106 protein-coding genes and 1 pseudogene (2 of these 107 running past the window's edge) are annotated in these 112,920 nt (G+C 64.6%); 53 read left to right on the top strand and 54 right to left on the bottom strand.

The window, feature by feature from the left end; genetic code table 11:
• The 4 genes in view from IVB18_RS03135 to IVB18_RS03120 are tightly spaced (at most 5 nt apart) and all read right to left on the bottom strand, a layout consistent with a single transcriptional unit that may run on beyond the window.
• A protein-coding gene (locus IVB18_RS03135; protein ID WP_247987882.1) for an ABC transporter ATP-binding protein crosses the window boundary here: on the bottom strand, positions 1 to 649 show its 5' portion. It extends 140 nt beyond the left edge of the window; only the first 649 of its 789 coding nucleotides appear in the window; the start codon lies at positions 647 to 649; its stop codon lies off the left edge, out of view.
• 4 nt (positions 650 to 653) lie between these two features.
• Entirely contained in the window at positions 654 to 1,412 is a 759-nt protein-coding gene (locus IVB18_RS03130; RefSeq protein ID WP_247987881.1) for an ABC transporter ATP-binding protein, read from the bottom strand.
• Positions 1,409 to 2,560 (bottom strand): branched-chain amino acid ABC transporter permease, encoded by a 1,152-nt coding sequence (locus tag IVB18_RS03125; RefSeq protein WP_247987880.1) that lies wholly within the window; start codon positions 2,558 to 2,560, stop codon positions 1,409 to 1,411. Before IVB18_RS03125 ends, IVB18_RS03130 begins: the two co-directional genes overlap by 4 nt.
• 5 nt (positions 2,561 to 2,565) lie before the next feature.
• On the bottom strand, positions 2,566 to 3,441 hold the full coding sequence (locus tag IVB18_RS03120; RefSeq protein WP_247987879.1) for a branched-chain amino acid ABC transporter permease: 876 nt from the start codon (positions 3,439 to 3,441) through the stop codon (positions 2,566 to 2,568).
• A gap of 263 nt (positions 3,442 to 3,704) precedes the next feature.
• Here IVB18_RS03120 and IVB18_RS03115 point away from each other — a divergent pair, with 263 nt between their 5' ends.
• The 5 genes from IVB18_RS03115 to IVB18_RS03095 all read left to right on the top strand — a co-directional run bounded on the left by IVB18_RS03115 (position 3,705) and on the right by IVB18_RS03095 (position 8,630).
• Positions 3,705 to 4,454: an ABC transporter ATP-binding protein gene (locus tag IVB18_RS03115; protein ID WP_247991947.1), complete on the top strand. Its 750-nt coding sequence runs from the start codon at positions 3,705 to 3,707 to the stop codon at positions 4,452 to 4,454.
• Positions 4,451 to 5,977, top strand: a complete 1,527-nt coding sequence (locus IVB18_RS03110) for a permease (protein ID WP_247987878.1) — start codon at positions 4,451 to 4,453, stop codon at positions 5,975 to 5,977. The genes IVB18_RS03115 and IVB18_RS03110 overlap by 4 nt, the downstream gene beginning before the upstream one ends.
• Positions 5,978 to 6,071: 94 nt before the next feature.
• Positions 6,072 to 6,884 carry an MBL fold metallo-hydrolase gene (locus tag IVB18_RS03105; protein ID WP_247987877.1) on the top strand — a complete coding sequence of 271 codons (813 nt, stop codon included), beginning with the start codon at positions 6,072 to 6,074 and terminating at the stop codon, positions 6,882 to 6,884.
• Between the two features lie 65 nt (positions 6,885 to 6,949).
• Positions 6,950 to 7,471: a hypothetical protein gene (locus IVB18_RS03100; protein ID WP_247987876.1), complete on the top strand. Its 522-nt coding sequence runs from the start codon at positions 6,950 to 6,952 to the stop codon at positions 7,469 to 7,471.
• A 106-nt stretch (positions 7,472 to 7,577) separates the two neighbouring features.
• Complete coding sequence (locus tag IVB18_RS03095) at positions 7,578 to 8,630, top strand: amidohydrolase family protein (protein WP_247987875.1); 1,053 nt, start codon at positions 7,578 to 7,580, stop codon at positions 8,628 to 8,630.
• A 182-nt stretch (positions 8,631 to 8,812) separates the two neighbouring features.
• Here IVB18_RS03095 and IVB18_RS03090 read toward each other — a convergent pair whose 3' ends face one another.
• Positions 8,813 to 9,268 carry a cupin domain-containing protein gene (locus tag IVB18_RS03090; RefSeq protein WP_247987874.1) on the bottom strand — a complete coding sequence of 152 codons (456 nt, stop codon included), beginning with the start codon at positions 9,266 to 9,268 and terminating at the stop codon, positions 8,813 to 8,815.
• 239 nt (positions 9,269 to 9,507) lie between these two features.
• Here IVB18_RS03090 and IVB18_RS03085 point away from each other — a divergent pair, with 239 nt between their 5' ends.
• On the top strand, positions 9,508 to 10,062 hold the full coding sequence (locus IVB18_RS03085) for a hypothetical protein (protein WP_247987873.1): 555 nt from the start codon (positions 9,508 to 9,510) through the stop codon (positions 10,060 to 10,062).
• A gap of 13 nt (positions 10,063 to 10,075) precedes the next feature.
• On the opposite strand, the gene IVB18_RS03080 is transcribed toward IVB18_RS03085, so the two are convergent.
• On the bottom strand, positions 10,076 to 11,332 hold the full coding sequence (locus tag IVB18_RS03080; protein ID WP_247987872.1) for an aminopeptidase: 1,257 nt from the start codon (positions 11,330 to 11,332) through the stop codon (positions 10,076 to 10,078).
• Between the two features lie 112 nt (positions 11,333 to 11,444).
• Positions 11,445 to 12,806 (bottom strand): 3-carboxy-cis,cis-muconate cycloisomerase, encoded by a 1,362-nt coding sequence (gene pcaB, locus IVB18_RS03075; protein WP_247987871.1) that lies wholly within the window; start codon positions 12,804 to 12,806, stop codon positions 11,445 to 11,447.
• Positions 12,807 to 13,008: 202 nt separating this feature from the next.
• Here pcaB and IVB18_RS03070 point away from each other — a divergent pair, with 202 nt between their 5' ends.
• Complete coding sequence (locus IVB18_RS03070; RefSeq protein WP_247983422.1) at positions 13,009 to 14,190, top strand: IS110 family transposase; 1,182 nt, start codon at positions 13,009 to 13,011, stop codon at positions 14,188 to 14,190.
• 769 nt (positions 14,191 to 14,959) lie between these two features.
• On the top strand, positions 14,960 to 16,519 hold the full coding sequence (locus IVB18_RS03065) for a winged helix-turn-helix domain-containing protein (protein WP_247987870.1): 1,560 nt from the start codon (positions 14,960 to 14,962) through the stop codon (positions 16,517 to 16,519).
• A 238-nt stretch (positions 16,520 to 16,757) separates the two neighbouring features.
• Here IVB18_RS03065 and IVB18_RS03060 read toward each other — a convergent pair whose 3' ends face one another.
• Positions 16,758 to 17,180, bottom strand: coding sequence for a GFA family protein (locus tag IVB18_RS03060; protein WP_247987869.1), 423 nt, complete (start codon positions 17,178 to 17,180; stop codon positions 16,758 to 16,760).
• Positions 17,181 to 17,389: 209 nt separating this feature from the next.
• Positions 17,390 to 18,178, bottom strand: coding sequence for a methanethiol S-methyltransferase (gene mddA / locus IVB18_RS03055; RefSeq protein WP_247987868.1), 789 nt, complete (start codon positions 18,176 to 18,178; stop codon positions 17,390 to 17,392).
• 133 nt (positions 18,179 to 18,311) lie between these two features.
• Here mddA and IVB18_RS03050 point away from each other — a divergent pair, with 133 nt between their 5' ends.
• Complete coding sequence (locus tag IVB18_RS03050) at positions 18,312 to 19,862, top strand: winged helix-turn-helix domain-containing tetratricopeptide repeat protein (protein WP_247987867.1); 1,551 nt, start codon at positions 18,312 to 18,314, stop codon at positions 19,860 to 19,862.
• Between the two features lie 37 nt (positions 19,863 to 19,899).
• Here the strand turns inward: IVB18_RS03050 and IVB18_RS03045 are convergent, their stop codons facing one another.
• From IVB18_RS03045 to IVB18_RS03035, 3 genes are all read right to left on the bottom strand, one after another.
• Complete coding sequence (locus tag IVB18_RS03045; RefSeq protein WP_247987866.1) at positions 19,900 to 20,469, bottom strand: DUF2147 domain-containing protein; 570 nt, start codon at positions 20,467 to 20,469, stop codon at positions 19,900 to 19,902.
• A gap of 32 nt (positions 20,470 to 20,501) precedes the next feature.
• Positions 20,502 to 21,164 carry a DUF3313 domain-containing protein gene (locus IVB18_RS03040; protein ID WP_247987865.1) on the bottom strand — a complete coding sequence of 221 codons (663 nt, stop codon included), beginning with the start codon at positions 21,162 to 21,164 and terminating at the stop codon, positions 20,502 to 20,504.
• 251 nt (positions 21,165 to 21,415) lie between these two features.
• Positions 21,416 to 22,069, bottom strand: a complete 654-nt coding sequence (locus IVB18_RS03035) for a TetR/AcrR family transcriptional regulator (protein WP_247987864.1) — start codon at positions 22,067 to 22,069, stop codon at positions 21,416 to 21,418.
• A 215-nt stretch (positions 22,070 to 22,284) separates the two neighbouring features.
• Here IVB18_RS03035 and IVB18_RS03030 point away from each other — a divergent pair, with 215 nt between their 5' ends.
• From IVB18_RS03030 to IVB18_RS03005, 6 genes are all read left to right on the top strand, one after another.
• Positions 22,285 to 23,835, top strand: coding sequence for an ABC transporter substrate-binding protein (locus IVB18_RS03030; protein WP_247987863.1), 1,551 nt, complete (start codon positions 22,285 to 22,287; stop codon positions 23,833 to 23,835).
• A gap of 267 nt (positions 23,836 to 24,102) precedes the next feature.
• Entirely contained in the window at positions 24,103 to 25,074 is a 972-nt protein-coding gene (locus IVB18_RS03025) for an ABC transporter permease (protein ID WP_247987862.1), read from the top strand.
• Complete coding sequence (locus IVB18_RS03020; protein WP_247987861.1) at positions 25,071 to 25,910, top strand: ABC transporter permease; 840 nt, start codon at positions 25,071 to 25,073, stop codon at positions 25,908 to 25,910. Before IVB18_RS03025 ends, IVB18_RS03020 begins: the two co-directional genes overlap by 4 nt.
• A 2-nt stretch (positions 25,911 to 25,912) precedes the next feature.
• A complete protein-coding gene (locus IVB18_RS03015) occupies positions 25,913 to 27,532 on the top strand; it encodes an ABC transporter ATP-binding protein (protein WP_247987860.1) in 1,620 nt (539 codons plus the stop codon).
• 234 nt (positions 27,533 to 27,766) lie between these two features.
• Positions 27,767 to 27,946, top strand: coding sequence for a hypothetical protein (locus IVB18_RS03010; protein WP_247987859.1), 180 nt, complete (start codon positions 27,767 to 27,769; stop codon positions 27,944 to 27,946).
• Positions 27,943 to 28,152, top strand: a complete 210-nt coding sequence (locus tag IVB18_RS03005) for a hypothetical protein (protein ID WP_247987858.1) — start codon at positions 27,943 to 27,945, stop codon at positions 28,150 to 28,152. Before IVB18_RS03010 ends, IVB18_RS03005 begins: the two co-directional genes overlap by 4 nt.
• Before the next feature lie 25 nt (positions 28,153 to 28,177).
• Here the strand turns inward: IVB18_RS03005 and IVB18_RS03000 are convergent, their stop codons facing one another.
• Positions 28,178 to 28,471: a hypothetical protein gene (locus tag IVB18_RS03000; protein WP_247987857.1), complete on the bottom strand. Its 294-nt coding sequence runs from the start codon at positions 28,469 to 28,471 to the stop codon at positions 28,178 to 28,180.
• Between the two features lie 124 nt (positions 28,472 to 28,595).
• A complete protein-coding gene (locus IVB18_RS02995) occupies positions 28,596 to 28,943 on the bottom strand; it encodes a hypothetical protein (RefSeq protein ID WP_247987856.1) in 348 nt (115 codons plus the stop codon).
• Positions 28,944 to 29,083: 140 nt separating this feature from the next.
• Between IVB18_RS02995 and IVB18_RS02990 the strand changes: the two genes are divergently transcribed.
• From IVB18_RS02990 to IVB18_RS02975, 4 genes are all read left to right on the top strand, one after another.
• Complete coding sequence (locus IVB18_RS02990; RefSeq protein ID WP_247987855.1) at positions 29,084 to 29,404, top strand: hypothetical protein; 321 nt, start codon at positions 29,084 to 29,086, stop codon at positions 29,402 to 29,404.
• Between the two features lie 223 nt (positions 29,405 to 29,627).
• Positions 29,628 to 30,356, top strand: a complete 729-nt coding sequence (locus IVB18_RS02985; protein ID WP_247987854.1) for an outer membrane beta-barrel protein — start codon at positions 29,628 to 29,630, stop codon at positions 30,354 to 30,356.
• A 166-nt stretch (positions 30,357 to 30,522) separates the two neighbouring features.
• Complete coding sequence (locus IVB18_RS02980) at positions 30,523 to 32,667, top strand: HAMP domain-containing methyl-accepting chemotaxis protein (protein WP_247987853.1); 2,145 nt, start codon at positions 30,523 to 30,525, stop codon at positions 32,665 to 32,667.
• Positions 32,668 to 32,955: 288 nt separating this feature from the next.
• The gene (locus IVB18_RS02975; protein WP_247987852.1) at positions 32,956 to 34,017 is read left to right on the top strand and encodes an MBL fold metallo-hydrolase; all 1,062 of its coding nucleotides are present in this window, start codon (positions 32,956 to 32,958) and stop codon (positions 34,015 to 34,017) included.
• 123 nt (positions 34,018 to 34,140) lie between these two features.
• Here IVB18_RS02975 and aroQ read toward each other — a convergent pair whose 3' ends face one another.
• The 4 genes from aroQ to IVB18_RS02955 all read right to left on the bottom strand — a co-directional run bounded on the left by aroQ (position 34,141) and on the right by IVB18_RS02955 (position 37,555).
• Positions 34,141 to 34,572, bottom strand: coding sequence for a type II 3-dehydroquinate dehydratase (gene aroQ / locus IVB18_RS02970; RefSeq protein WP_247987851.1), 432 nt, complete (start codon positions 34,570 to 34,572; stop codon positions 34,141 to 34,143).
• A 100-nt stretch (positions 34,573 to 34,672) separates the two neighbouring features.
• On the bottom strand, positions 34,673 to 35,953 hold the full coding sequence (locus IVB18_RS02965) for a TRAP transporter large permease subunit (RefSeq protein ID WP_247987850.1): 1,281 nt from the start codon (positions 35,951 to 35,953) through the stop codon (positions 34,673 to 34,675).
• Positions 35,950 to 36,498 (bottom strand): TRAP transporter small permease, encoded by a 549-nt coding sequence (locus IVB18_RS02960; RefSeq protein WP_247987849.1) that lies wholly within the window; start codon positions 36,496 to 36,498, stop codon positions 35,950 to 35,952. The genes IVB18_RS02965 and IVB18_RS02960 overlap by 4 nt, the downstream gene beginning before the upstream one ends.
• Before the next feature lie 28 nt (positions 36,499 to 36,526).
• Positions 36,527 to 37,555, bottom strand: a complete 1,029-nt coding sequence (locus IVB18_RS02955; RefSeq protein ID WP_247987848.1) for a TRAP transporter substrate-binding protein — start codon at positions 37,553 to 37,555, stop codon at positions 36,527 to 36,529.
• A gap of 158 nt (positions 37,556 to 37,713) precedes the next feature.
• On the opposite strand from IVB18_RS02955, the gene IVB18_RS02950 reads away from it, so the two are divergent.
• The 3 genes from IVB18_RS02950 (at position 37,714) to IVB18_RS02940 (ending at position 43,794) form a co-directional block, all read left to right on the top strand.
• The gene (locus IVB18_RS02950) at positions 37,714 to 38,448 is read left to right on the top strand and encodes a GntR family transcriptional regulator (RefSeq protein ID WP_247987847.1); all 735 of its coding nucleotides are present in this window, start codon (positions 37,714 to 37,716) and stop codon (positions 38,446 to 38,448) included.
• A 203-nt stretch (positions 38,449 to 38,651) separates the two neighbouring features.
• A complete protein-coding gene (gene hemA / locus IVB18_RS02945) occupies positions 38,652 to 39,881 on the top strand; it encodes a 5-aminolevulinate synthase (RefSeq protein WP_247987846.1) in 1,230 nt (409 codons plus the stop codon).
• A gap of 403 nt (positions 39,882 to 40,284) precedes the next feature.
• Entirely contained in the window at positions 40,285 to 43,794 is a 3,510-nt protein-coding gene (locus IVB18_RS02940; RefSeq protein WP_247987845.1) for a PAS domain-containing hybrid sensor histidine kinase/response regulator, read from the top strand.
• Positions 43,795 to 43,834: 40 nt separating this feature from the next.
• On the opposite strand, the gene IVB18_RS02935 is transcribed toward IVB18_RS02940, so the two are convergent.
• The 3 genes from IVB18_RS02935 to IVB18_RS02925 all read right to left on the bottom strand — a co-directional run bounded on the left by IVB18_RS02935 (position 43,835) and on the right by IVB18_RS02925 (position 45,949).
• Positions 43,835 to 44,389, bottom strand: a complete 555-nt coding sequence (locus IVB18_RS02935) for a cytochrome P460 family protein (RefSeq protein ID WP_247987844.1) — start codon at positions 44,387 to 44,389, stop codon at positions 43,835 to 43,837.
• Positions 44,390 to 44,461: 72 nt separating this feature from the next.
• Positions 44,462 to 45,493, bottom strand: coding sequence for an alpha/beta hydrolase (locus tag IVB18_RS02930; protein WP_247987843.1), 1,032 nt, complete (start codon positions 45,491 to 45,493; stop codon positions 44,462 to 44,464).
• A gap of 36 nt (positions 45,494 to 45,529) precedes the next feature.
• Positions 45,530 to 45,949 carry an organic hydroperoxide resistance protein gene (locus IVB18_RS02925; protein ID WP_247987842.1) on the bottom strand — a complete coding sequence of 140 codons (420 nt, stop codon included), beginning with the start codon at positions 45,947 to 45,949 and terminating at the stop codon, positions 45,530 to 45,532.
• A gap of 197 nt (positions 45,950 to 46,146) precedes the next feature.
• On the opposite strand from IVB18_RS02925, the gene IVB18_RS02920 reads away from it, so the two are divergent.
• A complete protein-coding gene (locus IVB18_RS02920) occupies positions 46,147 to 48,987 on the top strand; it encodes a winged helix-turn-helix domain-containing protein (RefSeq protein ID WP_247987841.1) in 2,841 nt (946 codons plus the stop codon).
• A gap of 29 nt (positions 48,988 to 49,016) precedes the next feature.
• Here the strand turns inward: IVB18_RS02920 and IVB18_RS02915 are convergent, their stop codons facing one another.
• Entirely contained in the window at positions 49,017 to 49,688 is a 672-nt protein-coding gene (locus IVB18_RS02915) for a response regulator transcription factor (RefSeq protein WP_247987840.1), read from the bottom strand.
• Between the two features lie 332 nt (positions 49,689 to 50,020).
• Here IVB18_RS02915 and IVB18_RS02910 point away from each other — a divergent pair, with 332 nt between their 5' ends.
• Positions 50,021 to 51,646: an MFS transporter gene (locus tag IVB18_RS02910; protein ID WP_247991946.1), complete on the top strand. Its 1,626-nt coding sequence runs from the start codon at positions 50,021 to 50,023 to the stop codon at positions 51,644 to 51,646.
• Between the two features lie 85 nt (positions 51,647 to 51,731).
• On the opposite strand, the gene IVB18_RS02905 is transcribed toward IVB18_RS02910, so the two are convergent.
• Both IVB18_RS02905 and IVB18_RS02900 read right to left on the bottom strand, forming a co-directional pair.
• Positions 51,732 to 52,205, bottom strand: coding sequence for a secondary thiamine-phosphate synthase enzyme YjbQ (locus tag IVB18_RS02905; RefSeq protein ID WP_247987839.1), 474 nt, complete (start codon positions 52,203 to 52,205; stop codon positions 51,732 to 51,734).
• Positions 52,206 to 52,213: 8 nt separating this feature from the next.
• A complete protein-coding gene (locus tag IVB18_RS02900; protein WP_247987838.1) occupies positions 52,214 to 52,735 on the bottom strand; it encodes a hypothetical protein in 522 nt (173 codons plus the stop codon).
• Between the two features lie 358 nt (positions 52,736 to 53,093).
• On the opposite strand from IVB18_RS02900, the gene IVB18_RS02895 reads away from it, so the two are divergent.
• The 5 genes from IVB18_RS02895 to IVB18_RS02875 all read left to right on the top strand — a co-directional run bounded on the left by IVB18_RS02895 (position 53,094) and on the right by IVB18_RS02875 (position 55,728).
• Positions 53,094 to 53,468, top strand: coding sequence for an AtpZ/AtpI family protein (locus IVB18_RS02895; RefSeq protein WP_247987837.1), 375 nt, complete (start codon positions 53,094 to 53,096; stop codon positions 53,466 to 53,468).
• A 110-nt stretch (positions 53,469 to 53,578) separates the two neighbouring features.
• Complete coding sequence (locus IVB18_RS02890; protein WP_247987836.1) at positions 53,579 to 54,328, top strand: F0F1 ATP synthase subunit A; 750 nt, start codon at positions 53,579 to 53,581, stop codon at positions 54,326 to 54,328.
• A 53-nt stretch (positions 54,329 to 54,381) separates the two neighbouring features.
• Positions 54,382 to 54,612, top strand: coding sequence for a F0F1 ATP synthase subunit C (locus IVB18_RS02885; RefSeq protein WP_007599451.1), 231 nt, complete (start codon positions 54,382 to 54,384; stop codon positions 54,610 to 54,612).
• A 37-nt stretch (positions 54,613 to 54,649) separates the two neighbouring features.
• Positions 54,650 to 55,237, top strand: a complete 588-nt coding sequence (locus tag IVB18_RS02880) for a F0F1 ATP synthase subunit B (RefSeq protein WP_256476688.1) — start codon at positions 54,650 to 54,652, stop codon at positions 55,235 to 55,237.
• Between the two features lie 5 nt (positions 55,238 to 55,242).
• Positions 55,243 to 55,728: an ATP F0F1 synthase subunit B gene (locus IVB18_RS02875; protein ID WP_247987834.1), complete on the top strand. Its 486-nt coding sequence runs from the start codon at positions 55,243 to 55,245 to the stop codon at positions 55,726 to 55,728.
• Positions 55,729 to 55,878: 150 nt separating this feature from the next.
• On the opposite strand, the gene IVB18_RS02870 is transcribed toward IVB18_RS02875, so the two are convergent.
• The 4 genes from IVB18_RS02870 to thrC form a co-directional block, all read right to left on the bottom strand.
• Positions 55,879 to 56,532 (bottom strand): hypothetical protein, encoded by a 654-nt coding sequence (locus IVB18_RS02870; protein ID WP_247987833.1) that lies wholly within the window; start codon positions 56,530 to 56,532, stop codon positions 55,879 to 55,881.
• A gap of 166 nt (positions 56,533 to 56,698) precedes the next feature.
• Complete coding sequence (locus tag IVB18_RS02865; RefSeq protein ID WP_247987832.1) at positions 56,699 to 57,286, bottom strand: GNAT family protein; 588 nt, start codon at positions 57,284 to 57,286, stop codon at positions 56,699 to 56,701.
• 36 nt (positions 57,287 to 57,322) lie between these two features.
• A complete protein-coding gene (locus tag IVB18_RS02860) occupies positions 57,323 to 58,612 on the bottom strand; it encodes a pitrilysin family protein (RefSeq protein WP_247987831.1) in 1,290 nt (429 codons plus the stop codon).
• Positions 58,609 to 60,027: a threonine synthase gene (gene thrC, locus IVB18_RS02855; RefSeq protein ID WP_247987830.1), complete on the bottom strand. Its 1,419-nt coding sequence runs from the start codon at positions 60,025 to 60,027 to the stop codon at positions 58,609 to 58,611. Before thrC ends, IVB18_RS02860 begins: the two co-directional genes overlap by 4 nt.
• A gap of 57 nt (positions 60,028 to 60,084) precedes the next feature.
• Here thrC and IVB18_RS02850 point away from each other — a divergent pair, with 57 nt between their 5' ends.
• Positions 60,085 to 60,399, top strand: coding sequence for a hypothetical protein (locus IVB18_RS02850; RefSeq protein ID WP_247987829.1), 315 nt, complete (start codon positions 60,085 to 60,087; stop codon positions 60,397 to 60,399).
• A gap of 178 nt (positions 60,400 to 60,577) precedes the next feature.
• Here the strand turns inward: IVB18_RS02850 and IVB18_RS02845 are convergent, their stop codons facing one another.
• Positions 60,578 to 61,222 (bottom strand): response regulator transcription factor, encoded by a 645-nt coding sequence (locus tag IVB18_RS02845; RefSeq protein ID WP_247987828.1) that lies wholly within the window; start codon positions 61,220 to 61,222, stop codon positions 60,578 to 60,580.
• Between the two features lie 86 nt (positions 61,223 to 61,308).
• Here IVB18_RS02845 and IVB18_RS02840 point away from each other — a divergent pair, with 86 nt between their 5' ends.
• On the top strand, positions 61,309 to 62,649 hold the full coding sequence (locus tag IVB18_RS02840) for a histidine kinase (RefSeq protein ID WP_247987827.1): 1,341 nt from the start codon (positions 61,309 to 61,311) through the stop codon (positions 62,647 to 62,649).
• Here IVB18_RS02840 and IVB18_RS02835 read toward each other — a convergent pair.
• The 9 genes from IVB18_RS02835 to coxB form a co-directional block, all read right to left on the bottom strand.
• Positions 62,646 to 63,011: a nuclear transport factor 2 family protein gene (locus tag IVB18_RS02835; RefSeq protein ID WP_247987826.1), complete on the bottom strand. Its 366-nt coding sequence runs from the start codon at positions 63,009 to 63,011 to the stop codon at positions 62,646 to 62,648. The genes IVB18_RS02840 and IVB18_RS02835 overlap by 4 nt on opposite strands.
• A gap of 105 nt (positions 63,012 to 63,116) precedes the next feature.
• Positions 63,117 to 63,881: an SURF1 family protein gene (locus IVB18_RS02830; protein ID WP_247987825.1), complete on the bottom strand. Its 765-nt coding sequence runs from the start codon at positions 63,879 to 63,881 to the stop codon at positions 63,117 to 63,119.
• The gene (locus tag IVB18_RS02825) at positions 63,878 to 64,279 is read right to left on the bottom strand and encodes a DUF983 domain-containing protein (protein ID WP_247987824.1); all 402 of its coding nucleotides are present in this window, start codon (positions 64,277 to 64,279) and stop codon (positions 63,878 to 63,880) included. The genes IVB18_RS02830 and IVB18_RS02825 overlap by 4 nt, the downstream gene beginning before the upstream one ends.
• Before the next feature lie 97 nt (positions 64,280 to 64,376).
• Positions 64,377 to 65,273 (bottom strand): cytochrome c oxidase subunit 3, encoded by an 897-nt coding sequence (locus tag IVB18_RS02820; protein WP_247987823.1) that lies wholly within the window; start codon positions 65,271 to 65,273, stop codon positions 64,377 to 64,379.
• Positions 65,274 to 65,349: 76 nt separating this feature from the next.
• The gene (locus tag IVB18_RS02815) at positions 65,350 to 65,994 is read right to left on the bottom strand and encodes a cytochrome c oxidase assembly protein (RefSeq protein ID WP_247987822.1); all 645 of its coding nucleotides are present in this window, start codon (positions 65,992 to 65,994) and stop codon (positions 65,350 to 65,352) included.
• Between the two features lie 5 nt (positions 65,995 to 65,999).
• Positions 66,000 to 66,176 carry a CoxF protein gene (locus tag IVB18_RS02810; protein ID WP_247987821.1) on the bottom strand — a complete coding sequence of 59 codons (177 nt, stop codon included), beginning with the start codon at positions 66,174 to 66,176 and terminating at the stop codon, positions 66,000 to 66,002.
• On the bottom strand, positions 66,173 to 67,117 hold the full coding sequence (locus IVB18_RS02805) for a heme o synthase (RefSeq protein WP_247987820.1): 945 nt from the start codon (positions 67,115 to 67,117) through the stop codon (positions 66,173 to 66,175). The genes IVB18_RS02810 and IVB18_RS02805 overlap by 4 nt, the downstream gene beginning before the upstream one ends.
• Positions 67,118 to 67,177: 60 nt before the next feature.
• Positions 67,178 to 68,791 carry a cytochrome c oxidase subunit I gene (ctaD, locus tag IVB18_RS02800; RefSeq protein WP_247987819.1) on the bottom strand — a complete coding sequence of 538 codons (1,614 nt, stop codon included), beginning with the start codon at positions 68,789 to 68,791 and terminating at the stop codon, positions 67,178 to 67,180.
• Between the two features lie 80 nt (positions 68,792 to 68,871).
• A complete protein-coding gene (coxB, locus tag IVB18_RS02795) occupies positions 68,872 to 69,726 on the bottom strand; it encodes a cytochrome c oxidase subunit II (RefSeq protein WP_247987818.1) in 855 nt (284 codons plus the stop codon).
• A 447-nt stretch (positions 69,727 to 70,173) separates the two neighbouring features.
• Between coxB and IVB18_RS02790 the strand changes: the two genes are divergently transcribed.
• The 3 genes from IVB18_RS02790 to lepB all read left to right on the top strand — a co-directional run bounded on the left by IVB18_RS02790 (position 70,174) and on the right by lepB (position 73,079).
• Positions 70,174 to 70,707 carry an invasion associated locus B family protein gene (locus IVB18_RS02790; protein WP_247987817.1) on the top strand — a complete coding sequence of 178 codons (534 nt, stop codon included), beginning with the start codon at positions 70,174 to 70,176 and terminating at the stop codon, positions 70,705 to 70,707.
• 171 nt (positions 70,708 to 70,878) lie between these two features.
• Positions 70,879 to 72,306, top strand: coding sequence for a metalloprotease TldD (gene tldD, locus IVB18_RS02785; RefSeq protein ID WP_247987816.1), 1,428 nt, complete (start codon positions 70,879 to 70,881; stop codon positions 72,304 to 72,306).
• Positions 72,303 to 73,079 (top strand): signal peptidase I, encoded by a 777-nt coding sequence (gene lepB, locus IVB18_RS02780; protein WP_247987815.1) that lies wholly within the window; start codon positions 72,303 to 72,305, stop codon positions 73,077 to 73,079. Before tldD ends, lepB begins: the two co-directional genes overlap by 4 nt.
• A 25-nt stretch (positions 73,080 to 73,104) precedes the next feature.
• Here lepB and IVB18_RS02775 read toward each other — a convergent pair whose 3' ends face one another.
• Positions 73,105 to 74,436, bottom strand: a complete 1,332-nt coding sequence (locus IVB18_RS02775) for an IS110 family transposase (protein ID WP_247987517.1) — start codon at positions 74,434 to 74,436, stop codon at positions 73,105 to 73,107.
• A gap of 282 nt (positions 74,437 to 74,718) precedes the next feature.
• Here IVB18_RS02775 and IVB18_RS02770 point away from each other — a divergent pair, with 282 nt between their 5' ends.
• Positions 74,719 to 75,066 (top strand): MmcQ/YjbR family DNA-binding protein, encoded by a 348-nt coding sequence (locus IVB18_RS02770; protein WP_247987814.1) that lies wholly within the window; start codon positions 74,719 to 74,721, stop codon positions 75,064 to 75,066.
• Between the two features lie 8 nt (positions 75,067 to 75,074).
• Positions 75,075 to 75,641: a nucleotidyltransferase family protein gene (locus IVB18_RS02765; protein ID WP_247987813.1), complete on the top strand. Its 567-nt coding sequence runs from the start codon at positions 75,075 to 75,077 to the stop codon at positions 75,639 to 75,641.
• 106 nt (positions 75,642 to 75,747) lie between these two features.
• On the opposite strand, the gene IVB18_RS02760 is transcribed toward IVB18_RS02765, so the two are convergent.
• From IVB18_RS02760 to IVB18_RS02750, 3 genes are all read right to left on the bottom strand, one after another.
• Entirely contained in the window at positions 75,748 to 76,326 is a 579-nt protein-coding gene (locus IVB18_RS02760) for a PAN domain-containing protein (protein ID WP_247987812.1), read from the bottom strand.
• A 115-nt stretch (positions 76,327 to 76,441) separates the two neighbouring features.
• Positions 76,442 to 77,812 (bottom strand): glutamate--cysteine ligase, encoded by a 1,371-nt coding sequence (locus IVB18_RS02755; protein ID WP_247987811.1) that lies wholly within the window; start codon positions 77,810 to 77,812, stop codon positions 76,442 to 76,444.
• A gap of 99 nt (positions 77,813 to 77,911) precedes the next feature.
• Positions 77,912 to 78,409 carry a MarR family winged helix-turn-helix transcriptional regulator gene (locus tag IVB18_RS02750; protein ID WP_247987810.1) on the bottom strand — a complete coding sequence of 166 codons (498 nt, stop codon included), beginning with the start codon at positions 78,407 to 78,409 and terminating at the stop codon, positions 77,912 to 77,914.
• A gap of 127 nt (positions 78,410 to 78,536) precedes the next feature.
• Here IVB18_RS02750 and gstA point away from each other — a divergent pair, with 127 nt between their 5' ends.
• Positions 78,537 to 79,151: a glutathione transferase GstA gene (gstA, locus tag IVB18_RS02745; RefSeq protein ID WP_247987809.1), complete on the top strand. Its 615-nt coding sequence runs from the start codon at positions 78,537 to 78,539 to the stop codon at positions 79,149 to 79,151.
• Between the two features lie 256 nt (positions 79,152 to 79,407).
• Entirely contained in the window at positions 79,408 to 79,716 is a 309-nt protein-coding gene (locus tag IVB18_RS02740; RefSeq protein ID WP_247987808.1) for a hypothetical protein, read from the top strand.
• A gap of 548 nt (positions 79,717 to 80,264) precedes the next feature.
• Here the strand turns inward: IVB18_RS02740 and IVB18_RS02735 are convergent.
• The 4 genes from IVB18_RS02735 to IVB18_RS02720 form a co-directional block, all read right to left on the bottom strand.
• Positions 80,265 to 82,475 carry an FAD-dependent oxidoreductase gene (locus IVB18_RS02735; protein ID WP_247987807.1) on the bottom strand — a complete coding sequence of 737 codons (2,211 nt, stop codon included), beginning with the start codon at positions 82,473 to 82,475 and terminating at the stop codon, positions 80,265 to 80,267.
• Between the two features lie 157 nt (positions 82,476 to 82,632).
• A complete protein-coding gene (locus IVB18_RS02730) occupies positions 82,633 to 83,841 on the bottom strand; it encodes an acetyl-CoA C-acetyltransferase (RefSeq protein WP_247987806.1) in 1,209 nt (402 codons plus the stop codon).
• Between the two features lie 64 nt (positions 83,842 to 83,905).
• Positions 83,906 to 85,696: an acyl-CoA dehydrogenase C-terminal domain-containing protein gene (locus IVB18_RS02725; protein ID WP_247987805.1), complete on the bottom strand. Its 1,791-nt coding sequence runs from the start codon at positions 85,694 to 85,696 to the stop codon at positions 83,906 to 83,908.
• A 104-nt stretch (positions 85,697 to 85,800) separates the two neighbouring features.
• Entirely contained in the window at positions 85,801 to 86,196 is a 396-nt protein-coding gene (locus IVB18_RS02720; protein WP_247987804.1) for a nuclear transport factor 2 family protein, read from the bottom strand.
• Between the two features lie 180 nt (positions 86,197 to 86,376).
• On the opposite strand from IVB18_RS02720, the gene IVB18_RS02715 reads away from it, so the two are divergent.
• The 6 genes from IVB18_RS02715 to IVB18_RS02690 all read left to right on the top strand — a co-directional run bounded on the left by IVB18_RS02715 (position 86,377) and on the right by IVB18_RS02690 (position 93,623).
• Positions 86,377 to 86,967: a PadR family transcriptional regulator gene (locus tag IVB18_RS02715; protein WP_247987803.1), complete on the top strand. Its 591-nt coding sequence runs from the start codon at positions 86,377 to 86,379 to the stop codon at positions 86,965 to 86,967.
• 92 nt (positions 86,968 to 87,059) lie between these two features.
• Positions 87,060 to 87,533, top strand: coding sequence for an antitoxin Xre/MbcA/ParS toxin-binding domain-containing protein (locus IVB18_RS02710; protein WP_247987802.1), 474 nt, complete (start codon positions 87,060 to 87,062; stop codon positions 87,531 to 87,533).
• Entirely contained in the window at positions 87,530 to 88,033 is a 504-nt protein-coding gene (locus tag IVB18_RS02705; protein ID WP_247987801.1) for an RES domain-containing protein, read from the top strand. Before IVB18_RS02710 ends, IVB18_RS02705 begins: the two co-directional genes overlap by 4 nt.
• A 372-nt stretch (positions 88,034 to 88,405) precedes the next feature.
• Positions 88,406 to 91,762, top strand: coding sequence for a tetratricopeptide repeat protein (locus IVB18_RS02700; RefSeq protein ID WP_247987800.1), 3,357 nt, complete (start codon positions 88,406 to 88,408; stop codon positions 91,760 to 91,762).
• A gap of 176 nt (positions 91,763 to 91,938) precedes the next feature.
• The gene (locus IVB18_RS02695; RefSeq protein ID WP_247987799.1) at positions 91,939 to 92,856 is read left to right on the top strand and encodes a sulfite exporter TauE/SafE family protein; all 918 of its coding nucleotides are present in this window, start codon (positions 91,939 to 91,941) and stop codon (positions 92,854 to 92,856) included.
• Positions 92,853 to 93,623: a TIGR02186 family protein gene (locus IVB18_RS02690; RefSeq protein WP_247987798.1), complete on the top strand. Its 771-nt coding sequence runs from the start codon at positions 92,853 to 92,855 to the stop codon at positions 93,621 to 93,623. Before IVB18_RS02695 ends, IVB18_RS02690 begins: the two co-directional genes overlap by 4 nt.
• A gap of 142 nt (positions 93,624 to 93,765) precedes the next feature.
• Here the strand turns inward: IVB18_RS02690 and IVB18_RS02685 are convergent, their stop codons facing one another.
• The gene (locus tag IVB18_RS02685; RefSeq protein WP_247987797.1) at positions 93,766 to 94,539 is read right to left on the bottom strand and encodes an MBL fold metallo-hydrolase; all 774 of its coding nucleotides are present in this window, start codon (positions 94,537 to 94,539) and stop codon (positions 93,766 to 93,768) included.
• 12 nt (positions 94,540 to 94,551) lie between these two features.
• Positions 94,552 to 95,463 (bottom strand): DMT family transporter, encoded by a 912-nt coding sequence (locus tag IVB18_RS02680; RefSeq protein ID WP_247987796.1) that lies wholly within the window; start codon positions 95,461 to 95,463, stop codon positions 94,552 to 94,554.
• Between the two features lie 156 nt (positions 95,464 to 95,619).
• Between IVB18_RS02680 and IVB18_RS02675 the strand changes: the two are divergent.
• Positions 95,620 to 97,373: pseudogene (locus IVB18_RS02675) on the top strand (IS1634 family transposase).
• A gap of 144 nt (positions 97,374 to 97,517) precedes the next feature.
• Positions 97,518 to 98,381 carry a LysR family transcriptional regulator gene (locus IVB18_RS02670; protein WP_247987795.1) on the top strand — a complete coding sequence of 288 codons (864 nt, stop codon included), beginning with the start codon at positions 97,518 to 97,520 and terminating at the stop codon, positions 98,379 to 98,381.
• On the opposite strand, the gene pdeM is transcribed toward IVB18_RS02670, so the two are convergent.
• The 4 genes from pdeM to IVB18_RS02650 form a co-directional block, all read right to left on the bottom strand.
• Positions 98,378 to 99,076, bottom strand: coding sequence for a ligase-associated DNA damage response endonuclease PdeM (gene pdeM, locus IVB18_RS02665; protein ID WP_247987794.1), 699 nt, complete (start codon positions 99,074 to 99,076; stop codon positions 98,378 to 98,380). The genes IVB18_RS02670 and pdeM overlap by 4 nt on opposite strands.
• Before the next feature lie 116 nt (positions 99,077 to 99,192).
• Positions 99,193 to 101,757, bottom strand: a complete 2,565-nt coding sequence (locus IVB18_RS02660) for a ligase-associated DNA damage response DEXH box helicase (protein ID WP_247987793.1) — start codon at positions 101,755 to 101,757, stop codon at positions 99,193 to 99,195.
• Positions 101,758 to 101,989: 232 nt separating this feature from the next.
• On the bottom strand, positions 101,990 to 103,219 hold the full coding sequence (locus tag IVB18_RS02655; RefSeq protein WP_247987792.1) for an ABC transporter substrate-binding protein: 1,230 nt from the start codon (positions 103,217 to 103,219) through the stop codon (positions 101,990 to 101,992).
• A 118-nt stretch (positions 103,220 to 103,337) separates the two neighbouring features.
• Positions 103,338 to 104,264, bottom strand: a complete 927-nt coding sequence (locus tag IVB18_RS02650; RefSeq protein WP_247987791.1) for a methyltransferase domain-containing protein — start codon at positions 104,262 to 104,264, stop codon at positions 103,338 to 103,340.
• A 129-nt stretch (positions 104,265 to 104,393) separates the two neighbouring features.
• Here IVB18_RS02650 and IVB18_RS02645 point away from each other — a divergent pair, with 129 nt between their 5' ends.
• The 5 genes from IVB18_RS02645 (at position 104,394) to IVB18_RS02625 (ending at position 109,780) form a co-directional block, all read left to right on the top strand.
• Entirely contained in the window at positions 104,394 to 105,431 is a 1,038-nt protein-coding gene (locus IVB18_RS02645) for a ligase-associated DNA damage response exonuclease (RefSeq protein WP_247987790.1), read from the top strand.
• Complete coding sequence (locus tag IVB18_RS02640) at positions 105,428 to 107,317, top strand: ATP-dependent DNA ligase (RefSeq protein ID WP_247987789.1); 1,890 nt, start codon at positions 105,428 to 105,430, stop codon at positions 107,315 to 107,317. The genes IVB18_RS02645 and IVB18_RS02640 overlap by 4 nt, the downstream gene beginning before the upstream one ends.
• 74 nt (positions 107,318 to 107,391) lie before the next feature.
• Positions 107,392 to 107,697: a DUF6460 domain-containing protein gene (locus tag IVB18_RS02635; RefSeq protein ID WP_247987788.1), complete on the top strand. Its 306-nt coding sequence runs from the start codon at positions 107,392 to 107,394 to the stop codon at positions 107,695 to 107,697.
• Between the two features lie 21 nt (positions 107,698 to 107,718).
• Positions 107,719 to 108,453, top strand: a complete 735-nt coding sequence (locus IVB18_RS02630; RefSeq protein WP_247987787.1) for an MBL fold metallo-hydrolase — start codon at positions 107,719 to 107,721, stop codon at positions 108,451 to 108,453.
• Position 108,454: 1 nt separating this feature from the next.
• Entirely contained in the window at positions 108,455 to 109,780 is a 1,326-nt protein-coding gene (locus IVB18_RS02625) for an MATE family efflux transporter (RefSeq protein ID WP_247987786.1), read from the top strand.
• Positions 109,781 to 109,871: 91 nt separating this feature from the next.
• On the opposite strand, the gene IVB18_RS02620 is transcribed toward IVB18_RS02625, so the two are convergent.
• Entirely contained in the window at positions 109,872 to 110,969 is a 1,098-nt protein-coding gene (locus IVB18_RS02620) for a quinone-dependent dihydroorotate dehydrogenase (RefSeq protein ID WP_247987785.1), read from the bottom strand.
• Positions 110,966 to 111,310 carry a DUF952 domain-containing protein gene (locus IVB18_RS02615; RefSeq protein WP_247987784.1) on the bottom strand — a complete coding sequence of 115 codons (345 nt, stop codon included), beginning with the start codon at positions 111,308 to 111,310 and terminating at the stop codon, positions 110,966 to 110,968. The genes IVB18_RS02620 and IVB18_RS02615 overlap by 4 nt, the downstream gene beginning before the upstream one ends.
• A 203-nt stretch (positions 111,311 to 111,513) precedes the next feature.
• Here IVB18_RS02615 and IVB18_RS02610 point away from each other — a divergent pair, with 203 nt between their 5' ends.
• A complete protein-coding gene (locus IVB18_RS02610; RefSeq protein WP_247987783.1) occupies positions 111,514 to 112,167 on the top strand; it encodes a helix-turn-helix transcriptional regulator in 654 nt (217 codons plus the stop codon).
• 93 nt (positions 112,168 to 112,260) lie between these two features.
• A protein-coding gene (locus IVB18_RS02605; protein ID WP_247987782.1) for a carbonic anhydrase family protein crosses the window boundary here: on the top strand, positions 112,261 to 112,920 show its 5' portion. The gene runs 93 nt beyond the window's last position; only the first 660 of its 753 coding nucleotides appear in the window; it begins with the start codon at positions 112,261 to 112,263; its stop codon lies off the right edge, out of view.

Genomic DNA, 112,920 nt, shown 5'->3' with positions numbered 1-112,920 from the left:
GCACGTAGCCGTAATGCGCCGTCTCCAGCGCCACCTTGGCATTCTGCTCGACCAGCAGGATCGACATACCCTGCTCCTCGTTGACGCGGCGGATGATCGTGAAAATCTCCTTCACCAGGATCGGCGACAGCCCGAGCGAGGGCTCGTCGAGCAACAGCAGCGTCGGCCGGTTCATCAGCGCGCGCCCGATCGCCAGCATCTGCTGCTCGCCGCCGGAGAGCTGGCCGGCCGGCTGGTTGATGCGCTCCTTCAGCCGCGGGAAGTAGCCGTAGACCCGCTCCATATCCTCCGCGACGCCGTCGCGATCCCGGCGCGGATAGGCGCCCATCATCAGGTTCTCGCGCACAGAGAGGAAGGGGAACACTTCGCGTCCCTCCGGCACATGGCTTAAGCCCAGCCGCACGATCTTGTCGGCTTCCATGCGCTGGATCGGCTTGCCCATGAACTCGATGGCACCCTTCTGCGGATCGAGAATGCCCGAAATCGTCTTCAGCACCGTGGTCTTGCCGGCGCCGTTGGCGCCGAGCAGCGTGACGATGCGGCCGCGCGGCACTTCCAGCGAAATGCCGCGGATCGCCATGATCGGCCCGTAATAGCTCTCGATGTTGGAGAGCTTCAGGATGATCTCGGGGGGCACGGCGGCGTCCATCGCGTCAGGCTCCCAGATATGCTGCGACGACGTCGGGATGCTGCTGCACCTCGGCGGGCGAGCCCATCGCCAGCACCCGGCCGTAGTTCAGTGCGATCACGCGATCGGAAACGCGGTTGACCAGCGACATGTCGTGCTCGACCATCAGCACGGTGACGCCAAGCTCGTTCTTCAAGTCGCGGATCCAGAACGACATGTCGGCGGTCTCCTCGACGTTCAGCCCCGACGACGGCTCGTCGAGCAGGATCAACTTCGGCTCCGAGCACAGTGCGCGCGCCAGCTCGATCACCTTGCGCACGCCGTAAGGAAGGCCCGAGATCAGCTTGTCGCGATAGGCCTCGAGATCGAGGAACTCGATGACTTGCTCGACACGTCGGCGATGCAGCTTCTCGTTGGCGCGCACGCTCGGCAGAAACAGCAGTTCCTGCCACAGCTGCGTGGTCGAATGCCGATGGCGCCCGACCAGGAGATTGGACAGCACAGTCGCATTCTCGAACAGCTCGATATTCTGGAAGGTACGGGCGATGCCGAGCCGGGCGATGTCGTAGGGCGGCTGTTCCGTGATGTCCTGGTCCTCGAAGAAGATGCGGCCCGAGGTCGGCCGGTAGATGCGCGAGATCAGGTTGAAGATCGAGCTCTTGCCCGCGCCGTTCGGCCCTATGATCGAAAGGATTTCGCCCTTCTCGACCGCAAAGGACACCGCATCGACCGCTTTCAGCCCGCCGAAATGCAGCGACAAGTTCTCGGCGCGGAAATAGCTCATCGGTTGCGCTCCGACTTCACGTAGATCTTCTGCCGCTTGAAGGTGGCGCGCTTGTAGAGTGGGAAGAGCTGGAAGAAGAGCTTTATCTTGAGCCAGCGGCCGTAGAGCCCGAGCGGTTCGAACAGCACGAACAGCACGATGATGATGCCGTAGATCGCGCCCTTCAGCCCGTTCAGCGAGGCGAACGCTGCGACCTTGGACTGGACATTCGCGGCGCCCTGCGTGCCGGCACCGAACGTGGCGGCGATGCCGGCGATGATGCCGGGCATGTCGTCCTTCAGGTAGGTCAGGAACGGATCGATCATCACGATGAAGATCGCCCCCAGCACCGCCCCGTTCAGGCTGAAGGTGCCGCCGATCAGAATCACGATGATGAACTCGATCGAGAGCTGGAGCGTGAACATCTCCGGCGAGATGAAGGAGAGCTTGTGGGCGAACAGCACGCCGGCAAAGCCGGTGATCGCCGCCGAGATCGCAAAGGACTTCACCTTGTAGAGCGCGACGTTGACGCCCATGCTGCGCGCCGCCGTCTCGGAGTCGCGGATCGCGACGAAGGCGCGGCCCGTCGGCGAACGCAAGAGATTGAGCGTGCCGACGATGGTCAGCACCAGCACCGCGAGGCACAGGAAATAGAAGGTTGGGCTGTCGCGCGAGACTGTGACGCCGAGCAGCGACAGCGCCTTGATCCGCATGCCCTCGTTGCCGTTGGTGACGCTCTCCCAGCGCGCCAGAATCTCCTCGACGATGAAGGCGAAGGAGATGGTGGCGATGACGAGATAGATGCCCTGGAGCCGCAGCGCCGGAAAGCCGACCAGCGCGCCGATCAGGCCGGTCAGGGCGCCGGCGGCAAGGAAATAGACCGGGAACGGCACGTTATACTTCTGGAGGTACGCCGCCGTGTAGGCGCCAATCGCGAGGAACGCGGCGTGCCCGAGCGAGGCCTGCCCGGTAAAGCCGGTCAGGATCAGCAGCGCAACGCCGACGGTCGCATAGATGCAGACGAAGACGAGCTGGCTCATCAGGTAGCTGGAGAGCACATAGGGCGCGATCAGCAGCACGGCCAGCAACAGGCCATATGACACGACGTAGCCCGAATGCGGAAACAGCCTGATGTCGTCCTCATAGTCGGTCTTGAACAGGAAGCGCATGGCGTTCAGACCTTCTTGCGGACGTGAAGGCCGAACAGGCCTTCGGGCTTGAGCAGGAGCACGGCGAGCAGCACGATGTAGGGCGCCACGTCCTTCCAGCCCTCCGCCAGATAGAAGCCGGCCATGCTCTCGATCACGCCGATCAGCACGCCGCCGACGACGGCGCCGGGGATCGAGCCGAAGCCGCCGAGCACGGCGGCCGGAAACGCCTTCAGGCCAAGCACGAGGCCGACATTGGAATGGATGAAGGTGATCGGCGCCAGCAGCACGCCGGCGCAGGTCGCGACCGCCGCGCTGATCGCCCAGACGATCGACACCACGCGCTTGACCGGGATGCCCATGTAATAGGCCGCCAGCATGTTCTCGGAACTGGCGCGCATCGCGGTTCCGAGCGTGGTCTTGTTGAAGAAGAGATAGAGCAGCGTGCACAGGATGACCGTGGCGGCGATCACCGAGAGCTTGTCATGGGCGAGCACCAGCGAGCCGATCCGCAGCACGCCCTGACTGAACGGGGTATCGATCTTGAAATCGTCGGTACCCCAGATCATCCCGGAGACCGAGCGCAGGAAATAGCCGAGCCCGATGGTCGCCATGATGATGGAGAATTGCGGATAGCCGAGGATCGGCCGCACCACGACGCGTTCGGCCAGCATACCGAACAGCGCCATCGCGGCCACCGCACCGGCGAAACCGATCCAGTAGTTCAGGCCCATCATGCCGATGAAGGTGAAGGCGAAGAAGCCGCCCAGCATCATCAGATCGCCCTGGGCGAAATTGACGACCTCGGTGGCCTTGTAGACGAGCACGAAGCCGAGCGCGATCAGGCCATAGACGCAGCCGAGCGCAACACCGCTGACCAGCTGCTGAACGAAATCCAGCATCGCCGCACATCCTCCCGATACGACCAGCGGCTCTTCGTGACCGCCTTGTCGCATCTTGTGTCCAGCCGCTACGCAGTCGTTTCGCCGCGTTAGCGCCATTTGTCCCGGCGCCAATTGAGCCTGAACCGCCAAGCGCTGTCAACAAACGGTGACTTGTCTTTGGTCGGTCCCGAATGACGGAATTTGCGGCAGCGCGATTCACCGTGCCGAAACATCTTCAAGTCATGGTCGCGGGCAATGCAAAACCGGATGGTGTGGACGTGATAAAGCCGGACAACTCGGCGCTCGAAGTTCGAGGGTTAACGAAGCGTTTTGACCGTTTGGCGGTCGATGGCCTCGATCTCAGCATTCACGCCGGTGAGTTCTATGCGCTGGTCGGCCCCAACGGAGCCGGCAAGACCACCACCTTGCGCATGGTTGCAGGCCTGTTGCGGCCCGATGCCGGCGCGGTCTCGATCTTCGGCATCGATGCGCTCGAAAATCCCGTCGCCGCCAAGCAGGTGATGGCGTGGGTGTCCGACGAGCCCATGATCTATGACAAGCTCACGCCACTCGAATATCTCGAATTCGTTGCCGGGCTCTGGGGCAGCGCGCCGTCCGTCTCGGAACCGGTCGCGCAGGAGCTCCTGAGCTCGCTCGGCCTCGAACCGCACCGGCACGAGCGTTGCGAGGGGTTTTCCAAGGGCATGCGCCAGAAGGTCGCTCTTGCCGGCGCACTGGTGCACGATCCCCGCCTCATCATTCTCGACGAGCCGCTGACGGGGCTTGATGCCGTTTCCGCCCGCCATGTGAAGGGTCTGTTGAGCGAGCGCGTCCGCGCCGGCTGCACCGTCATGATGACCACGCATATCTTGGAGGTCGCCGAGCGTATGGCCGACCGCATCGGCGTAATCGCGTCGGGCCGGCTGGTTGCCGAGGGCACGCTCACCGAGCTGCGCCAGCAGAACGGCCATTCCGACACCAGCCTTGAAGATCTCTTTATCGCACTGGTGACGCTTCAGGCCGCCGCATGAGCTCGGCAACGGCGCTTTCCTGGTTTGCCCGCCACGAGCTCCGGCTCGCCTGGCGCGAATGGTTCGCCATGATGACCGGCGGGCGGCGCATGCGGGCGCGCGCCGCCATCATCGGCCTGCTTTCCTTCGCGGCACTCCTGCACATGCCGGCCTGGGCGGTGATCGGCCGCTTCGCCGATTTGCAACTGCCGCTCGACAGATCCTCGCTGATCGTGATCTCGGCGACGATCTTGCTGGGCTGGACCCTGATGCTGTCGCAGGCGATCGAATCGGTGACGCGGGCGTTTTACGCCCGCGCCGATCTCGACCTCATCATGTCGTCGCCCGCGACACTGGCCAATTTGTTCTCCGTGCGCATCGCCGCGATCGCGCTGGCGATCACGGTGATGGCACTGCTGTTCGCGACCCCCTTCATCGACGTGCTGGTGATCGGCGGCGGCGCGCGATGGCTCGCCGCCTTCGGCGTCGTCGTCGCCATGGGCCTGTCGGCCGCGGCGATCGCGATTGCCGTCACCATCCTCCTGTTCCGCCTGATCGGCCCGGCGCGCACGCGCTTCATCGCCCAGATCCTGGCCGCGATCATCGGCGCGGGCTTCGTGATCGCGCTCCAGGTCGCCGCGATCATATCTTATGGCACGCTGTCGCGCTTCACCATCCTGACCTCCGGTACGGTTGCCGCCTACGCCCCTGATGCCGACAGCATCTGGTGGTTGCCCGCGCGGGCGACCATGGGCGACAGCGAGGCGCTGCTGTTGCTTATGGCGCTCGGGCTGGTGCTGCTCGGAAGCGTGATGGCGATGTTCTCGGGCCGCTTTGCCGATACCGCGATCGACGCCGCGGCCTACGGCAGGTCCGGCCGTCGCATCGCCAAGGAACGCTCGTTCCGCGGCGGATCGCGGCAGCAGGCACTGCGGCGCAAGGAATTCATCCTGCTCTGGCGCGATCCCTGGCTGATCTCGCAGACCCTGATGCAGCTGCTCTATCTGGTGCCGCCGGCACTCCTGCTCTGGCGCAGTTTTGGCGACAGCTCCGCGGCGCTGACGCTGATCACGCCCGTTATCGTCATGGCAGCAGGACAGCTCGCCGGTGGGCTCGCCTGGCTGACGATTTCGGGCGAGGATGCCCCCGATCTGGTCGCGACCGGTCCGCTGACACCGTCCAGCGTCATCCGCGCCAAGATCGAGGTGGTGTTGATCGCAATCGCCGTCGTCTTCTGCCCGCTGGTCGCGGCGCTCGCCTTCGCTTCGCCGTACCAAGCCGCAATCAGCGCCGGTGCAGTCATCATCAGCGCGGCCTCCGCCACCGCGATCCAGCTCTGGTTCCAGGTCCAGGCCCGGCGCAGCCAATTCCGCCGCCGCCAGACCTCGTCACGGCTTGCGACCTTCGCCGAGGCCTTCTCTTCGATCGGCTGGGCCGCCACCGCCGCGCTCCTACTCACCCTGCCCGTCGCCGGCCTCATCAGCGGCCTGATCACCGCAAGCCTGATCGCCATCACCTGGAAGTTCAGCCCACGGCGGGAATAGGAGGTGCGACACTGACGCGCTATTGATCGCGCCCTGTTGGCCACGCGCTGCATTGCACGCTAGACTTTCCCTGCGCGTCATCGGGGACGGATTCATGCGGCGACTTGTTTCGGCGGCTCTGGCACTGTTCGGCGCATTCCTCACCCCTGCCCTCGCCCAGCAGTCCCAGCGCAGCGAATGCCTGGCGATGGCCAACGCCCCGCCCCGCGGGATGCCGGTGGCCTTCCGGCAGGCGGCGAGTGCGGCCGAGGTCGAGATCACCTATGCCGGCCATTCCACCTATTTCATCGACACGCCCGGCGGCTTGCGCATCGCGACCGACTATAGCGGCGCCTATCAGGTCGGCCGGCTGCCCGATGTCGTAACCATGAACCGGGCCCACAGCACCCACTACAATTTATTCCCGGACAAGCGCATTTCCCATGTGCTGCATGGCTGGGGCGTGGACGGCAAGCCCGCCATCGTCTCGGAACGAGTCGGCGACACCTTCATCCGCAACGTCACCACCGACATCCGCCGCTATTTCGGCGACGATTCCGGCGCCGACATGATCCGCGACGGCAACTCGATCTTCATCTTCGAGGTCGCCGGCCTCTGCATCGGCCATCTCGGCCATCTCCACCACAAGCTCGACGACAGCCATTTCGCCCAGATCGGGCGGCTCGATATCGTGATGGTGCCGATCGACGGCGCCTACACCATGTCGCTGGACGGCATCTCGGAGATCACCAAGCGGCTGCGTGCCTCGGTGGTGCTGCCGATGCATCGCTTCGCCACCCCGCTCGACGACTTCATGCGCAGGATCGGCCAGCAGTTCGAGATCGACCGGCGCACGGAGCGTAGTATCCGGATGTCGCGGGACGCGCTGCCGTCGACGCCGACGGTGATCATCCTCGATGGCGTATGACGCGCAATTTTCTCCAAGCCGGCCGCGGTGCGTTCGTGCTGACCTCCTTGAAACAGGAGATCGACATGAGCGACTTTGCGAGACTTTTGCACGCGGCCGGACCGAATCCCGAGCACCAAGCGGCGCTCCAGCTTTACGGCCGCTTCGTCGGCGACTGGGACGCCGAGATCACCGCCTGTGCGACCGACGGGACCAGACACACTGCGCCCGGAAAAATCCATTTCGGCTGGGTGCTGGAGGGACGCGCCGTCCAGGACGTCTGGATCATCCCCCGTCCCACGGGCACGCCGGCCTTTCCGATCGCCGGCAACTGGTACGGCACCACGCTGCGGGTCTACGATCAGACCATCGATGCGTGGCGGATCTCCTGGTTCGATCCCGGCCGCAGCGTGTTCCGGCAGCAGATCGGCCGGCCTCGCGGCGAGGACATCGTGCAGGAGGGCACGACCGAATCCGGCGAGCTGACGCGCTGGAGCTTTACCGAAATCTCCGAGGACTCCTTCCATTGGCTCGGCGAGGTCAAGCCCGCCACCGCAACCGATTGGCGGTTGGTGGTCGATGTGCGGGCGAGGCGGCGCAGGGCCTGACGGCGATGTGCTCGCGATGACGGGCGCGGTTGCGCGGCGCGCGCTGCTATGCGCGGAAACAAGATGCTAGGCTCCCTCCACAAAAACATAAGGGGAGCGAACGCCCATGGCTGCAAACGGGCTACCCGCCAACACGAGCGGGCTATTTGTCGAGCCGCGCGAGGACTGGCTCGCGCAGCATCAGGAGGAGATCATCGATCCCTTGCGGCCGATCGTCGATCCCCATCATCATCTCTGGAATCGCGGCCACCGCTATCTGATCGAGGAGATGGCGGCCGACATCGCCTCCGGCCACAACATCGTCGCCACCGTCTATGTCGACTGCCGCTCGATGTATCGCGCGCATGGGCCCGAGGCGTTCCGGCCCGTAGGCGAAGTCGAATTCGCCAACGGCGTCGCCGCGATGAGCGCGAGCGGCGGCTACGGCAAGGCCGCGATCTGCGCCGGCATCGTCAGCCACGTTAATCTGCTGCTGGGCGATGCGGCGAAGCCGGTGCTGGAGGCGGAGATCGCCGCCGGCAACGGCCGCTTCCGCGGCATCCGGCATTCGTCGGCGTGGGACGAGGACCCTGCGGTCGCCGGCATGTATGCGAATAGGCCACGGGGACTGTTGCAGGATCCGGCCTTCCGCAAGGGCTTTGCCTGCCTGGCGCCGTTGAACCTGAGCTTCGATGCCTGGCTGTTTCATCCGCAGATCGGCGAGCTGACCGAACTCGCGCGCGCCTTCCCCGACACCAAGATCGTGCTCGACCATTGCGGCGGCCCGGCCGGCGTCGGCCGCTTCGCAGGAAAGCGCGAGGAGGTGTTTCCGCAATGGCGCGCCTCGATTCGCGAGATCGCGAAGTGCGAGAATGTCGTGGTGAAGCTTGGCGGGCTTGCGATGTGCCTGCTCGGCCATGACTTCCATCTGCGCGCCAAGCCGCCTTCGTCGGAGGAGCTTGCCGCTGCCTGGCGGCCTTATATCGAGACCTGCATCGAGGCGTTCGGAGTGAAGCGCGCGATGTTCGAGAGCAATTTTCCGCCGGACAAGGGCCAGTGCAGCTACCAGGTGATCTTCAACACCTTCAAGCGCATCGCGGCGCCCTTGAGCGAAGCTGAAAAGACGGCACTGTTCTCGCAAACCGCGACCGATTTCTACCGGCTCGAGCTGCCGTCATGACGGAAAGAGGGGCCGGGATGTTGGTCCCGGCCCCTCTTCCGTCGTGGCCGCTGGGAAGCGTCCTTGAAACGTTATTGTTTGAGCATGATCTCCGCGCAAACGCGTTCCGCGTTTGTCGCGAGGGAAAACCGCTGCGCACTTTGCGCTAACGCGGCCCTTCGGGTCCGGATCATGCTCTAGCTCTAGCCGGCCCCCATCAGGGTCGCGGGACGGCGCTCGCCGGGCGAGAGGAACATCCGCTTCAGCTTGTTGACGACGCGGACCATGAAGCCGATCATCGCCGGGTTGGTCTTGCGGCAGAAGGCGATCTTCTTGACGTGGCCCTCGACATGCCATTTGGCATGCGCGCCGTCGCGGAAGAAGACCACGTCGCCGACGCCGTAGCGCTTCGGCGGCATGCCCTCGCTTTCGAGCACGATCGATCCTTCCAGGATCATGATCGTCTCGTCGAAATCATAGTACCAGTTGAAGCGGCCCTCGGTGCAGGACCAGATGATGGTCGAGGCGGTACCGTCGGCGCTGGTCGACAGGATGTGCGAGCGCGACACCGGATTGCCCTCGATGATCCAGGCCGGCTCGATCGGACGCAGCTCAAGATCTACATTGCAACTACTGATTTCAATCAATGCGCGCGACATCTGCATCCCCAGGGAATATAAATATGACTGGCCGGGCGTGAGCCCGGATTGTTTCGAAAGATGTTGGGAACGCTAGTAGCCGGTTTTTAATTCTTTCTTACGCAGGCCCCGACAATCAGCCGCAAGTTGCATCCGCGAAGCGGTTAACGTCGAGATTTCCCTGCAAATTCGCGCACATGAACCCATCTTTTCCTGGGTGCGACAAAATGCGCGAAAGCTATGGAAAAGGAGCCACACCGATGCCCCTCAGCCCCGAGGATCTGACAGCCAACGGCGAGGTCGCTGCGTGGCTCGGCAGCTTCGACGTCTCCTTCGCGCCGGACGAGGAGCCCTGGTTCGCCATCGACGGCATCGAAAAACCCCGGCAGATCGCCAGCGACGGCTCGGGCGGCGCCTTCGTGCTGCTGCCGTCGCAGGATGTGCTCTACGTCTCATCGGAAGGGCGCGCCGGAATCATCGCAGGCAGTTTCGAGGCATTCGTCCAACTGGTCGTCGCCTGCCCCTATTGGCTGGACGTCCTCAAATTCTCGGCCGGCGGCGACCTTGCGGAAATGCGGCGGGCGGCCGATGCGCTGGAGACGACACTCGACGACGAGGACGACATCAACGAGGCCCGCGAGGCGATCCGCGACGCACTCGATTTGCCGGAAGCCGACGACCTGGTCGGCGCGCTGTACGACGCCGTCGCGGCCTCCGATGCCATCGTGCGAGCCACCGACGGCAGCCCGTTCACGACGCTGTTCAACCGCTTCAGCATCGACAACAATCCGATGCTGCGCAACGCGGCGGCGTAGGCGAACGAACGGGTTACTTCGCCCACTCACCCTTGCGGAACACCGGGACCTTGCTGCCGTCGGCCAGGATGCCGTCGATGTCGGTCTCGGCCGAGCCGATCATCCAGTCGATATGGATCAGGCTCTGGTTGCCGCCTTGCGCTGCGATCTGCTGCGGCGTGAGCTGCGCGCCGTTGACGAAGCACTTCGAATAGCACTGGCCGAGCGCGATGTGCGAGGCCGCGTTCTCGTCGAACAGCGTGTTGTAGAACAACAGCCCGCTCTGCGAGATCGGCGAGGAATCCGGCACCAGCGCCACTTCGCCGAGCCGGCGTGAACCCTCGTCGGTGTCGAGCACCTTGTTGAGCACTTCCGCGCCACGCGAGGCCTTGGCGTCGACGATGCGGCCGTCCTCGAAACGCACGGCGATGTTGTCGATCAGCGTGCCCTGATAGGATAGCGGCTTCGAGCTCACGACGTGGCCATAGACCCGCCGGCAATGCGGCGTGGTGAAGACTTCCTCGGTCGGAATGTTGGCGTTGCAGCTGATGCCGTTCTTGGAGAGCGACGCGCCGCCCTCCCACTCATGGCCGTCGGCAAGTCCGATGGTGAGATCGATGCCCGGACCAGCGTATTGCAGCGCGCGGAAGCGCTGGCCGTTGAGCCAGTTGGTGCGCTCGCGCAGCACCGCATTGTGGCTGGCCCAGTTGGCCATGGCGTCGTCGCGGTCAACGCGGGACGCCGCGAAGATCGCGTCCGCGAGCTTGCCGATCGCAACGTCCTCGGGATCGTTGGGGAATACCTGCTTCGCCCAGGTCGGGCTCGGATACGCGATGATGTTCCAGTTGGTGTCGAAATTGACGATTTTTTCCAGCGCCGGTTGATAGGCCATGGAATTGGCCTTGCTGGCGCGCGCCACCTTCGACGGGTCCTCGCCCGACAGCAGCAACGGGTTGTCGCCGACGATGGCAAGCCGCGCGGTGTTGTCGGAAAATGCCTTGGCCATGCCTTCATAAAGCCAGCCGGCGGCGCGATCAAAACTGTTGTCGTGGCCGTGGCGGTAGCGCGCCAGCGTCATCTCCTCGTCTGACAGGATCGGCGTCACGATGCCGGCGCCGGCCTTGTAGGCATGTACCGCGATCCGCCGCACCAGCGGCAGCGCGATAGCAGGCGCCGTCAAGAGAAGATCCTGTCCCGGCCGCAAGCCCAGGCCCACCTTCACCGCCACTTCGGCCAGCCGGTCGAGTTTCACGGGATCGATAGGAGTTGAGATATTGCGTTGATCGGTCATGCCGGGTCCTCTGCCGAAAGTCTCTATTTCATCTAAGTCTAGCATCCCACAGCGCAATAGCGCGAGCACCTTGAGATGCGCAGAAGATACGCAGTTTCACGCATCTTGGTTTTCAACGCGTTGCCGATTTCAGCACCCGGTCGACCATGGCGGGAGCAAGGCCGAGGTAATTTTTCGGTGAGGTGAGCGCCTCGATGGTACTGCGATCGATGCGGCTCGAGACGCGCGAATCCGCGGACAGCGCGTCCGCAAGGCTCAAACCAGTTTCATTGGCCTGCCGGCAGGCGTCATAGACCACATCATGCGCCTCTTGCCGCCCGAGCTGCGCCGCAAGCCCCATCATCACGGCCTCGGCGACGATCAGGCCGCGGCTGATGGAGAGATTTTCATTCATCTTCGCTTCGTCCACGACGAGGCCCGCGAGTGCGAACTTCGCCTGGTGCAGGGCGCCGGCGGTCAGCACGAAGCTTTCGGGGATCGCCATCCATTCGGCGTGCCAGGGACCGGTGGCGCGCTCGAAATCCTGCACCATCGCGTCGAGCATCAGACCGGCGTGCTGGCGCACAGCTTTGGACGCCGCAAGCATCAGTTCCGAGGAAATCGGGTTGCGCTTTTGCGGCATGGTCGAGGAGGCGCCGCGGCCCTTGACGAAGGGTTCGTAGACCTCGGCGAATTCGGTCGAGGCCATGATCATGATGTCGAACGCGATCTTGCCGAGCGAGCCGGTGACGAGCGCGAGGAAGTTCACGGCTTCCGCAAAGCCGTCGCGCGCGACGTGCCAGGTCGAGGCGGGAACGCCGAGCTTCAGCTCGGCGCAGAGCGCCTCCTGCACCTCAAAGCCCTTGTCGCCGAGCGAGGCCAGCGTGCCGGCGGCGCCGGCGAACTGGCCGACCAGGACGCGCGGCTTCAATTGCGCCAGACGTTCGGCGTGGCGGTCGAACATCGCAAGCCAGATCGCGGTCTTGTAACCGAAGGTCACCGGCAGCGCCTGCTGGAGATGGGTGCGGCCGGCCATCGGTGTGTCGCGATAGCGTTTCGACAGATCTGCGAGGATGCGACGGAGCTCGGCGATATCCTGTTCGATGATTTCGAATCCTGCGCGCAATTGCAGGACGACGGCGGTGTCCATGATGTCCTGTGTGGTGGCACCCCAATGCACATAGCGGCCGGCCTCGCCGCACTGCTTCACCATCTGATGCACCAGAGGCAGGATCGGATAGCCGACGATGTCGGTCTCCTGCCGCAGCAGCTCGAAATCGAGCGCGGCGACGTCGGTCTGCGCCGCGATCTGGTCGGCGGCTTCCTGCGGGATCACGCCGCATTTCGCTTCGGCCCTCGCCAGCGCCACCTCCATCTCGGCATAGCGCGACACCAGCGCGACATCGGAAAACACCTCCCGCATCTGCGGCGTGCCGAAGGCGTCGCGGAACAGCATGGAGTCGAGCACGGTGGTGGAGGCGGGAAAAGCGGGCATGGGCGTTTCTTCGTGGTTGGTGTTTTGTGTGGGGATGTAGATTACGCGGGATGTCTGGCGGAGCAATCGACATTCAGTGTTCGCCACATATTCGATGTCGTCATTGCGAGGAGCTCTTGCGACGAAGATTCCATGGGGAGTGGATAGCGACCAGGTCTGAGGCCAGACTGAGGTTGCTGACCCCCTCAACCTGGAGACGACGATGTTGCTCGATCATCCTTCCGACGGACCGACCGCTATCCGCACGCAGTTTGGCGCAATTTTTGTGTCTTTGGAACTGAGCCGTTCGACGTGGGTGATTACGTCACTTTCGCCTGGTACGGGCGAGAAGATGTCCAGGCACAGCGTCACGGCCGGCGATACGGCTGAGCTGATGAAGCTGTTTGCGGAACTCAGGCGCAAGGCGGAGGCCAGGACCCGCGAGAGCTATCCGATCATCACGATCCAGGAAGCTGGGCTGGACGGGTTCTGGCTGCACCGTGTTCTGCAACAGAACGGCATTGAGAGCCACGTGGTCGATCCCGCCTCGATTGCGACGTCGCGACGGCGGCGGCGGGCCAAGACTGACAGGCTCGATGGCGAGGCGCTGTTGCGGGCGCTTCTGGCCTACAAGCGCGGCGAGCCGCGGGTCTGTGCGATGGTGGTTGCGCCCTCGCCTGAAGAGGAGGACCGGCGCAGGCTGTGTCGCGAACGAGCGACGCTGATCGCCGAGCGCATCACGCATGTGAACCGGATCAAGGGTCTTCTGTTCGCGCAGGGGATATCCGACTACGTGCCGCTGCGGCGCAATCGGCGGGCGCGGCTTGAGGCCTTGCGCACGGGCGACGGGCGGGAGCTGCCTTCGCATTTGAAGGCGCAGATCGGCCGCGAGCTCGATCGGGTCGAACTGCTTCTGGAACAGATCAAGGCGGTCGAGGCCGCGCGAGATGCTCTGCTGGCCGCAGCCCGGAAGCCTGCAGACAAGAACGCTGCAGACAAGGTCGCGCCGGATCCGGTGGCGATGCTGCTGGCCTTGAAAGGGCTCGGCGCCAACTTTGCGGCCGTGCTCTGGTCGGAGGCGTTCTACCGGCAGTTCTCCAACCGCCGCCAGGTCGCCGCCTATGCGGGGCTTGCGGCGACGCCGTGGCAAAGCGGAGGCATCCGGCACGAGCAGGGCGTGTCGAAGGCCGGCAATCCCAGGCTGCGGACCACAATGATCCAGCTCGCCTGGCTGTGGATACGTCACCAGCCGCAGTCGGCCCTGACGCGCTGGTTCAAGGAGCGAAGCCCGCAAGGCCGCAAGCGCGCGATCGTGGCGCTGGCGCGCAAGCTTCTCGTGACCTTGTGGAAGTATGTCACCGCGGGCGAGACCATCGAGGGGGCCGTGATGAAGCCCGCCGCCTGATCCGGACCGCACCAAGCGGCGTGCTTCGCCGCCCGCGCGCAACGAAAGAACCATAACCCATCTGCCGAGGCCCGATCAGTCTCGGAAGATCCGGGTGGACGAACCGATGGATTGCATGGCTTCAAACGCCGCAACGAAGAATGGCCTCGTCCTCTCGAGCCTGCCCGCCGCAAGCGGAATCGTGGTGCAGTCGCCTTGTGCGACGACCGAATGTGAGTTTGATCTGGCAAGCAACCCAGATCGTCGAACCGGCTCGACCCTTGGATCGCAAATGCGAGGATGGCAGATGCCCTGACAGAACCGCCAACGCGAGGAGCTCCTATCGGCCCAACGCACCAAGCATGATGGCGTGCTCGCTCAACTCAAGGCCAAGCCGCTTCGCGGCGGCCCTAACAGGCCGGCCTTGACTTGATCTGCGCGCGCCATCCTGCAGAACCCGCGGTCGGGACGAAGAGGTGGCTGCAGTCGAACAAAAAGGTGACTGCTCATCCTTGACATACACATTCCCCATGTGAGCAATCCAGACTGTCTCCGCGGAAGGATTCTGGATTGCTCCGCTGCGCTCGCAATGACGGAGAGGGGGCAGCTCGTGGCAATCCGACCAAACGGGCCACATTCTAGTCGAGGTTGCATTCCTGCCCGCAAATGGCATGGCAGCCATCTTGCGATTACGGTGAACCAAGCAGCGTCCCGGTGGACTCACAGACTTAGGTCGAAATCCATTTCTTTTGTATTTGCCTGATTTCGTATTGAGGTCTGAGTTTTCGACGTGCAGTTTCTGTTCCGGGATCACCTTCTCGATACCGACCGGCGCGAGCTGAGCCGCGAGCAGGTTCCCGTTGCCGTGGAGCCGCAGGTTTTCGACCTGGTCGTCCATCTGATGGAACATCGCGACCGGGTGGTCAGCAAGGACGAGCTGATCGACAAGATCTGGCACGGGCGCAGCGTGTCCGAATCCACCCTGACCAGCCGGATCAATGCCGCACGCAAGGCGGTCGGCGACAATGGTGCGAGCCAGGCGGTGATCCGCACCATCGCCCGCAAGGGCTTTCGTTTCGTCGGCGACGTCGAGACGAAGCGCGGCGCGGCTGCGCCGGAACCCAGCCGCTGGGCAACGGAACCGCACACCACAGTTGCGCTGTCCGAACGGCCTGCGGTCGCCGTGCTGCCCTTCACCAACATGAGCGGCGACCGCGAGCAGGACTATTTCTCCGATGGGATCAGCGAGGACATCATCACCGCGCTGTCGAAGCTGCGCTGGTTCTTCGTGGTCGCCCGCAACTCCTCCTTCGTCTACAAGGGCCGTGCCGTGCACATCCACGAGATCGCACGCGAGCTCGGCGTGCGCTACGTGGTCGAGGGCAGCGTGCGGCGGAGCGGCGATCGCGTCCGCATCTCGGCCCAGCTCAACGACGTCTCGACCGGCAGCCATCTCTGGGCGGAACGCTACGACCGCGAGCTTGCCGACATCTTCGCCGTGCAGGACGAAATCACTGAAGCGATCGTCGCCGCGATCGAGCCGCAACTCTATGCCGCCGAGAGTTTTCGCGCCCAGCAGAAGCCACCGGGCAGCCTGGACGCCTGGGACCTCGTGATGCGCGCGCTGTCGCATTACTGGCGCATCACGCGCGAGGACAATGCAGCGGCGCAGGCGCTGCTCGAAAAGGCGATCGCGATCGACCCGGCCTATGGTAAGGCGCTGGGGCTGCTCGCGACCAGCCACATCTTCGGCGCGCATATGGGCTGGGCCGAGTTCAGCGCGACCATCCCGGTTGCCGAACGTGCGGCGCTCGCGGCGGTGGAAGCCGATCGCGAGGACACGTGGACCCATCACGGCCTCGGCTATACTTACCTGTTCCGCCGCCGCTTCGACGACGCGCTGGCGGAGTTCGGGCTGGCGCTGAACCTCAATCCGAATTTTGCCATGGCACACGCCTTCCTCGGCGTGACGCTGTGTTACGTCGGGCGATGGCAAGAGGGCGATGCCGCTGCGCGCCGCGCGCTGCGGCTGAGCCCGCGCGATCCGCTTGCGGCGATCTATTGCGGCGTCGCGGCCTACGCCCAGTTCATCGGCCGCAACTATGAGGAGGCCGTGCAAATGGCGCGCGAGTCGATGCGGCAACGCGCCGATTTCGTCGGCGCGCATCGCGTGCTGACGGCCGCCGCCGGCATGCTCGGCGATCCGGCGCTTGCAGCTTCCGCGCTGGAAGGACTGCGCCGTGCCCAGCCAGGCGTCTCACTCGCCTGGATCACCCGCGAGCTGCCGATGATGCGGGAAGAGGATCGCGAGCATTATCTGGAAGGATTTCGGCGCGCGGGGATGAAGTAGACATCACGCGCCACATCGAAGGTGCACCCTCGCCCCTTGCGGGAGAGGGTGGCTTCGATGCAAAGCATCGAAGCCGGGGTGAGGGGTTTGTCTCCGCGTGCGAATCTCTTACAATTTGAGTTCGCGGAGAGAACCCCTCATCCGGCGCCATAGCCGATGCAAAGCATCGGCGTTCCTAAGAACGGCGGCACGGCCGCCTATGCCACCTTCTCCCACAAGGGGAGAAGGGAAACGCATCCTACTCCTGCATCATCTCGCCGCTGCCGCCGAACTCTGCCGGAAAATCTTTCAGCTTGGGCAGGCCATCGCGCATCGGCAGCACCGTCTCGGAATAGTTGACGTGGACGCCGGGCGCGAAGGCGAGCGTGGGGATGGTGGCGGTGAAGACGTCGACCAGGCCGAGCGGCGGATGGTTGGTCATGAGATGGCCGCCGCACTTCTCGCAGAACTTGCGCTGGCTGAGCGGGGTCTTGGCAAAGGTCTCGACGTGCTGGGCGCCTTCGGTGATGCGCACGGCTTCCGGTTTCCACAGGCTGAAGGCATTGACCGGTCCGCCCGACCACGAGCGGCAGGAGCGGCAATGGCAGTAGCCCATTGCTTCCGGCGCGCCCGTGACTTCGACCGTGACCGCGCCACAGAAGCAGTTTCCGACATGTTTCATTTGGTCGTCTCCGTTGATGAGGGCTGGAAATCCTCTCCCCGCTCTTGTCCGCCGAAGTCGCGGCGGAGTGGATGCGGGGAGAGGCGTCGGGGTGAGGGGGAGTCACCCCGGGGGACGGTGAAGGCTGGACTCGTGCAAAGCCCGCGTTACGCGTGTCGGCGCCGCCGCGCATCCTCCTTTCGGCGGACGCGCGCGGAGAGACGCGAAGATTATACTGACCGGCGCCAGGGAATAAGCATCGACACCCGTTGTTTGTACTGCCGGTACTCGTCGCCGAAGAGATCGACGAGGTCGCGCTCCTCCAGCGCGATGCCGACGAAGATGTAGAGCGTGGTCACGGCCGCAAACAGCAGATGGCCCGCGGTCATGGTCGGCGCCGACCAGAACGCGATGATGAAGCCGAGATAGATCGGATGGCGGACGAACTTGTAGAGCAGCGGCGTCTTGAAGCGCGGCGGCGCCACCTCCTTGCCGACGAGATGATTGGTCACCTGATGCAATCCGAACAGCTCGAAGTGGTTGATGATGAAGGTCGAGGTGAACACCAGCACCCAGCCCACGAGCGAGAGCGTGACCAGCGTCACGGCGAGATCCGGACTGTTCACGTCCCATATGATCGTGGGCAGCGGACGCCATTGCCAGAACAGGACGAGCAGTGACAGGCTCGCGAACAGCACATAGGTGCTGCGCTCGACCGGCTTGGGGACGAACTGCGTCCACCACGCCTTGAAGCGCTGGCGCGCCATCACACTGTGCTGGACGGCGAACAGCGCCATCAGGAGAAGATTGATGATGACGGCCTCGGCCGTCGGCGTGTCGGTTCCGGTGTCGATGGTCTTCGGCACCACCAGTCCCATGACGAAGCCGATCGCATAGAGAATGGTCACGAAAAACACGAGATACGCCGCAATTCCGTACAGAAAGGCGATGAACTTGAAGATGCGAAAGCCCGCAACCTCCGGGCCGATGGAATGAACCTGTTGATCAATTTGGGACATAGAAAGCTCCGTGTGCCAAAACGCCGGCACTTCACTGGTCGCTGCACCATGCCGCATCGGACGTCCCGTGACTTTCGCGGACGGTTGATTTTCGCCTGAGACGACTTTGATTTTTGCTTGAGACGACAGAAACGTGCGATTTCGCTTTGAAAACAACGTACTCGACGGCGACCTGCGGGAGCTCACCTGCGCCGGGGCAGCCGTGCCGTTGCAGCCGCAGGTGTTCGATCTGCTGCTCTATCTGGTCGCGCAGCGCGCCCGAGTGGTCAGCAAGGATGACCTGATCAGCCAGATCTGGAGCGACCGCATCGTCTCGGACTCCGCGCTGAATAGCCGGATCAACGCCGCACGAAAGGCGCTCGGCGACGACGGCGCGACCCAACGGCTGATCAAGACGATACCGCGCAAAGGCTTTCGATTTGTCGGCGAAGTCCGGGAAGAAATGGCAGCCTCGCCTGTGCCGGCCGTGGCCGGCCCTACCCCCGCGCGGGTCGTGTCGGACCGCCCGGGGATCGCGGTGCTTGCCTTCGAAAACATGAGCGGCGATCCCGCCCAGGAGTATTTCGGCGACGGCATCAGCGAGGACATCCTCACCGCGCTGTCAAAGCAGCGCTGGTTCATGGTGATCGCCCGCAACTCGTCCTTCACCTACAAGGGACGCGCGGTCCACATCCGGCAGATCGCGGAAGAGCTCGGCGTCCGCTACATCGTCGAGGGCAGCGTGCGCAAGGTGGACAACCGCGTGCGCATCACCGCGCAGCTCAACGATGCCAGCTCCGGCGGCCACCTCTGGGCCGAGCGCTACGACCGCGAGCTCGTCGACGTCTTCACGGTGCAGGACGAGATCACCAGCGCGATCGCCGCGGCAATCGAGCCGCAGATCCATGCCGCGGAGAATTTTCGCGCCGACCGCAAGCCGCCTTCGAGCCTCGATGCCTGGGATCTGGTGATGCGCGCGCTGTCACATTATTGGCGCGTGACGCGACAGGACCACCTCGCCGCGCAGGCGCTGCTCGAGCGCGCCATCGCGATCGATCCCACTTACGGCCAGGCGCTGTCGGTGCTGGCGGCGAGCCACATGTTCGGCGTGCATCTCGGCTGGGCCGACCTCGCCACCGCGGCGCCGGTCGCGGAGGCCGCCGCGCTCGCCGCGGTGCGCTGCGATCATGAGGACGCCTGGGCGCATGCCGCGCTCGGCAGCGTCTGCTTCTCGACGCGCAGGCTCGCGGACGCGCTCTCGGAGTTCGAGCAGGCGCTCACGCTCAATCCGAACTTCTCGCTGGCGCAGGGCTACTACGCGCTGGCGTTGTCCTATGCCGGACGGTCGAAGGATTCGTTTGAGGCGGCGCAAAAGGCGATCCGGCTCAGCCCGCGCGATCCGTCGCTGGCGATCTATCACGGCATCGCCGGCTATGCGCGCTTCACCGAGCGGAACTATGACGAGGCGATCGCGCTGGCGCGCGAGGCGATCCGCCACCGCGGCGACCTCACCGGCGCCTATCGCGTGCTCGCCGTCTCCGCCGGCATGACCGGCGACAGGGCGCTCGCCGAATTGGCGTTGCAGGAGCTGCGCCGCACCCAGCCCGGCATTTCGCTGCATTGGATCGCAACGCAGCTGCCATGGGCGAGCGATGCCGACCGTGAGCACTATCTGGAGGGATTCCGGCGGGCAGGGTTGCGATAGAGCTCCCTCACCTCGCCAGCGGGGCGAGGTGGAAAGGCTATTTTCCCTTCACTTGAATCGGCTTCGGCGCGATCACTTGCGCCCACTCCCTGTCGGCGCGGGGGCCGTTGAGATCGCCGGTGAGGCCGACGAGCTGGCCGGGCTGGACGTCGAGGGTCTGCTGCCAGCTCTGGGTCTGGCACAACAGCTTGATCAGGCAGCCCTTGAGCTTGAGGCGGTCGGCGGATTCGCGCCACAGCGAGACCGAATAGGATTTGCCGTCCTCGGCATTATAGATGTCGCCGGCGAACCGGCCGTCAGGCGTCGGCTGCAAGCCCATGATGAGCTGGTGACCGAGCAGCACGCGGGCGCGCTTGTCTGGATCGGGATTTTCCTTGTCGCGGTAGGGCTGACCGCGCTTGTCGGCCGGCTCCTTCATCCAGACGATGAAGCCGCAGATGCGATCGCGCAATGGTCCGCAGCGCTCGAGCCGGATGCGCGCCCGGCCGTCCTCGACGAGCCAGGTGCCGCTGGGATCGACGGGACCAACAGCGCCGGCCTGGCCGCCAAGGACCATCATTACGATGGTGATCGCGATGCGCAGCACGAAGCGAAGGAAGAAGTTCATCAGCAGCACCTTTTGTTGGATGGGTTGCGGCGTCAGTTCAATTGCGCCATCAGCGCATCGGCGCCTTTGTCGACGCCGGCATTGGCGGCCGCGAGCGAGCCGACGCTGGCCTTGATGTCGTAAGCGCCGGGATATTGCTTGGTGACGTAGGCAGAGAGCAGGCGCGCGGTGGCGGCATCGAAGATCTCGACGCCATAGATGACCGAGCCGGTCAGGGTGCCCTCGCCGTCGCGCGCGGCTTGCACGCCGTTATAGACCGCGCCGGCAACATCGAAGCGGGACAGCGTGCCGAGCACCGGCGTGTTGGTGACGGCGCCGGTGAGCGTCAGCCTGATCCGCAGCGTGTTGGGCCCGCGCTCGCGCACCAGCGCGAAGCGGCCGCGCAATTTGTCGGCGAAGCGGGTCTGCATGTAGGCGGCGAGCGTCGCCTTGTCCTTGTCGGACATGTCGGCGAACTGGTGATCCCGACCGCGATAGACCACCACGGGTTCGAGGATCACTTTATTATAAGCGCGCCAGTCGGCCGGCGTTGAGTAGCGGTAGGGCACGCGGCCGGAGGCGTCCGACTTGTCCGGCGCCATGTAGGCCGAGGAGGCCATCTCCGAATAGGGCACGGGCGCAACCGAGGCGCAGCCGGCCACGGCCGCGCAAAGCACCAGCGTTCCCAGACCGCGCAGGGCGATCGAGCGATCCATTCCAGACTCCTCTCGTGACTCTGCGGAAGCCAATGGCGGCCGCAGCCGCGTATGGGACCAGACGCGGCTGCGGCCTTCACCATTGCCAGCCCAAGGCATCGTCCGGGGCCATGTCAGACACCTTGGGCCGCCTCAGTGTTTCCACTTATAAAACCGACTGGTTGGTTTGTAAAGTACGGAAACGACGGCCTGGCACATTTGGCCGCAGGCGCGGTTTTGAGCAGCGACCGGTGGGGTTCGTTAACGATGAATCAGGCGCGCTTGCGGGCCGCGCCGGCCTTGGCGGTGGATGTCGCGCCGGCTTTGGCGGTGCGGGCCTTGGCGATGCGGGCCTTGGCCGGCTTTTCGAGCGGCCGCCATTGATCGTCATCGAGCAGACGCGCGAACAGCCGCTGGTGCTCGTCCTTGCCAAGCGGCGACATGCCTAACAGCGAGCTCAACAATAGCCCGCGCGCCGCTGCCCAGCGCAACAGCGCGAGCTCGGGATCAGCGGCCTCCGCCTTGATGGCCTCTACCCTCTTCATCTCGCGCTCGCGCGGCAGCGACATCAGGCCGGGATTCTCGACCATGGCCGCAACCAGCGCCAGCGCGGCGGAATTCGGCGACATCGCCGCTTCGCGCACGGTCGCAAGCTGCGTCGCCAGATTGGGATTCGCCGAGGTCTCGCTCACCTTCGCCATATAACGGGTCGAGAACTCCTCGAAATGCTCCATCTGTCGCAACAGCAGCGCCTTGAGCACGGCTTCCTTGGTGCGGAACTGATGCATGACGCCACCCTTGCTCAGACCGCTCTCGCGCGCGATGGCATCGAGCGTCAGCCGGCCGGGCCCGTCGCGCGCAATGATCCTGGTCGCCGCCTCGAGCGCAGCGTTGCGGGATCGTTCGGAGCGTGTGGCATTGTCCATGGCCGACTTGTCTCCGTGACAGGATAATGAATCAAGTGAAAACGGGACGCGCTGTACATTTTTTGTGCGAACTCTGTCGAGACTTTCATCTTGCGGCGCCGAATGAGACTATGTGAGCCTCGATATCGGATGGGGACTGGGATGGACCGGCCGTAGCTTTGCGCGCCATGACGTGCGAAGCGTTTACGGCTGGTCTCGCTTGAGAAAGATACGACATGCCAAAACGAGTGTTGCTTGGTGTCCTCCTGGCTTGCGGCCTCACCGCCCCGGCGCTGGCGCAAGAGCCGAAAACGGGGGGCGTGATCAATGCCGTGATCCAGCCCGAGCCGCCCGGCCTGATGCTTGCGATGGTCCAGAACGGGCCGGTCCAGATGGTGTCGGGCAACATCTTCGAAGGCCTGCTGCGCTACAGCCCCAAGCTCGAGCCCCAGCCGGAACTCGCCGAGAGCTGGAGCGTCAGCGAGGACGCCAAGACCTACACCTTCAAGCTCAGGAAGGGCGTGACCTGGCATGACGGAAAGCCCTTCACCGCCGCCGACGTGCTGTTCTCGATCGAGATGCTCAAGCAGACCCACGCGCGCGCCCGCAATAACCTCGTGCAGGTCGACAAGGTCGAGGCGCCCGACGACTACACGGTGGTGTTCACGCTGAAGCAGCCGTTCGGCCCGTTCCTCGGCATCTTCGAGGTCGGCTCAATGCCGATGGTGCCGAAGCATCTCTACGAAGGCACCGACTTCAAGACCAATCCCTACAACAACGCGCCGATCGGCACCGGCCCCTTCATGTTCAAGGAGTGGCAGAAGGGCTCGTTCATCCGCCTGGTCAAGAACCCGAACTACCACGAGAAGGGCAAGCCCTACCTCGACGAGATCTACTGGCAGATCATCCCCGACGCCGCCGCGCGCTCGGTGGCGTATGAGACCGGCAAGATCGACGTGCTGCCCGGCGGCTCGGTCGAGAACTTCGACGTGCCGCGGCTGTCCAAGCTGAAGGACACCTGCGTCACCGGCGCCGGTTGGGAGTTCTTCTCGCCGCTGGCCTGGCTGTGGCTGAACAACCGCCAGGGCCCGCTCGCCGACAAGCGGGTGCGGCAGGCGATCATGTTTGCGATCGACCGCGACTTCGCCAAGGACGTGATCTGGAACGGGCTGGGCAAGGTCGCGACCGGCCCGTCGGCCTCGTCCATCAAGTACTACACCGATGACGTGCCGAAATATCCGTATGATCCGGCCAAGGCCAAGGCGCTGCTGAAGGAAGCCGGCTACAAGGGCGAGAAGATCCGCATGTTGCCGCTCGCCTATGGCGAAACCTGGCAGCGCTGGGGTGAAGCCGTGAAGCAGAACCTCCAGGACGTCGGCATGAACATCGAGACGATCGCCACCGACGTTGCCGGCGGCAACCAGAAGATCGGCGACTGGGACTACGACATCGCCTTCACCTATCTCTACCAGTATGGCGATCCCGCGCTCGGCGTCGGCCGCAACTACGTCTCCAGCGCAATCGCCAAGGGCCAGGTCTTCAACAACGTCGAGGGCTACTCCAATCCCGAGATCGACAAGCTGTTTGCCGATGGCGCGGTCGCCACGCCCGACTCCAAGCGCAAGGAGATCTACGAGAAGGCGCAGAAGATCCTGGTCGAGGACGTGCCGGTGGCCTGGATGCTGGAGCTGCAATTCCCCACCATCACGCGCTGCAAGGTCAAGAACCTGATCACCAGCGGGATCGGGGTCAATGACGGCTTCAAGGACGCATGGCTCGACAAGTAGTAGCGCTCGCGTCTGATCTTTCTGCTATGGCTTTCGCCAAATGATACCTAATCGACCGACAAACTCGCTGCACCTCTCCCGCTTGCGGGGGAGGTCGACGCGCGCCGGGCGATGCGAAGCATCGTCCCAAGCGCGGCGGGTGGGGGCTCTCTCCACGCGAGGCCCCTCTCCGCGGAAGCACCCCCACCCCAACCCTCCCCCGCAAGCGGGAGAGGGAGCGCACCGTCCCCGCGGTGACACTCAAGTCAAACAAGCGACGTTCTAAATATGCTCTCCTTCGTCGCTCAGCGTATCGTGAAGGGTGTGATCGTCCTGCTCGCGATCGTCGTCCTCAATTTCTTCCTGATCCGGCTTGCGCCCGGCGACCCCGCGGTCGTGATGGCGGGCGAGGCCGGCGCCAGCGACCAGATCTTCGTCCAGCAGCTCAGGGAAAAATTCGGCCTCGACAAGCCGCTGCCCGAGCAGCTCTTCATCTACGTCAAGGGCGTCGTCACCCTCGATCTCGGCTTCTCCTTCCGCCAGCAGGCGCCGGTGTCGAAGCTGATCCTGGAGCGGCTGCCGGCGACGCTGCTGCTGACGCTGACGGCGTTCACGATCTCGCTCATGCTCGGCGTCCTCTTTGGCACCTTCGCCGCGCGCTTTGCCGGAACCTTCCTTGACACCGCCATCACCGTCTTCGCGCTGATCTTCTACGCGATGCCGATCTTCTGGGTAGCGCTGATGGGCATTCTGCTGTTCTCGGTCACCATGGATTGGCTGCCGAGCTTCGGCTACGACACGGTCGGCGCCAACTACACCGGCTTCGCCCATGTGATCGACGTCGGCGCGCATTTGATCATGCCGGCGATGACGCTCGGCCTGTTCTTCATGGCGACCTATACCCGCATGACGCGGGCCTCGATGCTGGAAGTGAAGCGGCTCGACTTCGTCAAGACCGCACGCGCCAAGGGCCTCTCCGACGCCGTGATTCAGCGCCGCCACGTGTTGCGCAACGCGCTGCTTCCCGTCGTGACGCTCGCAGGCGTGCATTCCGGCACGCTGATCGGCGGCGCCGTCATCACCGAGACCGTGTTCGCCTGGCCCGGCATCGGGCGCCTGATGTACGACGCGCTGTTGCAGCGGGACTACAATCTGCTGCTCGGCGTCTTCGTGATCTGCTCCGCCATGGTGCTGATCTTCAACCTGATCACCGACCTAGTCTATCGCCTGGTCGATCCGCGCATCGAATACGCCACATGAAACAGTTCTGGAAATCGATGCTGCGCAGCCCGAGCGGCGTCATCGGGCTCATCATCCTGCTGCTCGCGATCGCGGTCGCGGTATTCGGGCCGCTGCTGTTCCCGAACTCGCCCTGGCGCATGGTGCAGCGGCCGTTCCTGCCGCCCTTCACGCTCTCGACCGTGCCGCTCGGCACCGACGCGCTCGGCCGCGACGTGTTCGCCGGCATGATTTTTGGCGCGCGCGTGTCGCTGCTGGTCGGCCTCGTCTCGACGCTGGTCGCGCTGATCGTCGGCATGCCGATCGGCGCCATGGCCGGTTATTTCGGCGGCAAGGTCGACGACGCCCTGATGCGCTTCACAGAATTCTTCCAGACCATTCCGAGCTTCGCGCTCGCGATCGTGCTGGTCGCGATCCTGCAACCCTCGATCTATTCGATCGTGGCCTCGATCGCAGTGGTGAGCTGGCCGCCGGTCGCGCGCCTCGTCCGCGGCGAGGTGCTGTCGCTGCGCACGCGGGAATATGTCCAGGCCGCCGTCGTCACCGGCCAGAGCAACACCTGGATCATCCTGCGCGAGATTTTGCCGAACGCACTTTCGCCGGTGATCGTGCTGGCCTCGCTGATGGTCGCAACCGCGATCCTGCTGGAATCCTCGCTGTCGTTCCTCGGCCTCGGTGATCCCAATCTGATCTCCTGGGGCTACATGGTCGGCGCTGGCCGCACCGTGATCCGACAGGCCTGGTGGATCACCGTGTTTCCCGGCTTCGCGATCCTGATCTCGGTGCTCGGCTTGAACCTGATCGGCGAAGGCCTCAACGACGCGCTCAATCCCCGGCTGTCGCGCGAGGGACGCTGACGATGACCGCGCCGCCCGTCGTCTCGATCAAGAACCTCAGAATCGCGCTGCCCGAGGGCGCCGAGCGTCCCTTCGCGGTCGACGGCATCTCGCTGGACCTCAAGGCCGGCAAGATCGTCTGCGTCGTCGGCGAATCCGGCTCCGGCAAATCCATGTGCGCGCATGCGCTGATGGGCCTGCTGCCGGACACGGTCGACGTCACCTCCGGCGAGATCCAGTTCGAAGGCCGCGACCTGCTCAAGCTCGATGATGACGGTTGGCGCGACCTGCGCGGCCGCAGGTTCGCGATGATCTTTCAGGAGCCGATGACCGCGCTCAATCCGCTGATGCGGATCGGCGACCAGATGGCGGAGATGTTCGAGGCGCACGGCCTGCTCACGCCGAGGGAGCGGCGCGCAAAGGCACTATCGCTGGCGCGCGAGGTCGGCCTGCCCGATCCCGAACGCATCGTGCGGGCCTATCCGCACCAGCTCTCCGGTGGCCAGCGCCAGCGCGCCATGATCGCCATGGCGCTCGCGCTGGAGCCCGCGGTGCTGGTCGCGGACGAGCCGACGACCGCGCTCGACGTCACCACGCAGGCTCAGATCCTGAAGCTGATCCGCAACCTTCAGCGCAACCGCAACATGGCGGTGATGTTCATCACCCATGATTTCGGCGTGGTCGCAGATATCGCCGACCAGGTCGTGGTGCTCCGGCACGGCAAGGTGGTGGAGGAAGGCCCCGCTAGCGCCGTCTTTAACGAACCGCAGCACGACTACACCAAGGCGCTGCTCGCCGCCGTGCCGACCATGGACCCGCCGGCGCGCGCGCCGCTGGACGATCAGGCCAAGGCCGTCGAGGTGATCGGGCTGGACAAGACTTACGTCACGTCGGGCGGCTGGTTTCGCGAAGACCGTCGCGTCGATGCCGCGCGAGAAATCAATTTCACGATCCTGAAGGGCGAGACGCTCGGCCTCGTCGGCGAATCCGGCTCCGGCAAGTCGTCGGTGGCGCGGTTGGTAATGCGGCTGATCCAGGCCGACCGCGGCACCGTGCGGATCGGCGAGACCGATCTCACCTCGCTCTCGGGCAAGGCGCTACGCGCCGAGCGCCATCGCATCCAGATGATCTTTCAGGATCCGTTTGCCTCGCTCAATCCGCGCCGCAAGATCGGCCACATCATCGCCGACGGCCCGATCGCGGCTGGCATCGAGCCGAAGGTCGCGTTCGACCGCGCCCGCGATCTCCTCAAGATGGTGGGGTTGGATCCCGGCGCGCTCGACCGCTACCCGCACGAATTCTCCGGCGGCCAGCGCCAGCGCGTCGGCATCGCACGCGCACTCGCGCTCGAACCCGAGATCATCGTCGCCGACGAGGCCGTCTCCGCACTCGACGTCTCCGTGCAGGCCCAGGTGCTGAAGCTGCTCGAAGACCTCAAGGCGCGCCTTGGGCTCTCGATGCTGTTCATCACCCACGATCTGCGCGTCGCGGCGCAGATCTGCGACCGCATCGCGGTGATGCAGCGCGGCGCCATCGTCGAGCTGAAGCCGACCACACAGCTCTTCGCCGCGCCCGAGCACGCCTATACGCGCGAGTTGCTGGCGGCCGTGCCGGGGCAAAAAGAGCGCGCACCGGCGGCGTGAGGCGATCGGTCGCAGGGACGGCGATCAGTCGCGTCTGACTTGCATCACCCGGTGTCCGATCCCCATGCGGAGCCGATATTGGGCCTAATTCCTCCGGTGCGGCGACGCGGTCACGAGCTTTTTATTCTTCGTGACCTCCCGCACGGCTTTAACCCCGCAGGTGGCATCCTAGATCAGCATCGAATGATAGCCGTCATCTCATGGCGGTTAGGCTAATTGATGTGTGGAGCCGACATGGGCGAAGTTGTTCAATTTGTCTCAAGGTCCGAACGCGAGCGAGTGCGCCTCATTCGAGAGGCACGCGCGATATATGACAGCATTTTCCCGCCGGCTGACGCGGTCACCGCGCACCAGGACAACGCAGCGGGCAGAGGCGCGAATACCCATGGCAACGACAGAAGTAAACTGTCGTGATCAAGATCATCGCCGTGCTCTGCAGTCTCTCCTCTCCGACAAATTGCCACGAGCAGACCGTCACCAGCTCGGACCTCGCTGACGTCTCGGTGCAGTCCTGCCTGATGGGCGCGCCACAGCTTGCCGAATGGATGAACCAGCACCCGGCCGAACGCCTGGCGGGATGGCGCTGCGTGATCGGCAAACAGGACGGCCGGGGAGCGTAGGGTTAGAGGGCTGCTCTGCCGCCCTCTATCTGACCGGCGGGTTGGTGTTGCTCCAGGTCGGGACCGCGTTGGTCACGCCGACCGACGGCCAATTGTACGTTCCGATCGATGGCGCCGTGACCGTCCCGATGGACTGTCCGGAACTGCCGTAGGACCGGGGTTGCGTTCCTACCGGCACTCCGGCGCTCCCATAAGCGGGGGCCACAATACCCGTGCTGTAATGTCTGGCGGACCTGTGCTTCTTCGCTTCGACAACGGAGGGGGCTGCTGCCAGCCCGACAGTGATAAGTGCGGCAATCGCGAGTTTGATGCTTGTCATGGCTGATCCCTTCGTCGCTGTGGGCCCGTTGTGCCAAGTGTTCATCCATCGGGAAATTTCCATAGGGCTCCGTTCATAACTCCGTGCCTGCGTGAAGGTACCGGAGCGCGGGTGCACGGCATCATCAGCGCCGCCGCGGGCGGCAGGCTTTGCGGTTGTGGCGCTCCTTCACGGTCGCGACCGAGTGCATCAGCTCCTTGAAGGCCGTGACCGCCTTGTCATCGCCGAGTGCGCTGTCACCGAGCGCTTCCAGATGTTCGATCACCACGAGCAGCGCATCCGCGATCTGGCCGATCTGCTTGCCGTAACTGCCGACATCCGACAGCAGGTCCTTCTCGACGTCCGGCGCCGAGGATTGGCCGACCGTGATGTTGACGAGGCCGAACTGGCCGCCGGCCGGACTGAAGAACGACGTGATCGGGTTGATCGACTGCACCACGTCCCCCGACAGGGGCAGCTTGAACACGGGCATGCGATTGTCCTTCCTTCACTTGAGCCCGGCGGGTGCGAGATTAGCACGCCGTATCGATCGCTGCGCCCGCTCGTCGCCTTCGGATGGACCCGAATCAGCGCTAGTGCATTCACCTCGACGGCTTCGCGTAATGAGGTGACATGACCGGCCCCGAATTAAAGCAACTCCGCACTGATCTCTCCGACGCCCTCGAGCGGAAGCTGACTGCAGCGGACATGGCGAAGCTGTGCGGATTGCCGGACAAGGGTGGCGCCGACACAATCCGGCGCTGGGAAGTGAGCGGCCCGACGCCATCAGCGACCAAGGTGCTGCACGTGCTCGCGATGGCGAGCGAGCGCTATCCGATCCTGGACAATTTCGACGTCTTCGATCGCCATGACGTGCGCGAGGAGGACCGGCCGGCGCGGCGCGCGGCGTTCCGCGAACAGATGCGCGACGAGGCCCGGCGGCGGCTTGGTTAACGAGAGACGCACGCAGATTGCCGGAAGGCCGCAATCTTAACCCTTCGTTCAGCACTTCTTAAGCCGGCATTAAGCACGAAAATCGTTTACAGCCCAATAAGTTACGTTGGGTGCCGCTGTGCCATGCATGTGACAGCATTTTCGTCAAAAGCGAGCTATCTGCAAAACCAACGACGGCGCGGAAAGCGCGCCTGCCGGGGATCAAGTGTTGGAGTTCACGACGATGAAGAAGATTCTGTTTGCGACCGTGGCGCTGCTCGTGGTGGGCGCGGCCGCGCCGGCCGTCGGTGCCGATCTCGGCGCCCGCCCCTATTACAACAAGGCTGCGCCGGCCTATGCCACGCCGATCTATAACTGGACCGGATTCTATCTCGGCGCCCATGTCGGCGGCGCGTTCTCCAGCGACAACAATTTCAACGGTCTCTCGACCGGTAACAACGGCAACGGCCGCTTCCTCGGCGGCGTGCAGGCCGGTGCGGACTGGCAGTTCAACCCGAACTTCGTGGTCGGCCTCGAAGGCCAGTATTCCTGGCTCTCCGGCAATGTCGGCGCGGCGTTCCCCGGCGGCTATGCCTACACCAACGACCAGCGCGGTCTCGGCTCGATCACCGGCCGCGTCGGCTACACCTGGGGTCCGGGTCTGCTCTATGTGAAGGGCGGCTACGCCTATTCCGACAACAACGAGAAGGTGACGCTCGGCGGCGCGCAGGTCGCCTCCACCATCGTCGGCGATCATCGCAACGGCTACACCGTCGGCGCCGGCGTCGAGTACATGTTCGCGCCGAACTGGTCGGCCAAGGCCGAGTACCAGTACTACAATTTCGGCGACGCGCACTTCACCGCGCCGGCCGCGCTGGTGCCCGCCGGCAACTTCACGACCGACGATCACACCTTCAAGGCGGGCGTCAACTACCGCTTCAACTGGGCCGCCCCGATGGTCGCGCGCTACTGATCGCGCGCCAAAATCTCTTCGCTATCAAGGGCCGGCCACGTTGCCGGCCCTTTCTTTTTTCGCTCTGCGGAACTGGCGCAACCGATTGTGCAACTTGCGATTTTTTAACCCGCTCCAAGGATACTCCGCGGCGAAAATATAAAATTACGGGTGTGGGGGAATTTCGATGGCGATCCGTCTGAGCCTTGGCCGTTTCCGGCCTCGTTTCAAAATGCCGAAATGGGGCGTGCGCGGCAGCCTGTTCGCGGCCTTCGCGGTGATCGCGGGCATGGGCCTCGTGATCTCGGCGGGCGCCGGCTTCGTGTTCAACCATCTGGGCAGCACCATGATGGATCTGAGCGGCCGCGACATTCCGCGTCTCTCCTCGAGCCTTCAGCTCGCCTCACAAAGCGCAACGCTCGCGGCACAAGGCCCGGGCCTCTTGGCCTCACCTTCCGACGAGGCGCTGAACGAGCGCACCAAGAAGGTGCAGGAGATCCAGCAGCTCGCCATGGCCAAGCTTGGCGAGATCATCGAGCTCGGCGCCGACAAGCAGACCGCGACCGCGCTGCGCGACACCGCCAAGAGCATCGACGAGGCAACGCAGAGCCTGGTTTCGGCCGCGCGCGAACGGCTGGACACCGGCGCGCTGCACGACAAGCAGTATGAAGCGCTGCGCAAGGCGCAGCTCGCCTTCGTCGGCGCGGCGGGCCCGGCGATGCTGGACGCGCAGACACGCCTGAACGCGATCCTCGGCGCGGCGGACCTCTCCGCGGACGATGCCACCGAGGCCGCCCGCACCGTCGCCCAGGTTTCGACGGTCTCCGCCAACGGCAATCTGATGGCCGCCGACATGATGGCGGCGCTCTCGGCCAACAACAGCGACACGCTGGAGGCGATCGAGAAGGAATTCAAGACGACCCGCGACCGCGTCAAGTCGAACCTCGAGGACCTGCCGAACATGCCGTCGATACAGGCGGTGCGCGACGCCGTGAAAAAGCTGTTCGCCTTCGGCGAGGGCAAGACCGGCGTGTTCAAGATCCGCCAGAAGGAGCTCGACTCCATCGACTATGGCCAGACCATCCTGGACGAGACCCGCAAGCTCAATGTCGGCCTCGGCATCAGCGTGCAGCAGCTCGTCGACGGCGTGCAGAAGGAGACCAACGCGTCGACCTTCCAGGCACGGCAGGAGATTTCGCTCGCGACCACAAGCATGCTGGCGCTGGGCGCGCTGACCCTGGTCGGCTCGGCGCTGTTCGTCTGGCTCTATGTCGGCCGCAGCATCCTGCGCAGGATCGGCGCCCTGCATCAATCGATGCAACTCCTGGCGAACGGCGACCTCGAGACCGATATCTACCGTTCCAAGAACCACAACGACGAGATCTCGGTGATGGCGAACACGCTACAAGTGTTCCGCGAAAGCATGATCGAGGCCCGCGCGATGTCGAGCGAGCAAGACAAGGATCGCGCCGCGAAAGCTGAACGCGCCGCGCACGTGGAGGCGAAGATCGCGGAGTTCGAAGGGACTGTACGCAACGCGCTCGACAATCTCGCGCAGTCGGCCAATTCGATGCAGTCGACCGCGCAGAGCATGTCGGACACCGCCGACCAGTCCAACGCGCTGGTGAACGCGGTCGCCTCCGCCGCCGAGGAGACCTCGGTCAACGTGCAGACCGTGTCGGCCGGCACCGAGCAATTGTCCTCCTCGATCCAGGAGATCAGCCGCCAGGTGGTCACCTCGGCCGAGATCGCCAGGAAGGCGGTCGACGAAGCCGGCTCGACGGACGCGACCATGCAGGGTCTTGCCGACAGCGCGAGCCGCATCAGCGTCGTGGTCGATTTGATCCAGACCATCGCCTCGCAGACCAATCTGCTCGCGCTAAACGCCACCATCGAGGCAGCGCGCGCGGGCGAAGCCGGCCGCGGCTTCGCGGTGGTCGCCTCCGAGGTGAAGAGCCTCGCCAGTCAGACCGCGAAGGCGACGGAAGAGATTCGCACCCAGATCACCAGCATGCAGTCGGTCACGACCTCGGCGGTCGGCGCCATCCAGGGCATCGGCCGGATCATCGGCGAGATCAACGACGTGACCACGACGATCGCAGCCGCGGTCGAGGAACAGGGTGCGGCCACCCGCGAGATCGCCCGCAACATCCAGCATGCGGCCGGCGGCACCAGCGAGGTCTCCAGCAACATCGTCGGCGTCTCCACGGCATCGGCCGAAGCCGGCGCCGCGGCCACAGAGGTGCTCGGCGCGTCGGATACACTCCGCCGCGAGGCCGACATGCTGCGCGGAGAGATCGACGCGTTCCTCAACAACATGCGGGCGGCGTAGGACTGCGGCCACATCGGGACTGCACTCCCTCTCTCGCTTGCGGGAGAGGGCTGGGGTGAGGGTGCCTCCGCATTGGGAACGTTCGAGGTTTTTGGTGAAAATCCCCAAGAGGAGAGACCCCACCCGGCGCTTCGCGCCGACCTCCCCCGCGAGCGGGAGAGGTAACCGAGATCGAGGCGCGAACGTCCCACATCACGGAAAAACATCGGCGGTATGACCGCCATGCGGGCGGCCCCCCGCGTCCTTTTTCGGCTGGCGCGGCGCGGCCTCTGGGTTTAAGCCGGTAGCATGCATTCAAAGACCGACACCGTGCAGTCCTCCGCCGAGGCCCTGCGCTACCCCTGGGAACAGCATCCCGGCCCCGAAGAGGTCGTGGAGGTGAAGCCGGGCGTGCTGTGGGCACGGCTGAAACTGCCGTTCCGCCTCAACCACGTGAACATCTACCTGCTCGCCGATGGCGACGGCTATGCGATGGTCGATGCCGGCTTCGGCAATGAGGAGACGATCGAGGCCTGGACAAAACTGTTCGACGGGCCGCTGAAGGGCGTCCACATCACCCGCCTGATCGTGACCCATTCGCATCCCGATCATGTCGGTCTCGCGGGGTGGATCGTCGAGCGGTTCAACTGCCCGCTTCTGATGTCGCAGGTCGAATACCTGCAATCGGTCTATCACCAGAACCGCGGTACCGAGGAGCGGCGCGAGGCGCAGCGGCTGTTCTTCCGCCGCCACGGCATGGACGAAGACCTGACCGACAAGCTGCTCGGCCGCGGCCAGGATTATCTCAAGCGCGTCTCGGTGCTACCGCCATCCTACCGCCGCATCTCGCATGGCGACGAGGTCGTGATCGGCGCGCGCCGTTTCAAGGTGATCACCGGGGGCGGCCACGCGCTCGACCAGGTGATGCTGTATTGCGCTGACGACAAGCTGTTCCTCTCTGCCGACCAGGTGCTGAGCAAGATCTCGCCGAACGTCAGCGTGTGGGCGGTCGAGCCCGACCAGAACTCGCTCGGCGAATATCTGGCCTCGCTTGCAAGCCTCACCACCACGCTGCCGTATGATCTCCTGGTGCTGCCCGGCCACGGCGTGCCGTTCTATGGGCTGAAGACCCGCATCAAGCAGCTCGCCGACCACCACGAGGACCGTTGCCGGCTGATCGCCGAAGCCTGCCGCGAGGTGCCGCAGACGTCGCGAGAGCTGGTGCCGGTGGTGTTCAACAAATACCCCCTCGACGTTCACCAGATGGGCTTTGCCTCGGGCGAACTGATCGCCCACGTCAACTACATGCTGGTCGAGGGCCGGCTGACCGCCGAGACTGCCGACGGCGTGCTGCGTTTCAGAACGACTTGAGTTCTGTCGTCATGCCCGGGCTTGTTCCGGCCATCCACGTTCTTTCACGTGGAAGCGAATCCGTGGATGCCGGGACGAGCCCGGGCATGACGAGTTTGTGGATCGATCGCCCGCTCGATCAACTTACTTCATCTGCGCGATCGCGTGCATGGCCGCGATATAGCCGTAAGACCCGAGCCCGCAGATCACGCCAGTGGCCACGAACGAGATCTTCGAGTGCCGGTGATATTCGTCGCGGGCGTGGATGTTTGAGATGTGGACCTCCAGCACTGGGCCCTCGAACGCCTTGATCGCGTCCATGATCGCGACCGAGGTGAAGGAGAAGCCGGCCGGATTGATGATGACGGCGTCGGCGTCCTGCCGCGCCGACTGGATCAGGTCCACAAGCACGCCTTCATGGTTCGATTGATGGAAGGCAAGTTTGAGCCCGAGCTTTGCGGCGACCGCCTCACAGCTCTCGTTGATCTGCGCAAGCGTCGTTGTGCCGTAGATGTGCGGCTCGCGCACGCCGAGCAGATTGAGGTTGGGACCGTTGAGGATCATCACGCGCTTCATGGGAGGTCCTTTCGAAAACCTTGTTTGAGCATGATCTCCGCGCAAACGCGTTCCACGTTTGTCGCGAGGAAAACCGCTGCACACTTTTCCGGATCATGCTCTATCCGCCGAACCACTTTGCCGGGCCGGTGACGAGAACAGGAAACAGCGTCAACAAGGCTAGCACGACCAGCTGCGCGATCATGAACGGCCAGACGCCGCGGATCAAATCGTCCATGCTGACGCGTGAGACGCCGGCGACCACGTTGAGCACGACGCCGACCGGCGGCGTGATCAGGCCGATGGCGTTGTTGATGATGAAGAGCACGCCGAAATAGACGGGATCGATGCCGGCCTGCTTCACGATCGGCATCAGGATCGGCGTCAGGATCAGAATCGTCGGCGTCATGTCGAGCGCGGTGCCGACGATCACGACGATGATCATCAAGACGATGGTGAGAAGGGTCTGGTTGCCCGCGAATGGCTTGACCAACGCCACGATCTGGTCGGAGATCTCGGCGACCGTGATCAGCCACGACGAAACCAGCGCCGCGGCGACCAGGAACATCACAACCGCCGTGGTCTGCGCGGTTGAGACCAGCAGCGCCGGCAATTGCGACGGTTTGAGCTCGCGATAGACGCCCATCGCCACCACCAGCGAATAGACCGCGACGACGACGGCGGCCTCCGTCGGCGTGAAGATGCCGAAGCGCAGGCCGAAGATGATGATCATCGGCAGCATCAACGCCCAAAAGCCGTCGATCAGCATGCGCCAGATCTCGGCAAAACTCTTGCGCGGCAGGCGCGCCGGATTTTCCTTGCGCACCACCCACCACCAGGCGCAGCACAGGCCGACGCCGAGCAAGAGGCCCGGCACGATGCCGGCGAGAAACAGCTTCGAGATCGAGACGTTGGCGGCGACGCCGAAGATGACGAAGCCGATCGACGGCGGGATCACCGGAGCGATGATCCCGCCGGCGGCGACGAGGCCGGCCGCGCTGGCGCGATTGTGACCGGCAGCGGCCATCATCGGCACCAGCAGCGCGCTGAGGGCGGCGGCGTCCGCGACCGCCGAACCCGAGAGCGAGGCCAGGATGCAGGAGGTGAGGATCGCGACATAGCCGAGCCCGCCGCGGAAATGGCCAACCAGCGCAATGGCGAAGTTCAGAATGCGGCGCGCCAGCCCGCCGGTGTTCATGACCTCGCCGGCGAGGATGAAGAACGGCACCGCCATCAGCGGAAAGGAATCGACGCCGTTGATGACGTTCTGCGCGACGATCTGGGAGTCGAACATGGCCAGATAGGTCATCAGCGCTATGCCGCAGATGATCAGCGCAAACGCGATCGGCATGCCGATCGCCATCGCGCCCAGCAGCGAGAAAGTGAAGACGGCGACGGTCATGCCTGCTGCTTTCCGCCGGCGGCTTCGGAAGCGTGCGGCAGCTCCTCGGATTCGCTGATCGCGATCAGGTCGCCATCCGCAATCTGCCCGGTCGCGAGCCGGTAGAGCTCATGGAGGATGATGACGCAGGAGGATGCGCCGAACACGATTCCCGCCGCATAGAACAGGCCGACGGAAAGCCCCGAGGCCGGCGCCACAGTGTCCCAGTTCAGGATCGTCTGCTTCCACGATCCCTCCGTGAGCAGCACGGAGGCGTAGAGCATCAGGGCGTGGCTCAGTCCGTAACAGGCTTTCCGTCCGAACGGCGGCAGCACCTTGACGAGACTGTCGACACCAAGATGGGCGTGCTCCTTCATGCCGATGATCGCGCCCAGGAACACCATCCAGACGAACAGCCAGCGCGACAGCTCCTCCGAGATCGCGATGCCGGAGTTGAAGCCGTAGCGCAGCACCACGTTGCCGAACACCAGCACCACCATCGCGGCGAGCAGCACCGCGATCACAGCGCGCAGCAGCCAGAAATAAGTATCGACGGTAGTCTTCATGATCTCTGGCCCGCTGCGGCGCGTTGGTTCAGGGCTTCAGCGCGTGCATGCGATCAAGCTCGCTGTTGAACAGCTTGACGATGGCGCCGTCGTAGTCGGCGGAGAATTTCTCCGCGATCGGTTTGGTCTTGTCCCGCATACGGGCGAGCTCGGCGGGCGCGATCTCGTTGATCTCCATGCCTTTGATCTTGAGATCATCGATCGCGGCCTTGGCCTGCTCGCGGCTGACCTCGCGCTGATAGTCACGCGCCTCGATCGCAGCGTCCTGGAGGATTTTCTGCTCGTCGGGCGAAAGCTGATCCCAGAACTTCTTGCTGACCAGGATGATGTTGGTCGAATAAGTGTGGTTGGTGGCGCTGAGATATTTCTGCACCTCGAAGAACTTGTTCGAGAGGATCACGGAGAACGGATTCTCCTGTCCGTCGACGGTGCGGGTCTCCAGCGCGCTATAGAGCTCCGAAAAACTCATCGGCACCGGGTTGGCGTTGAAGGCCTTGAAGGTCTCCAGATAGACCGGGTTCGGAATCACGCGGATCTTGATGCCGTCAAGGTCCTCGCCCTTGGTGATCGGGCGCCGGCTGTTGGTGACGTTGCGGAAGCCGAGATCCCAATAGGCGAGGCCGACGAGGCCTTTCTCCGGAAGCTTTGCCAAGAGCGCCGCGCCGAGCGGGCCATCAAGCAATGCATCGGCCTGTTGCGGCGTCGAGACGATGAACGGGAAATCGATCAGGCCATAATCCTTGACGATGCCGACCAGCGAGGTCGTCGCCGGTGACTGCATCTCCTGCGTGCCGGCGCGTAGCGCCGATTGCTGCTGCATCTCGCTACCGAGCTGATTGGCCGGATACTCGCGCACCTTGATCTTGCCGCCGCTCTTGGCCGCGACGATCTCGGTGAACTTCTGGACGCCCTTGCTGACGGGATGGTCGGTGTTGTTGAGGTGCCCCCAGCGGATGGTGCGCTCCTGGATGTTCTGCGCCGAAGCCGGCCCCACCGCACCCAATGCGATCGCGCCGATCGCCGCCACCCAGGCCAGACCTTTGAACCGAACGGGCATCGCCTCCTCCCCTGTTGATCTCGTTCTTAGGGGCGGGACGATCTTATATGACGAATTATAAATCAACCTATATCTCTAATATTGTATGATATTATAAGAAACGCTTGATAAAGATAGGAAATTTGTCAAAAAGCACGCCCAAAGCGCTAGGATGAGGCATGGACACCCCTCCCGACACGACCGGCGAGACGGTGGGCGACAGCGCCTATCGCCGCATCCGCACCGACCTGATTTTCGGCAAGCTGACGCCGGGTCAGAAGCTCAAGCTCGAACGGATGAGCGACGCCTATGGCACCAGCATCTCCACGCTGCGCGAGACGCTGAACCGGCTGTGCTCGGAAGGCTTCGTCGTCGCGGAAGGCCAGCGCGGCTTCGAGGTCGCGCCGATCTCGGCGACCGAATTCCAGGAGATCGCCGAGCTGCGCGAGCTGCTCGAAGGCAACATGATCGAGAAGTCGTTCGCGGCCGGGGATCTCGACTGGGAGGCCCGCATCGTCTCGGCGCATCACAAGCTTTCGGCGATGGAGCGGATGCTGCTGTCAGGCGAAAGATCCGACGCCGAGAGCTGGAAGCAGTGTGATTTCCAGTTTCACCGCGCGCTCGTTGCGGCCTGCGGATCGAAGGTGCTGCTCGATGCGCACGCCGCGGTCTATGACCGCTATCTGCGCTACCAGATGATCGCAGTGGTGTTCCGCGGCGAGATGGCGGCAGCCGAACATCGCGAGTTGAAGGAGCTCGCGCTGAAGCGCGACGCCGAGGGTGCGAACAAGGTGCTGCACACCCACATCCATGATTGCGTGGCGCACGCGCTGCGCAATTCGGATTGGTTAAGGCCGGTGGCCGCGGTCAAAGAGCCCCGCGCCGAGCCGCGCAGGAAGGCGAAGGCCGGCTAGACTTCGCTCCACGCCATCTACCGCACAGCAACATCACAAATAGCCGTGAGCGCCTTGATCGGAATCAAGTCGCACCTTGGCCGATAGGGCATTTTGCCCAAATGCCCGTGAGGTTCAAATGTGGGATAGCGCATAGACATTAGAGCTGGAAAAGCTCTAAGAAGATGCGCCCCCTTGGTCAGGTTCCGTTGCAGGTTTTGCCGATGGATTACAACCAGTTCTTCAATTCTGCCCTCGATCGCCTCCACACCGAGCGACGCTACCGCGTGTTCGCCGACCTCGAGCGCATGGCCGGCCGGTTCCCGCATGCGCTCTGGCATTCGCCCAAGGGCAAGCGCGACGTCGTGATCTGGTGCTCGAACGACTATCTCGGCATGGGCCAGCACCCAAAGGTGGTCGGCGCCATGGTCGAGACCGCGACCCGCGTCGGCACCGGCGCAGGCGGCACCCGCAACATCGCCGGCACGCACCATCCGCTGGTGCAGCTTGAAGCCGAGCTCGCCGACCTCCACGGCAAGGAAGCCTCGCTGCTGTTCACTTCGGGCTATGTCTCGAATCAAACCGGCATCGCGACCATCGCAAAGCTGATTCCGAACTGCCTGATCCTGTCGGACGAGCTCAACCACAATTCGATGATCGAAGGCATCCGCCAGTCCGGCTGCGAGCGGATGGTGTTCCGCCACAACGACCTCGCCGATCTCGAAGAGCTGCTGAAGGCTGCGGGCCCGAGCCGGCCGAAGCTGATCGCCTGCGAGAGCCTCTACTCCATGGACGGTGACGTCGCCCCGCTCGCAAAAATCTGCGATCTCGCCGAGAAGTATGGCGCGATGACGTATGTCGACGAGGTCCACGCCGTCGGCATGTACGGCCCGCGCGGCGGCGGCATCGCCGAGCGCGACGGCGTCATGCACCGCATCGACGTCCTCGAAGGCACGCTGGCCAAGGCATTCGGCTGTCTCGGCGGCTACATCGCCGCCAACGGCCAGATCATCGACGCCGTGCGTTCCTACGCGCCGGGCTTCATCTTCACCACCGCGCTCCCGCCGGCGATCTGCTCGGCTGCCACCGCCGCGATCAAGCATTTGAAGACCTCGAACTGGGAGCGCGAGCGCCACCAGGACCGCGCCGCGCGCGTCAAGGCGATCCTCAATGCCGCAGGTCTCCCGGTGATGTCGAACGACACCCACATCGTGCCGCTGTTCATCGGCGACGCCGAGAAGTGCAAGCAAGCCTCCGATCTCCTGCTCGAAGAGCACGGCATCTACATCCAGCCGATCAACTATCCCACCGTCGCCAAGGGCACCGAAAGGCTGCGCATCACGCCCTCGCCCTATCACGACGACGGCCTGATCGATCAGCTCGCCGAAGCCTTGCTGCAAGTGTGGGACCGCTTGGGTCTGCCGCTACGCGAGAAGTCGCTGGCGGCGGAGTAATCGCCGTCGTCCTGGCGAAGCCACACGACATTCGCGCGTGGTGCGCCCCAACTCCCATCGAGCCCGCGGCTATCCCCTCCCCAGCCCTCCCCCGCAAGAGGGGACGGAGCGCAGTTGTGCTTGCGGCAACAGCGATCGTACATGGCACTCTTATCTAACCTCCCACTCCGCTCTCTCCGTTCCCTTCCCCCTTGCGGGGGAGGGGCAGGAGGGGGGTGCCACACGGGGATTCTCTCAGTAGGCCTGAAACCGCCGCGCGATCATCGGGCGCAGCTTAACGACAATGCCAGTTCCCGCACTGCCTGGGCATTTCGCTGTCGCCTGCAGCGGCCCAACGCGCTAGATTTGCAGGGAAAATGAGATCGGCGCGGAGCTGTCGCGCCCTGGGAGAGCGCGCGAGCCAATGCTGCACGATTGGGGCGTGATCGCCGCCGCCTTCGGCTATATCGGCTTTCTGTTCCTGGTGGCGAGCCATGGTGACCGCCGCTCGCCGGCCGGGCGCGGCCGTGCTCCCGGGCTGATCTATCCGCTGTCGCTCGCGATCTATTGCACCTCCTGGACCTTCTTTGGCTCGGTCGGCTTTGCTACCCGCACCTCGACCGACTTCCTGGCGATCTATGTCGGCCCGATCCTGATGATCGGGCTCGGCGCGGGCGTGCTCCGCCGCGTGATCCAGCTCGCAAAAGCGCACAACATCACTTCGATCGCGGACTTCATCGGCGCGCGCTACGGCAAGAGCCAGGCGGTAGCGGCAACGGTGGCGCTGATCGCGATCATCGGCTCGGTGCCCTACATCGCGCTTCAATTGAAGGCGGTCGCCTCCTCGCTCGAAACGATCCTGAGCGAGGACCAGGCGTTCTCCCATATCCCGATCGTCGGCGACATGGCGCTGATGGTGACGCTGGCGATGGCCGCCTTCGCCGTGCTGTTCGGCACGCGGCACACCGACGCCACCGAGCACCAGCATGGATTGATGCTCGCGGTCGCGACGGAATCCATCATCAAGCTGATCGCCTTCCTCGCCGCCGGCATCTTCGTCACCTTCTGGATGTTCTCGCCGCACGAATTGATCGAGCGCGCCATGAAGACGCCGGAGGCGGTGCGCGCCATCAACTATTCGCCGTCGATCGGCAACTTCCTCACCATGACGCTGCTGTCGCTCTGCGCGATCATGCTGCTGCCGCGCCAGTTCCACGTCAGCGTGGTCGAAAACTCGTCGGATGCCGAGGTCGGCCGCGCGCGCTGGCTGTTTCCGCTCTACCTCGTCGCCATCAATTTGTTCGTGATCCCGATCGCGCTCGCCGGCCTCGTCAGCTTCCCGTTCGGCACCGCCGATCCCGACATGTACGTGCTGGCGCTGCCGATGGAGGGGGGCGCGGAGTTGCTCAGCGTCGCCATCTTCGTCGGCGGCCTGTCGGCAGCGACCGCGATGGTGATCGTCGAATGCGTCGCGCTTTCGATCATGGTCTCGAACGACCTCGTGGTCCCGCTGGTGCTGCAGCGAAGGCCGGAGGGCCGCACCGGCGGCACCGATTTCGGCGACTTCCTGCTGCGGTCGCGGCGGCTCGCGATCTTCGCCATCATGGTGATGGCCTATTTCTACTACCGCGCGCTCGGCAACACCCAGCTCGCGGCGATCGGCCTGCTCTCCTTTGCCGCCATCGCCCAGCTCGCACCTAGCTTCTTCGGCGGACTGCTGTGGCGGCGCGCCACCGCGCGCGGCGCAATCGGCGGCATGCTGGTCGGCTTCGCGGTGTGGCTCTACACGCTGTTCATCCCGAGCTTCATGGACTCCTCGACCGCCGGCATCCTGCTGCTCCAGCACGGCCCATTCGGGATCGAGGCGCTGCGGCCGCAGGCACTGTTCGGCGCCGACCTGCCGCCACTGATACACGGCGTCATCTGGTCGCTGTCGCTCAACATCCTCACCTATGTGCTGCTGTCGCTGGCGCGGCGGCCGAGCTCCATCGAGCTGGTGCAGGCCGATCTGTTCGTGCCCAACACCCTTGCCCCGATCTCTCCGAACTTCCGCCGCTGGCGCACCACCGTCACCGTGCAGGACATCCAGACCACGGTTGCGCAATATCTCGGGCCCGACCGCGCCCGGCACTCCTTCGAGGCGTTTTCGGCCCGGCGCAATGTGCGGCTCGAGCACGCGGCGCCCGCCGATTTCGAGCTGTTGCAGCACGCCGAGCACCTGATCGCCTCCTCGATCGGGGCTGCATCCTCGCGCCTCGTGATGTCGCTCTTGCTGCGCAAGCGGACGGTTTCTGCGAAAGCAGCACTAAAGTTGCTCGACGATTCCCATGCGGCACTGCATTTCAATCGCGAGATCCTACAGACCGCGCTCAACCATGTGCGCCAGGGCATCGCGGTGTTCGATGCCGACCTGCAACTGATCTGCTCCAACCGGCAGTTTGGCGATCTCCTCAACGTGCCGCCGCATTTCATCCAGTTCGGCACGCCGTTGCGTGAAATCCTGGAATTCATGGGCGTGAGCGAGCCGGACGATCCGGTCGAGCGCGAGGCCATGCTGGAGCGCCGGCTCGCGGCCTACACCACCGACGGCGAGCCTTATCTCGAGCGCCTGCCCGACCGCCACATGGTGATCGAGATTTTGACCAACCACATGCCCGGCAGCGGCTTCGTCATCACCTTCACCGACGTCACGCCCACGTTCGAGGCGGCCGAAGCGCTGGAGCGCGCCAATGCGACGCTCGAAAAGCGGGTGCGCGACCGTACCGAGGAGCTGACCCGGCTGAATTCTGAGCTGGCGCTGGCCAAGAGCGCGGCCGAAGACGCCAGCATCTCCAAGACGCGCTTCCTGGCGGCGGCCAGCCATGACATCTTGCAGCCGCTGAACGCGGCGCGGCTCTATGTCACCAGCCTGGTCGAACGCCAGCACAGTGGCGAGGAGACGCGGCTGGTCGAGAACATCGACGAGTCGCTCCAGGCGATCGAGGAGATCCTCGGCGCGCTGCTCGACATCTCGCGGCTGGATGCCGGCGCGATGGCGACCTCGATCTCGAGCTTCAAGATGGCCGACCTGATGCGCTCGCTGGAGATCGAGTTCGCGCCGATTGCCCGCGCCAAGAACCTGGAGCTCGCCTTCGTGCCATGCTCGCTCCCGGTCGAGTCGGATCGCCTGCTACTGCGACGGCTGCTCCAGAACCTGATCTCCAACGCGATCAAATATACCCCGCGCGGGCGCGTGCTGGTCGGCTGCCGCCGCCGCGGCGCCTCGCTCAAGATCTGCGTCTACGACACCGGCGTCGGCATCCCCCCGGTCAAGCGCGGCGAGATCTTCAAGGAATTCCACCGCCTGGAGCAGGGCGCGCGGATCGCGCGCGGCCTCGGGCTGGGACTGTCGATCGTCGAGCGTCTCGCGCGCGTGCTCAACCACGACATCGCGATCGACTCCAATGCGGGCGGCGGCTCGGTGTTTTCCGTGACGGTACCGACGGCGAAGGCGATCACCCACACCGCCGCCGTGACCAGCGCGACACCGCTGGCGCGTACGCCGATCTCGGGCGCGTTGATCGTGTGCATCGAGAACGATGCCGCGATCCTCGACGGCATGCGGACGCTGCTGAAGGCCTGGGACGCCGAGGTGATCGCGGTGGCCGATCCCGAAGGCGCAATCGTCGCGATCGAATCCGCCGGCCGCCGCGTCACCGGCCTGCTCGTCGATTATCATCTCGACCGCGGCAACGGCATCGCCGCCATCCGCGACATCCGCCGCCGCTTCGGCGACACCATCCCGGCCATCCTGATCACGGCCGACCGCAGCCCCGCCGTGCAGGTGGCCGCGCGGGATGAAAAGGTCGCGGTGCTCAACAAGCCGGTGAAGCCGGCGTCGCTCCGCGCTTTGCTCGGCCAATGGCGCACGCAGCAGATGGTGGCGGCGGAGTGAGGGCAGTCTCGTTGGCGAAGGCCCGGCGCACCTTCACACCTCAGGGCGCGAGCCGTGTGAAAACGTAATCGTGGCCCTTCGCGCGGGCTTCGTGGCAGGCAAAGCAGGTGCGGTGCTGCGCCTCGTCGACCGGCTTGCCGTTGATGAAACGGCCGAAGCCCCAGCCGCCGGTGGCGGCATATTTGCGCGAATCCTTGACCATGACCTGGACCGTGGTGGCGGCGCCGGGAATCGTCGCGGATGCAAAGTCGGGTGACTGCGTCCGCTTCCAGGCGCGCTTGACGAGAATGGTGCCGTCCGGGAATGGCAGCTTCCCATCCTGATAGGCATCGATCGCGATCTTGTTGCCGACGACGGCGCGCAGCTCGTTCAGTGGAGCCGCTTCCTCGGCCGGCGCGATCAGCTCCCATTGCTTGTAGCCGTCGGGAATGGTGACGCCGAAGATCGGCGAGGCGTTCGCCGTCGCCGGGCCCTCCGCGAGCGCGATCGAGACCAGATACGGCACGCATGTCAGGACAACGACGAGGAACACCGCGGCCAGCACGATGACCGTGCCATAGGGAGATTTTTTCGTTTCAGGTTCGGTGGGCATCATGGCATTTCATCAAGCTGCGATCACGGGTGATCCTCGGTCCAGCCGCGCTGGACCGAGGCATTGAAAGAATTCTCAGGCGCCGCCGTCGGCATCGACGACCGCCTTGGCAAACGCCTTCGGCGCTTCCTGCGGCAGATTGTGCCCGATGCCGCCCGTGATCAGACGATAGTCGTACCGGCCAGAGAATTTCTTGGCATAGGCGCTGGGGTCGGGGTGCGGCGCGCTATTGGCATCGCCTTCCATCGTGATCGTCGGCACGTCGATCACCGGCGCTGCCGCAAGCTTCTTCTCGAGATGCTCGTATTTGGCTTCGCCCTGAGCGAGCCCGAGCCGCCAGCGGTAATTGTGGATCGTGATCGCGACATGATCCTTGTTATCGAGGGCCGCCGCGCTCCGGTCGAAGGTGGCGTCGTCGAACTTCCACTGCGGCGAAGCGAGCTTCCAGATCAGTTTTGCGAAATCGTGCGTGTACTTCTCATAGCCGGCGCGGCCGCGCTCGGTGGCGAAATAGAACTGGTACCACCATTGCAGCTCGGCCGACGGCGGCAACGGCGCGTTTCCGGCGGCCTGGCTCGAGATCAGATAGCCGCTGACCGACACCAGCGCGCGGCAGCGCTCCGGCCATAGCGCGGCGATGATGTCGGCGGTTCGCGCGCCCCAATCGAAGCCGGCGACGACCGCCTTCTTGATGTTCAGCGCATCCATCAGCGCGATGATGTCGACGGCCATCGCCGCCGGCTCGCCGTTGCGCGGCGTCTCGCTGGAGAGGAAGTGCGTCGTGCCGTAGCCGCGCAAATAGGGGATGATCACGCGGTAGCCGGCCTGGGCCAGGATCGGCGCGACATCGACGTAGCTGTGAATGTCGTAGGGCCAGCCGTGGAGCAGGATCGCCACGGGGCCGGTCGCGGGACCGACCTCCGCATAGCCAACGTTGAGGACGCCGGCATCGATCTGCTTGATCGCGCCAAAGGACGCATTGGTTGCCGACGATCGCGTCGCGTCCGTTTCGGCGCGTGCGAGGTCGATCACGCCGAGACCGACGGCGACGGTTCCCGCGGCGACGCCAAAAAACTTGTGGCGATGCTGGTCGATGATCTGCTTCATGATGTTGCTACCTTGTTGGTGGTTGGTGGTGGTGCGTCAGATCAGCGCGACCGTGACGTCGATGTTGCCGCGGACGGCCTTGGAATAAGGGCAGGTCTGGTGCGCTTCATCGATGAGGCCGCGCGCGATCTCGCGATCGAGGCCCGGCAGGCTGACATTGAGGCGCGCCCTGAGGGAGTAAGCGTCCTCATCGAGAACGAGGTCGATCTCCGCATCGATCGCGCATTTCCTGGGAAGGACGATCTTCTTCTTGCGGGCCGCAAGCTCCATGGCGCCTTCGAAGCAGGCGGACCAGCCGGCGGCGAACAATTGCTCGGGATTGGTGCCGATGCCCACAACGCCCGGCGGCGAGAGCCTTACGTCAAGGCGCCCGTCGGAACTGCGCGACATCCCATCCTGTCGCCCACCGGCGGTGTGGGTGCGAGCCGTGTAGAGCAGTTTTGCCGTTTGGCTCATGAGGGTCTCCCTGCTGTCGCGCAATTGCCTATCAGCCGCCGCCGCCGCACACCCGTTTGGTCTTGTGAGAAGTTGTGAGACCGGTGGGGAACCCGCGATTGCGAGGCCTGCATCCACGTTCTGATCGCGATGCAAAGCCGGCCTTGCCGGATCGCGGTCCGCTGGCTATCCGGTTCTCCCAAATGGACAGACTCACCATGACTGAGCCGGCCGCGACCACGGCGGGAATGCTATCGTTCGGGCCATTCACCGTGACGCCGCAGGAGAGGCTCGTGATGCGCGACGGCGTCGTGCTGCCGCTCGGCGCCAAGAGCTTCGATACGCTGATCGCATTGATGTCGCGGCCAAACGAGGTCGTCAGCAAGTTCGAGCTGATGGCCTTGGTCTGGCCCGGCATGACCGTCGAGGAAGCCAATCTGCGCTTCCACGTCGCAGCGCTTCGGAAAGCGCTGGGCGACGGCAAGGACGGCGCCCGCTACATCACGACGCTGTCAGGACGCGGCTATTGCTTCGTGGCGCCGATCTCGCAGGGCGGTCTTCCGACGGAGCGGCGTCCGGCACCGCAGCTCGAATTGCCGCCCGTCAAACTGCCGAACCGGCTGCAGCGGATGGTCGGGCGAGCCGATGCGATCGGCACCGTGTCGGACAAGCTCCTCGCGTCACGCTTCGTCACGATCGTCGGCCCGGGCGGCGTCGGCAAGACCGCCGTTGCCGTGGCGATCGCCCACGACCTGCTCGAGGCGTTCGCCGACGTCGCACACTTCGTGGATCTTGCCGCGCTCAGCGATCCCGATCTCGTGATCACCTCGATCCTGCTGATGCTCGGCCTGCCGGCGCAGACCGATGATCCGTTGCCTGCCTTGCTTGCGCATCTGCACGACAAGAAGCTGCTGCTGATCCTGGACAATTGCGAGCACGTCGTCGCAGCGACCGCGCCTCTGGCTGCCGAGATATTCCGGGCCGCACCGCAGGTCCATATCCTGGCCACCAGCCGGGAAGCCCTGCGCGTCGAGGGCGAGCAGGTCTATCGATTGGCACCGCTTGCCGTTCCGCCCGATGCTCCGGGACTGACGGCCGCTGCCGCCCGGACCTATCCCGCGCTGGAGCTCTTTCTCGAACGTGCGAGAGCCAGCGGCGCGCAGATCGCGCTCGACGATGCCAATGCCGCCATCGCGGCGGGCATCTGCCGCAAGCTCGACGGCATGGCTCTGGCGATCGAGCTCGCCGCCGGCCGGGTCGAAGCCTATGGCTTGAAGCAGACCGCCGCGCTGCTGGATGAACGCCTGAACCTGCTCTGGCAGGGTCAGCGCACCGCGCCGCCGCGGCAGAAGACGCTGCAGGCGACGCTGGACTGGAGCTACGGGCTCCTGTCCGATCTCGAACGCCTCGTGCTGCGCAGGCTCGCGGTTTTCGCCGGGCATTTCACCATCGACGCCGCGCTCGAGGTCGTGCCGGACGAACGCGTCGACCGCGCCCGGCTGTTCGACGCCATCGACAGCCTCGTTGCCAAGTCGATGGTGGCGCCGCGGCCCATCGGCGCCATGATGCGCTACCGCCTGCTGGATACGACGCGCGCCTATCTGCTGGAGATCGAGCAAGACGAAACGGCGCTCGCCGCCCGCCACGCCACCTACTACCGGCGATGGCTGGAACAGGCCGGCACGACGTGGGCGACGGTACCGAGCGCCGACGAGCGCGCGATCCATTTTTCCGCACTTCACAATGTGCGCGCCGCGCTGGACTGGAGTTTCGGGAACGGCGGCGACACCGGCATCGGCATAGCGCTCGCCGCTGCTGCGGCGCCGATCTTTCTCGCGATGTCGCTGCTGATCGAATGCCGGCGCTGGTCGGAACGGGCGCTGCTTGCGATCGATGCTCCCGCGCGCGGCAGCGCCGAGGAAATGCACCTCCAGGCCGCTCTCGGACTGACCTTGATGTTCACCCGCGGCGGCAGCGAGGCCGCGCGCAGCGCCCTCACCAGGAGCCTTGCGATCGCCGAAACGCGCGGCGACGCGCCGAACCAGCTCCAGTTGCTCGGCCGGATGCACATCTTCCACGAGCGGATCGGACAGTTCGACGCAGCGCTCGGCTATGCGCAGGAAAGCCTCGTCGTCGCCGAAGCGCTGGGCGACCCCGCCTCCATCGCCCTCGCCCATTCACTCCTGGGCGTCTCGCTGCATCTGGCCGGAGAACATCGCGACGCGCTGAAGATGCTGGAGCTCGCCTGGCTGGGGCCGGGTACGGAACGCATCAGCACGCTCTATGGCTTCGACCATCGCAACCGGGCCGGCATCTCGCTGGCAAGAGAGCTGTGGTTGCAGGGCCAGCCTTCGCGTGCGCGGCAACTGGCGCAGCAGACGGTCGCCGAGGCCGCCCAGATAGATCATCCGATCACGCTCTGCATCGCATTGATCTGGGCGGTCTCGATCGATCTCTGGAGCGGCGACATCGACGGCGCGGAAGAGAACATCGATCGATTCATCGCGCATGCCGAGTCGCGATCGATGGGTCCTTATCTCGCGGTCGGAAGAGGCGTCAAAGGCGAACTCGCGATCCGGCGTGGCGACGCCGCGGCCGGCATCGAAACGATAAGGGCTTGCCTGCGCGAACTCCACGATGCCGGCTACGAGCTGCTCACCACGACGTTCAATATCGCGCTGGTTCACGGCCTGCTGGCGCTCGGGCAGGTCGAGCAGAGCGCGCACCTGATCGACGATGCGATCCGGCTCGTCGAGCAGAACGGCGATCATCTGTATATGCCGGAGCTGTTGCGCATGAAAGGGAAGGTCCTGCTGTCCCTGCCGCAGCCCGAAGCCCACGGGGCGGAGACCTACCTGATGCAATCGCTGGAGCTTAGCCGCCGCAAGAGCGCGAAAGCATGGGAGTTGAGGGCGGCGATCGATCTCGCCAGGCTCCTTGCCGAACGCGGCCGGCGTCAGGACGGGAAGCTACTGCTTCAATCGGCCCTGGAAGGTTTCGCCGAGGGCGCCGAGACCGCGGATATCAGGGTCGCCAACGAGTTGCAGCGGACGATCTAGGTCGTGCGGCGCGCACCCTAGATGACGGATCACCCCGTCGGGGTGCCCTGCCGCCACTGCCCGCCGGCGATCCTGGCGGCCGCGATCACCGCCTGCGTCCGGCTCTCGACGCCGAGCTTTTGCAGGATCGCCGAGACATGCGCCTTGATGGTGGCCTCGGAGACGCCGAGCTCGTAGGCGATCTGCTTGTTGAGGAGTCCCTCCGACAGCATCATCAAAACGCGCACCTGCTGCGGGGTCAGCGTCACCAAGCGGTCGCGCAGACGCGTCATGTCGGGGTCGGCGGCGGCCGACAGGTCGGTGTCGGCGGGAACCCAGACATCGCCCTCCATCACCTTGAGGATGGCATCGCGCAGCGTCTCGACGCCGAAGCGCTTCGGGATGAAGCCGGAGGCACCGAAATCGAGCGAGCGGCGGATCGTGGCGCTGTCGTCGGAGGCCGAGACGATGACCACCGGGATCGCCGGATATTGCGCGCGCAGATAGATCAGGCCGGAAAAGCCGGAGATCCCGGGCATCGAGAGGTCGAGCAGGATCAGGTCGACGTCAGACGTCTGTTCCAGCAGCTTGGTCAGATCCTCGAAGGAGCCGGCCTCGTCGATCCTGGCCGAGGTCAGGACGCCCGCCACTGCCTGCCGCAGCGCGTCGCGGAACAGCGGATGGTCATCGGCAATGACGAGATGGGTCGAAGGAGCGTTCATCGTTCTCTTGCTGTCGTTCGCGCCGGGCCAGTAGTCCGGACCGACGCCGCGGTCAATTCTTCCCCGACCGGCCGTGGCATGCAAGGGCGCATTATTCCTTTGTTGTAAAGGGGTTAATCCGCCACCGCGCGGCGCCAGTGCCCGCGACGTCAGGTGCGCGTCAGTGCGCAAGGCCGAAAGTCGTATTGGGGCCGGTTTCACGCCGATGTTACCTTTGGGGCAAGACCCAGGTTGATCCGGCCCGCCCGGACATCCGGGCGCGAGGAAACGAATTTTTGGGGAGCGAACTGAATATGTCCACAATAGCTGCAACCTCGGCACGATCGACCGGCATGACGAAGGATGAGCGTTTCGTCATCCTCGCATCGTCGCTGGGTACCGTCTTCGAGTGGTACGATTTCTACCTCTACGGATCGCTGGCTTCGATCATTGGCGCGCAGTTCTTCTCGGCTTATCCGCCGGCAACGCGCGACATCTTCGCATTGCTGGCTTTCGCTGCCGGCTTCCTGGTCCGTCCGTTCGGCGCCATCGTGTTCGGGCGTATCGGCGACATCGTTGGTCGCAAATACACCTTCCTCGTCACCATCCTGATCATGGGTCTGTCGACCTTCATCGTCGGCCTGCTGCCGAGTGCAGCGACCATCGGTATCGCGGCCCCGATCATCCTGATCGCGCTGCGCCTCGCCCAGGGCCTCGCCCTCGGCGGCGAGTATGGCGGTGCGGCGACCTATGTCGCGGAGCACGCCCCCAACGGCAAGCGCGGCTACTACACCTCCTTCATCCAGACCACCGCGACACTCGGCCTGTTCCTGTCGCTGCTGGTGATTCTGTTCACCCGCACCGCGACCGGCGAAACCGACTTCGCGGCATGGGGCTGGCGTATCCCGTTCCTGGTCTCGGTGCTGCTGCTCGGCGTCTCGGTCTGGATCCGGCTCCGCCTCAATGAATCGCCGATCTTCCAGAAGATGAAGGATGAGGGCAAGAGCTCGAAGGCGCCGCTGACAGAGGCCTTCGGCAACTGGCAGAACGGCAAGCTCGTGCTGCTCGCGCTGCTCGGCGGCACGATGGGCCAGGGCGTGGTGTGGTACACCGGCCAGTTCTACGCGCTGTTCTTCCTGCAATCGATCCTGAAGGTCGACGGCTATACCGCCAACCTGCTGATCGCCTGGTCGCTACTGCTCGGCACCGGCTTCTTCATCGTGTTCGGCGTGCTGTCGGACCGCATCGGCCGCAAGCCGATCATCCTCGGCGGCTGCCTGATCGCGGCACTGACCTTCTTCCCGATCTTCAAGATGATCACCACCAACGCCAACCCGGCGCTGGAGAAGGCGATCGAGCAGACCAAGGTCGAGGTGGTGGCCGATCCCGCAGGCTGCGGCGACCTGTTCAACCCGGTCGGCACCCGCGTCTTCACCTTGCCTTGCGATACCGCCCGCGCCTTCCTGTCGCAGTCGTCGGTCAAGTACTCGACCAGCAGCGGCGCCGCCGGCTCCGGGGTCAAGGTCGTCGTCAACGGCAAGGACGTGGCTTACGCAAACGCCAAGGACAGCAACCCGGCGGTGCTCGCTGCGGTGCAGGCGGCCGGCTATCCGAAGGCGGGTGACGCCGGCATCGTGAAGATGTCGAATCCGTTCGACATCTTCCGCCCGCAGGTCGCCGCGATCATCGGTCTGCTGTTCATCCTGGTGATCTTCGTCACCATGGTCTACGGGCCGATCGCGGCGATGCTGGTGGAACTGTTCCCGACCCGCATCCGCTACACCTCGATGTCGCTGCCCTACCACATCGGCAACGGCTGGTTCGGCGGTCTGTTGCCCGCGACCGCATTCGCGATCGTGGCCTCGACCGGCGATATCTACGCGGGTCTCTGGTATCCGATCGCATTCGCGGTGATCACCGCCGTGGTCGGCTTCCTGTTCCTGCCCGAGACCAAGGACGTCGACATCAAGGCGAACTGATCGCCGAAGCCGGCGCGCGACGCCGGCTTCCGCCAGCAACGAACCGGCCGCGGAGCGATCCGCGGCCGGTTTTGCTTTCGGCGCCTTATTGGTTGCCGCCGATGAATTGCAGCACGATCTCGCGCCGGTGCGGACGGGCGCGGTGCTCGACCAGATAGATCGCCTGCCACGTTCCGAGCGCCAGCGCGCCGTTCAGGACCGGCACGTGCAGCGAGGTCTGCGTCAGCATGGTCTTGACGTGCGCCGGCATGTCGTCCGGCCCCTCGGTATCATGGGTCCAGCCGGCATTCTCCGGCGCGAGCCGCGACAGCGCGGTGGTGAGATCGACCAGCACCGAGGGATCGGCATTTTCCTGGATCGTCAGCGAGGCCGATGTGTGGCGGATGAACAGCGTCAGCGCGCCGTCGCGCGCGTGAACCTCGTCGATGAACTTCGCGACTTCGCTGGTGAGATCGGTGAAGCCGCGCCCCGGCGTCTGCACAGTGAGCAGCGACGAGGTGACGGTGGTGGCCTGCACCGTCGATGGTGCCGAGCGCGTCATGTGCTTCTCAGGTGTCATTTAAACTCTCAAATCTTTCCCGACACGTCCTTCTGCACGCGGTTGGCCATGTCGATCAGCCGCCGCCAGGCTTTCTCCAGGAACGACATCACGCGGTCGACGTCCTGGTCACTCGGCAACGGGATCTCGATCTTGCGGTCGCCGTCGGCGACCTTCGGCGGCGCCTTCTTCAAGGGGTCGGACTTCGGCAGCGCCTCGTCGACCTTGCCCGACACGGTCGGCCCGGCCGCGAACTGCCCCTTCAACTTCTCCACCTCGGCCTGAAGCCTGCCGATCTCGGCATCGAATGCGACGCGCTCGTCAGGCACGGCGTAGCAGGCCCAGCCGGTGCCGTTCTTCGTACAGGTCGACATCGTGCCGGTGCGGGTGTCGAGCCGCAGCACGCCCTCCGGGATGGGTGTCATGGAGTAGCGGCCGTTTTCGCTGTCGGGCGCGGATTGCGCGGCGACGAGGCCGCCGCTGATCGCAATCACAGCGGCGAGCGCCAAGGCTGCAAGCCATGATGTTGTGGATGATTTCGCTGGTCTCATCGCGCTCTCCGCCACGGCGCTTCTGCGGCTTTCCTGCAAGTCTACACCTCGGCAGGCGAATCCGCCGCCAATACCGGTCCATGAAATTAACGACCGCGGCGATCCCTTTGATCCTCGCACCACGGCGAAATGTCGGCCGCGTCGGCAGATCGCGCGGGGAGCTGCTGCGGTGCGGCGTCACGCTGTGTGCAGTGCTGGCGTGTACGGCAATATCGTCAATCAAATCAATCGTATAACCGAACGCGACGTGATCGTGACTTGGCTTGACTTGATTATGTGCGCTCAGTATGGTCCGCGCGGCTTTTGAGGGTGGCGGGCGTAATTTCCAGTTGGCCGCGGCGTTTCGGGTCTTTGTTGCATGGCACAGAGCACGGGACACGGCGAGAATGGAAATGGCGATAGATCGTCCGAGGAAGCTGCGCTTTCCGAACGGCTCGGAAAACTTGATCAGCGGTTGTCCGAATTTCGGGACCGACGGATCAAGACCGAGCAACCCGCAGGTGACGGTGAAGACAGAGCGGCCAGAGCCTCGGCGATGGCGCTTGGTTTCCGGTTATCCTCCGAGTTGATCGCCGGGGTCGTCGTCGGAGCGGGGATTGGCTGGGGTTTCGACCGCTTGCTGTCGACGTCGCCTTTCGGATTTATCGTGTTCCTGCTGCTGGGCTTCGTGGCCGGCGTGGTGAATGTGGTGAGGACGGCGGGTGCGGGTCAAAACAGGCGCGGTGGTTCTTAGCTGATCCGACAGGAAAGGAACTGATCGTGCCGGCTTCGCCGGTACGGGCCGGCCCGGCCGGCAGACCGAGACCCGCCGGCTAGTCCGGCAGACCAAGAGATGCCGCGCTGATGAAAATCGATCCGATCCACCAGTTCAACATCGAGCCTCTCTTCACGATCGGCCATATCGGCAATCACACGATCGCCTTCACCAATTCATCGCTGTACATGCTGGTGGCGGTGGCGGTGATCTCGCTCCTGATGCTCGCCAGCGGCACCCAGCTCGTTCCCGGGCGCCTCCAGTCGGTCGCCGAGATCTCCTACGAGTTCGTGGCTTCGACCATCCGTTCGACCGCCGGCGCGGAAGGCATGAAGTTCTTCCCGCTGATCTTCTCGCTGTTCATGTTCATCTGCGTCTCGAACCTGGTCGGCATCATCCCCTACACGTTCACGATCTCGAGCCATCTGATCGTCACCGCGGCGCTTGCGCTGCTGGTCTTCTTCACCGTCCTGATCTACGGCATCTACAAGAACGGCCTGAAATTCTTCAAGATTTTCGTTCCCCACGGCGTCCCCATCTACATCCTGCCGCTGGTCATGTTCATCGAGATCCTGTCGTTCTTCCTGCGGCCGGTCTCCCACAGCGTCCGTCTCTTTGCCAACATGCTGGCCGGCCACATCGCGCTGAAGGTGTTCGCGGGCTTCGTCGCCATGCTCGGCTTCTCGCTCGGCGCCGTCGGCTGGATCGGTGGCGTGCTGCCGCTGGCGCTCACGGTCGCGCTGACCTCGCTGGAGCTGCTGGTCGCGTTCCTCCAGGCCTATGTGTTCGCGATCCTGACCTGCATCTACCTCAACGACGCCATTCATCCGGGACACTGAGCGGTCCGGGGAATTCCCACCCACAACCCAATCTTTCTTCCAAGGAGTCAAAAATGGATCCGGCAGCAGCAAAACTTATCGGCGCGGGTATCGCGTGCATCGGCATGGGCGGTGCGGGCGTCGGCGTGGGCGTGATCTTCGGCAACTATCTCGCCGCAGCGGTTCGCAACCCGTCGGCCGCTCAGGGCCAGTTCGGCAACCTGATCTTCGGCTTCGCCGTGACCGAAGCGCTCGGCATCTTCTCGCTGCTGATCGCGCTGCTGCTGCTGTTCGTTCCGCTCTGAGGACGTGCTTCGCGCCGCTTCAACCGAAGCGGCGCGCATGACAGCAAAGGAGTACTCCATGGCTGAAAGTCATGGCGGCGCAAAAGGTCCGGCGGCGGGCGCTCACACCGAGGCTGACGGTGGTCACCACGGTGGCGGCTTTCCGCCGTTCGAGAGCAGCACCTTTGCTTCGCAATTGGTGTCGCTCGCGATCTTCTTCGTCGTGCTTTATGTGATCGTGTCAAAGCTCGCTCTGCCGCGTATCGGCGGTGCGATCGAGGCGCGTCAGAACAAGATCGAGGGCGACCTCGCCGAGGCGCAGAAACTGAAGGACCAGTCCGACGCGGCGCTGAAGGCCTATGAAGGCGAGCTCGCTTCGGCGCGCGCGCGGGCACAGGCGATCGGCAACGAGACCCGCGACAAGCTGAACGCTCAGGCGGAAGCCGAGCGCAAGGCGCTGGAAGAGCAGTTGGCGGCCAAGCTAGCCGGGGCGGAGAAGACCATCGCCTCGACCCGCACGGCTGCCATGAGCAACGTCCGCGGCATCGCGGCCGATGCGGCAGGCACGATCGTGCAGCGGCTCACGGGTGTCGTTCCAGACGCTGCGTCGGTCAATGCCGCCGTTGACGCGTCCTTGAAGGGTTAGTCGATATGTTCTTCGAACCTGAATTTTGGGTCGCCGTCGCCTTCGTGATCCTGATGGTCGTGTTCGCCTATCTCGGGATCCACAAGACCGTGCTGACGACGCTCGATCATCGCGCCGCCCGCATCAAGGCCGAACTCGACGACGCGACGCGTCTCAAGCAGGAAGCCGCCAAGGTGCTGGCCGACTACAAGGCGCGCAGCGCCACGGCCGAGCGCGAGGCTGCCGACATCATCGCCAACGCCAGGGCCGAGGCCGAGCGCATCGCGGCCGACGCCAAGGCGAAGATGGAAGATTTCGTCACCCGCCGCACCAAAACCGCGGAGGGCAAGATCGCGCTCGCCGAGGCCCAGGCGCTTGCCGATGTCCGCGCCGCAGCCGCGGAAGCCGCCGTCCAGGCCGCCTCCACCATCCTGTCGCAGTCGGTCAAGGGCCAGGTCGCCGACGACCTGCTTGCCAAGGGCATCACCGAAGTCCGGCAGAAGCTGAACTGAGGGTTTTGTCTTCATCAATCAAAAAAGCCGGCGCGAAAGCGCCGGCTTTTTTTGTTGGGCAAGATGCTTCCCTATCGTCATAGCCGGGCTTGTCCCGGGCATGACGAGTTTGCGAACGGCCTGCCGCCCAAACGCGCATCGGGCTATGCGCTACTTCTTCTTCCCCCGCGCCTTCGGCTCGGGCGACAGCGACTGCGGATCGAAACCGACATAGAAGATGTAGGAATCCGCAACCGCGGCCGAGGGCATCGGGTATGCCAAATCCTCGGCGACGAAGGTGAAGGGTACGCTGCCGCCCTCCGACATCTCGACGGTGGTCCGGTAGGCCTTCGAGGCGATCACCTTCTCGCCGACGCCGCCCTGCACCACGGCGACACGCAAGGGGACGTCGACCGAGGTCGGCGCGCCGGCGGGGCCGGCGATGACGCGGCCCTGGATGCCGATGCGCACGGTGATGTCGCCTCCGCTGCGGACGCATTCGCGCGCCATCTTGGTGATGGAAGCCTGGAAACGCACGTCATTGCCGACGGCTTGCTTGCCCGAGGAGCCGACCGCATAGGTGGACGCCCCGGCGCGCACCGTGACCTGCGGGCAATCGACGTCGTCATCGGCCGCCGGCTGGCCGGGCGCAGGCGCCGGCTTGCTCTGGGCCGGCTCGTCGGACTTGCCACCGAACAGGCCCTTGAAGCGGTCGGTCAGCGACTGTGCCGCGACCGGCGAGACCGTCGCACACGAAACCGACAGCGCCAGTGCGATCACCGGACCTCGCCGCAGCGCATTCCGCAATGATCGAAGCTCCTTCATGAACGCCTGTACTCCGTGAACAACGTCCCGGCACAATCGCCGGCTGGTTGCGCGTTATATCGCCAAAATCGGCGATCCCAAGGCCGGAAACGAGAAGGCCGGAAGCGAGAAGGCAGGAAACGAGACGGCAGCAGAGCCGCCCCCCGCGTTGCATAAAGCCCGCGGCTCAGCCGCGGAAATCCTCGTGCAGCAAGCCGAACAACAGGTGGTCCTGCCAGATCCCGTTGATGCAGAGATAGCGGCGCGCCAGCCCCTCGCGGGAGAAGCCGCATTTTTCCAGCACCCGGATCGAGGGCGCATTGGTGGGGATGCAGGCAGCCTCGACCCGGTGCAGATTGAGCTCACCGAACAGCGTCGGCAGCAGCACCCGCAGCGCGGCCGTCATGTAGCCGCGATGGGCATGGGGTTGGCCGATCCAGTAGCCGATGGTGCCGGCCTGCACGATGCCGCGCCGGACATTGGCCAGCGTGATGCCGCCGACCATGGCGCCGTCGAGCTCCCGGAACACCAGAAAGGGATAGGAGCGGTCCGCGGCGATGTCCTCGGAATAGCGGCGCAGGCGGCGGCGGAAGCCGGACCGGGTGAGATCGTCCGACGGCCAGATCGGCTCCCAGGGCGTGAGGTAGTCGCGGCTGGTCTCGCGCAGGTGGGCCCATTGCAGGAAGTCCGACATCTGCGGCGCGCGCAGTAACAGACCGTTGCCGCGCGGCGCGAGGGCGGCGGGTCCACTGGAAGGCAGGCGAAACAGGGCCATGGTGATGCTTCCCGGGGCGGGGGCCGTGCGCGGCTCCTAATGCAGCCGCGCCTTGGCGCGCGCCCGCGTCAATCCTTCCGCAAAAGACACCGCCGTGTCCAGACCCCTGCCGCTGCCCAATGCAACAACCGCGGGGCGGCTACGCGAAAGCAGTGCACGCGCCGCGTCGCGGGTCGATTCGACGCTGACGGCGTCGATCCGGGCCACCAGCTCCTCCACCGTCTGGGGCCGCCCATAGGCCAGCACGTGCCGGGCGAGCTGCTCGGCGCGCGAAGAGCAACTCTCCAGCGCCATCAGGAGGCCGGCCTTCATCTGCGCCTTGGCACGCGCGATCTCAGCCTCGGTCAGGGTCTCCACCGAATCATTCATGATGTCGACCACCACCTCCATCATCTCGGGGGCATCGGCGGGATCGGTGCCGGTGTAGAGGCCGAAGAAGCCGGTATCGGTGTACGGCGCGTGGAAGCTGTAGATCGAGTAGCAGAGGCCGCGCTTCTCGCGCACCTCCTGGAATAGCCGCGACGACATCCCGCCGCCGAGGATGTTGGTGAAGACCTGGAGCGAGAACAGCGACAAATCGGTCTGCGGCACGCCCTCCAGCGCCAGCGTCAGATGCGCCTGCTCGAGCTCGCGATGCACCACCTTGACACCACCCTTGCCGAACTGTGCCGATTGCGGCTTCGGGCCCGGGGTCGCTTCGAAGCTCGCAAAGCGCTTCTCGACCTCGGCAACGACCTGCTTGTGATCGACCGCGCCGGCTGCCGCCACCACCATGTCGGGTCCGCGATAATGAGACGACAGGTAACCTCGTAGCGAATCGCGGTCGAAGGCACGCAAGGTCTTCGCGGTGCCAAGCAGCGACCGCCCCATCGGCTGATCGGGATAACAGAGCTCGTTGAGGTGCTCGAACACGACGTCGTCGGGCGTGTCCTGCGCAGCACCGATCTCCTGCACGATGACGTTCTTCTCGCGCTCCAGCTCCTCCGGCTCGAAGGCGGGATTGGCGAGGATGTCGGCGAGCACGTCGAGCGCGAGCGGGACGTCGGCCTTCAGCACCCGCGCATAATAGGACGTCGTCTCGGTCGAGGTGCCGGCATTGAGGTCGCCGCCGACCGCCTCGATCTCCTCGACGATCTCGCGCGAGGAGCGCTTCGTCGTGCCCTTGAACGCCATGTGCTCCAGAAGATGCGAGATGCCGTGCTCGTTCGGCTTCTCGTCGCGTCCGCCGACGCCGGCCCAGACGCCGAGCGACGCGGTCTCGAGATGAGGCATCTTGTCGGTGACGACGGTGAGGCCGGAGGCAAGCTTGGAGATTTCGACGCTCATCCGGCAACTCCTTGTTTTGCGGCGCGGCTGACCGACAGCACGAACCGCTCGATCTCGGCCTGATCGTTCTTCATCACCTTCATGTGTTCGGATTTGGTCATCAGACCGTCGAGCCAGGCCGGCAGTTGCGGTCGCTGGCCGCAGGCCGCCTCGACAGCATCGGGGAATTTGGCCGGATGGGCGGTCGAGAGCACGATATTGGGCACGGTCGTATCAGTGGTGTCACGATCGGCGACCGCGAGCGCCACTGCCGTATGGGGATCGACGAGCTCGCCGGCCTCCCGCCAGGCGGCGCGAATCGCAGCCGCGGTTTCGGTCTCGTCGGCGCGCCCGGCGTCAAACTCCTGGCGGATCGCCGCCAGCGTCGCGTCGGGCAGCACGAAGCGCCCGGACTGTTTCAGCGAATCCATCAGACGGCGAACGCCGGCCGCATCGCGCCGGCCGGCCTCGAACAGCAGCCGCTCGAAATTCGAGGATATCTGGATGTCCATCGAGGGCGACGCAGTCGCATGCACCTCGCGCACCTCGTAGATTCCGGTCTTGAGCGTACGCGCGAGGATGTCGTTGACGTTGGCGGCGATGCGCAGGGTGCGGACGGGAAGGCCCATGCGCTTGGCCGCGTAACCCGCAAAGATGTCGCCGAAATTGCCGGTGGGCACGATGAAGTCCACCGCGCGCGCCGGAGCACCGACGGCAACGGCGGAAGTGAAGTAGTAGACCACCTGGGCAACGATGCGCGCCCAATTGATGGAATTGACGCCGGAGAGCGCCGTCGCATCCCGGAAGCGGTGGTTGTTGAACATCGCTTTCACGAGCGCCTGGCAGTCGTCGAACGTGCCTTCGACGGCCAGCGCATGTACATTGGGCGCGCCCGTCGTCGTCATCATCCGCTGCTGCACCTCGGAGATGCGGCCGTGCGGGAACAGCACGATGAGATCGACATTCTCGAGGCCTGAAAAGGCTTCGACCGCGGCGCCCCCGGTGTCGCCGGAGGTCGCGACCACGATGGTGGTGCGCTGGCCCCGCTTGGCCAGCACGTGGTCCATCAGCCGCGAGATCAGCTGCATCGCCACGTCCTTGAAGGCGAGCGTCGGACCGTGGAACAGCTCCAGCACGAACTGGTGCGGCGACATCTGGCGCAGCGGCACCACGGCCGGATGGCGGAAGGTGGCATAGGCCTCGTTCGCCATGCGGCCGAGCTCGGCGTCCGTGATCTCGCCGCCGGCAAAAGGGCGGATGATTTCGACGGCAACCTCCCAATAGGGGCGGCCGAAAAAACCGGCGATCGTCTCGGCCGAAAGCTGCGGCCAGATCGCCGGCACGTACAGGCCGCCGTCGCGGGCAAGCCCGGTGAGCATCACGTCGCAGAAGCCGAGTTCGGGGGCCTCGCCCCGGGTCGAGATATAACGAGTCAAACTGCCCTCCAAAGGCCGGCCGCACCTGAGCACAAGCCGTAAGCCTTTGATTTCACGATGCTCCTGGTTCGCAGCCAGAAGCTTTGCGGCACCATAGAGGGTTTTGCGGCATCGGGAAACCGCTTCCGATCCGGGCATATTCGACGAAAAAGGGCTGCGGCAATGCCGCAGCCCTCTCTCTTGGAAGGTCTGTCGTTGATGTGTGCAGACCGGCTTGCCTCGTTCCGGGTCGCCTACCCGTTGAATTGCTCGCGCAAGCTTTCGTCGCCTGTCATCGTGCCGTCAAGGGCCAGAACGGTGAACGCCGTGCAATTGTTCCTGTTTTTCCCGATGTGCCACGGCCGCAACCGGCTGCCGCCAGCAAATTTGTAGCGTACATTGCCACTTTTTCCGGATGTGTCGCGCCGGACCAGGAATGCATGCCGGCCTTGGTCCATCGTATCGGCGAATGGCGTCTGCTGTCGGCTACGCATCGCCCGGCCGCATGGCGGCGACGGTCCACTGGCCGAACCGGCTGCATCCTGGAGCAGCCGGTTCGGCCCCTGACAGGTCAGCCCATACCGATTTCCACGGCGATCCGGATCAGGTCGGAATGGTTCTTGGCGCCGAGCTTCTGCTTGAGCAGGGACGTCGTGTTGGCGACAGTTTTGTAGGAGATGCCGAGCGCCTCGGCGACCTCGACGATCTTGTCGCCGCGTCCGAGCAGGCGGAGAATCTCGAGCTCCCGCGGCGTCATCTGCGAGGCCGGATTGGCCTTGATCGCGGCGCCCGAAAACGTCACGGCCTCCGCGAGCTGCGGCGAGATGAAATTGTCACCTGCGACCACCTTGCGCACCGCCTTGAGCAGGATCCTGGGGTCATCGCCCTTGGAGACATAGCCCTGCGCCCCCAGCTCGACTGCCCGCACCACGAAGGCCGGATCGTCGTTCATGCTGAACATGATGATCTTGGCGTCGGGATCATCCTTGCGGATCCGCCGCATCAGCTCGAAGCCGGAGACGTCGGGCAAGCTGATGTCGATCACGGTGACGTCGGGCCGCTTGCTGATATAGGCGCGATGCCCGGATTTGGCGTCGGTCGCCTCGTCGATACGGATCGAGTGGTCGGACGCGAACAGGGTGCGGCAACCGGACAGCACCACGGGATGGTCGTCGACGATCAGGACCCTGGTCGCCGGCTTTGCGGTATCTTGCATCGCGCGCTCTCGTGTTTTTCGACTCATAGACCGGCGGGAACAAATGGAAAGAGCAAATCCTGCCGATGCGCGTTAGAATTGACCTAATGTGGCAACGACTCTCGTTCAGGACGCAACTGTTTCTTCCGCTCGGCGTGAGCTTTGTGGCTGCGCTCATCATGGGCGGTGTGCTGCTCCTAGCCTTTGCAACCAGCCAACTGGCCGACGAGAACGAATCGGGCCGACGCTCGACGAGGACGCTGGCCGCCGCGCTCAACAACACGCTCCGTACCTCGGCCAATCCACGGCAGACGCTCGACGCGTTCGTCCATTCCCTGGACACCTCCTCGGATATCCAATTCCGCGCCCTGGAAGCAGGTCCCGCACCGTCCTCGCGGGGCGGACTGCGCAACCTGCATAGCGTCCCGCAATGGTTCATCGACCTCCTCACCCTCCCGGACGTGGACGCCGCCTCTCCGGTGGTGATCGACGGCAGGCGTGTCGGCGATATCGTGTTCCTGCCTGATCTGTCGGCCGACCTGTTCGAGAAATGGATCGGCTTCCTCGCGTTGACCAGCCTCGTCACCGTGCTGATGGTACTCACGGGAACCATCGCCTACATCTTCGCCGGCTCGGCCCTGCGTCCCCTACAAGATCTCGCCGATGGCCTGACGCGGATTCGGCGCGGCGATTATACAAAGCCGATCCCGATCGGGGGACCACTGGAAATCCGGCAAAGCTGCGAGGAGGCCAATGCGCTGGCCGCAACGCTCGCGCAATTGAGCCAGGACAATAGCGACCTGTTGCACCGCCTGGTGTCGCTCCAGGACGACGAACGCCGCGACCTCGCCCGCGAACTGCACGACGAGCTCGGCCCGCTGTTGTTCGGCATCCGCGCCGGCGCGATCGCGCTCATCGAAGCATCTCTACCAGCGGGAAATCTCGGCAATTCGGCCCAACAGGTGATGCAGTCGGTCGAGACGCTGCAACAGACCAACCGTCGCATCCTCGACCGGCTGCGGCCGCTCTACATCGAGGAATTGGGGCTCGAGACCAGCGTGCAGACGCTGCTCCGGAACTTTCGCAAGCAGGCGCCGCATATCAGCCTGACGGCGACGATCGATCCTGCGCTCAACGGCATCGACGGGCCGCTGTCCCAGACCGTCTATCGCCTGATCCAGGAGGCGCTGACCAACGTGTTGCGCCACGCCGGAGCGAGCAATGCCGATGTGCAGGCGGCCATTGCCGGCGATGCGCTCGTCATCGAGATCTCCGACGACGGCGGCGGCTTTCCCGCGGACAATGTGTTCGGCCGCGGCCTGACCGGCATGCATGAGCGTGTGCGCGCGCTCAGCGGATCGCTGTCATTGTTGCGCGCGGACGAACAAACCTATGTGCGCTGCCGGCTGCCGGTCGAACCGACGCGAGACGCGCCGGCACCCGGCTAGCACGCGCAGCCGTCGTGCGGATTCTGTTGTGCCGGCTCGCAAAGCGTGCGGTGGATCTTGCCTTCCGGACTGAAGCGAAACGAGGCGTGAATGCGTAGCGAGCCCGCGACGGAATATTCGAGATCGATGCCGTGGGGCGCGGGATTGATCTCCTCGAGGCCGAAGCCCGCCGACGAGAAGGCGTTCAGCCGTGGCCGCCAATAGCTCTCGAGCTCGTTTCGGCCGCGATAGCGCTGGGCGCCGTTGCAGGTGCATTCGAGCTGCGCGTCGTCGGCGTAGAGGTCGAGCAGTGTCGCAAGGTCGCCCTTCCGGCAGGCATCCACCCAGTCGACAACAATTCCCATCTGATCGAAATCGCTCACGCCGCAATCCTGTCTGCCGCGGAAAATTTGACGCGGCTTAGGACCACATTCGTGAATGTGCGCTGAATAATAAACCCCGGGCGATACCGGGTTCCGTCCGGGAACCTACTGAAGACTGAGCCCCGGCCGCCGTCCTCTCACCCAGACGCCGAACGCGATCAGCACAGCGCCTGCGAGCATGAACCAGGTGATGGCGTATTGCAGATGATCGTCCTTCAAATGCACGTCGAGTGGCCCTGGGCGGGGAATGCCGTTCTCGGGCGCCGGTTGCTCCAGGTCGACGTAGAATGGCGCGACAGCGCCCCAGCCAAGCGCGCTTGCAATCGCCAGGTGATCGCGCACGAACCAGAGCCGCTTGTCGCGGTTCTCCGCCGGTGTCAGCGAGCCGGGCGCCTCGGGGAAGCGCAGGTAACCGGTGAGCGCGACCGGCGTGCCGGTCACAAGCTTCTTCACCGCGCGATCCTCGACGCTGCGGTCCTGCATCGTGTTCTGGACGAAACCCGCATCGATCACGACCGTCTCGCCGGTCGCAAGGCGAGCCGGCAGGAAGGCCCAGGTGCCCGGGCCCGAGGCATCCGTGCGGACCGCTGAGCCGGGGGAATACACCATCGCATCCGGCATGGGGGCATAGGTCGCGCTGAAGCTGACGCGGCGGAATTCGTCGCGCGCGGGATTCAACGCGGCCCATTGCACCGGCAGCGGCAGCGGCACCGGCGCGTCTGCAAGACGCTCGGTGAGTGCGGCGATCAGTTCGTGCTTGGCCGCGCGGCGCTGCAATTGCCAGAGGCCGAGCGCGACGAAGACCGCGGTCAGGAAAAGCGTGAACAGCGCGAAACCGGCCACGCGGGGCTTGCGCGCAGTCTCGTTCATTTCGCGCGGTCGACCAGCCGGCCCGGCGTCGCCTTGTGGTGGAATTGCAGCGCGATCAGCAGCGACTTCATGGCGCGCAGCGGCAGCAGCGTGGTCGCGAGGATCAGCGGCAGCCACAGCACTGCATGCAGCCAGTATGGCGGCTGATACTTGACCTCGACGACGAGCGCGCAGCCGACCACGATTGCGCCGGCCAGCATGATGATGAAGATCGCAGGACCGTCGCCGGAATCGATGAAGGCGTAGTCGAGGCCGCAGCGGTCGCAGGCCGGGGCGAGCGTCAGGAAACCCGCATAGAGCTTGCCCTGGCCGCAGCGCGGGCATTTGCAGGCGAGCCCGCGCAGCGCGGTCTGCAGGACAGTAACTTCGGTCTCGGATGTGCCGGCGGTTTCGTTCATGATGACGGAGTCTATCACAGTTTCTGTGAACCTCTGTCGCGTAGAAAGAAAAAGGGCGGCCCTGCGGCCGCCCTCTCTCGATCCGATATCAAGCCGCTCAGTGAGCGCCGTGCGCCATGGTCTCGGCGCCGTGTCCCCAGACATAGATGCAGAGGAACAGGAACAGCCACACCACGTCGACGAAGTGCCAGTACCAGGCGGCGAACTCGAAACCGAGGTGCTGTGTCGGCGTGAAGTGGCCGGCATAGGCGCGCGCCAGGCACACGATCAGGAAGATGGTGCCGACCAGCACATGGAAGCCGTGGAAGCCGGTCGCCATGAAGAAGGTCGCGCCGTAGACGTTGCCGCCGAACGAGAACGCCGCGTGGCTGTACTCATAGGCCTGCACGCAGGTGAAGGTCGCGCCCAGGATCACGGTCAGGATCAGCCCGTACTTCAGGCCCTTGCGATCCCCCTCGAGCAGCGCGTGATGCGCCCAGGTCACCGTGGTGCCGGAGGTGAGCAGGATCAGCGTATTCAGGAGCGGCAGATGCCAGGGATCGAAGGTCTCGATGCCATGCGGCGGCCAGGTGCCGGGTACGGCGCATGCGCCGGCCTGCGTGCCGAGGCCGCAGCCGAACACCGCGTCGCGGGTGGCGTGGACGGCGTCGGCCGGGAATAGCGCCGCGTTGAAATAGGCCCAGAACCAGGCAACGAAGAACATCACCTCGGAGGCGATGAACAGGATCATGCCGTAGCGGTGATGAAGCTGCACGACGCGGGTGTGATCGCCCTTGTACTGGGCTTCCTTGATCACGTCGCCCCACCAGCTCGCCATCGTGTAGATCACGCCGACGGTGCCGACACCGAAGATAATCGGCGCGGCCGAGAGCATGTGGTGCATCCAGGTGATCGCGCCGACCGCCATAATGAAGGCCGAGATGGAGCCGACCACCGGCCACGGAGACGGATCGACCAGATGGTAGTCGTGATGCTTGCCTTGCACTGTGGCCATTGCCGTCTCTCTCCTCAATCCCGTGCCTGTCCGGCACTTATCCCCTTGTTCCAACCCCGGCGCGTGAATCCGGCGGTCAGAGATTTCCCTTGCGTTTGTCGTCGTTGCCCGATGCGAGTGGCTTCACCACCGGATCGCGCACCGGATAGAACGTGTAGGACAGCGTGATCGTGCTCAGCCCGTCATTCTCCTGATCGTCGACGATCGACGGATCTACATAGAACACCACCGGCATCTCCCGCTTCTCACCGGGCGCCATGGTCTGCTCGGTGAAGCAGAAGCAATTGATCTTCTGGAAATAGGACCCGACCGTCAGCGGCGCAACGTTGTAGGCGGCCTGCCCGGCGGTGATACGCGCGGCCTGGTTGGTGACGGTGTAGTACACGGTGGTGACCTGGCCGATCTTGACCTCGATCTCGGTCTGCTCCGGCTCGAACTTCCAGGGCAGGCCGGGCGCGACGTTGGAATCGAACCGCACCGCGATTTTCCGTGCGATCGGGCCGGTCGTGGGCGCCGAGATCGCGACCTGGGTTGTGCCGTTGAAGCCGGTGGCGCGGCAGAACCAGTTGTAGAACGGCACCGCCGCGTAGGAGGCGCCGACCATCAACGCGACCACGCCGCCGCAGATCGAGGCGACCAGCGCGTCGCGGCCAAGGCCACTGAAACGGCCCTTCGTGGCCGTCCGGCTCTGATCCCGCGATATGGTCGGCTTCTGATCCATCTTTCCTACATCGGCCGAATTAGCACTGCCGGTCCCTTGACCATGGTGACGGCGAAAAACAGCACCACGAGCACGCCGAGCGCGAGCGCGATCGCAATCGAGCGTTGACGACGGCTCTTTTTCTGCGCCTCGGTGAGGACGATTCCATCTGGCTCGGATTTATCAGCCATACCCGTTATCATGCGCCCCCTGCCATCGGAGCAAGCGCCCGGTACATGACCTCGGCCAGCAGGGTCGCAAACAGCGCAAACAGATAAAAGATGGAGAAGGCAAACAGCTTGCGGGTCGCGCGCAGCGATTCGCTGCGCTCGCGGCGAATGTAGACGTTGACGGCGAGGACCAGCATGCCAGCGCCGAGCACCAGCGAGGTAATGCCGTAGATGGCGTCGAAATAGCCCAGCGCCCACGGTGCTGCGGCCACCGCGATCAGCACGATGGTGTAGAGCAGGATCTGGAGGCGCGTCGCGTCGGGACCGGCGACGTTGGGCAGCATCGGAATGCCGGCGCGGGCGTAGTCGTCGGAGCGGAACAGCGCCAGCGCCCAGAAGTGCGGGGGCGTCCAAAAGAAGATGATGGCGAACAGCAGCAGCGGCTCGACGTCGACCGTGCCAGTCACGGCGGCCCAGGCCACCACCGGCGGCAACGCACCGGCGGCGCCGCCGATCACGATGTTCTGCGCAGTCCAGCGCTTCAGCAGTAGCGTGTAGATCACGACGTAGAAGAAGATGGTGAAGGCCAATAGCGCGCCCGCGATCCAGTTGACGAGGATGCCGAGCGTCATCACTGAGAAGAAGGCGAGCGTCATGCCGAACGCCATCGCCTCGGGCCGGGTGATGCGGCCACGCGGGATCGGCCGGTTCGCCGTGCGCGACATCTTTGCGTCGATGTCGCCTTCGAGCGCCATGTTGAGCGCGCCGGAGGCGCCGGCGCCGACGGCGATGCAGAGCAGCGAGGTGATCGCCAGCACGGGGTGGAAATGCCCCGGCGCCATCGCCATCCCGACCAGCGCGGTGAAGATCACGAGCGACATCACCCGCGGCTTGAGCAGCGCGATGTAATCGCCGACCTCCGCCTCGGAGATCCGTGGATTGATGTCGATGGCGTTGTGGTCGAGGGCGGACACTTGATTTGACTCGCTTCGTTGTAGAGCCGCGGCGCCATCACTGGCGCCGCGGCAATTTGCTTACTGCACGCGGGGCAGCACTTCGAACTGATGGAAGGGCGGCGGCGAGGACAGCGTCCACTCCAGCGTGGTCGCACCCGCCCCCCAGGGATTGTCGCCAGCCGGCACCTTTCGGGCAAAGGCGTCGATCACGCAGTAGAGGAAAATCAGCACGCCGAAGCCGGAGACGTAGGAGCCGAGCGACGAAATCAGGTTCCAGCCGGCAAACGCGTCGGGATAGTCGACATAGCGGCGCGGCATGCCGGACAGACCGAGGAAGTGCTGCGGGAAGAACACCAAATTGACGCCGATGAAGGTGACCCAGAAGTGCGCCTTGGCCAGCGTCTCGTTGTACATGTAGCCCGACATCTTCGGGAACCAGTAGTACCAGCCGGCGAAGATCCCGAACACCGCACCGAGCGACAGCACGTAGTGGAAGTGCGCGACGACGTAGTAGGTCTCCTGGAGCACGCGGTCGACGCCGGCGTTCGCCAGCACGACGCCGGTGACGCCGCCGACGGTGAACAGGAAGATGAATCCCACCGCCCAGATCATCGGCGCGCGGAACTCGATCGAGCCGCCCCACATGGTGGCGATCCACGAGAAGATCTTCACGCCGGTCGGAACCGCGATGACCATCGTAGCGGCGACGAAATAGGCCTGCGTCGCCGAGGACATGCCGACCGTGTACATGTGGTGCGCCCAGACCACGAAGCCGATGCCGCCGATCGCGACCATGGCGTAGGCCATGCCGAGATAGCCGAACACGGGCTTGCGCGAGAAGGTCGAGACGATCTGGCTGACCATGCCAAAGGCGGGCAGGATCAGGATGTACACCTCGGGATGGCCGAAGAACCAGAACAGATGCTGGAACAGCACGGGGTCGCCGCCGCCCTCGGGTGCAAAGAAGGCGGTGCCGAAGTTGCGGTCGGTGAGCAGCATGGTGATCGCACCGGCGAGCACCGGCAGCGACAGCAGCAGCAGGAACACCGTTACCAGGATCGACCACACGAACAGCGGCATCTTGTGCAGGGTCATGCCCGGCGCGCGCATGTTGAAGATCGTGGTGATGAAGTTGATGGCGCCGAGGATCGACGAGGCACCCGCCAGATGAAGCGACAGGATCGCGAAATCGACGGCCGGGCCCGGATGGCCGGAGCTCGACAGCGGCACATACATGGTCCAGCCGGCGCCGACGCCGTTCGCACCCGGCTCGCCCTCGACGAAGGTCGACATCAGGAGCAGCGCAAAGGAGGCCGGCAGCAGCCAGAACGAGATGTTGTTCATGCGCGGGAACGCCATGTCCGGCGCGCCGATCATCAGCGGCACGAACCAGTTGCCGAAGCCGCCGATCATTGCGGGCATGACCATGAAGAAGATCATGATCAGGCCGTGGCTGGTCACGAACACATTGTAGGTGTGCGTCTCGTGGAAGATCTGCACGCCCGGATACATCAGCTCGGCACGGATCGCGATCGACATCGCGGCACCGATGACGCCGGCGATGACCGCGAAGATCAGGTACATCGTGCCGATGTCCTTGTGGTTGGTCGAATAGACGTAGCGCCGCCATCCGGTCGGATGGGCGTGCTCCTCATGCGCGTGATCGCCGTGTGCCGCTGCGCTCGTTGCCATTTTCAAATCCTGCCTTGCGTCCCGTTCGGACCTTTGGAGGTCCCGCCCTTTATGTCGCTTTCAATCCCCTTGCCCGGCGCTCACTGCGTCGGGCCGGCCGTGGAGGCGTAGGTGCTGGTGCCGCCGCTCGCGTATTTCTTCTTCGCCGTTTCAACCCAGGAGGCGAACTCCTGGTCGCTCACCACGCGTATGGCGATCGGCATGAAGGCGTGGTCCTTGCCGCACAATTCCGAGCACTGGCCGTAAAACATGCCGGTCTTGGTGGCCTTGAACCAGGTCTCGTTCAGCCGGCCCGGAATGGCGTCGATCTTGACGCCGAAGGCCGGCAGCGCAAAGGCATGAATCACGTCGGCCCCGGTCACCTGAACCCGGACCACTTTGTTGACGGGTACCACCATCTCGTTGTCGACGCCGAGCAGCCGCGGCTGCTTGTCCTGGGCCATCAGCGAGTCGAATTCGAACTTGCCGTTGTCCGGATAGGCGTAGGACCAATACCACTGCTTGCCGGTGGCCTTGATGGTCAGATCCGCCTTCGGCACGTCGAGCTCGAGGAACAGCAGGCGGAACGACGGTACCGCGATGCCGACCAGGATCAGCACTGGAACCAGCGTCCAGGCCACCTCGATCAGCGTGTTGTGAGTGGTACGCGACGGCACCGGATTGGCCTTCGCGTTGAACTTCACGACCACGATCACCAGCAGCGCCAGCACAAACAGCGTGATCACAGTGATCAGCACGAACAGGAAGTTGTGGAACCAGACGATGTTGTCCATCACCGGGGAGCCGGATTGCTGGAGCGTCCACTCCCACGGCGCCGGTTGTCCAAGCTCGGCGAATGCCACGCCGCCCGTCGCCAGCGTCATGCCAGCCGCCACCAAGGCGATAGTGGCCAATCCCAGCAATTGCCGGCCCACCCGACCCATCGACATCCTCATGCCGTTCGCGCTCCCCTAACGAAATCACCCCAAGTGCATTCCCCTATTTCCGGGAAATGCTTATTCGATCCGCCCGCCTGACAAACCGCCGCTCAAGAATACCTCTAAGAGGAATTCGGGCCAGATCGCTAGAACGCCGAAATCAAGCCTCTCAAACCATAATTCTTGATCTATCGCAATGCAGTCTTGAGCCCCCTCTGTCAGCCATCACCCGCAAGATATTTCCCAGCAACATCAGACAAAAATGCCGTTTCCCGGGAGGCTGCCGCTTGACAGCGGAATTGCCCGCGGTAGGCACTTGCGGACGGCCGCGCAGGAACCTGATTCGTGCAGGCGATGGCGGCTGAGGCGGCGCGGAATTTGCTTAGGAATCGCCTTCAAGACGCCGTCATTCCCGTATCAGTCCACCAGCGCGAGCGATCCAGGCGAGCAGAGGGACCGACCCCGATGGGGCTTTCGAGATGCATGGCAAGGCAGCTTAACGGCCTCACGGTGCTGGCAGCCCTGCTGGCTGCGGCCGTCCTCCTGGCGCTCCCGGGCTTTGCCCATGCGCAGGGCGCGGTGCGCTCCGTCCATGGCGACTGGCAGATCCGCTGCGACACCCCTCCGGGCGCCCAGACCGAGCAATGCGCCCTGATCCAGAGCGTGGTGGCCGAAGACCGCTCCAATGCCGGCCTCACCGTGATCGTGCTGAAGACCGCCGACCAGAAGAGCCGGCTGATGCGCGTGGTCGCCCCGCTCGGCGTCCTCCTGCCCTCCGGCCTCGGCCTGAAGCTCGACAACCAGGACGTCGGCCGCGCCGGTTTTGTCCGCTGCCTGCCTAATGGCTGCGTTGCCGAGGTCGTCATGGACGACAAGCTGCTCGGCCAGCTCCGCACCGCCAAGACCGCGACCTTCATCATCTTCGAGACCCCCGAGGAAGGCATCGGCTTCCCGCTCAGCCTGAACGGGCTGGGTGAGGGGTACGACAAGCTGCCGTAGACGACGACCACAATACCGAGTTGCCAGCCCCGTCATCCTTCAGGGTGACGGCGATAGATTGATGCTCGCGGCCAGCAAGTCCTATCGTTTCCGTAATGTGACACCCGGCCCCTCGCGGAACCGGCGGGAAACCATTATCTTGCCCCACATCCCCCGATAATGGACGGACGCATGACAAACCCTGCCACGACCTCCCTGCTCGACCGCGCCAATCTCGACCGCGACCAGGTTCGCCACGAGGTGGCGCGCGGGCTTGCCGGCGCCGACGACGGCGAATTGTTCCTGGAATACAGCCAGACCGAAGCGCTGATGTTCGACAATGGGCGGCTGAAGCAGGCGACCTATGACACCTCGCAGGGTTTTGGCCTGCGCGCCGTGAAGGACGACGCGGTCGGCTACGCGCATTCCTCCGACGTGTCGCTGCCGGCGCTGATTCGCGCCGCCGACGCGGTTGCCGCCGTGCGCGGCGGCTATTCCGGCAGTTTCGCGGCGCCGCCTCCGCACACCAATGTGCGGCTCTATGCCGACGATAATCCGCTGGATGCGCCGGGGTTCGAGACCAAGGTCAAGCTGCTCGCCGAGATCGACGCTTATCTGCGCGACAAGGATCCGCGAGTGCGGCAGGTCAGCGTCAGCCTGGGCGCGACCTGGCAGGTCGTCGAGATCCTGCGTCCCGACGGCGAGAGCTACCGCGACATCCGCCCGCTGGTGCGCGTGAACGTTTCGGTGGTCGCCGGCCAAGGCGACCGGCAGGAGAGCGGCAGCAAGGGCTATGGCGGCCGCGCCGGCTATGCCGAATTCATCGAGAGCAAGAACTGGCGTGACGCTGCCGACGGCGCGCTGCGCGAGGCGCTGGTCAATCTGGAATCGATTCCGGCCCCTGCCGGCGAAATGGACGTCGTGCTTGGCGCCGGCTGGCCCGGCGTGATGCTGCATGAAGCGGTCGGTCATGGTCTCGAAGGCGACTTCAACCGCAAGAAGACCTCTGCTTTCGCCGGCCTGATTGGCCAGCAGGTAGCGGCCAAGGGCGTGACTGTCGTCGATGACGGCACGATCGCTTCAAGACGCGGCTCGCTCTCGATCGACGACGAGGGAACGCCGACCAACCGCACCGTGCTGATCGAGGACGGCGTCCTGGTCGGCTACATGCAGGACCGCCAGAACGCGCGCCTGATGAACATGAAGCCGACCGGCAATGGCCGCCGCCAGGGCTACGCCCATGTGCCGATGCCGCGCATGACCAACACGTATATGCTCGCGGGCGACCGCGATCCGGCCGAAATCCTCGCCTCGGTGAAGAACGGCGTCTTTGCCGCGAATTTCGGCGGCGGCCAGGTCGACATCACCTCGGGCAAATATGTGTTCCAGTGCACCGAGGCCTACAAGATCGAGAACGGCAAGATCGGCGCACCCTTGAAGGGCGCCATGCTGATCGGCAACGGGCCGACAGACCTGCATCGCATCCGCATGATCGGCAACGATCTCGCGCTCGATACCGGCATCGGCACTTGCGGCAAGAACGGCCAGGGCGTGCCGGTCGGCGTCGGCCAGCCATCGCTGCTGATGGAGCGCATTACGGTGGGTGGAACGGGCGCATGAGTGTCGAGAAGGTGACCGTCACCACCAAGCGGAAGAGCAGCGGCTGGGCGGGGCAACTCGTCCAGCTTGCCGGCATCGTCGCCGCCGTGTTCATCGCCAAGGGCGCGCTGGCCGAGCCGTTCTACGTGCCGTCGGGCTCGATGGAGCCGACGCTGCTGATCGGCGACGCATTGATCGCCTCGAAATTCCCTTACGGCTACGGCACCTCGTCGCTGCCGATCCAGATCAACCTGCCCGAGAGCGGCCGCGTCTTCGCCGAGACGCCGAAGCAAGGCGACGTCGTGGTGTTCCGCTGGCCGGGCGATCGCTCGCAGGCCTGGGTCAAGCGCGTCGTGGGGCTGCCCGGCGACCGCATCCAGATGCGGCAGGGCCAGCTCTTCATCAACGACCGCCCCGCCGAGCTGAAGCCGGATGGCGTCGGCGCCGCCGAGGACGACAATGGCGGCAGCGAGCCCGCCTATCGCTATGTCGAAACGCTGCCCAACGGCGTGTCGCATCTGATCTTCAAGATGCGCGACAACGGTCCGCTCGACAACACGCAGGAAGTCACGGTGCCGGCCGGCCATCTCTTCGTGCTCGGTGACAACCGCGACAATTCCGCCGACAGCCGCGTGCCGCTGCGCTCCGGCGGCGTCGGCCTCTTGCCGATCGACAATCTGGTCGGGCGCGCGGATGCCGTGCTCGGTTCCTGGGATCTCGGCATGCGCAGCCAGCCGGTGTGGACCTGGCTCTCCGGTTTTCGGCCCGCGCGATTCTTCACGGCGGTGCACTAGCCCGATCCTCTCCATGAACACGCTGTCAGACGACGGCGGCTGGATTGGGGACGATTTGCTGGCCGAGCTGGCGAGCCAGTCGGTGCAGAATGCGGTGCTTGGTTTCCAATACCCTCGCCTCGTATTGAGCCACACCTGTCTCGACGAAGTCGAGGCCTTTGACCATCACGCGCCAGAAGAGTGTGGCTAGTTTTCGCGCGAGGGCCTTGTTCGCCACCAAGCCGCCGCGCCGTGCCGCCATGCGCCGGTAAAAGCCGCCGAGCGCGACGTATTTGCTGCGGGCCAAGGCACGGGCCATCACACAAAAGATCTGGCCGGCTCGGTTGCGGCGCCGTTTGACCGAAGCCTTGCGTTTGCCGCTTTGAGCGCTTCCGGGAGCAAGCCCCAACCACGAGGTGAAGTGCTTTTCAGTCCGCCACTTGGTCAGATCCGTGCCAACTTCACCGATGAGCTGCAAAACGCTGTACTCGCTATGGGCGGGCAGCGTCGTCAAATCCTTGGCGCCACAGATCTGTGCGAGGATCTCCCGCAGATCCGCGATATCCGGCGCATTGACGCCCGGCCGCGTGCGCGGTTTTCCTGTCTTTGTCGAAGCGGCCGGTGGCGGCACCTTCGCGTCCGGCATCTGGCGAAGGACGACCGCAATCTGGCGATCGCAGGCGGCGATGAGGCCTTGATAATGGTCCCAGCTTTGAACGGCCTGCGCGAGGGCGAACAAATGTTCTTCGGCCCAGTCGCCGCGCAGCGATTCGACGACGCGCTCAGCTTTGACGTTGCGGATTCGAATATCGCATAGACCCAACAGGACCTGCGGATCGCGTTCACCGGCGAGGATGGCGCGGATCACGGTCAGACCGCTCGCCCCGGTCAGAGAGCTGATGACTTCGTGCAGTTTGATATTCATCCGCTCCAGCGCTTTTTGCATGTGCTGGACATGTCCGGCGGCCGCCGCGATGTGGTCCCCGCGAAGGCGCAGATAGTCCTGCAGACGGCGGATATTGGCCGGGGGAACAAAGCCCGCCCGCAGCAAGCCATGCGCATGCAGCGTGGCGCCCCACTGGCAGTCTTTCATGTCGGTCTTGCGCCCCGGAAGATTGCGCGTTTGGCGGCCATCGACCATCACCACCTCCATGCCCGCAGCTTCCAGAACCCCATAGAGCGGCAACCAATAGACCCCGGTCGCTTCCATCGCGACTGAGCGCACCTGATGTTCGGCCAAATAGTCGCGCAGCGCATGCAGCTGCGAGGTCACCGTGCCGAACAGCGCGGGTGGCCCACCCGCGATCGACACATGCATTTTCTCACTGCCGACATCAACAAAGGCTGCACGCGGATCCAGCACCGCCAATTCACTCATTCAAGCCCTCATGTCCTTCTGCTGTCCATTCTGGTGCGAAGCCCCGCCAAGAGCCCAACCGCGCTTTGAGATTGCAAACCTCTCCAACGGGAAGCGCAATGCTCGCCAAAATGTGCAATCGCCAGCGATCGGAGCCAACCTCATGGCCGGGCAACCAAGTGCACCAGAGGATCATGCGGCCACACTGCTCCAGGCGGAACCCCGCAGCCACGATACCGTGTTCATGGTCCGTGTGCAGCGCCGGTTTCGGAGCTGGGGGCTCATGGTGAGGAGGCCCGTCGGATGACCTTCGACGACGTCAGAAAATTTGCGCTGACGTGGCCGGAGGTCGAGGACGGCACCTCCTACGGCACGCCCGCACTGAAAGTGCGCAAGAAGATGCTCGTGCGGTTGAAGGAGGACGGCGACAGTTTGGTGATGCCGGACGTGCCGATCGACGAGCGCGCGATGCTGGTCGACAGCCAGCCCAAGATTTTCTATTTCACCGATCACTACGCCGATTATCCGATCGTGCTGATCCGCCTGTCTAAGGCCAAGCGCGAGATCGTCGAGCCGTTCTTGCGGCGGCGCTGGCGCGCGCTGGCATCGAAGACGGCGCGTGCGAGCTATGACACGCGCGAGGGCGCGTGAGCGGCGCGATGGACGAAGCGCGCTTCCTCGCGCTGGCACTGAAGAATCCGGTCAACGTTGCCATCATCGACGAACTCCACAGCCTCGCGCTACCGGATGCATGGCTGGTCGCGGGGTGCCTGGCGCAGACGGTCTGGAATGTGCTCACGGGCCGCGCGATCGATCATGGCATCTCCGATTACGACGCCTTCTATTTCGATCCCGATACCTCGTGGGAGGCGGAGGACAGTGTGATCCGCAGGCTGCATGAGCGGCTTGGGCATCTCGGTGCCAAGGTCGAGATCCGCAACCAGGCGCGCGTGCACCTGTGGTATCCCGACAAGCACGGCCTGCCCTATCCGCCCCTGACGCGCGCGACAGATGGCATCGACCGCTTCCTTACGCAGAACACGCAAGTCGGAGTGAGGCGCGCAGGCGACGGCTACCAGGCCTACGCGCCGCACGGATTCGACGACGTCGAAAGACTGATCGTGCGGCCCAACCCGGGCCTGAATTTTTCCGCGGCGAACTACGTTACGAAAGCGGCGCGATGGCAGGCTCTGTGGCCGGAGATCACGGTGATTGCGTCGGAGTGAAGTAGGGTGGGCAAAGCGCAGCGTGCCCACCGACAGTCGTCGCGATCGCGGAGAGATGGTGGGCACGGCGCAAAATGCGCCTTAGCCCCACCCTACGGCACCTTGATTACCGCACCACGCCCGACGTGAACCCCGCCTTCCGGCGCGGCGGCTTGATTTCCTTTTTCAGGAAGCAGCGCGCCTCGCGGCCGGTATAGCCGGGGCGGGCATAGGTGAAGGCGCGGCATTTGTTGTCCGCAGTGCAGGCGGCCTTGCAGGCTTCCTCGCCTTCGCTGGCCTTGAGTTCGAAATTGCGCAGATCGCCGCCGGGGCGGTCGATCGACGTCTCTACGCCCTCGATGCGCGGCTCGATCACGCCAGCGCCGCGTACGCCCGAGATGCAGCAGCTTTGCGGCACGCGCGGCGGCACCGCGTTCTTGAGCCAGCACACCGCCGAGCCGCCTTCGACATCGGGATAGCTGAAGCTCCAGGAACGGCAACGGCGATCGCGCTCGCACAGCAGCGCGCAATCCTCGGGATCGCCCGACGTGACCGGCGTATTGAAATAGTCGCCGCCCGGCCGGTCGAACGCCGTCTGGGCGCGCGCAGGCCCGCTCGCAAGCGCGAGCGTCAGCAGCGCGACGCATGCCACGATGCTTGCCGCGACGCTTGCCATGACGGCCCCAGGCAGGCGGCCCTTCCCCATCGGAAACAGCTTTCGAGTTATTGACGACGCTCAGGTTTTTTTCAGCCGGTCATTTGATCGCCGCAAACCTGTATGGGCGATGAACGGCTTAAGTCCTGAGCGTCGGTCGATCGAACTAGAAAGCGTATTCCGCGTAGGCCGGTTCCACCGAGCCGTTCCAGGGACCGTTGAACTTGTCCAGCATCTCCTCCGCCGGGGTCCGGCCGGCATCGATGATGCGATCGAGCGGCTCCAGATGCCGAGTCTCGTCGCGGCCGAGCTGATCGATCCGGCCGCGGCGGCGCAGGCCCGCACGTGCCAGAACGAGGCATTCCTTGGCGATCTCGAACAGATAGCGGTCCTTGATCCGCGTCTTGAAGCCGAAGCGCGGCACGTCGTCGCGCAGCGCCTGCCGCTCATGCGCCGTCCAGTGCTTCACCACGTCCCATGCGGCATCGAGCGCGGTATCGTCATAGAGCAGTCCGACCCAGAACGCGGGCAGCGCCGGCAGCCGGCCCCAGGGGCCGCCATCGGAGCCGCGCATCTCGAGATAGCGCTTCAGCCGCACCTCCGGGAAGATCGTCGAGAGATGGTTGGCCCAGTCCGACAGTGTCGGACGTTCGCCGGGAAGGTTGTTGTTGCGGCCGTCGAAGAAGGCGCGGAACGAGGAGCCCGACACGTCGATGTACTCATCGCCGCGCTTGACGAAATACATGGGGACGTCGAGCGCGTAGTCGACATAGCGCTCGAAACCCATGCCGTCCTCGAATGCCCAGGGCATCATGCCCGCGCGCGCATTGTCGGTGTCGCGCCAGATCTCGGAACGGAAGGAGAGGAAGCCGTTGGGCTGGCCTTCGGTGAACGGCGAATTGGCGAACAGTGCGGTCGCGATCGGCTGGAGCGCGACCGACACGCGCAGCTTCTTGACCATGTCGGCTTCGGACGAGAAGTCGAGATTGGTCTGCACCGTGCAGGTCCGGTACATCATGTCGAGGCCGTACTGGCCGACCTTCGGCATGTAGTTGGTCATGATCTTGTAGCGGCCCTTGGGCATCACCGGGATGTCGGCGCGCGACCAGGACGGCGTCATGCCGAGCCCGAGGAAACCGATGCCGAGCGGCGTTGCGATCTCGCGCACCTGCGCCAGATGCGCCATCAGCTCGCTTTGGGTCTGGTGCACGGTCTCCACCGGCGCGCCGGAGAGCTCGAACTGTCCGCCGGGCTCGAGCGAGATCGCGCCACCGCCGGTGACGTCGTAGAGGCCGATGATGTTGCCCTTCTCCATGATCGGCTCCCAGCCGAGCAGGAGCTTCATGCCTTCGAGCAGCGCGCCGATGCCGCGCGCGCCGTCGTAAGGCACGGGACGGTGGTCTTCGAGCGTGAACGGCGTCTTCTCATGCTCGGTGCCGATGCGGAATTCGGACGGGTCCTTGCAGCCTTCCTCGAACCACGCGACGAGCTCGTCGCGCGATTGCAGCGGCGTCATATCGATCTGGTCTCGCGCCATATCAAACTCTAATCAAAGGCGCTTCGATTGAATGCGCGCGGGTGACAGGGATGGTCCGCGAACCCTGCGGTTGCGCGGACCTGCTGGTTTGCCGCGCGATCATCGCGACGGCGTGCTTTCGTTGACGTTGACGACGGGCGGCAGTTTCATCTCGCCGCACGCGCAGCCGAGGCGGTCGAGCAGACCGCTGAGCTTGACGGCATCCGTATCTGACAGTTTCGAACCGACATATTTCTCGATCGCAGCCGAATAGGCGCCCCACATCCGCTTCTGCAACTCGCGGCCGGCTTCCGTGATCTCGACGAACTGGCCGCGCTTGTCGATCTTGCATTCGCGCCGCAATGCGAGCCCCTCGTCGACGAGCCGGTCGATCAGCCGCGAGGTGGAGTATTGCGGGATCAGCATCTGCCGTTCGAGCTCCACCGGCCGCAGCTCGCCCGAGGGCGCACGCGAGAGTTCGAGCAGCGCGTCATACCAGGCCAGTGGCGGGAAGCCGGCCTTCTTCAGATCCTGCTCGACGCAGCCGAGCACACGGCTCTGCACCCGCATCAGGCGGATCCAGGCGGAGGTTGCCTCGGTCGATGGCTTGCGTTTCATGGTCCCGCTCAAACTCGTCGCCCGTCTCTTACCCCACTCGATGCACCTGCATCAATCTTGACTATTGCATGCAGGCGCATGTAGGCGTTTCTTTCGCCCCAACCAAGCGTCAAGAGGAGGAAATTCCATGAAACTCTATTACACGCCCGGCGCCTGCTCCCTGTCCCCCCACATCGCGCTCCTGGAAGCCGGCCTGCCCTATGAGCTGATCAAGGTCGATCTCCGGGCCAAGAAGCTCGAAAATGGTGAGGATTATCTGAAGCTGAATCCCAAGGGCCAAGTCCCTGCGCTGGGCCTCGATAGCGGGGAGATCGTGACCGAAGGACCGGTCATTGTCCAGATGATCGCCGACCGGGCCTCGGCCAAGGCGCTGGCGCCGGCCCGCGACAGCTCCGAACGCTACAAGCTGCTGGAGTGGCTGAACTTCCTCACCTCGGAGGTGCACAAGAGCTTCGGCCCATTGTTCGCGCCGGCACTGAACGATGAGGCCAAGGCGTTCTTCAAGGACCGGGTCATGGGCAAGCTGAAATACATCGACAGCCAGCTCGCCGGCCGCGACTACCTCATGGGCAGGCAGTTCACGGTCGCCGACGGCTATCTCTTCACGATGTTGACCTGGGGCGACCGGATGAAGTTCGACCTCTCGGCGATGCCGAACCTCACCGCCTACAAGGCCCGCGTCGCGGCGCGGCCGATGGTGCAGGAAGCGCTGAAGAAGGAAGGGCTGGCCCAGGCCGCGTAAAGCGGCTGGCGCCATCGCCACGCAAAAGGCCGGATCGGTGATCCGGCCTTTTCTGTTTGGGCGATCGGAAATGCGGCGCTGGAAGGGTGCTGAAGCTCAAATGCGAAATCGATAAAGAGGGTAGCACCGGACCACCATACCTCTGACGAGCGTTATGAACCGAGGTTCGCGAAATGTCAGAAAGACTGTCTTGTTACTGCCTGCGAAGCGGGCAAAGCTCGATTGCGGAGCGCCTGCGCTCTCATTGGAGTTGAAGTTGACGATTGCCTTTATACTGATGCTTGCGAGTGCGTTGGTGGGAGCGGCGACCGGTTTCGTATTCAAGATCTGGGCGCTGATCCTGATCTCCCCGCTCATTGCAATTTTTTCCGCAATTGTTCTTCGCGCTTACGAATTTGGGATGATGGCAGGCGTGACCGTCATCGCCATCTGTCTTGCCGTCTGTCAGCTCGCCTATCTCGCGGCAACGTATCTGTTGCACACGCGGGACATCTCATCCCATGAGGAGGTCGACGGCGAGCCAGGCGAGGCTGGCGAGCAGAAAATCCGCCGCCAGCACAAGTGACGCCAACGCTGCCCAAAACACCGGCCCCTTGCGGCGCAGCCGCGCGGACTTCTGCCGCGGCAAGCGGCCGCCAGGCGCGAACGCAACATAATTCGCGAGATCGCGATCGAGCGCGGTCTTCCGCAGCACCAAAGAGTTCATTGAGGACACTTTCTTCTTTGATCTTCAACTTGCCGATGGATCGGCAAGTGTCCCGACAAGATTCGTGAGGGTTCGTGACCCGACTGATTAGCAAGAGTAGTGCCAAGGCCGAGCAAAAGAACGGCGCCCCTTTGACGCCTCTATGACAATTGCGCGACGGGTTGGCACCGTGACTATGGCAGGTTCTCTACGCAGATTCTGTGGCCGGTTCCACAAAACAGGAAGGATCCTGACGCAACCGTGATGAGCCCGCCTGGACATGCGAAAGGCCGGATCGATGATCCGGCCTTTCTTGTTTAACTATCTCTGAAGCGTAGCCCGGATGGAGCGAAGCGCAATCCGGGTCTTCACATGCGGGCGAGCCTGTCCCGGATTTCGCTTCGCTCCATCCGGGCTACGAGCGCCTGTCAGGCCGCCTTCTTCGGCGCGAAGCGGCCGTAGAAGGTTTCTCCCTTCGCAGCCATCTCCTCGAGAAGTTTCGGCGGGGTGAAGCGCGAGCCGTACTTCGCTTCGAGCTTGTGGCAGAGCTCGACGAATTTCTTCGTGCCCATGAAGTCGATGTAGGACAGCGTGCCGCCGGTGAACGGGGCGAAGCCGAAGCCGAGGATCGAGCCGACATCAGCCTCGCGCGGATCGGTGATGACGTGGTCCTCCACCGTGCGCGCGGCTTCTACCGCCTGCACCACCAGGAAACGCTGCTTCAGCTCCTCGATGTCGAGCGTATCGGGGTCGAGCTGCTTCGGCTGCAGCGCGGAGAGGCCCGGCCACAGACTCTTCTGGCCCTTGCCCTTCTCCGGATAGTCGTAGAAGCCCTTGCTGTTCTTGCGGCCCAACCGGCCCTGCTTCTCGACCAGCTCCACCATCAGCTTCTTCTGATCGGGATTGATGGCGTTCGGACCGAGGTCCGCTTCAGTGGCCTTCATGATCTTGAGGCCGAGGTCGAGCGCGACTTCGTCGGACAGCGAGAGCGGACCGACCGGCATGCCGGCCATCTTGGCGCAGTTCTCGATCATCGCCGGCGGCACGCCTTCCAAGAACATCTCGTTGCCTTCGGCAACGTAGCGGCCGACGCAGCGGTTGGCGAAGAAGCCGCGGCTGTCGTTGACCACGATCGGCGTCTTGCCGATCTGCCGGACGTAGTCGAGCGCGGTCGCAAGCGCGAGGTCGCCGGTGTTCTTGCCCTTGATGATCTCGACCAACATCATCTTCTCGACCGGCGAGAAGAAGTGGATGCCGACGAACTTGCCCTGGTCCTTGAACGCTTCGGCCAGCGAGGTGATCGGCAGCGTGGACGTGTTGGACGCGAAAACCACGTCCGGCTTGAGATGCTCCTGCGCCTTGGCAAATGTCCCCGCCTTGACCTTGCGGTCCTCGAACACGGCCTCGATGACGAGATCGACGTCCTTCAGCGTTGCGTAGTCCGCGGTCGGCGTGATGCGCGCGAGCAGCGCTTCGGCGTCGGCGGGCTTGGCGCGGCCCTTCTTGATCTGCTCCTCGATCACCTTCTGCGCATGCGCCTTGCCCTTGTCGGCGCTCTCCTGGTCACGGTCGATCAGGACCACGTCGAGGCCGGCGCGGGCCGAGACGTAGCCGACGCTCGCGCCCATGAAGCCGGCGCCGATCACGGCGATCTTCTTCACCTTGGTCGGGGCTACGTCCTTCGGACGGCGCGCGCCCTTGTTGAGCTCCTGCATCGACAGGAACAGGCTGCGGATCATCGCGGCCGCTTCCTTTGAGCGCAGCACCGAGGTGAAGTAACGCGATTCGACGCGCAGCGCGGCGTCGATCGGCAACTGGAGCCCTTCATAGACGCAGCTCATGATCGCGCGCGCGGCCGGATAGTTGTCGTAGGTCTCGCGGCGATAGATGGCGTTGCCGGCCGGGAACATCATCATGCCGGCCTTGGAGAAGACCGGGCCGCCGGGGAGCTTGAAACCCTTCTCGTCCCAGGGCGCGACGGCCTTGCCGCCGCCCTTGATCCAATCCTTCGCCGCCTTGACGAGATCGGCAGCCGGAACGATGGCGTGAATGAGATTCAGCGCCTTCGCCTTCTCGATCGTGACCGGGTCGCCCTTGAGCAGGATCATCATCGCGTCCTGCGGCGGCACCAGGCGCGGCACGCGCTGCGTGCCGCCGGCGCCGGGGAACAGGCCGACCTTGACCTCAGGCAGGCCGAAGCGCGTCTTGGGATTCTCCGCCGCCACACGGTAGTGGCAGCACAGCGTGATCTCGAAACCACCACCGAGCGCGAGGCCGTTGATCGCGGCAGCCCAAGGCTTGCCTGAAGTTTCGATGGAGCGCAGCACCTGCGAGAAGCGTCGGCTCCGATCGAACAGCATCTGGTTCGCCGCGGTCTCGCCCTGCTCCTTGAAGACTTTTGCGTAGGCCTGGTTCATGCCCTCGAGCATCGAGAGGTCGGCGCCGGCGCAGAAGGCGTCCTTGGCGGAGGTGATGACGACGCCCTTCACCGCGGCGTCAGCCGTGGTCGCCTTGACGATCACCTCGAGCTCGCTGGTCGAGGTGTCGTCGAGCACGTTCATCGAACGGCCCGGGATATCCCAGGTGACGAGCGCGATGCCGTCGGCGTCGGTCTCAACCTTGAAGTTCTTGTAAGCCATGTTGGTGCTCCTCGGTGCCGCAGCCAGTCTTTCGGCGCGGCGGTTGACTGTGACCTCGTAGGGTGGGCAAAGGCGCCCTTGCGCCGTGCCCACCATTATTTGTTGAGACGTCGGTGGTGGGCACGCTTCGCTTTGCCCACCCTACGCAGCTACGTCGCTACACCCGCTCGATGATGGTCGCGGTGCCCATGCCGCCGCCGATGCACAGCGTGACAAGTGCGGTGGACTTGTTGGTGCGCTCGAGTTCGTCGAGCACGGTGCCCAAGATCATTGCGCCGGTGGCGCCGAGCGGATGGCCGAGCGCAATCGCACCGCCATTGACGTTGATCTTGGCGTTGTCGATGTCGAAGGCCTGGATGTAGCGCAGCACGACGGAGGCAAAGGCCTCGTTGAGCTCGAACAGGTCGATGTCGGATTTCTTCATGCCCGAGCGCGCGAACAGCTTTTCGGTGACGTCGACCGGACCGGTCAGCATCATCGCGGGCTCCGAGCCGATGTTCGCAAACGCGCGGATCTTGGCGCGCGGCTTCAGGCCGTACTTGCTAGCCGCCTCCTTGCTGCCGAGCAGCACGGCGCCGGCACCGTCGACGATGCCCGACGAGTTGCCGGCATGGTGGACGTAGTTGACGCGCTCGATCTCCGGATGCGACTGCACCGCGACGCCATCGAAGCCGCCCATCTGCGCCATCATCGTGAACGCCGGCTGGAGCTGCGCCAGCGACTGCATCGTCGTCGACGGACGCATGTGCTCGTCCTTGGCCAGAATGGTGAGGCCGTTGATGTCCTTTACCGGCACCACGGACTTGTTGAAGCGGCCCTCGTCCCACGCCTTGGCCGCGCGCTGCTGGCTCTGCACCGCGTAGGCGTCGACATCGTCACGGGAGAAGCCGTATTTGGTGGCGATCAGGTCGGCCGACACGCCCTGCGGCATGAAGTAGGACGGCACCGCCATCGAGGGATCCATCGGCCAGGCGCCGCCGGAGGCGCCGATGCCGACGCGGCTCATCGATTCCGCACCGCCGCCGATCACGAGGTCATGCTGGCCGCTCATCACTTGCGCGGCAGCGAAATTCACGGCGTCGAGGCCGGATGCACAGAAGCGGCTGATCTGCACGCCGGGCACGGCCTCGCCGAGACCCGCTTTCAGCGCCGCGAAGCGCGCAATGTCGGAGCCCGCCTCGCCGACGGGATCGACCACGCCGAGCACGACGTCGTCGACAGTGTCTTCCGGCAGGTTGTTGCGGTCCTTCAGCGCCTTCAGCGGCACGGTCGCAAGCGCAAGCGCGGTCACTTCGTGCAGCGCGCCGTCGGCCTTGCCGCGGCCGCGGGGGGTGCGGACGTGATCGTAGATGAATGCCTCAGGCATGACGCCCTCCTGATATGATGATCTTGATCTGATAGTGGACGGGTCGCGGGCGGAAAAAGCGGCCTTAAAAGGCTTCCGCCGGCAATTCCATGATGGTGGCGCTGCCGGCCTGGATACGCGCGAGATTGGCCGCGGTCTCCGGCAGCATCCGCTCCATGAAGAAGCGGCCGGTAACGAGCTTGGTCGAAAGATAGGGCGTCGCCCCGCTGTCGGCAATCTTGGCCTGGGTCACTTTCGCCATGCGGGCCCACATGTAGCCGAGCGCGACGAAGCCGAACAGATGCAGGTAATCGGTTGCGGCAGCGCCGGCATTGTCCGGCTTCGCCATCGCGTTCTGCATCAGCCAGGTCGTGGCCTGCTGGAGGTGACCGAGCGCGGTCGAGAGCGGGGTGATAAACGGCTTCATCGCCTCGTCGCCGCCGTTCTCCTTGGCGAAGGCCATGACCTCGCCGAAGAACGCCATGATGGCGCGGCCGCCGTCGCGCGGCAGCTTGCGGCCGACGAGGTCGAGGGCCTGGATGCCGTTGGCGCCTTCATAAATCATGGCGATGCGGGCATCGCGCACGAACTGCTCCATGCCCTGCTCGGCGATGTAGCCGTGGCCACCATACATCTGCTGCGCCTGCACCGCATTGGCAAAGCCGTATTCGGTGAGAAAACCTTTCAGCACCGGCGTCATCAGGCCCATGTGATCGTCGGCGGCCTGGCGGTCCTTGGGATCCTCGGAGCGGTGGGCGACGTCGCTCTTCAGCGCGGTCCACATCACGAAGGCGCGCGCGGCCTCGTTGAAGGCGCGGATCGAGAGCAGCGTGCGGCGCACGTCGGGATGCACGATGATCGGATCGGCGGGCTTGTCCGCCGCCTTGGTGCCGGTGAGCGAACGGCCCTGGATGCGCTCGCGGGCATAGGCAGCCGCGTTCTGATAGGCGACTTCGGACTGCGCGAGACCCTGCACGGCGACGCCGAGGCGAGCCTCGTTCATCATCACGAACATGCCCTGCATGCCCTTGTTCTCTTCGCCGATCAGCCAACCGGTGGCGCCGTCGTAGTTCATCACGCAGGTGGAATTGCCGTGGATGCCCATCTTGTGCTCGATCGAGCCGCAGACCACGCCGTTGCGGGCGCCGACCGAACCGTCGGCATTGACCAGGAATTTCGGCACCACGAACAGCGACACGCCCTTGATGCCAGCGGGTGCGCCCTCGATGCGGGCAAGCACGAGGTGGATGATGTTGGGAGCCAGGTCATGCTCGCCTGCCGAGATGAAGATCTTGGTGCCGGTGATCCTGAAGCTGCCGTCGCTCTGACGCACCGCCTTGGTGCGGAGCATGCCGAGATCGGTGCCGCACTGCGGCTCGGTCAGGTTCATGGTGCCGGTCCACTCGCCCGCCACCATCTTCGGCACGTAGATCTGTTTCTGCTCCGGCGTGCCATGGACGATGAGCGCCGCGGTCGCGCCCATGGTGAGGCCGCCATACATCGAGAACGCCATGTTGGCCGAGCACTGGAATTCGTTGACGGCCTGGCTCAGCGTCACCGGCAGGCCCTGGCCGCCATACTCCGTCGGCGCCGACAGACCGAGCCAGCCGCCCTCGGCGACCTGCTTGAACGCGTCCTTGAAACCCTTCGGCGTGGTGACGCTGCCGTCATCGGCGCGCTTGCAGCCTTCGAGATCGCCGACACGATTGAGCGGCTGGAGCACCTCTTCCGCCAGCTTGGCGGCCTCGCCCAAAACCGCCTCGCGCACGTCGCTGGAGGCGTCGCTGAACCCAGCCAGATTGTCGTAGCGGTCGATCTGGAAGACGTCGTTGAGCAGGAAGTTCATGTCTTCGACGGGGGCTTTATAGATCGGCATGGCGTTCTCCCGGCATGGGCCTTGAAGTAGTGGAATTCTCTGAAGAGTCCCTGCGGCGCAGCGCGTGTCGCGAGCTTAGCTGCTTCTGCAACCTCAGGGCAGCGTCATGATTGGGCGGCGAGTTGCTCCGCCATCAGGCGATGCAGCATGTTGATGGCCTTGAGCGGACGCACCATCACCTTGAAATGCGTGATGCGGCCGTCAGCGTCGAAGGTGATGATGTCGACGCCGTTGATCTCGATGCCGTCGATCATGGTCTTGAATTCGAGCACGGCGCCGTTGTCGCTTGTCCATTCGCCGACATAGGTGAAGCCGGGGCCGCCGAGGACCTTCTCTGCGCTCGACAAATATTTGAAGGTGATGTCGCGCCCGCGCTGCGGCGAGTGCACGACGGGACTTTCGAAGACGGCGTCGGGATGCAGCAGGTCCCAGAGCGCCGTGCGGGCTCCAGCGCGGTCTTGGGACTTCATGTAGCCGTACCAGGAATCGAGGCCGGTCATGGTCAGGGTGCCTCCCTTGATAAAGGCCTTGGCAAAAAAGCGAAAACAACCCCATGCACAGTAGCGCGGAGGCCGGTGCCGGGCAGGTCTTGGGCCGCCTCATATGCACATTGACGCATATGCGCCGATGCGCATAATGTCAAGCTGGTTGGTCAAGGTCGAACAAGGGAGGCCGGTGCCATGGCACTTGGCGACGCAATCCTCGCATGCCTGACGGAACGCCCGATGACGGGCTACGAGCTCGCCAAGACGTTCGATTCATCGATCGGCTTTTTCTGGAAGGCCGACCACCAGCAGATCTACCGCGAGCTCTCCAAGCTGCGCGACCGCGGCTACATCCAGGGCCGCGAGGTCGTGCAATCCGGCAAGCCCAACAAGCTGGTTTATACGCTCGCTCCCGAGGGCCGAACAGCGCTGCGGCACTGGGCCGCCCGGCCGAGCACCCCGCCCTCGATCAAGGACGACCTGCTGGTCCGCCTCCATGCGCTTGATAGCATCGACATCGAGCCACTGCGCACCGACCTGATGGCCCGGCTGGAGCACCACCGCGACCGCCACGAGAACTACGAGCGCATCCTGAAGAAGCGCTTTCCGGAGGGAACGGCGTCGGGTGTGCTCGACCTCGGTAACCTGCTCCTGCTCCGCCTTGGCGCCCGGCATGAGCAGATGGTGGCCGACTTCTGCGAGGAGACGCTCGAGGCGCTGTCGGCGGTGAGCGGCAAGGGCACGGTGGTGCCGCTGGAGGACGGCAAGCGCGAGGGGAAGGGTTAAGTCGAGAGTACGCCCGGGAATCTTGCTGGCCATCACTTGAAAGTTGTCGCGCCACTTGTCATATTGGATACGACAAGTGGCGAGGATGATTGATGGGCGAACGAGCTCGATCTCCTGACGTCGTTCGGCTGGCGGCGGTCGCCCGACTTCTCGGAGGGACCTCGACCTTCCGGAAGATGCCTCGGAGCACGTTAGAGGCTCACGAAATTCTTTTGCATGGCCTTCCGTCCAAGGCACTGCTGCATTTCGTCGACAATCTCGTGTTTCTCCGCTGGGACGATTCGTTCGCCAGAGCAATCGGAATGAGCCATCGAACCTACCAGCGCCATACGGCCGAAAATACTGGACAGCTCAGCTCGGAGCAGAGCGGCCGCGCGTGGAAGCTTGCGGAGATACTGGCGAAAGCGACTTCGATTTTCGGATCGAAGGACGAGGCCGAGCAGTGGCTGGAGCGTCCGGCCATCGGCCTCGATCAATGCAAGCCGATCGATCTGCTGGCAACCCCTGCCGGCGTCGAGCTCGTCGAGGATTTTCTCGCACGGCTCGAGTATGGCGTTTATGCGTGACGCCACTTCCCGCTTCTCTCGGAGGTTCCGGGCTGGTGGCGTGGCGTCTCGATCAATCCAAATATGCAGCCACCTGGGACAATGGCGAGGGCGCGTTTCTGGTCGGCGGCCGCTGGAACAGCAGGGGTGTTCGCGCGGTGTACTGTTCGATCGATCCCGCGACAGCGATTCTGGAGGTTGCCGTCCACAAGGGATTTAGAGCGTTGGATAGCGTACCTCACGTGATCACGGCGGCAACCATCGATCCTGCCGGTGCCTTCGTGGTCGAGCCGGCGGCCGTTCCAAATCCCAACTGGCTGAGGCCGGGGATACCAAGTGCCGGCCAGCAGGCATTTGGGGATGATCTGCTCGCAAAGCACAGGTTCGTCGTGATTCCGAGTGTGGTTTCGACGGCGAGCTGGAACTTGATCTTCGTCGCCGCCAACGCCGCCAGCTCGTACAAGATGAGATCCCAGGAGCCATTTGCGCTGGACACCCGCTTGCATCCGCCGGGGCGCTAGCTAGGCGTGACGACCACACGTTTGATCGGTTTGATCACCCCTCCCGCTTGCGGGCAGGCAATCGTATATGGCCCAAGAGTTTGAGCGCTAACGGCTCGACCCGGCCATCCACACCTAGCCACGCGGCACGAAGAACGTGGATGCCCGGGACAAAGCTCGGGCATGACGAGCTTCGGCAATGAAGCCCCCGGTTCCCGCCGCCCAACTTTAAGACACCGGCGACGCGTTCCTTAACCCGTTATTTACCGTAACAGGAAAAAGTCGGTTTTCGAGGCAGACGACCCGCGCCAAATTCGATTGTCTTGCAACCGGCACGCGTGGGGAGATTGGAGGCGCCGGGTGGGGCGCCGGGAGTCGGAACCGGACAGAGTCATGAATTCGCGCGTATCGTGGAGTGTTGACGGCATCGATCCATCCGTCCGGGAGCGGGCCGAAGCTGCTGCGCGTCGCGCCGGCATGTCACTCAACGATTGGCTGAATTCCACGCTCGGCGAGTCTGCCGCGCCTAACTTTCGCGGGCCTTACGAGCAGCGTCCGCAAGCCCCCATCCTCCCAAGCGACGAGAGCCGCGAAGTCGCCGACATCCACCAGCGGCTCGACGCGATCACCCAGCAGATCGAACGGATTTCAAAGCCCGCGCCGCGCCAAGAGGTCTCGCGCGAGCAGGGCGTCGCGCGCCAGCTGAACGACGCCATCTCTCGCCTCGACGCGCGGCTGTCGCAAATCTCAAAGCCACAGCAGGCGCAGCAACCTCCGGCACCGCGGCCGGCAGCCGTTGAGACGCGCCAGCGCCAGGCCGGTGCGGTCGAGCGCGCGGCAGCACAGGTCTATCGCAGCTCGCCGCCGCTGAGCCCAGCCTCGTTCGACGTCGCGGTCGCCGAGATCACCGCACGCCAGAGCGAGCTCGACGGCTTTGCGCCGCGGCAGATGCCGCCGCGCGCCGCGCCATCGATCGCGCCGATGGCGCCGCCTGCCCCGTCCTATGCTCCGCCGCAGCAGCCGCAGCCGGATTTCTCGTCGCTCGAACGACACCTGCTCAAGATCACCAGCCAGATCGAGGCGCTCCAGCGCCCCGACAATAGCGAGCAGTCGGTCAACGCCTTCCGCAACGAGCTCGCGGAGATCCGTCACGCCATCACCGAGGCGATGCCACGCCGCGCGATCGAATCGATCGAGAACGAGATCCGCTCGCTGCACCGGCGCATCGACGAGACCCGCTCCACCGGCACCGACGGCCAGGCGCTCGCCGGCGTCGAGCACGCACTGTCCGAGATCAAGCAGGTGCTGCGCACGCTGACGCCGGCCGAGCAGCTCACCGGCTATGACGAGGCGATCCGCAATCTCGGCGCCAAGCTCGACCTGATTTTGCGCGCCAATGACGATCCGTCGACGGTGCGCCAGCTTGAAGGCGCGATCTCGGCGCTGCGCGGCATCGTCTCCAACGTCGCCTCCAACGAGGCGCTGGCACGGCTCTCCGACGACGTGCAGCTGTTGTCGTCCAAGGTCGACCAGATCACCCGCTCGTCCGGTCCCGGCGATAGCTTCGCCGTGCTGGAGCAGCGCATCGCGGCGCTGACTGCCGCACTGGAAACGCGCGAGCGGCCGACGCCGTCCGAAAGCACCGAACATCTCGAAAGCGCGATCCGGGCACTGTCGGACCGCTTCGACCGCATGCAGGTCGGCAGCGACTCGGCTTCGACCTTTGCGCATCTGGAGCAGCGGGTCTCGTATCTGCTGGAGCGGATCGAGGCCGCCTCCGATCCGCGCAGCGGCAATCTCAGCCGCGTCGAGGACGGGCTGCACGACATCCTGCGACACCTGGAGCGGCAGCAGGCGACCTATTCCGCGCTGGCCGAGAGCCGCAGCTCGGCACCGCCTCCCGATTCCGGCGTGGTCGACCTCGTCAAGCGCGAGCTTTCCGACATCCGCTACAGCCAGGCCGAGACCAACCGGAGCACCCAGGACTCGCTTGAAGCCGTGCACAATACGCTCGGCCACGTCGTCGATCGCCTTTCCATGATCGAGGGCGATCTGCGCACGGTGCGCACCGCGCCGCCGGCAGCTGCGCCGATGCCGATGCCGATCGCTGCCCCGATCGAGCCGGCGCCGGTGGCGCGCGAGCAGCGGCCACAGCAGCCGCAGCCGAAATACGACCCAAAGCCGGAGCTGCCCAATCCGGCCGCCGCGCAAGCGGCGCAGGCCGCCTTCGCGGCCGCGCCGCGCGAATTCCACGCCGCGGCATCGGCCGCGCCGCCGCCGGTGCCAACGGCACCGCCGGTTCCGCCACGCGCGATCAGCGAAATCCTCGAGCCGCATACGGCGCCTGCGCGCGCTGCGATTGCGCCCGAATTGCCGCCCGATCATCCGCTCGAACCGGGTACGCGGCCGGGCGGACGCGTCGCCACACCGTCGGAGCGCATTGCCGCGTCCGAAAGCGCGATCAGCGAAATCCCCGCCGCGCCGAAGGAACCGGTGTCGTCGTCGAGCTTCATCGCGGCCGCGCGCCGCGCCGCGCAGGCTGCCGCCGCGCAGCCTGAGAAGACCGGCCGCGCCGCCAAGGCCTCAACCGCTGGCCGCACCAAGGACAAAGGCCAGGAAGGTGGCTCGACCATCACCTCAAAAATCCGTTCGCTGCTGGTCGGCGCGAGCGTGGTCGTGATCGTGCTCGGTACCTTCAAGATGGCGATGAACCTCCTCGATGGCGGCAGCCCGCCGCCGCAAGCGGTGGAGAATACGTCGAGCGGTCCTGCGCCGCAGGCCCCGCCGCCGCCCGTCGAGAACAAGCCGGCCGCACCCGAGCAAATCACGCCGTCGATGACCTCGCCGACACCGATCGGACGGCAGTCGCAAAACAATTCCGCGCCGGCTGCGATCCCCAATTCGGGCAGTTCGGCCTCGGTTGAAATCCCGCCGGCCCCTCCCGCGGCGCCACCGCCCGCGGCTGCCAGCGATGTCACCGGCGCGCTTTCGGGCGCAAGCCGTGCGAAGCTCGGCCTCATCCAGGTGCCGCCGAGCGAGAAGCTGCCTGACGGCATCGGCGGCCCAGTGCTGCGCACTGCCGCGATGAAGGGCGATGCGGCCGCGGCCTACGAGATCGGCCTACGCTTTGCCGAGGGCAAGGGCACGCCGACGAATTACGACGAAGCCGCCAAATGGTACGACCGCGCGGCGCAGGCCGGCGTCGTGCCCGCGACCTTCCGGCTCGGCACGCTCTACGAGAAGGGCCTCGGCGTGAAGAAGGACGCCGACATCGCCCGCCGCTATTACACGCAAGCCGCCGAACGCGGCAACGCCAAGGCGATGCACAATCTCGCGGTGCTCGATGCCGACGGCGGCGGACGCGGCGCCAACTACAAGAGCGCGGCACAGTGGTTCCGCAAAGCCGCCGATCGCGGCGTCGCCGACAGCCAGTTCAACCTCGGCATCCTTTACGCCCGTGGTATCGGCGTCGAACAGAACCTCGCCGAATCCTATAAATGGTTCAGCCTCGCGGCGGCCCAGGGCGATGCGGATGCGTCGGGCAAGCGCGACGACGTCGCCAAGCGCCTCGACCCGCAATCGCTTGCCGCCGCCAAGCTTGCGATCCAGACGTTCAGTGCCGAGCCGCAGCCTGATGACGCCGTCAACGTGGTGGCGCCCGCCGGCGGCTGGGACAGCGCGCCGCAGGTAAACGCGAAGCCAGCGCCGAAGGCGGTCGCGACCAAGCGCGCGGCCTCAGCTGTGCATTGATCGCGATCGTCCACCAGGCCTGAGAATTCCTGATCCGCCCGTGGCGAAAAACGCCGCGGGCGGATCGATTCATGGTCCCGTACGTCAGCGAATTCGGCTATTGAGGGGCGCGGCAATCGTTCCGTCTCCGCGAGCATTCCGCGCAATCGATCCGTCTCGCCGGAGCGTGGTGCCTGATGCAGCTCTATCTCCCGATCGCCGATCTTCCGATCAATGTGTTTCTCGTGCTGGCGATGGGCGCCGCGGTCGGCTTCGTCTCCGGCATGTTCGGGATCGGCGGCGGCTTCCTGATGACGCCGCTCCTGATCTTCATCGGCATCACGCCGGCGGTCGCGGTCGCTTCCGTCGCGAGCCACATCGCGGCCTCGTCCTTTTCCGGCGCGCTCTCCTATTGGCGGCGGCGCGCCATCGACCCGGCGCTGGCGAGCGTGTTGCTTTGCGGCGGTGTGACCGGCACCGCGCTCGGGGTGTGGACGTTTACGCAGCTCCGCGCGCTCGGCCAGCTCGACCTGATGATCGCGCTGTCCTACGTGGTGCTGCTCACCACCGTCGGCAGCCTCATGTTCTCGGAAGGCCTGCGCGCGCTGATGCGGACCCGGCGCGGCACCGTTCCGCCACGCCGCACGCACAACTGGATCCACGGCCTGCCGCTGAAAATGCGGTTCAAGCGCTCCAAGATCTATCTGTCGGTGATCCCGGTCGTGATCGTCGGCATAGCGATCGGCTTCATCGGCGCGATCATGGGCATCGGCGGCGGCTTCATCCTGGTGCCGATCATGATCTATCTGCTGCGGGTGCCGACCTCGATGGTGATCGGGACCTCGATGGTCCTCACGCTCGTCACCATGCTGTTCGCCACCATGCTGCATGCAGTGACCAATCATCTGGTCGATGCGGTGCTGGCGCTGATCCTGATGGTCGGCGGCGTCACCGGCGCGCAGTTCGGCGCGCGCGCGGGCCAAAAGATCCGCGGCGAGCAGTTGCGGCTGCTGCTCGGGCTCTTGATCCTCGCGGTCGGCATCCGCTTCGCGGTCGAGCTCGTGATCCGTCCCGAGGACCTCTTCACCATCCGCGAGCTGGGGGTGAGCGGATGACGCGCGCGCTTCTCACAGCTCTTCTCCTGCTGTTGCTCAGCGGCGCCGCGCGGGCCGAGCGGCTGATCGTGTCCGTCTCCAATCACCGCGTCACGGTGACGCCGAACTATTCCGGCGAGGAGCTGGTGCTGTTCGGCTCGGTCGAGAAGGACGCGGCCACGCCCGCCGATCACACGACTTACGATCTCGTCGTCACCGTGATCGGCCCGCGCGCCGACATGGTGACGCGGCGCAAGGAGCGCACTTTCGGCATCTGGATCAACACCGACTACCGGCAGTTTCTCCAGGTGCCGAGCTATCTGGCGCTGTTCGCCAACCGCTCGTTCGAGGCGATCACTTCGCCCGAGATCGCGCGTCGGCAGCAGATCGGGCTCAACAACGTCCTCTTGATGCAGCGGGTCAGCGGCGACTATGCCGACGTGGTGCCGAACGACGCTTTCCGCTCGGCCTTCATCCGCCTGCGCACGCAGCGCGGGCTCTATCGCGAGGATGCCGCTGCTGTGACGTTCCTGACGCCGACGCTGTTCCGCACCGGCATTCCGCTGCCGGCGGAGGTGCCGATCGGGACCTACGAGGTCGAGATCAAATTGTTCGCGAACGGCGCGTTCATCGGCAAGACAGAGACGGCGTTCGAGATCGTCAAGGTCGGCTTCGAGCAGTTCGTCGCGACAAATGCGCGGCAGAACGGGCTCATCTACGGCCTCGTCACCGCAGCGATGGCGCTGATGACGGGCTGGATGGCCTCGATCGTATTTCGGAAGGATTGAGGCGGCGGGGCACGCAAACTGCCACCACGCCGTCATGCCCGGGCCTGTCCCGGGCATCCACGTTCGTACGCGCAGCAACAAAGACGTGGGTGGCCGGGTCAAGCCCGGCCATGACGAGGAGGAGAGAGCGTGCGACGCCACATCACGGCGCCTCCACCACCGTCGGCACCCCCGGCTCCAGCAATCGCAGCCGCGTCCCAAAGCCCAGCACGTCGAACGTCTTGCGCAGATCCTCGCCATTCTGGCGGAAGTGCGCCCACCCCTCCGTGTGAACCGGCACGATCACCGCATCGGGAAAGGCGCGCGCGGTCTCTATGGTGTCGTTGGTGTCCATGGTGAGATGGAACGGCCCGCGCGTCTGCGCGGCGCCGGCAAAGGGCAGCACCACGCCGCACTTGAAGCGGCGCGCGACCTCTGCGACGCCGTCGAACCAGGTGGTGTCGCCGCTGATATAAACCGAGCCTGTATCCTTCCGGCTCGACGACACCACGAAGCCGATGACGTCGCCTGACAGCGGCTCGATGCCGGCCGGGCCATGGCGCGCAGGCGTCGCGGTGATCGTCAGCGAATTGCCGTCGCGATCCCTGAGGTGCGCGGTGCCCCACGGCGCAAGGCCCTCGACATGCCCGCCGAGGCGCCCTGCGCCGGCCTCGGTCGTCAGCACGCGCTTCGCATGTTTGAGAAATTCGCGGCCGGAATTGTCGAGATTGTCCGAATGCTGGTCGTGACTGAGCAGGACCGCATCGATCGGCCCGATCGCCTCGGCGGTCAGCGCCGGCCCGACCGTCTTCTCCAGCTTCACGTGCGGCAGTTGATAAGCGCCGGGCGCATCGAAGGTCGGATCGGTGAGCAGGCGAAAGCCATCGATCTCGATCAGCGCAGTGGGGCCACCGACCAGGGTGATGGAAATGGGCATGACGAACCTTCCTTACGATGCTGGCTTTGCGGGCCGCGTCACCAGATAGATGCCGAGCGCGACCGGGATAATGCCGAGCAGGTCGCGCGCCTCGACATGCTCGCCGAGTACGATGAAGGCGAACACCATGCCGAGCGGCGGCATCAGGAAATGATAGGCGCTCGCAGCCGTTGCGCCACACACTTTCAGGAGATGAAACCAGAGCCAGTAGGCGAGGATCGAGCCGCCAAGCACCAGGAATGCGAAGGCCCCGATCAGGCTCGCCGTAAAATCGATCGCGTGGACGTCGGCGAAGGTGAGCGCGACCGGCGTCAGCACGATGCCGGCGGCGAGATTCTGGACGCCGTTGCCGATCCACAGGCTTCCCTTCGGCGCGAGCAGCTTGAACAGAATCGTGCCGGCGACGATGGAGGCCAGCGAGGCCAGCGTGAAGACGATGCCGTACGAGGAGTCGGTACCGACCGACAGCCGGTGCCAGACGATCGCCGTCACGCCGATGATGCCGAGCAGGAGGCCGCTCGCCTTGCGCAAGGTCATGCCTTCGCCGAGCAGCAGCGCGGCGAGCGCCGCCGTGAACACTGGATTGGCCGACACGATCAGCCCGCCGAGGCCGGCAGAGACCGATTGCAGGCCGGTATAGCCAAGCCCGAGATAAAGCGCGTTGTTGGCGATGCCGAGCACGGCGAAGATCGCAGCGTCGCGCCATGACAGCGACCAGCTATCGCCGCGGATCAGCGTAGCACTGATGATCAAAATGCCGGCGAGCGAGAAGCGCGCGGCAAGCAGGATCAGCGGCGGACAATGGGTCACGCCGATCTTGCCGGCGACGAAGGCGTAGCTCCAGAGCAGGCAGAACAGGCCGATCGCGAGCGGCAGCGTATTGAAGCGGCTGCGGGGCACGGCAAGCGAGGGGGCGAGCGACATATGGACATTCTCCTGAACCGTCGATCTAGGCCGAAGTTTGCGCTTGGTTTGACCTGAAAGACGAATCCTTTCGGGCGGATGGGCGGAGAGTAGTTTGCAGTTTGTATCCATGTAACGGGGATTCCCAAATCAGTCGAGATGTGATTCGATTTGGGAATGTTCATCGAGACGATTCCCAATCGAGGCTCGCCGCCTGCGGTGCTGTTGCGGGAGGCGTATCGCGACGAGCATGGCCGCGCGCAGAAGCGGACCTTGGCCAATCTGAGCAAGCTGCCGGTGGATTTGATTGGCGGACTGAAGGCTCTGCTCAAGGGCGGCACGGTGATTGGCACCGGACCGGACGAGATTCAAATCGAGCGCTCACTGCCTCACGGCCATGTTGCAGCGGCGCTCGGGACGATCCGCAGAATTGCACTGGATCGGCTGATTTTAAGCACGACGAAGGATGAGGCATCGCGACGCCATTACTGGTAGCCATGATCGTTGATCGGTTGATTGCGCCACGCTCGAAGCTTGGCTTTGTACGGGCGGTGGATCAGGAGACGGCAATCTCCAGCCTCGGATCGGTTCTGCGCCTGGGCAAGGTGAAGGAGCGCGAGGCCTATGAGGCGCTCGATTGGCTGGTCGAGCGCCAGGCGCGGATCGAGACCGGCTTGGCGCGGCGACATCTCCAGGACGGCGTGCTGGTGCTCTACGACGTCAGCTCGTCCTACTTTGAGGGCCGCTGCTGTCCGCTGGCGCGCTATGGCCATAGCCGCGATCACCGGGGCGACCGGCCGCAGATTGTCTACGGGCTGCTCTGTACGCGTGAGGGGCTGCCGATTGCGGTTGAAGTCTTCGACGGCAACACGGCCGATCCGAAGACGCTGAGTTCTCAAGTCCAAAAGATCAAGGATCGCTTCGGGATCAGCCGTATGGTGTTGGTCGGGGATCGGGGAATGATCACCTCGGCACGCATCCGCGATGATCTCAAGCCGGCGGGCGTCGATTGGATCACCTGCCTGCGCGCGCCGGCGATCCAGGCTTTGGCGGCGGAGAACGGGCCGCTGCAGCTGTCGCTGTTCGATGACCGCGATCTCGCCGAAATCAGCGCCCCTGACCTGTTCCCAGGCGAGCGGCTGATCGTCTGTCGCAATCGCGATCTGGCAGCCGAACGAGCGCGCAAACGCGAGGATCTGCTGGCCGCGACCGAGCACGAACTTGCCCGCGTTCAAGCGCAGGTCCAGCGCAAACACTCTGCGTTGCGCAGTTCCGCCCAGATCGGCATCGCGGTTGGTGCGGTTTTGGACCGCAAGAAGATGGCCAAGCACTTCGACGTCGAAGTGGCCGATGGCTATCTCTCATGGCAGCGACGGATCGAGCAGATCGAGGAAGAGGCTCGCCTCGACGGCATCTACGTCATCCGAACCAGCATACCCGCTGGGCATCTCGACGCTGCAGAGGCGGTTCAGGCCTACAAGGACCTGTCGCGAGTCGAACGCAGCTTCCGGTCCATGAAAACCATCGATCTCGAAATACGGCCGATCCGCCACTGGACGGCACAGCACGTGCGGGCCCATGTCTTCCTGTGCATGCTGGCCTATCACGTCGAATGGCACCTGCGAGAAGCCTTGGCGCCGCTGTTGTTCCACGACACCGACCTTGAGGCCGCCCGGGGAGAACGGACCTCTCCCGTCGCCAAGACCGAACCATCTGAGGCGGCGAAGGCCAAGAAGGCAACAAAGCGATCAGCCGACGGCCATCACGTCATGAGCTTCGATGCGCTCATCGCCCATCTCGGCACGCTGGTCCGAAACACGATGCGCGTGCCCCTTCACACCAAGCATCGCTTCATGCTCCATTCCACACCAACCTCCGTCCAGGAGGCCGCGTTCAAGCTGCTCGATCTTGACCCGCTGCGTGTCCAGTAATTGAAAACACCGACCGTCAACTTATCGAGTCGGATCAATCCCTTGCACACTTCCCAAGCGAAAACTTCGGTCTAGGGACCCGGCTTGTCATTTGGAAATTGAATGATTAACTGTCGATCAGTGGATTTTCGAATGGAGGCAGTCATGCTCGATCTCGAGCTCCTGCGCAGCTTCGTCTCGGTGGTCGATGCCGGCGGCTTCACCCGCGCCGGCGAGCGCGTCCACCGCACGCAATCGACGGTCAGCCAGCAGATCAAGCGGCTGGAGGAAGACGTCGGCCAGGTGCTGCTGCATCGCGACGGCAAGGACGTGCGTCCGACAGAAGCCGGCGAGCGACTGCTCTCCTACGCGCGGCGGCTGCTCTCGCTCGCCGAGGAGGCGCGCGACGTGCTGCGCCAGCCCGGCAGCGAAGGCGCGATCCGACTCGGCATTCCCGAGGATTTCGCGGCCTATCGTCTGGCGAAGCTGCTGGGCGCGTTTTCGCGCTCGTATCCGGGCCTGCGGCTCGATGTACGCGCCGACCAGAGCAAGAATCTGTCCCGCGATCTCGAACGCGGCGAACTCGATCTCGCGTTGTACAAGCGCGAGGCCGGCGAGAAGGGCGCGATCGCGGTGTGGCCGGAGCGCGTGCACTGGGTCACCAGCAAGAGCCATCCGATTCACGCGGACGCCGCCTCCGTGCCGCTGATCGGCTTCCCGCTCGGCTGCCTCTACCGCGCCGGCGCCATCCACGCGCTGGAAAGCGCAGGCCGGCCCTGGCACATGGCCTACACCTCATCGAGCCTCGCCGGCATCCAGGCCGCGGTCGCGGCCGGCATGGGCCTGAGCATCCTGTCGGAGATGGCGATCCAGACCGATCACTGCGTCCTGACCGGCAAGGACGGTTTTGCGCCGATCAACCGGACCGAGGTGGCGTTGATGGCTTCGCCTGGCGCGAGTCCCGCGACGTTGCGGCTCGCGGATCGGCTGGCGGAGTTTTGCGATAACGTTCAGGCGAAGGCGGCTTAAGAACACCGCGATGCGGCGATGGCGTGGACGCGGCGGTCGCCGAGCAAATGCGCGACAAAACCGTTCTTCGGAAAGATCTTTGCGAACGCCGCGTCGCGGATGCTGAGGCCGCCGGCATAGGCACCGAAGGCGGGCATCACGGCGCGCTCGCCGTCACAGGCGAAGCAGCGGCGCTCCATCGAGCGGCCGCGCGTGGAAACGCGCGCTTTGGGATGCAGATGGCCGGCGATCTCGCCGCGGGCGCCGGTCGGCTCATGGCGGAAGGTGATCGGGCCGATCGCGACCTCGTCCGCGACGGTTCCGCCGAGATCGCGCGGCAGCGCCGGATCGTGATTGCCGGAGATCCAGATCCAGTCGCGGCCGGTCTGCAATGCGGCCACAGTGTCGCGATCCTCCGCCGTCAGGCGTCCATGCGCGGCGCGATCGTGAAAACTGTCGCCGAGTGCGATGACGATTCGCGGATCATGGCGGGAGATGACAGCAGCGAGTCGGCCGAGCGTCGCGACCGTATCGTAAGGCGGCAGCAGCACGCCGCGCGTGGCGTAACTGGAACCCTTTTCCAGATGCAGGTCGGAGACGACAAGCAAGCGCTGCTCTTCCCAGAACAGCGCGCCGGAGAGATCGGCGTGGAACGACACGCTGGCGACATCCAGCGTGCGCGTTGAAGAAATCGATAGCGCCACCTGCTCCGTCATGGCCGGCCTTGTCCCGGCCATCCACGTTCTTGCCGCGGAGACAAAGACGTGGATGCCCGGGTCAAGCCCGGGCATGACGGTGCGGATGGATCAGCGTGCCTCACTGGCAAAATTCTCTACGACATCGCCTCTTTGACGAGCTCATCGGCGGCCTCCGCCAACAGCTCGTCACCAGCTTCGCCATAAACTGACTCGCGGCCGATTTCCAGCATCACGGGGACGGCGAGCGGGGAGACGCGGTCGAGTTCCCGGTGCGTGATCCGGCCCTGGATGCGGGTGAGCATGTCGCTGAGCCGGCGCAGATCGAGCAGGCCCGTGGCCGCATCGGCGCGCGCGGCACGCAACAGCACGTGATCGGCCTGGTGCTTGCGCAGGACGTCGTAGACGAGATCGGTCGAGAACAGCACCTGGCGGCGGCTTTTTTCCTCGCCGGTATGGCGGCGCGCGATCAGGCCGGAGATGATCGCGCAGTTCCGGAACGTCCGCTTCATCAGCGCGGATTCGGCGAGCCAGGCTTCGAGGTCGTCGCCGAGCATGTCGGGGTCGAACAGCGCGTCGAGGTCGAGCTTCCCGTTCCGGATCATGAAGGACATGTCGCCAAGCGCCCAGACCGCGATCGCATATTCGTTGGCGACGAAACCGAGCGGCCGGGCGCGGGCGCGCTCCAGCCGGCGCGTCAGTAGCATGCCGAGCGTCTGATGCGCGAGACGCCCCTCAAAGGGATAGCAGACGAGATAATGCTTGTTGGCGCGGGGAAAACTCTCGACCAGCAGCTCGCGCACCGCGGGCACGAGCGAGACATCTTTTTGCAGCGACAGCCAGTCGCGCACCTGCTCAGGCAAGGCACCCCACGCGCGACCGTCATCGAGCAGGCGGCGCACGCGCTCGGCGAGATAGGTCGAGAGCGGAAACTTGCCGCCCATGTAGGACGGCACTTTCGGATCCTTGTCGTTGGCACGCGAGACATAGACCTGGTCCTCGACCAGGGTCTCGTAGCGCACCACCTCGCCGCTGAACACGAAGGTGTCGGCCGGGCTCAAGCCCTCGATGAAGGCTTCCTCGATCTCGCCGAGCAGTCTGCCGCCACGTGCGATCACCCCTGTCGAGCCCGCACCGCCGCCGCGCGAGCGCACCAGCCGCACCTTCAGCATGTCGTCCTCGACGATGGTGCCGACATTCATCCGGTAGCTCTGCCGCACTTTTGGATTGGCGACACGCCAGCGGCCCTGCTTGTCCTGCTTGATGCGGGCGAAGCGCTCGTAGGTCTTCAGCGCGTAGCCGCCGGTAGCAACGAAATCGACGGCGTCGTCGAAATCCTGTCGCGTGAGACCCGCGTAGGGCGCGGCGGTGCGCACCTCGTCATAGAGCTCGTCAGAGAGAAACGGCTCGCCGCAGGCACAGCCGAGCACGTGCTGCGCCAGCACGTCGAGTGCGCCGGTGCGCAAGGGCGGCGTGTCCTGCGCGTTCTCGGCGATGGCGTCGATCGCGACGCGGCACTCCAGCACCTCGAAACGGTTCGCCGGCACCAGCACCGCGCGCGAGGCCTCGTCGAGGCGGTGGTTGGCGCGGCCGATGCGCTGCATCAGGCGTGACGATCCCTTGGGCGCGCCGATGTTGACGACGAGATCGACGTCGCCCCAGTCGACGCCGAGGTCGAGCGAGGAGGTGCAGACCACGCCGCGCAGTTTGCCGGCCGACATCGCGTCCTCGACCTTGCGGCGCTGCGCGACGTCGAGCGAGCCGTGATGCAGCGCGATCGCGAGGTTGTCGTCGTTCATGCGCCAGAGATCCTGAAACAGCATCTCGGCCTGGCTGCGGGTGTTGACGAAGACCAGCGTGGTCTTGTTCGCCTTGATCAGCTGGTAGATTTCGGGAAGCGCATGGCGCGCGCTGTGGCCGGCCCAGGGCAGCCGCTCGCGCGTGTCGAGCATCTCGACCAGCGGCGGCGCCGCGCCGCCAGCGATGACGATGTCGGCGGCTTCAGGTTTGCCGGTGGGTTGCGGCACCAGGAAGCGAGCCAGCGATTCCGGCTCGGCCACCGTCGCCGACAGGCCGATCGCGCGCAGTTGCGGTGCCAGCCGCCACAGCCGGGCCAGCCCAAGCGACAGCAGATCGCCGCGCTTGGACGTCACCAACGCATGCAGCTCGTCGAGCACGATGCGCTTCAGTGAGGAGAACAGGAACGGCGCGTCGTCGGAGGAGAGCAGCAGCGCGACCTGCTCGGGCGTGGTCAGCAGGATGTCCGGCGGATAGCGGCGCTGTCGCTGCCGCCGCGACACCGGTGTATCGCCGGTGCGGGTCTCGATCTTGATCGGCAGCCCCATCTCGGCGACAGGTCGCTCGAGGTTGCGCGCGATGTCGACGGCAAGCGCTTTCAGCGGCGAGATGTAGAGGGTGTGCAGGCCGCCGCTGCGCTGCAGGGCGCGGCCTGTGGAAACCACGGATTTCGCTGGAGCTGCGGTCGCAGAACTCAGCTCCACCAGCGTCGGCAGAAATCCCGCCAGCGTCTTGCCGGCGCCGGTCGGCGCGACCAGCAGCGCGGAACGACCCTCGCGCGCCTTTTCCAGCAGCGCCAATTGATGCTCGCGCGGCGACCAACCGCGGGCCGCGAACCACTTTTGGAAGCGGTCGGGCAGCAGCGCGGCCGGCTCGGCCGATATTTTGAGGATGCGGGGCGGCACGGCATGACAGGTAAGCCGTGGGGACGGGTTCGTCGAGGGGTTGGGGCTTCTGTGAATCGCGAAACGCCGCTGTCCCCTCTCGCCTTGTGGGAGAGGGTGGATCGCCGCGCAGCCGCGAGACGGATGAGGGGTCCTCTCCGCGAGTTATTCTCTTTCGAATTCGCGGAGAGGACCCCTCATCCGGCGCTTCGCGCCACCTTCTCCCACAAGGGGAGAAGGGAAGAGAGCAGCGTCACTCCGTCATCGGCTTGTCGGAGATGTCCCAATCCTTGCCGCTGAAGGTTGAGATGAAGAGCGTCTTCATCGGCGTGTAGTCGTCGGGCGTGTAGCTGTAGTTCACGCCGTCGAGGAAGTAGGGCGAGTGGAAGCCGTTGAGATTCGACGCCTGCTTCAGCACGTTGGCGCGGGTGAGATCGTCGCCGCAGCGGCGCAGGATCTCACCCATGGTCACGGCCTGGCCGTAGCCGGCAAAGGCGATGGTGTTGTCGGGGTCGATGCTGGGCATGTACTTCTTGCGCAGCTCCTCGAACGCCATCACGTCGGGATCCTTCTCCCATTTGGGCAGGCCGACTTCCTTGTTGTAGCGGATGGCGACGATGCCGGCGGCGTTCTCTAGGCCCGCAGCGTTGAGGATCGAGCGTCCGGTCGAGCCGGCCGACAGCAGCTGAAGCGGCTTCCAGCCGAGCTCGGCCACTTTCCGGATCGACTGCGACGACGCCTTGCCGGTGGAGATGTTGTAGAAGACGTCCGCGCCCGACTTCGAGAGGTTGATGAGCTGGGAATCGACGGTCGGATCGGTCAGATCGTAGGTCTGCTCCATGATCACCTGCGCGGTACCGCCGGCATCCGCCAGCACCTTCTTGAACGGACCGAGGAAGTCACGGCCGAAATCGTCGTTCTGGTAGAGGATGCCGACCTTGGCGTTCGGCTTCACGCCGACGACGTGCCGCGCCAGGATGCGCGCCTCGGTCGGATAGAGCGGCAGGCCCGCCATCGTCCACTTGAACTCTTTCGGATTGTTCCACTTCGACGCACCGGTGTTGAGCAGGAGCTGCGGCACGCCCTTGGAGTTGAGATATTTGTGCACGGAGGTCTGCGGCGCGGTGCCGAGCGAACCGTACAGCGCCAGCACCTCTTCCTGCTCCACGAGGCGCCGCGTTGCCTCGACGCATTTCGGCGCGCTGTAGGCATCGTCCATGGTGAGAAACTTGACCTTGCGCCCGTTGATGCCGCCCTTCTCGTTCAGCATCTGGAAATAGGCTTCGCCGATGCGGCCCAACACGCCATAGAGCGAGCCGGGACCGGAATGCGGCACGGTCTGCCCGATCTTGATCTCGGTATCGCTGGCGCCCGCATCGTATTTCTTCTCCGCGGCCCAGACATAAGGCGCAGGCAAAGTGGATGCGGCGATGGTGGCGAGCGCGGCGGCGCTGAAATCACGCCGCGATGGATTCTTCGTCATTGCTTTTGTTTCTCCCTGGCGCGCGCATTGTGCTGGTATCGCAGCACGTGTCGCAAGTAGGAAGTCGCCGCTTTGCGACGCAATGACGCTCAAATCGCGTCGCGTATAGCGCCTAGACTCAAGTTTTCTCGGCGACGACGACGAGGCCGCGCACCGGCTCGTTGTTCTCGATCCGTGGAGAGGCGGACTCCAGAGTCAAGAGCTTGAGCCCGGCCCGGACAATCGCACCGCGCGCATATTCCGCGGAATGGGCATAACGCAGCCCCTCGCCGAGAATGACGCCACTGCCGTCATGCGTCTCCAGCGTGAACGCAAGCACGCCACTGGGCGCGAGCACGCGCCTGGCTTCGCTCAGCACCGGCGCGAGATCGGACAGATAGACGAACGCATCCGCGGCTACGACGAGGTTCGCGCTCGCATCGCTCTTGCCGCGGAGGCCCTCGATCATGTCGGCGACTTCGAGCTCGGCATAGAGATTGGTGGCACGCGCCTCCTTGATCATGCCGGGCGACAGATCAATGCCGATGAAATGATCGACCTGTTTTGCGAAGGCGACGGCCGCAAGGCCCGTGCCGCAGCCGAGATCGATGGCGCGCTTGAACAAGGCAGGCTTCTTCGCGGGGACGCGCGCGGCAATCACCGCCTTGAAGATCAGCGACGGCGCGCGATAATCGAGATCGTTGACCAGCACGTGCTCGAAGCGCGGCGCATATTGATCGAACAACGCCTGCACATATGCCTTTGGCATTTCGGACAATCGCTCGTCGCCGAGGCGTATCAAATGCAGGTGGGCGCCGTGCTGATCGCTCGCATCGGACTCGCGCGATTTTCGGAAGGCCGCGATGGCCTTGTCGCGCTCGCCGAGCTGCGCGCGAATTTCGCCGAGCGTGAACCAGGCCGAGATGAAGTTCGGCGCAAGCTCGATCGCCTGCTCCAGCAGGTCGGCCGCGGCAGGCAGATCGCCCTTGAGCTGGAGGTCGCGCGCGAACTCGAAACGGCGGTCGGCCATCAGATCGCCGGAGGACTGGAATAGGCGCAGGGGCATGGAACTCGGCTCGTCACTGCCGGGGGCCCGGCAATCCCATCAAAAAAAGAACTCTTTAAGAAGATGGATGCGCGGGTCAAGCCCGCGCATGACGGGTGAATTCGCGCCTCTGCTGCCTATATGATGCGCATGCGTCCGCAAGACATCCTGCTGCCCGTTGCCGCCGGCCTGTGCTGCAAGCCCGGCGGCTTCCATATCGACCCGGTGCGCCCGGTCGAGCGGGCCGTGATCACCCACGGCCATTCCGACCATGCCCGCGCCGGCCATGGCGCGGTGCTGGCGACGCAGGAAACGCTGGACATGATGCGGCTGCGCTATGGCGAGAATTTTGCCGGCTCGACGCAAGCGATCCGCTATGGCGAGGAGATTCGGCTCGGCGACGTCAGCGTGAAATTTCACCCGGCCGGCCATGTGCTCGGTTCGGCCCAGGTCGCGGTGACCTGCAAGGATACCTGCATCGTCGCCTCCGGCGACTACAAGGACGCGCCCGACCCGACCTGCACGCCGTTCGAGCTCGTGCCCTGCGACGTCTTCATCACCGAGGCAACCTTCGGACTGCCGGTCTTTCGCCACGGCGATGCGGCCGATGAGGTGAAGAAGCTGCTGGCCTCCGTCGCGCTGTTTCCCGAGCGCGCGCACCTCGTCGGCGCCTATTCGCTCGGCAAGGCGCAGCGCCTGATCGCGCTGTTGCGGCAGGCCGGCTACGGCGCGCCGATCTACGTGCATGGCGCGATGGAAAAGATCACGCACTACTACCAGAGCCGCGGGATCGAGCTCGGCGAGCTGCGGCCGGTGAAGGGCGTGAAAAAGGCCGCGCTCGCCGGCACCATCACGCTGGCCCCGCCCTCGGCGACATCAGATCTCTGGACAAGGCGGTTTCCCGATCCCGTCACCGCCTTCGCCTCGGGCTGGATGCGCGTGCGCGCGCGTGCATGGCAGCGGGGCATCGAGCTGCCGCTGGTGATTTCCGACCATGCCGATTGGGACGGCCTCACCGCGACCATCGCCGCGACCGGCGCCCGCGAGATCTGGGTTACCCACGGCCAGGAAGACGCGCTGGTACATTGGTGCAAAAGCAAAGGCCTGAAGGCGCAGCCGCTCGATCTCGTTGGCTATGGCGACGAAGAGGAGAGCGAGGCGCCGCTCGCTGATGAGGCCGAAGCATGAACCGCTTCGCCGAACTGCTCGACCGCCTCGCCTACGAGCCGGGCCGCAACAACAAGCTGCGGCTGATCACGCGCTATTTTCGCGAGGCCGGCGATCCCGATCGTGGCTATGCACTGGCGGCGCTGACCGGCGCGCTGAGCTTCAAGCATGCCAAGCCCGCGCTGATCCGCGACCTGATAGCGGCGCGCACCGACCCGGTGCTGTTCGAGCTGTCCTATGACTACGTCGGCGATCTCTCGGAGACGGTGGCGCTGATGTGGCCGAAGCGGGTGCTCGATAACGATGAGTCTTTTCCGGGCTACTCCCCTCCCCCGCCCTCCCCCGCAAGGGGGGAGGGAGCGCAGCGCGATGCTGGGCGACGTACGAACAAAGCAACTGACAACGATTTCGGAAGTGACGGACGCACGCGACTCTCCGTTCCCTCCCCCCTTGCGGGGGAGGGTCAGGGAGGGGGGTACTCCGGGCGAGATGCCGATGAGTCCCACCCGCGCGATCACAACAACCCGCCACCTCCAACACTCACCGAAGTCGTCACCACACTGCGCACGCTCGGCAAGACCGAGCTGCCAAAGCAGCTCGAGCGCTGGCTCGACGAGCTCGACGAAGCCGGCCGCTGGGCGCTGTTGAAACTCGTCACCGGGAGCTTGCGCATCGGCATCTCCGCGCGCTTGGCAAAAACCGCCGCGGCCGCGCTCGGCGACAAGGATCCGCATGAGGTCGAGTTGATCTGGCCCGGTCTCGCGCCGCCCTACCTCGAGCTGTTCGCCTGGCTCGAAGGCCGCGACGAAAAGCCCGTTAATCGCGATCCCGCGCCGTTCCGCCCGGTGATGCTGGCGCATGCGATCGAGGAGACCGATTTTACCGCGCTCGATCCCGCCGACTACATCGCCGAGTGGAAATGGGACGGCATCCGCGTGCAGGCGGTCGCAGGCCGCGACGAGCACGGCCATATCACCGCGCGGCTCTATTCGCGCACCGGCGAGGACATCACGGGGAGCTTTCCCGACCTCACGCCGTCGTTGCGCCTGCCCGGCGCGATCGACGGTGAGCTCCTGATCCTGCGTGATAGCCGCGTGCAGAGCTTCAATGTTCTGCAACAGCGGCTCAACCGCAAGGTCGTGTCGCCCAAGCTGATCAAAGAGTTTCCGATCCATCTGCGCGCCTACGACCTGCTCGGCGACGACGAGAACGATCTGCGCGAACTGCCCTTCGCCGAGCGGCGCGAACGGCTGGAGACATTCGTCAAGAAGCTCGACGATCCCCGCATTGATCTCTCGCCCACAGTCCCCTTCGCAAGTTGGGACGCACTCACGGCCGCGCGCGCTGATCCGGCGAGCGCGGGCGCAGGTGAGGACGCCGACGCCGTCGAAGGCGTGATGCTGAAGCGGCGCGACGCGCCCTATCTGCCCGGACGGCCGAAGGGACAGTGGTGGAAATGGAAGCGCGATCCCCACATCATCGACGCCGTGCTGATGTATGCGCAGCGCGGCCACGGCAAGCGCTCGTCCTATTATTCCGACTACACCTTTGGCGTCTGGACCGGCGACGAGCTGGTGCCGGTCGGCAAGGCCTATTTCGGCTTCACTGACGAGGAGCTGCTCCAGATCGATCGCTTCGTCCGCCGCAACACCACGGAAAAGTTCGGCCCCGTCCGCCATGTCGTGCACGAGGCGGACAAGGGGCTGGTGCTGGAGGTCGCCTTCGAGGGCCTTCAGCGCTCGCCCCGGCACAAATCCGGCATCGCCATGCGCTTTCCCCGCATCAGCCGGCTGCGCTGGGACAAGCCGCCGCGAGAGGCCGACCGGCTGGAAACGCTGGAAAAGATGCTGAAGACGGACGAATCCCTACCAACAATTAAGATTGCGGCGACTGCGGATGGCCATTGACGGCGGAATGCGGGTTCCCCATGTGCCCCGCCGTGACCTATAATCGGGGCTACCCCCCCGCGAGGAGTTTTGCGATGGCCCACGACGTCAGAGATTTGCCGGCCGGCCGCAGTGATGGCCTGAACCGCTTTCTCGGCGGCTCGCCGCTGGCGGTCGCGTTCCGCCTGGTCCTGCTCTCGATCCTGGTCGGCGTCGTGCTCGCGGCGGTCGGCTTCGATCCCTGGAACATCATCTACAGCATTCGCCTGCTGTTCCAGCGGCTGTGGGATCTCGGGTTCGATACCGTCAACTGGCTGTGGCGTTACTTCCTGCTCGGCGCCGTCATCGTGGTCCCGATCTGGCTGCTGATGCGCGTTTTCGGCACGCCACGCGGCCGGTGAGATTTTGGGAGCCCGCAGCCGATGCAATTGCACTTTGTCGGTTGCGGCGACGCCTTCGGCTCGGGTGGCAGGCTCAACACCTGCTTCCACGTCTCGGGGCGCGAGGCCAATTTCCTGATCGATTGCGGCGCGTCGGTTCTGCCGGCGCTGAAACGGCTCGCGATCGATCGGAACGACATCGACCTGATCCTGATCACGCATTTCCACGGCGATCATTTCGCCGGCCTGCCGTTCTTCCTGCTCGATGCGCAGTTTTCACGTCGGACGCGGCCGCTGACGATCGCAGGCCCCGCAGGGATCGAGACGCGGCTCACGCAGGTGATGGAGGCGCTGTTCGAGCACTCCTCGAAGACAAAGCAGCGCTTCGATCTCTCCGTCATTGAGCTGGCGCCGGAGCAGAGCCGCAGCTTCGGCGCGGTGACGGTGACGCCCTACCCGGTCGTGCACGGCGAATCCGGTGGTCCCGTTCTCGCTTATCGCGTCGAGGCCGAGGGCCGCACGCTCGCCTACAGCGCCGATACCGACTGGACGGAGACGCTCATTCCGCTGGCGCATGGCGCCGACCTTTTCATCGCGGAAGCCTACATGTACGAGAAGGTGGTCAAGAACCATCTCAGCCTGAAGACATTGGAACAGCATTTGCCCGCCATCGGCGCCAAGCGGCTCGTCCTCACCCATATGAGCGACGACGTGTTGTCGCGCCTCGACGACATCGCGCATCTCGCCGCCGAAGACGGCATGGTGCTCGTGTTCTGACATGCACGCGCCCGTTCATCCCAGAGTCGGCAGCCGCCAGGTGTTCGCCATCGCCGGTCCCGCGATGGTCGCGAACCTCACCACGCCGCTGATCGGCGTGGTCTCGACCACGGCAATCGGGCGGCTGGACGATGCCGCGCTGCTCGGCGGCGTCGCGATGGCGTCGGTGATCTTCGATTGCCTGTTCTGGCTGTTCGCCTTCCTGCGCATGAGCACGCTCGCCTTCACCGCGCAGGCGCTTGGCTCCGGCGAGACGCGCGAACCAACCGCGATCTTGGTGCGCGGCTTCATCCTTGCCGGCCTGATCGGGGCTGCGCTGATCGCGATGCAACTGCCGCTGGCCGCCGTGCTGTTGGACCTGATGGGCGGCAGCGAGGGCGTCACGCGCGCCGCCAAGACCTACTTCACGATCCGGATCTGGTCGGCGCCGCTCGCGCTCGCCAACTACGTCATCCTCGGTTGGCTGATCGGCCAGGCCCGTGCCAATCCGGCGTTGCTGCTCCAGGTCGTCATCAACCTCGTCAACATGATCGCGACGATACTGCTGGTGCTGGTCTACGACGCCGGCATTGCCGGCGCGGCGATCGCCGCGGTGCTCTCGGAAGCGGTTGGATTCGGGCTCGGCGTGATCGTCTGCCGCCGCTATGCCGACGGCGGCTTCGCCGTGCCCTACGCAACCCTGTTCGACCGGACAAAACTGATGCGGATGCTGTCGGTGAACTCCGACATCCTGATCCGCACCGCGGCGCTGATCGCCGTGTTCCTGTTCTTCACCGCCAAGGGCGCGCGGGCCGGCGACGTCACGCTGGCCGCGAATTCCGTGCTCAACAATTTCCTGCTGGTCAGCGCCTTCTTCCTCGACGGTCTTGCCAACGCAGCCCAGCAGCTCTGCGGCCGCACTTTTGGCGCGCGCGATGCCAACGGATTTTCCGATTCGACCCGGCTGGTGCTGCTGTGGGGACTCGGCTTCGCGCTGGTCGTGTCGGCACTTTTCGCCCTGTTCGGGCCGAATCTGATCGATTTCATGACGGCGAGCGAAACCGTTCGCCGCAGCGCGCGCGAATTCCTGCCGTTCGTCGTGTTTGCGCCCATTCCCGGCGTGTTCGCCTTCGGCTTCGACGGCATCTATATCGGCGCGACCTGGGCACGCGAGATGCGCAATCTGATGCTGGCCTCGCTCGCGATCTTCCTCGCCGCATGGTGGGCGCTGCAATCGTTCGGCAATGCCGGACTGTGGAGCGCGCTAATCGCCTCCTACGTCGCGCGCGGCGGATTACAGGCCGCGCGCTATCCGGCGCAGTTCAGGGCGACGTTTCCGCGATCGTAGCCCGGATGGAGCGAAGCGAAATCCGGGACTTTCGAGCCAGTGGACAGATCCCGGATTTCGCTTCGCTCCATCCGGGCTACGCGGTCGCGCCTCACATCCCCGGCCAGTCTTCCGCCGTGAGCGTCGCGGCGTCGGCGCCGACGATTTCGGAGAGGGAATCCCGTCCCGTCCGCAACAGCGTCGACGTGAGGTCACGCTTGATCTCGTCGACGAGGCTGAGGCCTTTGTAGACCAGCGACGAATAGAGCTGGATCAGCGTGGCGCCGGCGCGGATTTTCGTCAGCGCGGCGCCGCCCGAATCGACGCCGCCGACGCCGATCAGGGGGAACGCGCCCTCGACGCGCACGTAGGTCTCCGCGACCATGCGCGTCGACAGGCGGAACAACGGCCGGCCGGACAGGCCACCCTGCTCCTTCGCCCGCATCTGCTCGCGCAGCGTGCTCGGCCGCGCGATCGTCGTGTTCGACACGATCATGCCGTCGACCCGGCGCGAGCGCGCAACCTGTACGACGTCGTCGAGCTGGGCGAGACTGAGGTCGGGCGCGATCTTGAGCAGCACCGGCGTGTCGCCGGCCTTCTGGCGCACCCGCTCGCGCGCATCGATCACTTTTGCGAGGAGATCGTTGAGCAGCGCGCCCTCCTGGAGGTTGCGCAGGCCCGGCGTGTTCGGCGATGACACGTTGATGGTGAAATAGCTCGCGACCGGCGCAAAGGTCTCGATCAGCTTGACGTAATCGGCGACGCGGTCGGGTGAATCCTTGTTGGCGCCGACATTGACGCCGACGATGCCACCATGCTGCGCGCGCGTGGCGAGCCTGCGCAACGCGGCTTCGGCGCCGTCATTGTTGAAGCCCATGCGGTTGATGACGGCCTCGTCGCGCTCGAGCCGAAACAGCCGCGGCCGTGGATTGCCGCTTTGCGGCTTCGGTGTCACCGAGCCGATCTCGACGAAACCGAAGCCGAGCCGCAGCAGCGCATCTGGCACCTCCGCGCTCTTGTCGAAACCGGCGGCCATGCCGATCGGATTGGGAAAGTTGAGGCCGAAGGCGCGCACCGCGAGCTTGGGATCGTCGGGCCGCGGCTTGCCCGGCGGCAGGAAGCGCAGACCCTGGATCGCGAGGCGATGCGCATCCTCCGGATCGAGCCAGCGCAGCATCGGCAGTGACAAGGCATCGAAAGCGCGGATCACGGCGCGAGCTCCGGAATGTCGTGGCTGCCGTCGGAGCGCATGTTGAGATTCGTCACCGAGATCACCGCGCCGAGATCGAGTTCGCCATAGAGATGCGGAAACAGCTCGTCATTGCGCGAGCGCTCCCAGCGCAAGCCGGCTCCGAGCGCCTCGTCGTCGATTTCGACCAGGAACAGCGCACGCTGGCCGAAGAAATGCTTCCGTGCGGTCTCGGGAACCTGGGCAGCGGTCGAGAGATGAATGAAACCGTCCCGCGCGTCGTCCGCGCTGCCCCGATACACGCCTTGCCGTTCCGCCTCGCGCCAGGCCGAGGCCGGACAGATTTTGTAGATCTTGACCACCGCTTGCGCAGCCCTGTTTGCCCGTTGAGTCAGCTCTTTGAGTCTCTTGGGGTTTTCGTCTCTGACGGGTCTTTAAATCCCGGGCGCGACCGTAAAGGCCACCCCTGCCGAACTCAAGACTTAGCCGCTGCCCCTTGCACGAAAAACGGAAAACCGGTTGATTTGAGGACAGTTTTCCTGAGTTGCGACGGGCTGGACCTTCCATGGTCAGGCAGGCCAAAGCGCAGAGGATGCTGACGCACGACCAGATCTGGGGCGCGCTGGATCGGCTGGCGGCGCGCGCCGGGCTGTCGCCGTCCGGGCTTGCCAAGCGCGCCGGGCTCGACCCCACCACCTTCAACAAATCCAAGCGCGTCACCTCCGACGGCCGCGAGCGCTGGCCCTCGACCGAATCGATCGCGAAGGCGCTCACCGCGGCCGGCTCCTCGATCGACACCTTCGTGAAACTGATCGGCGACGGCGCGGGAGCCGACGGCTCGATCCCGCTGCTCGGCTTCGCGCAGGCCGGCGCGAGCGGCTCTTTCGACGAATCCGGCTTTCCCAGCGGCAAGGGCTGGACCGATATCGCGCTGCCTACCGCCGAGGACAGCCACACCTTTGCGCTGGAGATTTCCGGTGACGCGCTTGCGCCGGCCTATCGCGACGGCGACGTCATCCTGGTCTCGCCGGACACGCCGATCCGAAAGGGGCACCGCGTGGTGGTGAAGACCAAAGCCGGCGACGTGACGGTCGCGACGCTGAAGCGCCGCACTGCAAAGGCGCTGGAGTTGCAGTCGCTCGATCCGACGCAGCCCGAGCGCACGATGGCCATCAGCGACGTCGCGTGGATCGCGCGCATCATGTGGGCGAGCCAGTAGGTTCGAGGCGCGATTGCCATTGCGACTCACCGCGCCTCTCGCCTAGGTTGCGCGCATATTCGCGGGCTCATAATGCATCTTAGGGGGAATATGATGAATCGCCGTCACGCTTTGAAAGCGCTCGCGGGTCTCGCCCTTTGTCCGCTGTGCAAGCCGGCGTTCGCGGCCGAAGGCGCGCATTGGAGCTATGAGGGCGCCGGCGGTCCGGCCAAATGGGGCGAGCTCGATGCCGCCAACAAGGCCTGCGCGGTCGGCCTGCAACAGTCTCCGATCGACATCGGGGGGCCGATCAAGTCGCAATTGCCCCTGCTGAAGCTGAGCTTGGCCAGGACCGCCGACACCATCATCAACAACGGGCACACGATCCAGCTCAACTTCACTGAGGGCAGCACGCTGACGCTCGGCGACGTCAAATACAAGCTGCTGCAGGTGCACTTCCACCGCCCGAGCGAGCACATGATCGCAGGCAAGAATTTTCCGATGGAGGCGCATTTCGTGCACCGCGCCGACGCTGGCGGGCTCGCGGTGGTGGGCGTGCTGATGGCGGAGGGCAAGCCAAATGCGGCTTTCAGCCAGATCGTCAAGACGATGCCGGCCACGGAAGGGCCTGCGGTGAAGGCAGACAGCGGCATCCATCCGGGCGCCATGCTGCCGCAGAGGCTCAGCTATTTCCGCTATTCGGGCTCGCTGACGACACCGCCCTGCTCCGAAGTGGTCGAATGGCTGCTGCTGACCGATCCGATCCAGGTCTCC

The organism is Bradyrhizobium sp. 186 (assembly GCF_023101685.1).
In the GTDB taxonomy this organism is placed as follows: Bacteria; Pseudomonadota; Alphaproteobacteria; order Rhizobiales; family Xanthobacteraceae; genus Bradyrhizobium.
This window is presented reverse-complemented; position numbering and strand designations above follow the sequence as displayed.

Coding starts and splice junctions, on each gene's coding strand:
- IVB18_RS03130 (WP_247987881.1), bottom strand. CDS start 1,412: ATGAGCTATTTCCGCGCCGAGAACTTGTCGCTGCATTTCGGCGGGCTG.
- IVB18_RS03125 (WP_247987880.1), bottom strand. CDS start 2,560: ATGCGCTTCCTGTTCAAGACCGACTATGAGGACGACATCAGGCTGTTT.
- IVB18_RS03120 (WP_247987879.1), bottom strand. CDS start 3,441: ATGCTGGATTTCGTTCAGCAGCTGGTCAGCGGTGTTGCGCTCGGCTGC.
- IVB18_RS03110 (WP_247987878.1), top strand. CDS start 4,451: ATGAGCTCGGCAACGGCGCTTTCCTGGTTTGCCCGCCACGAGCTCCGG.
- IVB18_RS03105 (WP_247987877.1), top strand. CDS start 6,072: ATGCGGCGACTTGTTTCGGCGGCTCTGGCACTGTTCGGCGCATTCCTC.
- IVB18_RS03100 (WP_247987876.1), top strand. CDS start 6,950: ATGAGCGACTTTGCGAGACTTTTGCACGCGGCCGGACCGAATCCCGAG.
- IVB18_RS03095 (WP_247987875.1), top strand. CDS start 7,578: ATGGCTGCAAACGGGCTACCCGCCAACACGAGCGGGCTATTTGTCGAG.
- IVB18_RS03090 (WP_247987874.1), bottom strand. CDS start 9,268: ATGTCGCGCGCATTGATTGAAATCAGTAGTTGCAATGTAGATCTTGAG.
- IVB18_RS03085 (WP_247987873.1), top strand. CDS start 9,508: ATGCCCCTCAGCCCCGAGGATCTGACAGCCAACGGCGAGGTCGCTGCG.
- IVB18_RS03080 (WP_247987872.1), bottom strand. CDS start 11,332: ATGACCGATCAACGCAATATCTCAACTCCTATCGATCCCGTGAAACTC.
- pcaB (WP_247987871.1), bottom strand. CDS start 12,806: ATGCCCGCTTTTCCCGCCTCCACCACCGTGCTCGACTCCATGCTGTTC.
- IVB18_RS03070 (WP_247983422.1), top strand. CDS start 13,009: ATGTTGCTCGATCATCCTTCCGACGGACCGACCGCTATCCGCACGCAG.
- IVB18_RS03060 (WP_247987869.1), bottom strand. CDS start 17,180: ATGAAACATGTCGGAAACTGCTTCTGTGGCGCGGTCACGGTCGAAGTC.
- mddA (WP_247987868.1), bottom strand. CDS start 18,178: ATGTCCCAAATTGATCAACAGGTTCATTCCATCGGCCCGGAGGTTGCG.
- IVB18_RS03045 (WP_247987866.1), bottom strand. CDS start 20,469: ATGAACTTCTTCCTTCGCTTCGTGCTGCGCATCGCGATCACCATCGTA.
- IVB18_RS03040 (WP_247987865.1), bottom strand. CDS start 21,164: ATGGATCGCTCGATCGCCCTGCGCGGTCTGGGAACGCTGGTGCTTTGC.
- IVB18_RS03035 (WP_247987864.1), bottom strand. CDS start 22,069: ATGGACAATGCCACACGCTCCGAACGATCCCGCAACGCTGCGCTCGAG.
- IVB18_RS03030 (WP_247987863.1), top strand. CDS start 22,285: ATGCCAAAACGAGTGTTGCTTGGTGTCCTCCTGGCTTGCGGCCTCACC.
- IVB18_RS03025 (WP_247987862.1), top strand. CDS start 24,103: ATGCTCTCCTTCGTCGCTCAGCGTATCGTGAAGGGTGTGATCGTCCTG.
- IVB18_RS03020 (WP_247987861.1), top strand. CDS start 25,071: ATGAAACAGTTCTGGAAATCGATGCTGCGCAGCCCGAGCGGCGTCATC.
- IVB18_RS03015 (WP_247987860.1), top strand. CDS start 25,913: ATGACCGCGCCGCCCGTCGTCTCGATCAAGAACCTCAGAATCGCGCTG.
- IVB18_RS03010 (WP_247987859.1), top strand. CDS start 27,767: ATGGGCGAAGTTGTTCAATTTGTCTCAAGGTCCGAACGCGAGCGAGTG.
- IVB18_RS03000 (WP_247987857.1), bottom strand. CDS start 28,471: ATGACAAGCATCAAACTCGCGATTGCCGCACTTATCACTGTCGGGCTG.
- IVB18_RS02995 (WP_247987856.1), bottom strand. CDS start 28,943: ATGCCCGTGTTCAAGCTGCCCCTGTCGGGGGACGTGGTGCAGTCGATC.
- IVB18_RS02990 (WP_247987855.1), top strand. CDS start 29,084: ATGACCGGCCCCGAATTAAAGCAACTCCGCACTGATCTCTCCGACGCC.
- IVB18_RS02985 (WP_247987854.1), top strand. CDS start 29,628: ATGAAGAAGATTCTGTTTGCGACCGTGGCGCTGCTCGTGGTGGGCGCG.
- IVB18_RS02980 (WP_247987853.1), top strand. CDS start 30,523: ATGGCGATCCGTCTGAGCCTTGGCCGTTTCCGGCCTCGTTTCAAAATG.
- IVB18_RS02975 (WP_247987852.1), top strand. CDS start 32,956: ATGCATTCAAAGACCGACACCGTGCAGTCCTCCGCCGAGGCCCTGCGC.
- aroQ (WP_247987851.1), bottom strand. CDS start 34,572: ATGAAGCGCGTGATGATCCTCAACGGTCCCAACCTCAATCTGCTCGGC.
- IVB18_RS02965 (WP_247987850.1), bottom strand. CDS start 35,953: ATGACCGTCGCCGTCTTCACTTTCTCGCTGCTGGGCGCGATGGCGATC.
- IVB18_RS02960 (WP_247987849.1), bottom strand. CDS start 36,498: ATGAAGACTACCGTCGATACTTATTTCTGGCTGCTGCGCGCTGTGATC.
- IVB18_RS02955 (WP_247987848.1), bottom strand. CDS start 37,555: ATGCCCGTTCGGTTCAAAGGTCTGGCCTGGGTGGCGGCGATCGGCGCG.
- IVB18_RS02950 (WP_247987847.1), top strand. CDS start 37,714: ATGGACACCCCTCCCGACACGACCGGCGAGACGGTGGGCGACAGCGCC.
- hemA (WP_247987846.1), top strand. CDS start 38,652: ATGGATTACAACCAGTTCTTCAATTCTGCCCTCGATCGCCTCCACACC.
- IVB18_RS02940 (WP_247987845.1), top strand. CDS start 40,285: ATGCTGCACGATTGGGGCGTGATCGCCGCCGCCTTCGGCTATATCGGC.
- IVB18_RS02935 (WP_247987844.1), bottom strand. CDS start 44,389: ATGATGCCCACCGAACCTGAAACGAAAAAATCTCCCTATGGCACGGTC.
- IVB18_RS02930 (WP_247987843.1), bottom strand. CDS start 45,493: ATGAAGCAGATCATCGACCAGCATCGCCACAAGTTTTTTGGCGTCGCC.
- IVB18_RS02925 (WP_247987842.1), bottom strand. CDS start 45,949: ATGAGCCAAACGGCAAAACTGCTCTACACGGCTCGCACCCACACCGCC.
- IVB18_RS02920 (WP_247987841.1), top strand. CDS start 46,147: ATGACTGAGCCGGCCGCGACCACGGCGGGAATGCTATCGTTCGGGCCA.
- IVB18_RS02915 (WP_247987840.1), bottom strand. CDS start 49,688: ATGAACGCTCCTTCGACCCATCTCGTCATTGCCGATGACCATCCGCTG.
- IVB18_RS02910 (WP_247991946.1), top strand. CDS start 50,021: ATGACGAAGGATGAGCGTTTCGTCATCCTCGCATCGTCGCTGGGTACC.
- IVB18_RS02905 (WP_247987839.1), bottom strand. CDS start 52,205: ATGACACCTGAGAAGCACATGACGCGCTCGGCACCATCGACGGTGCAG.
- IVB18_RS02900 (WP_247987838.1), bottom strand. CDS start 52,735: ATGAGACCAGCGAAATCATCCACAACATCATGGCTTGCAGCCTTGGCG.
- IVB18_RS02895 (WP_247987837.1), top strand. CDS start 53,094: ATGGCACAGAGCACGGGACACGGCGAGAATGGAAATGGCGATAGATCG.
- IVB18_RS02890 (WP_247987836.1), top strand. CDS start 53,579: ATGAAAATCGATCCGATCCACCAGTTCAACATCGAGCCTCTCTTCACG.
- IVB18_RS02885 (WP_007599451.1), top strand. CDS start 54,382: ATGGATCCGGCAGCAGCAAAACTTATCGGCGCGGGTATCGCGTGCATC.
- IVB18_RS02880 (WP_256476688.1), top strand. CDS start 54,650: ATGACAGCAAAGGAGTACTCCATGGCTGAAAGTCATGGCGGCGCAAAA.
- IVB18_RS02875 (WP_247987834.1), top strand. CDS start 55,243: ATGTTCTTCGAACCTGAATTTTGGGTCGCCGTCGCCTTCGTGATCCTG.
- IVB18_RS02870 (WP_247987833.1), bottom strand. CDS start 56,532: ATGAAGGAGCTTCGATCATTGCGGAATGCGCTGCGGCGAGGTCCGGTG.
- IVB18_RS02865 (WP_247987832.1), bottom strand. CDS start 57,286: ATGGCCCTGTTTCGCCTGCCTTCCAGTGGACCCGCCGCCCTCGCGCCG.
- IVB18_RS02860 (WP_247987831.1), bottom strand. CDS start 58,612: ATGAGCGTCGAAATCTCCAAGCTTGCCTCCGGCCTCACCGTCGTCACC.
- IVB18_RS02850 (WP_247987829.1), top strand. CDS start 60,085: ATGCTCCTGGTTCGCAGCCAGAAGCTTTGCGGCACCATAGAGGGTTTT.
- IVB18_RS02845 (WP_247987828.1), bottom strand. CDS start 61,222: ATGCAAGATACCGCAAAGCCGGCGACCAGGGTCCTGATCGTCGACGAC.
- IVB18_RS02840 (WP_247987827.1), top strand. CDS start 61,309: ATGTGGCAACGACTCTCGTTCAGGACGCAACTGTTTCTTCCGCTCGGC.
- IVB18_RS02830 (WP_247987825.1), bottom strand. CDS start 63,881: ATGAACGAGACTGCGCGCAAGCCCCGCGTGGCCGGTTTCGCGCTGTTC.
- IVB18_RS02825 (WP_247987824.1), bottom strand. CDS start 64,279: ATGAACGAAACCGCCGGCACATCCGAGACCGAAGTTACTGTCCTGCAG.
- IVB18_RS02820 (WP_247987823.1), bottom strand. CDS start 65,273: ATGGCCACAGTGCAAGGCAAGCATCACGACTACCATCTGGTCGATCCG.
- IVB18_RS02815 (WP_247987822.1), bottom strand. CDS start 65,994: ATGGATCAGAAGCCGACCATATCGCGGGATCAGAGCCGGACGGCCACG.
- IVB18_RS02810 (WP_247987821.1), bottom strand. CDS start 66,176: ATGATAACGGGTATGGCTGATAAATCCGAGCCAGATGGAATCGTCCTC.
- ctaD (WP_247987819.1), bottom strand. CDS start 68,791: ATGGCAACGAGCGCAGCGGCACACGGCGATCACGCGCATGAGGAGCAC.
- coxB (WP_247987818.1), bottom strand. CDS start 69,726: ATGAGGATGTCGATGGGTCGGGTGGGCCGGCAATTGCTGGGATTGGCC.
- IVB18_RS02790 (WP_247987817.1), top strand. CDS start 70,174: ATGGGGCTTTCGAGATGCATGGCAAGGCAGCTTAACGGCCTCACGGTG.
- tldD (WP_247987816.1), top strand. CDS start 70,879: ATGACAAACCCTGCCACGACCTCCCTGCTCGACCGCGCCAATCTCGAC.
- lepB (WP_247987815.1), top strand. CDS start 72,303: ATGAGTGTCGAGAAGGTGACCGTCACCACCAAGCGGAAGAGCAGCGGC.
- IVB18_RS02775 (WP_247987517.1), bottom strand. CDS start 74,436: ATGAGTGAATTGGCGGTGCTGGATCCGCGTGCAGCCTTTGTTGATGTC.
- IVB18_RS02770 (WP_247987814.1), top strand. CDS start 74,719: ATGACCTTCGACGACGTCAGAAAATTTGCGCTGACGTGGCCGGAGGTC.
- IVB18_RS02765 (WP_247987813.1), top strand. CDS start 75,075: ATGGACGAAGCGCGCTTCCTCGCGCTGGCACTGAAGAATCCGGTCAAC.
- IVB18_RS02760 (WP_247987812.1), bottom strand. CDS start 76,326: ATGGGGAAGGGCCGCCTGCCTGGGGCCGTCATGGCAAGCGTCGCGGCA.
- IVB18_RS02755 (WP_247987811.1), bottom strand. CDS start 77,812: ATGGCGCGAGACCAGATCGATATGACGCCGCTGCAATCGCGCGACGAG.
- IVB18_RS02750 (WP_247987810.1), bottom strand. CDS start 78,409: ATGAAACGCAAGCCATCGACCGAGGCAACCTCCGCCTGGATCCGCCTG.
- gstA (WP_247987809.1), top strand. CDS start 78,537: ATGAAACTCTATTACACGCCCGGCGCCTGCTCCCTGTCCCCCCACATC.
- IVB18_RS02735 (WP_247987807.1), bottom strand. CDS start 82,475: ATGGCTTACAAGAACTTCAAGGTTGAGACCGACGCCGACGGCATCGCG.
- IVB18_RS02730 (WP_247987806.1), bottom strand. CDS start 83,841: ATGCCTGAGGCATTCATCTACGATCACGTCCGCACCCCCCGCGGCCGC.
- IVB18_RS02725 (WP_247987805.1), bottom strand. CDS start 85,696: ATGCCGATCTATAAAGCCCCCGTCGAAGACATGAACTTCCTGCTCAAC.
- IVB18_RS02720 (WP_247987804.1), bottom strand. CDS start 86,196: ATGACCGGCCTCGATTCCTGGTACGGCTACATGAAGTCCCAAGACCGC.
- IVB18_RS02715 (WP_247987803.1), top strand. CDS start 86,377: ATGGCACTTGGCGACGCAATCCTCGCATGCCTGACGGAACGCCCGATG.
- IVB18_RS02710 (WP_247987802.1), top strand. CDS start 87,060: ATGGGCGAACGAGCTCGATCTCCTGACGTCGTTCGGCTGGCGGCGGTC.
- IVB18_RS02700 (WP_247987800.1), top strand. CDS start 88,406: ATGAATTCGCGCGTATCGTGGAGTGTTGACGGCATCGATCCATCCGTC.
- IVB18_RS02695 (WP_247987799.1), top strand. CDS start 91,939: ATGCAGCTCTATCTCCCGATCGCCGATCTTCCGATCAATGTGTTTCTC.
- IVB18_RS02690 (WP_247987798.1), top strand. CDS start 92,853: ATGACGCGCGCGCTTCTCACAGCTCTTCTCCTGCTGTTGCTCAGCGGC.
- IVB18_RS02685 (WP_247987797.1), bottom strand. CDS start 94,539: ATGCCCATTTCCATCACCCTGGTCGGTGGCCCCACTGCGCTGATCGAG.
- IVB18_RS02680 (WP_247987796.1), bottom strand. CDS start 95,463: ATGTCGCTCGCCCCCTCGCTTGCCGTGCCCCGCAGCCGCTTCAATACG.
- IVB18_RS02670 (WP_247987795.1), top strand. CDS start 97,518: ATGCTCGATCTCGAGCTCCTGCGCAGCTTCGTCTCGGTGGTCGATGCC.
- pdeM (WP_247987794.1), bottom strand. CDS start 99,076: ATGACGGAGCAGGTGGCGCTATCGATTTCTTCAACGCGCACGCTGGAT.
- IVB18_RS02655 (WP_247987792.1), bottom strand. CDS start 103,219: ATGACGAAGAATCCATCGCGGCGTGATTTCAGCGCCGCCGCGCTCGCC.
- IVB18_RS02650 (WP_247987791.1), bottom strand. CDS start 104,264: ATGCCCCTGCGCCTATTCCAGTCCTCCGGCGATCTGATGGCCGACCGC.
- IVB18_RS02645 (WP_247987790.1), top strand. CDS start 104,394: ATGCGTCCGCAAGACATCCTGCTGCCCGTTGCCGCCGGCCTGTGCTGC.
- IVB18_RS02640 (WP_247987789.1), top strand. CDS start 105,428: ATGAACCGCTTCGCCGAACTGCTCGACCGCCTCGCCTACGAGCCGGGC.
- IVB18_RS02635 (WP_247987788.1), top strand. CDS start 107,392: ATGGCCCACGACGTCAGAGATTTGCCGGCCGGCCGCAGTGATGGCCTG.
- IVB18_RS02630 (WP_247987787.1), top strand. CDS start 107,719: ATGCAATTGCACTTTGTCGGTTGCGGCGACGCCTTCGGCTCGGGTGGC.
- IVB18_RS02625 (WP_247987786.1), top strand. CDS start 108,455: ATGCACGCGCCCGTTCATCCCAGAGTCGGCAGCCGCCAGGTGTTCGCC.
- IVB18_RS02610 (WP_247987783.1), top strand. CDS start 111,514: ATGGTCAGGCAGGCCAAAGCGCAGAGGATGCTGACGCACGACCAGATC.